The organism is Luteimonas saliphila (genome assembly GCF_016774335.1).
Classification (GTDB): domain Bacteria; phylum Pseudomonadota; class Gammaproteobacteria; order Xanthomonadales; family Xanthomonadaceae; genus Luteimonas; species Luteimonas saliphila.
Genome location: NZ_JAETWA010000035.1, coordinates 1 through 115,055, shown reverse-complemented (window position 1 = coordinate 115,055; position 115,055 = coordinate 1). Strand labels below are relative to the sequence as shown.

The window sequence follows — 115,055 nt, the reverse complement described above, 5'->3', positions numbered from 1 at the left end:
GGCGCGCGGCCGTCGATCGTGAACTGCTCGCCGAAGCCGGGCCACTTCGACAGCCGCGGCACCGAACGGTCCCAGTAGTACGCGATGACCTCGTGCACGGGATGGCCTTCGCGCGCATAGCGGATCGCGGGTGCGAGGTTCTGCGCCATCGTGCGCCTGCCGAACCGTTCGTGCAGCGCGAACCAGCCGTCGATGGTGCCGGGCACGGTGACCGGCAACGGGCCGTGCGGCGGGATTTCCTTCAGGCCGCGACGTTCGAACTCGGCCAGCGTCAGCGACTTCGGCGAGCGCCCCGATCCGTTGTAGCCATGCAGCCGGCTGGTCTTCGGATCCCACACGATCGCGAACAGGTCGCCGCCGATGCCGTTGCCGGTCGGTTCCATCAACCCGAGCGCGGCGTTGGCCGCGATCGCGGCATCCACGGCGCTGCCGCCGGCCTTCATCACGTCGAGCGCGATCTGGGTGGCCAGCGGATGCGAGGTCGCGGCCATGGCGTGCGGGGCGTAGACCTCGCTGCGGGTGGCGAAAGGCTGGCCGGTGATGCGGTCGGCGGCCGAGCCGGTGGCACCCACCAGCGCCGCGGCGGCGCCGAGCGCGATGATCAGGAAGGTCTTGCGCACTGTTGCCACCGTCCGGGGATGTCGAAGGGCCACACCTTAGCGCGTCACGCGCGAGATGGACTCCCCGCCACGAGCACTCAGGGCCAGGCGGGCGGATCCTGGCGCCACGCCGCCAGCACCTCGGCCAGGGAGGTTCGGTCGGCTTCGCTCCAGTCCGGCAGCAGGCCGGGCAGGGCCGCGGGATTGCTCCAGCGATCGGGGTAGGTGCGTACCGCGGCGGCATACCAGGCGACCGCCTCGTCCCTGCGGTCGAGTTTCCACAGCGCCAGCGCAAACGTCGGCGGCACCCACGATGGATGGACGATGCGATTGGCATAGGCCTGCATCCACGCCGACAGCGCCGCATCGACCTGGCCGGCGCGGTACAGATCCCAGCCCTGGTTCCACAGCAACGCGCGCAGACGCAAGCTGCCTTCGGCGGCCTTTCCCCTGGCGCGCGCATACAGCGCCAAGCCGGTGTCCGTACGCCCGGAGGCCATCGACAGGTGCGCGAGCTGCGCCACCGCCTGGTCGGCGTGACGACCGCCGCGCTCCATCAGCCGCACGAGCTGTTCGATCGTCGCTTCGTCCTCACCCGCGATCGCGACGATGGGCGCCGCGACACTGGCGTCCTCGTCGAAATAGAACTCGGCGGGCCTGGGCAGCGCTTGCGCCGCGGCGATGGAACAATGGCCCGCGAACATCGCGAACAGAACAAACATGCACGCGTGCGTGAACGCACGTGTCTTCGGTGTCATGGCTGGAAGTCCCCTGTGTACTGCAACTGCCTCCCGTCGAGATTGTACCGATGCAGCATCCGGAGCGCAGACGCGCGGTCGCGCTCCGCGCCGACGTCGCAGCAGCGCAGGCATGCGGAACGTGCTTGCAGGATCCTGCCCGATGCGAGCACCGGCGCCGCGTCCCCTCATCTTTGCCCGCCCTGGCCGGCGCCCCGGCGCGAGGGCCACAATGAACGCCTGGGCATGCCCGTCTCGCGAGATGGGGCGACGCACGGTCGGGCGACGAATGAAGGTCTCCGACACCGGAAACCGGCCGCACGGCAACGAGACCTCCCCGGCGCGGCTCGGACCCGGCCCATGGTTGTGCCGCGAAGCGGCCACGGCCGACGCCCCTCGGGCACGCCCTAGCTGTCCTCGGCCCGCCGGCGCGCTAGCGTTGCCGTACCGTTTGGTACGGAGACGGCCATGGGCGTCGGCGTTTCATCTGTCATCGATTCCGGTTCCCGCTGGCAGCCGCCGGCCACCACGTTGCCCGCGACGACGCCCACGGCGCCGAACGTGTGCTATGCCGGCTACTGCCCCGAAACGAGCTATCACCCGCAGTTGCAGCCGCCGGGCACCTTCCCCACCGGCAGCCCGCCACCTTCCGCGGCCGGTGGCACCTACGGCATTCCTTCCGGCAGTACGCTCGGCGACGTCGCCAGCGGCACCCAGGCACAGCCGTTCGACGTGACCCTGTCGCAGCTGGCGACCGCGGTCTACGGCACCCGCGGCGATCCGCCGGAAGGCTGGAGCGCGGTGAGCGATGCGCAGTTGCAGGACATGGGCGTGGCCGACCCGCAGGCGTGGCGCCTGCAGTACCTGGGCGCGAACGACGGCGTGCCGACCAACGACCAGGAGTTCCGCGCCGAGGTCTACACCGACGGCGAGGGCAACTACGTGCTGTCGTATCGCGGCACCGCCGAAGGCGCCGCCGACTGGGACAACAACTTCCGCCAGGGCCTGGGATACGAGACCCGCGACGGCGACAAGTTCAGCGTCACCGCGGTCAACACCGCGGTCGAGTTCGCGCGCGTGTTCGGCGACAACCCGGGCGGCGAGTCGAGCAACCTCGCCATCACCGGCCACTCGCAGGGCGGCGGGCTGGCCTCGGTCGGTTCGCTGGCCAGCGGCGTGCCGGCGGTCACCTTCGACGCCTCGGGCATCCATCCCAACACCTTCGACCGCATCGGCATCGACCCGCAGCGCGCGCGCGACCTGGCCGAAGGCGGCCAGATCCGCGCCTATTCCCTGCAGGACGACGCGCTGACCAACGCCCAGGATGCCTGGCTCACCGGCATCGTCGCGCCCGACGCGATCGGCACCCAGATCGTCGTCGCCCCCGCCAGCGCCGACGAGCACAACATGTTCACCAACTACGGGCCGATCGAGGGCTTCTCGCCCGGGCAGAGCGAACTGATCAACACCGGCGTCGAGGCCGCGCGGCACACGCCGTTCCTGCCGATCAACCCGGCCACGGGCCTGGTCACCGGCGGCGTGAACCTGGTCGGCGACCTCGCCTACGCCGCGATCAGCCACAGCCCGAACGCGCTGACCGCGGGCATGGTCGAGCACCGACCCTGGCAGGCGGGCTACGAGAACCCCTCCAACTTCGGCCGCGACGTGCAGAACCTGCTGCCGGACGAGCTGAAGGACGACTACGCGCGCAACGTGCACGACTTCGCCACCGACATCGATGCCGTGGTCGCCGGCGACTTCGCCGATGGCCGCTACGTGCAGGGCGGCGTCAGCCTGGCCGGCGACTTCGCCGAGGGCTTCTTCAACTCCACCGGCGATACCGTCGACCGCTATGCCGACTCGCTGGCCGCGCGTATCGACGAGAACGTGGATGGCTGGGTCGGCGACGTGCTGGCCGGTGCGGTCGATGGCGCCGGAGACGTCGTCGAGTTCGCGGCCGACGCCGGCGGGCAGGTGGTCGAGACGCTCGCCGATGGCGCCGGCTGGGTGGCGCAGGGCGTGACCGACGCGGCCAAGGGCGTGGGCAACTTCGTCGGTGGGCTGTTCGGCCGGTAGTCGCCCTGGATGTCCCGGATGACGCCGGTGCCCCCTTGCGCGGCGCTATGATCGCGGCTCCAATGCCGGGCATGCGCCACCTTGTCGCGATCGTGTCCGCGCTCCTCCTCTGTTGCGCCGCTGGGTGCGCCCGACCGTCCATGAGCAACGACGACGCCTTCTCCAGTCCCGAACTGTCCGTGCTGGCGGACGCGGTCGCACGCGGCGATGCGGCCGAGATCCGGCGTCAGCTCGAACGCATCGATGCCGATACGCCGGGCAGCGACGGCAGTACCCTGCTGATGGCGGCGATCAAGCGCGGCAGCAGGGCGGGGGTCGAGGCCCTGCTCGAAGGCGGCGCGGATCCGAATCGCGCGGATCCCCGCGGCGACACGCCGGTCCACGCCGCCGCGTTCTCCGGCGACGCCGACCTGCTGCGCGCGGTGCTGGCGCGCGGCGGCGATGCCAATGCACGCAATCCGCACACCGGCGCCACGCCGCTGGTGCAGGCGCTGCTGTCGCCGGAGGCGACGCAGTACGCGGTACTGCTCGAAGCCGGCGCCGACCCCGACATCGCCGACCACAACGGCGACACCCCGCTGCACGTCGCCGCGCGCACCAACAACGGCGGCGCGATCCTGGCACTGCTCGAGCGTGGCGCCTCGCCCCTGGCGAAGAACGCCGGCGGCGCCACGTTCCAGTCGTACTACTTCGGCTACAACCGCGCGATCCTCAACGATCGCGCGCTGGGCGAGCGCAAGGCGGTGGTGGAGTGGCTCAAGGCCCATGGCGTGCCGCTGGAGGCGGCGGTGAGCCAGGCCGACCAGCAGTAGCTGTCGAAGCAGGACTGTTCTCCCGGACCGGGGAACGCGCGGAGCTTCGGGATTCCAGCGGTTCGGCGCGCTGCGGGCGAGGGCTGGCGATTCGGAAGAACCACCCTGGAGCCTGGACCGGCCGGTGGATAGCGCCTGAAGACGCTCCTACGCGGGACGGAAACCGCCTGCCTGCTTGCGCGCCGAGCGCCTTCAGTGGATCGCGCCTGAAGGCGCTCCTACAGCGGGGGTATGCGGGCGGATCCGACCATGTAGGAGCGCCTTCAGGCGCGATCCCCGCCCGCTGCAACCGCCGGGTCGGTCACCCGACCCCATTTGCTTCGCCCCTCCGCTGACGTCCCGCAAACGCGCGAGAAAAAAAACGGCCGGGCAGTGCGCCCGGCCGGTTCCTCCCTCCCACCCGGTTTGTCGCGACGCCCGCGGCACCCTCAGGCCGCGGCGGCGTGCGAACGTTCGAACTGCTCCTCCTCCGTCGAGCCCTTGAGCGCGGTCACGCTGGAACTGCCGCCCTGGATCACCGTGGTCACGTCGTCGAAGTAGCCGGCGCCGACTTCCTGCTGGTGCGAGACGAAGGTGTAGCCCTTGTCGCGCGCCGCGAATTCCGGCTCCTGCACCTGCTCGACGTAGTGGCGCATGCCCTCGCCGCGCGCGTAGTCGTGCGCGAAGCGGAAGGTGTTGAACCAGTTGATGTGGATGCCGGCCAGGGTGATGAACTGGTACTTGTAGCCCAGCGCCGAGAGCTCGTCCTGGAACGAGGCGATCTGGCGGTCGTCGAGGTTCTTCTTCCAGTTGAAGCTGGGCGAGCAGTTGTAGCTCAGCAGCTTGCCCGGATGCTTCGCATGCACCGCCTGCGCGAACTCGCGGGCGAAACCGATGTCCGGGGTTCCGGTCTCGCACCACACCAGGTCGGCGTAGGGTGCGTAGGCCACGCCGCGGCTGATCGCCTGCTCCAGGCCGTTCCTGACCTTGTAGAAGCCTTCGGCGGTGCGGGTTCCGGTGACGAACGGACGGTCGTTGGCGTCGAAGTCCGAGGTCAGCAGGGTCGCGGCCTCGGCGTCGGTACGCGCCAGCACCACGGTCGGCACGCCGAGCACGTCGGCCGCCAGTCGCGCCGACACCAGCTTCTGGATGGCCTCCTGGGTGGGCACCAGCACCTTGCCGCCCATGTGCCCGCACTTCTTCACCGCCGCCAGCTGGTCCTCGAAGTGCACCGCCGCGGCGCCGGCGCCGATCATGTTCTTCATCAGCTCGAAGGCGTTGAGCACGCCGCCGAAGCCGGCCTCGCCGTCGGCGACGATCGGCAGGAAGAAGTCGATCGCCTCCTCCTCCTGCATCTTGCCGTCGCAGATCGCCTTCCACTGGATCTCGTCGGCGCGCTGGAAGGTGTTGTTGATCCGGCGCACCATCGTCGGCACCGAGTCGTAGGCGTACAGCGACTGGTCCGGGTACATGGTCTCGGAGGTGTTGCCGTCGGCGGCCACCTGCCAGCCCGACAGGTACACCGCCTCCAGTCCGGCCTTGGCCTGCTGCATCGCCTGGCCCGCGCTGATCGCGCCGAAAGCGTTGACGTAGCCCTTCTTCGCGCCGCCGTTGACCAGCGTCCACAGCTTCTCGGCGCCGCGCCTGGCGAGCGTGTGCTCCGGCTGCAGGCTGCCGCGCAGGCGCACCACGTCGGCGGCCGTGTACGGGCGTTCGATGCCGGCCCAGCGCGGGTCGGTGTTCCACTGCTGCTGCAGGGTTTCGATCTGTTGTGTCCGGGTGGTCATGGGAAGCTCCAATGCTTTTCTTGCTTTTCTTGCTCGGATTTGTCCGCAGGAGAGGTGCCCCCGTAGGAGCGCCTTCAGGCGCGACCGGAGATGCGGCGCGGGTTCGCGCCTGAAGGCGCTCCTACAGGTGGATGACGGTGATCAGACGATGCGCTCGTATGCCGGCAGGGTCAGGAACTCCTCGAGCGTGGCGCGGTGGGTCAGCTCCTCGAGCAGCGCGATCGCCTCCTGCACGCGGCCCGCGCCGGGCATCGGCTGGCCGGACAGGCGCGAAGGCAGGTTGAGCAGCACGCGGTCGAACAACGCCTCGTCGATCACGGTGCCGTCGTGCAGGTGCAGCGGGGTGTTGCCGCCATCGGCCGCATGCAGCCATTGCCACAGCTGGGTGCGCGCGATCTCGGCGGTGGCGGCGTCCTCCATCAGCCAGTGGATCGGCACGCAGCCGTTGCCGTCGAGCCACGCGGCGAGGTAGCGCACGCAGACCTCGACGTTGTTCTCGAAGCCGATGCGGGTGATGGTGCCCAGCGACGGCGCCAGCAGGTCGCGCCGGGTGACGATCACTTCCTCGCGCCCCAGGTGCTGCTGGTGCGGGCCGGGCATGCGCTCGTCGAACACTTCCCGCGCAAGCGGAATCAGGGCCGGGTGCGCGACCCAGGTGCCGTCGTGGCCGGCGGTCACCTCGCGCAGCTTGTCCGCGCGCACCCGCGCCAGCGCCTGTTCGTTGGCCTCTTCGTCGTTGCTGATCGGGATCTGCGCGGCCATGCCGCCCATCGCGTGCGCGCCGCGGCGGTGGCAGGTCTGGATCAGCAGTTCCGAGTACGCCTTGAGGAAGGGCTGGGTCATCGTCACCTGGCTGCGCTCGGGCAGCACCCGGTCGCGATGCGCGCGCAGGGTCTTGATGTAGGAAAAGATGTAGTCCCAGCGCCCGCAGTTGAGCCCGACGATGCGCCCGCGCAGGGCGTGCAGGATCTCGTCCATCTCGAACGCCGCCGGCAGCGTCTCGATCAGCACCGTGACCTTCATCTGCCCCTGCGGCAGGCCGAGCTCGTGCTCGATGTGCGTCAACACCTCGTTCCACAACGCCGCCTCTTCCATCGACTGCAGCTTGGGCAGGTAGAAGTACGGACCGCGGTCCTTCGCCGCCAGCGCGGTCGCGTTGAGCCATGCGAACAGGCCTAGGTCGAACAGGGCGGCGGACATGCGCTGGCCCCCTCGTCCCTGCTCGGGACCGGCGTCGACCAGCACGTGCTTCTCGTCCAGGTGCCATCCGCGCGGACGCACGATCAGCACCGCGCGCTCGTCCTCGGGGCGCAGCGCGTAGCGCTTGCCGTTGTCCGCGGTGAACTCGAGCGTGCCGGCGATCGCCGCGCGCAGCGCACGCTGGCCGGCGAGCAGGTTGTCCCAGGTCGGCGCGGTGGAATCCTCGAAGTCGGCCATGTAGCAGTTCGCGCCGGAGTTCAACGCGTTGATCACCATCTTCGGGTCGACCGGCCCGGTGATCTCGACCCGGCGGTCGAGCAGCGCCGCCGGCGCCGGCGCCACGCGCCATTCGGCGTCGCGGATCGCGCGGGTGTCTTCGCGGAAGTCCGGCAGGGCCCCGGCATCGAATTCGGCCTGGCGACGACACCGGTCCGCGAGGCGCGCCCGGCGAGCCGGTTCGAACCGGCGATGGAGCCCGGCCAGGAAGGCCTGCGCACCATCGTCGAGCAGGTCGACGACGGCGGCGGGATCGGGCAGTTCGATGTCGGGGGCGATCCGGGAGGGCTTCAGGACGGCGGACATGGCGGGCTCCAGTGGATGTTGCAGTGCAACGCCACCATCCGCCCGACCCAATTATTTGACAAGACAGTTTTTACAATGTAATTCATAAGTTCTGCAAATAAATGTCTTGAATCAATGCCTTCCAGCGGCAATGTGCCCCCGCGATTCGCCTACAAGGCCGACCGGCTCAAGCCGTTGCGCGCCTTCTGCCAGACCGTGCGGCTGGGCTCGGTGTCGCGCGCGGCCGAGGCGCTGTACGTCAGCCAGCCGGCGGTGACCCTGCAGTTGCAGGCGCTGGAGCGGGAACTGGGCGAGAAACTGTTCGAGCGCAGCGGCCGGCGCCTGGCGCCGACCCGCGCCGGCGAGGCGCTGTACGAACTGGCGCGGCCGCTGGTGGACGGCATCGACACCCTGCCCAGCGCGTTCCGCAGCCAGCTCAGGGGCATGGACGCGGGCGAGCTCAACATCGCCGCCAACAGCTCGACCATCCTCTACCTGCTGCCGCGGATCGTGGAGCGCTTCCGCCAGCGCCACGCCGACGTGCGCCTGAGCCTGCACAACACCGTCAGCGCCGACGGTACCGACCTGCTGCGCGCGGACGCGGTGGATCTCGTGGTCGGCTCGATGCACGACGTGCCGGCGGACCTGGTGTACGAACCCCTGCACCGCTTCGAGCAGCGGCTGGTGCTGCCGCCAGGGCATCCGCTGGCGGACAAGGAAGACCTGACGCTCGCCGACATCGGCCGCTACGGCCTGATCCTGCCGCCCAAGCGGCAGATCACCTGGCGCCTGGTCGACCTGGTGTTCCAGCAGAACCGCGTGCCCTACACCGTCGCGCTCGAGGTCGGCGGCTGGGAGGTGATCAAGCAGTACGTGGCGATGGGCATGGGCATCAGCATCCTGTCCTCGATCTGCCTGACCGAGGCCGACCGCGGCCGCATCGTGACCCGCCCGCTCGACAACTTCTTCCCCGCCCGCAGCTACGGCGTGGTGATGCGCAAGGGCCGGCTGCCGTCGCCGCAGGCGCGCGCCTTCATGGACCTGATCCAGCCCGACCTGTTCGTGCGCCGCGACTATTACGACAGCGGGCATTCGGAGCGCTGATTTTGCCGATGCAGGGCCGCGACAGGGGGATACTCGCGGTGCTACTCCGATACCGTCTATTGCTCGCTCAGCGGACCTCGCTGCGCAATCGCAAGGCAAGGGAACAAGGGGCTTCCGGTCACGTTGCCACTCGCTGATGGCGTGCGGCAGGACGATGCTGATGGTATCCGCCTGGACATGCTGCCAGGCCGATCGCAGCTGCCAACGCCGGCCTTCGACTCCGCGGGAATCGATGAGATCAGGGCGCGGGTTGCTGATGACGCCGCCTCCGGGCGGCTGCCGGATCGCGCGGTCAGCGATTCCGTCCTGCTCATTGGCTCCGAATCGCGCGATGACATATGGGCTGGGCCGGCCGAGTCCCATATCTTGCGGAGGCTGTCAACGTTGAATTTGGGCGAACTCGGCCTATCTCGCCCATCTGTGCGATGTACGTCGACAGTTTGCGAGATCGCCATAGTCCAAGAATATGAAGCCGCGAAAGACAGTACGACCAGTTGGCAAACGCAATTCTCCAGGCTGGATGACGCGGGGAGCTGGGGTGGCTCTCTTGCAGAAAGCGCGATGCTGATGCGGATGGAGAGCGGCGATCGCGTGGCATTCTTCACCTATCTGCATTTCGCCCGGTAGCCGTCTACGACGTCGTTTCGAGCGCGAACAAGCGGGGCGGAAGGGCAGTCCCGCATGCTACGCGCAGGAAGGGACTGGCAAGAAGAATCGGCAGTTCGTCGCGGCGTGGTCTGCCTGGCCCCCCGCTTTGCAAGGCCATTGCGCCTTGGGGCGTAGCCGAAGGGCGGCGCGTTGCGCCTCGCCTGGCCTGATGCCGCCCCGGCCCCCAGCACTCAACGCAGGCCTTCCGGTTGCGATCGGGGCGACCCCTCGCTCCGGCGGGTGGTGCGCGCCGCGCGCGCCGATCGCGGCCTCAAGGCATCGGCAGGTTTTCGTCGGCGAACACGGCCGCATGCGGAACGCCGTCGGCGCCGATCCAGCCGCGATACATGCCCGGGGTGTTGAACGGGAAGGCCACATTGCCATCGGCGCCGAGCGCGATCGCGCCGCCGTCGCCGCCGGCCGCGGGAATGTCGCCGTTGATCACCGCGTCGGCCGCGCGCCGCAGCGGCATGCCGGCCAGGCGCACGCGCGCGCAGATCTCGTGCGCGGCGGCGGTACGGATGTAGAACTCGCCCCATCCGGTGCCCGACACCGCGCAGCGCGCGTCGGCCCACGTCCCCGCGCCGATGATCGGCGCGTCGCCGACGCGGCCGTAGCGCTTGTTGGTCATGCCGCCGGTGGAGGTGCCGGCGGCGAGGTGGCCCTGCGCATCGAGCGCGAGCGCGCCGACGGTACCGAAATAGGCCTTGCCAGGCAGTTCCGGCGGCGTGGCCGACGACTGCGCGGACGCCTCCGCCGCCAGCGCCTTCTGCAGCTGCTGCCAGCGCCTCTCGGTGCGGAAGTACGCGGGTTCCACCAGCGCGATGTCCTGCTCCTGCGCGAATGCTTCGGCGCCATCGCCCACCATCATCACGTGGCGGGAGCGCTCCATGATCCGGCGCGCCAGCAGGATCGGGTTCTTCACCCGGCGCAGACCCGCGGCGGCACCGGCCTTGCCGCTGGCGCCGTCCATGATCGAGGTGTCGAGCTCGTTGCGGCCGTCGTGGGTGAAGACCGCGCCGCGGCCGGCGTTGAACTGCGGCGCGTCCTCGAGCACGGTGATCGCGGCGGCCACCGCGTCGAGCGCGGGCTTGCCCGATCGCAGCTGCGCGTGGCCGGCCCGCAGCGCCGCGGCCAGTGCATCGCGCGCGGCGCGCTCTTCTTCCGCGGTGAGGTCGCCGCGTTCGACGCCCGCGCCGCCGTGGATCACCAGCACCGGCGCGTCCAGCGCCACCAGCACGCCGTCGCGCACCGCGTAGCCGCGTTCGAACATGGGCCGCTCGACGCGACCCGTCGGCAACTGCAGCACCGAGTCGGCGCCGACGCCGGAGACCTCGAGCCGTTCGACCCGCATCGGCTTGCCGTCTTCCTGCTCCCGCGCGAAGCCGCCGCGCACCACGGTCGCGCCCGCGCCCGGCGCGGTGGCGAACACGCGTGCGCGGCCGTCGCCTTCCACCGCGACCGCCGCGTCCTCGTCCACGCCGAGGCCCAGCACACCGCGCCCGCCGGACAGGGTCTCGGCCTTGGCCACGAAGGCGAGCAGGCGCCCCAGGCGGTCGCGCTCGCGGAAATGGGTGTCGGTCACCACGCCCCTGAGCGCATCGATGTGCAGGAAACCGGTCTCGATGGTGTTGGCCTCGCCGAGCGGGTCGGCCAGCGCGCGCGGACTGACCTGGCTGCCGCCATCCATCGCGCCGTAGACGAATTCACCGAGGATCGCGAGCCCGGCGCTGGTGCCGCCGAGCGGCTTGCCGGCACGTACATGGGCGTCCAGCGCCTCGGCCACCGGCGTGCCTTTCCAGTAGCGCACGTAGCGCGACTGGTCACCCCCGCCGATGAAGATGCCGTCGGCCTTGCGCAGGCTGGCGAGAATGGCGGGATCGTGCGCGGCCTCGCGGCCGGAGAACACGAAGGTCTCCACCGACGCCACGCCGCCGATCTCGTCGTGCAACTCCTCTCCGATCTCGCCGCCCATCGACGCGCGCAGCACCACCACGTGACCGTTCCCGGCTTTCCCCAGGAACCAGCGCAACGCCTCGTGGTTGCGGTCGCCGCCGCCCATCAGCAGCAGGCCCGGCGCGGGCGTGCCTGGCCTCGGCAGCGAGGGATCGCCGACGAGGTGGCGCTGGAAGTCGGCGGCGCGGGACGGTGCCGCATGCAGCATCAGCAGGGTGGCCGCCAGCAGCAGCATCGATCCGATCGCGCGTGTCGTCATCGTGGTCCTTCGTCCCGTTCGCGGGCCCGTGCGGGAGGAGGACGAACAGTGGCGACAAATCCCCCGCCCGGCAACCATCGGCCGCGATCGGCTATCGTGCCGGCCATGCCCAAGGCGCTGGACGACTGGTTCATCCGCGAGATCCTCGTCCACGAGGCGCCGCTGATGCATTACCTGTTGCGCTCCGCGCCCCGCAGCGAGGAAGCGAGCGACCTGCGCCAGGAGGTCTACGCGCGCGTCTACGAGGCCGCGGGCAAGGCGCTGCCGCAGCAGCCGAAGGCCTTCCTGTTCGCCACCGCGCGGCACCTGCTGGCCGACCGCGCGCGCCGCGGCAAGGTGGTCTCGATCGAGCCAGTGGGTGATTTCGAGCCCTTGCACGTCCTGATAGACGACGTGTCGCCGGAACGGTGGTGCGGCGGACGCCAGGTCCTCATGCGCTTGGCCGGAGCCTTCGACCGCTTGCCGGACCGCTGCCGCGAGGTCGTGTGGCTGCGGCGCGTCGAACACCTGTCGCAACGGGAAGTGGCCCAGCGGCTCGGCATCAGCGAGAAGACCGTGGAAAAGCACATCGCCAAGGGGATGCGTCTGATCGCCGGATACTTCTACGGCGGCGAGGAGGTGCCGCAGCCCGCGGCACGCGGCCGGCAAGCGGTGGACGCGGATGGACAGCAGCAGGCCGACTGATCCGGTGCCCACGCGCAGCGAGCGGATCGAGCGCGTCGCCGCGGAGTGGCTGGCGCGGCGCGACGGCGGGGCCTGGAACGACGACGACGACGGCGCGCTCGAAGCGTGGCTGGCGCAGGACGCGGCGCACCGGGTCGCGTTCCTGCGTCTGCAGGCCGCCTGGGAGCACGCCGGGCGCCTGGATGCGCTGGGCGCCGGGCTGCGCGGGGCAGGGGTGCCGCCACGCGGGTTCTGGCGATCGTCGGCGGGTGACGAAACACCGCCCCGCGCCGACCCCGCCGCCGCGCTCGAAGGCTTCGCGTTCGCGGCGCGTCGGCCGCGCGGCGGATCGCGCGCCCGTTTCGCGGCCGTCGCCGCACTTGCTGCCTGCGCGCTGGCGCTCGGTTGGGGCTGGCGTGCGTTCGCGCCGGTCGAGGCGGCCTCGCATGCCACCACGCTCGGCGCCGTGCGCACCGTGCCGCTGGCGGACGGTTCGAGCACGACCCTGGCCAGCGACAGCCGCATCGACGTGCGCCTGTCCCGCCGCGAGCGCCGCATCGACCTGCACCGGGGTGAAGCCTACTTCGAGGCGGCGAAGGATCCGGGCCGGCCGTTCGTGGTCGATGCCGGCGAGCGGCGGGTGGTGGCGGTGGGCACGCGGTTCTCGGTGCGTCGCGACGGTCCGGACCTGCGCGTGGTGGTCACCGAGGGCATGGTGCGACTGGAATCGGACCCGGTGGCGGGTCAGGCGCGTCCGCCGACGCTGCTGCCCGCAGGCAGCGTGGCGATCGCCCGGCGCGACGGGGTGCTGGTGCGCTCGATGCCGCTGGCCGAAGCTGCGCGCCTGGTCGACTGGCGCAGCGGCCTGCTGCTGTTCCGCGACACCCCGCTGGCCGAGGCCGCCGACGAGTTCAACCGCTACAACGCGCGCAAGATCGTGATCGGCGACCCGGCGGTCGGCGACCTGCGCATCGGCGGCAGCTTCCGCTGGGAGAACGCCGAGGGGTTCGTGCGCCTGCTCGAACAGGGATTCCCGGTACGCGCCGAGTACGGGAGCGACCGCATCGTCCTGCACAGCCCCTGACCCGGCGGGGGATTTGCGCGACTCATTCGTCCTGAACACGCATGGGGCGCGATCCGCGCGCCGTCCGGGGGAATCCGCTTGAAACCGTCTCGTCCGCTGCGCGTCCTGCTGCTGTCCCTGGCCTGCTCCGTGGCGCTGGCCGCCCACGCCCAGGCGCCCGTCGACGCCCCCAGCGACGTGCGCGTGGACATCGCTGCGGGCGAACTGTCCGCCGCGCTGGATGCCTGGGCCCGGCAGTCGGGCACCCAGCTGGTGTATCGCGCCGACCAGATGCGTGGCGTGCGCACCGCCGGCGCCCGCGGGCTGCCGGCGGGCCGGGCGCTCGACCAGTTGCTGCGCGGCAGCGGCTTCACTGCCCGCGAGGACGCATCCGGCGCCGTGCTGGTCGTGAAGCAACCGCTGCTGGCGCAGGCCGGGCCGGCCTCCGCTGCGACGGCGCAGGCCGCGGCCCCGGCACCGCCTCCGCCCGTCCCCGAGCCCGAGCCCGAGGTGTCCGAACTGCAGACGGTGCAGGTCACCGGCTCGCGCATCCCGCGCGCCCAGGTCGAGGGTCCGGCGCCGATCACCGTGATCAGCGCCGAACAGATCCAGGCCGCCGGCCTGACCAGCGTTCCGGAGGTGCTGCGCTCGCTCAGCCAGGCCAGTGGCAGCGTGCAGGGCCAGCAGAACACCACCAGCGCGCAGTCCACGCCCGGTGCGCAGGCGGTCGACCTGCGCGGCCTGGGCCCGAACCACACGCTGGTGCTGATCAACGGTCGACGCATCGCCGATTTCCCGCTGCCGCTCAACAGCCGCAGCAACTTCACCGACATCGGCAACATCCCGCTTGGCATGATCGACCGCATCGAAGTGCTCACCGGCAGCGCCTCGGCGGTGTACGGCTCCGATGCCATGGCCGGCGTGATCAACTTCATCCTCAAGAAGTCCGCAGACGGCACGACGATCGACTACCGCTACGGCGACACCGCGCGCGGCGGCGGCGAATCGCACGTGCTGACCGTCACCACCGGCTTCGAGCGCGCCAACTTCAACGCGGTCGCCGGCGTGGAACTGATCGACAAGCGTCCGCTGTGGGGCTACGAGCGCGACATCCAGGACTCGACCCTGGACGCGCCGACCGCACGCCGCCGGCTGCCCCGTCTGGTCGCCCAGCTCTACGACTGGGACGAGGACGCCAACATCGCCCCGGCCGACGGCTGCGCCGCGCTGGGTGGCCTCAACGAAGGCACCACCGCGCTGGCCGAAGACCGCTTCGGCGAGCCCTACTGCGGCAGCGAACGCGCCATCGCGTATCGCACGATCACCAGCGAGCGCAAGGGTTTCAACGCCTACGGCTCGTTCGAATACCGCTTCTCCGACACGTTGCGCTGGTTCGCCGACACCCAGCTGGGGCGGCAGGAGGTGCGCCTGCTCACCGGAACCAACGGCAACGACGTGGCCAGCGACCACATGGGCTGGGAGTTCCACGATCCGGCCTCGGCGCAGAACTACCGCAACAAGATGTTCTACAACGCCGGCACCGGCACCTACCAGATCTGGTCGCGCCAGTTCACGCCGGAGGAAGTCGGCGGCCTGCGCAACCGCATGAACACCACCATCCAGAAGACCTTCGCCGTCACCACCGGGCTCGCCGGCGCACTGGCGGAGAGCTGGGACTGGGAGGCGTCCTACAACCATTCGCGCTACGAGGCCGAAGTGGGCATGCCGCGCATCCGCGCCGAGGCCGCCAACCGCTTCTTCCTCGGCGAGCGCCTGGGCTACGACGAGGACGGCTATGCGATCTACAACCCCGACCCGGAGCGCCTGTTCCGGCCGCTGACGCCGCAGGAGTTCGCCGCCATCGGCGCCATGTCGACCTGGCATCCGGAGGCGAAGAACGACTCGCTCAGCGTCACCGCGAACACGCCCGAGCTGTTCGCGCTGCCGGCCGGCGACGTCGGCTTCGCCGGCGCGCTCGAATACGGCCGCCAGTCCTACGACATCAATCCCGATCCGCTGGCGCTGACCGAGGATGCGTACTACGGCCCGCGCTACGGCGACGGCAGCGGCGACCGCGACCGCTGGAGCGCCGCCGGCGAGCTGCGCCTGCCCTTGGCCTCCACCCTGCAGGCCAGCGTCGCCGGCCGCTACGACCGTTACAGCTATGCCGACAAGGACCCGGGCAAGTTCACCTGGAGCGCCGGCCTGGAGTGGCGGCCGTTCGACTCGCTGCTGGTGCGCGGCTCCCACGGCACCGGCTTCCGCGCCCCGGACATGCACTACCTGTTCGCGACCGAGGACTACTACCGCACCCGCTTCGCCACGGACTACTACGACTGTCGCACCGCAGAACCCGGCGTGAGCAACGGCTACTGTTACGACGACGGCAGCTACGACGTCAGTACCTTCGACGTGTACACCGGCAACATGCAACTCGACGTGGAGACCAGCAAGTCGAGTACGGTGGGCCTGGTGTGGTCGCCGATGGCCAACTTCGACCTGGCGCTGGACTACTACCGGATCCGCGTCTCCAACCAGGTACAGACCCAGGACCGCGAACTGCTGCGCCAGACCGAGGCCGACTGCCGCATCGGCACGACCGACACCGGCGCGAGCGTCGACACCGGCTCCCCGACATGCCTGGATGCACTGGCGCGCGTGATCCGCGATCCGGACGGGGTCATCACCAGCGTCCGCTTCAGCCCGATCAACATCGCCAACGAGGAAACCTCGGGTATCGACGCCGCTGCGAACTACCGCCTCCGGACCGCAGGTTTCGGCGAGTTCCGCTTCAGCGCCAACTACAACTGGACCCGTCGCCATACGCGGCAGCTGTACCCGGGCGATCCGAGCGAGGACATGCTGGACGTGGGTTTCAGCGCCACCACCCTGCCGCGCAGCAAGGGCAACGTGGGCCTGAACTGGGAGCGGGGCGCCTGGGGGGGCAGCCTGTTCGGCACCTATGTCGGCCGCGTCGCCAACTACGACAACGATGCCTGGACGCCGGCCACCTGGCGCTTCAATGCTGGCTCGGCCTACCGCATCAACGACCACCTGCGCGTGTCGCTGACGGTGAACAACCTGTTCGACAGGATGCCTCCGGAGGACCAGACCTGGGCGAACTATCCCTATTACGACACCTCCTGGTTCGACTCTTTCGGCCGCAGCTATTTCGTGCGAGTCACGTGGAAGCTGGGCGGCGCGCCGCTGTAGCGGAGCGTCCGGGGAAGCCATCCGAAGGGCCGCGCTTCGATCCACTGCCGCGGAGAAGGTACCGGGGAGGGGTCCGGAAAGCGCCAGCCGTCGAGCGCCGCGGCGGTCCCGCCCCGGCGGCGCCCGCTCACACCGTGCCGCGGTTCCTGCCCATCCACGGCGCATACCACTCGCGTAGCGCGGCGATGTCGGCCGCCATGTCGCCGCTGGTATGGAACAGCGCGCCGATGCCGATGGTCCTGTCCGGATAGTGGAAGTAGGCCGGCAGGATCGGCACCTGCGCCTCGTGCGCGATCTTCCAGAAGCCGCTCTTCCAGCGCTCCACGCGCTTGCGCGTGCCTTCGGGGGTGAGCGCGTACCAGATGCGATCGCTGCCGCGGATCATCCCGACCGCCTGCCCGACCGTGCCCTGCGGCGCGCTGCGGTCGATCGGGATCACGCCCAGCCTGCGCAGCAGCGGCCCCAGCGGCCACCAGAACAGTTGCGCCTTGCCCAGCACCCGGACCTCGAAGCCGAGCGCGAGCTTGGCCGCGAATCCCCACAGGCCATCCCAGTTCGAGGAATGCGGCGCGACGATGAGCACCAGCTTCGGCACGTCCGGCAGCTGGCCGGCCACGCGCCAGCCGCCGAGCCGCAGCACGCTGCGGCCCAGCCAGCGGGTGAACGCGTTCGGCTTCACCCGCGGCGCGTTCGGCGGCAGCGGCGGGACCATCTCGTTGCTTGCGGTCATGCGCCCCCCACGCGATGCCCTGTGTAGCGACCCCTCAGTCCCATTCCTGGCGGCCGCGCGACTGCTTGATCGTACTACGCTGGCGTTTCTCGCCGAGCCGGCGTTCCTTGGCGCCGCGCGAGGGCCGGGTGGCGATCCGCGGCTTGGGCGCGTGCAGGCCGGCTTCGACGAAGGCCTGCAGCCGTTCGCGCGCGTCCTGGCGGTTGCGCTCCTGGGTGCGGAAGCGCTGCGCCTGGATCACCAGCACGCCGGCATCGGTCATGCGCCGGTCGCGTTTCGCCAGCAGCCGCGCGCGCACCGGCTCAGGCAGCGAGGGCGAGTTGGCGACGTCGAAGCGCAGCTCGACCGCGGTCGCGACCTTGTTGACGTTCTGCCCGCCGGCGCCGCTGGCGCGCACGAAGCGTTCGACCAGTTCGTCCTCGGGGATCGACAGGCTCATGTCACGGCCTCCGGGGCTTCGAACAGGGCCAGCGCCTTCGCGAACTCCGCATCCGGTGGCGCCTCGATGTCCATGACCTCGCCCGTGTGCGGATGCGGGAACCGCAGCCGCTGCGCATGCAGCAGCATGCGGTGGATGCCGAGCATGCGGAAATGCCGGTTGTGGCGACCGTCTCCATGGCTGGTATCGCCGACCAGATGGTGCGAGGCGTGCTTGAGGTGGCGCCGGATCTGGCGGAAGCGGCCGGTCGCGGGCTGCGCGCGCAGCAGCGCGTAGCGCGAGGTGGCGAAACCGGCCGAGGGCAGCTCGAGTTCGCAGGTGGCCAGCCGTTCGAAGGCGGTGACTGCGGGCTTCTTGAGCGGCTTGCCGGGTCCGCCGTCGAGCGGGTGGTCGATGGCGAAGCGCTCGTCCGGCCAGCCTCGGCACACGGCGAGGTAGTGCTTCTCCACGCTGCCCGCCATCAGCGCCTTGCCGAGCGCGGACGCGGTGTCGTGGTCGAAGGCCAGCAGCAGGCAACCGCTGGTGGCGCGGTCGAGCCGATGGACGAGGAACACCGGCCGACCGAACTGCGCGCGCAGCCGGTCGGCGAGGAAGTCGTGTTCGCCGCGCGCAAGCCCGCTGTCGTGCACCATCAGGCCCGCCGGCTTGTCGACGACGGCCAGCCAGGCATCGGCGTACAAAACCGGGGTCGGAGTCGACTTTCCCCCGGCAACGCTCGCACCCGAAGATGCTGCCGGAAAGTCGACTCCGACCCCGGTTTTGGCTTTATCCGCCGCCGACAATGCGCGCACCCCTGAGGTTCGGCCGACCCGCGACGACGTCGGTCCAGACGACGTGGGCCACGCCGTCCACCACCGCCAGTTGCGGGAAGCCGGTGCCACGGCCCTCGCCGGCCACCGTCGCCACCTCCACGCGCTCGTGTTCGGTCGCCAGGTCGTGGCTGCGTCGCGACAGCCACAGCGACTGGCGCCCGCCTTCCTCGCGCATCCACAGCACCCAGGCCTGCCGCGCATCGAGCGCGACCGCGACGCGACCGAGCACCGGCTGGCCGCGGTCGAGCGTCACCGCCGCGGCGAACGCATCGCCGGCGTCGCGGCTGGCCGCGAGCCGGACCTCCGGCTCGCCACCGGCCTCGGTGTACCAGCCGACCACCACCGCGTTGCCCGCAGCCGCGACATCCGGGCCGTTGACGGGGCAGGCCGGCATCGTCCAGCCGTCGGCGTGCACCGGCCGCGGCGCGCTCCAGGCGCTGCCGTCATGGCGCGTGGCGAGGATGTCGCGCACTTCGTCCTCGCTGCGGCCGCGATAGACCAGCAGCGGCCCCTTCGCGGTCGGCGCGACCGCCGTCTGGCAGCAGTCGCACACGCGCGCATCGATCACCGCATCGGCGCTGCGCCGCAACGTGGCGTCGAACACAGCGGCGCGCAGCGTCATCGCGCCCTGCGCGGTACCCGGCCCGTCGTGGCCTTCGTGGCCGCCATGGGCGGCGCCGGTCTCGCGACCATCCAGCCAGGCCAGGCCCAGCGCGCCATCGCCCTGCGCCCACATCGAGACGAAGCCGTGCTCGGTGCGGGTGCCGTCGTCGTGCGGCATCACCGGGGCGGCCCAGTTGGCGCCGCCGTCGCGCGAACGCGTCAGCACCACGTCGTAGGCGTAGGGGGCCTCGCCGCTCTTCTGCAGCCAGTGCGCCCACAGCGCGCCGTCCGGCGTCGCCGCCATGTGCGGGACGTCGGCCCAGTTCACGAACATGCTGTTGCCGACCGCGACCGTCGTCATCGCGTGCATCCAGCGCCCCCAGGCCGGTGCCCAGGTGCTGAACTGGAAGATGTGGCGACGACCTTTCTGCGAGTTGATCCAGCCCAGCAGGAGCTTGCCGTCGGGCGTGGCCGCCAGGCTCGGCGACGCCGAACCGGGCAGGGTCGGCGGCAGCGGCCAGTCCTCGATGCGGCTCGGCGCGGCGACATCGCCTTCGACGGCGGGCGCCGGCGGGCTGTCGGCGCTGCCACCGCAACCGGCGATGGCGATAACCGCCGCCAGGCAGGTCGCGCGGAAAGCATGCGGGAGGAGCTTCTGGATGTTCATGCGCAATGCCCTTGCGGCCCACGGGCCTGGTCTGGTCGTCCTCCGGTCCGGCCATGGTCCGGTGCGGACGGGCTGCGTTGCGGTCCTGCGCGCGCGGCATGCATGGACCGCGGGGCTCGCCGGGAGACCGGACACGCGCATTCACCCCGGAGCCCGCACACTAGCGTAGCCTGTCCCCACGCGCGAAGCACCCGCGCCACGGGCGTCCCCGCATGTTCACCAACGTCGCCAGCTACCTCGACCCGATCGAAGCGCAGATCGCGCGCGGCCTGCTGGTGTCCGAGGGCATCGAGGCGCATGTCGGCGACGAACACCTCGCGCTCGCGAACTGGGAATGGCGGCTGGCGATCGGCGGCGCCCGCGTGCGGGTGGCCGATGTCGACGCCGTGCGCGCCCGCGCGATCCTGCGCGCGATGGACGAAGGCGCGTACGCGATCGACGACGAGGCCGCCCCGCTCGATGCCGCGCTGCGCGCACCCGACCGCGAATCGGCCTCCAGCCGGCTCGCCTGGCTGGCCCTGATCCTGCTGAACGTGCCGCTGCCCTGGCGCCGGCACCGACCCGACGACTCGGCCGTGCGCGACGCCTGACCTGCGACGCCACGCGTCCCCGGTTGTCAACGGGTACCGGTTCGCGCCCGTCGTTGCCACAATCGCGCTTCCGCGGCATGCCGCCGCCTGCCGCACGATGCCATGACCGACGTTTCGCCCGCGCTCGCACGCAGGATTTCGCAGACCATCGCCGACGAGATCGGTGCCAGGCCCGCGCAGGCCATCGCCGCCATCGCCCTGCTGGACGAGGGCGCGACCGTGCCGTTCATCGCGCGCTACCGCAAGGAAGTGACCGGCGGCCTCGACGATACCCAGCTGCGCAACCTCGAAACGCGCCTGGTCTACCTGCGCGAACTGGAACAGCGACGCTCGGCGATCCTCGCCAGCATCGACGAGCAGGGCAAGCTCGACGACGCGCTGCGCGGCGAGATCGAGGCCGCCGACAGCAAAGCGCGGCTGGAAGACCTGTACCTGCCCTACAAGCCCAGGCGCCGCACCCGCGCGCAGATCGCGCGCGAGGCCGGGCTGGAGCCGCTGGCCGACGGCCTGCTGGCCGATCCGTCGCGCGTACCGGAAGCGTACGCCGCCGCGTTCGTCGATGCCGGCAAGGGCGTCGCCGATGCGAAAGCCGCGCTGGAAGGCGCGCGCGCGATCCTGATCGAACGCTGGGGCGAGGATGCGGCGCTGATCGGCGAGTTGCGCGGTTGGCTCGAGGCCAAGGGCGTGATCCGCGCGAAGGTGGTCGAGGGCAAAGAGGCCGCCGGCGAGAAGTTCCGCGACTACTTCGACCACGCCGAGCCGCTGGCGAAGATCCCCTCGCATCGCCTGCTGGCGCTGCTGCGCGGCCGCCGCGAGGAATTCCTCACCCTCGACCTCGAACCGGGCGCCGATGCCGAGGCCGGCCACCTGTACGCCGAAGGCCGGATCGCGGTGCGCGCCGGCATCGCCGATCGCGGCCGCCCTGCCGACGCCTGGCTGCGCAGCGCCTGCCGCCTGGCGTGGAAGGCGAAGCTGCACCTGCACCTGCTGATCGACCTGTTCGCACAGGCGCGCGAGAAGGCCGAGGCCGAGGCGATCGCCGTGTTCGGCGACAATCTCAAGGACCTGCTGCTGGCCGCGCCGGCCGGCGCGAAGGCGGTGCTGGGGCTCGACCCCGGCCTGCGCACCGGCGTGAAGGTGGCGGTGGTCGATGCCACCGGCAAGCTGGTCGCCACCGACACCATCCATCCGCACGAGCCGCGACGGCAGTGGGATGCCTCGCTGGCGACGCTGGAGAAACTGTGCCGCGCGCATGGCGTGCAGCTGATCGCGATCGGCAACGGCACCGCCTCGCGCGAGACCGACAGGCTCGCCGGCGAACTGCTCGGGCGCGCGCCGGAGCTGCGGATGCAGAAGCTGGTGGTGAGCGAGGCCGGCGCCTCGGTGTATTCGGCGTCCGAGCTGGCGGCGAAGGAATTCCCGGGGCTGGACGTCTCGCTGCGCGGTGCGGTCTCGATCGCACGGCGGCTGCAGGACCCGCTGGCGGAACTGGTGAAGATCGAGCCGAAGGCGATCGGCGTCGGCCAGTACCAGCACGACATCGACCAGTACCGGCTCGCACGCGCGCTCGATGCGCGGGTCGAGGATTGCGTGAACGCGGTGGGCGTTCACGTCAACACCGCGTCGGGCGCGCTGCTGGCGCGCGTGGCCGGGCTGACGGCGACGGTGGCGGAGAACATCGTCGCCCATCGCGATGCGCATGGCCCGTTCCGGTCGCGCCGCGAGCTGCTCCAGGTGCCACGCCTGGGCGAGAGGACGTTCGAGCAGTGCGCGGGCTTCCTGCGCATCGCCGACGGCGACGAACCGCTCGACGCCTCCGCGGTGCACCCGGAAGCCTACCCGGTGGTCGAGCGCATCCTCGCCGCCACCGGCAAGCCGATCCGCGCGCTGCTCGGCGACGGCGCCTTCGTGCGCGCGCTGCAGCCCTCGCAGTTCACCGACGCGCGCTTCGGCGAACCGACGGTGCGCGACATCCTCGCCGAACTCGAGAAGCCCGGCCGCGACCCGCGCCCCGAGTTCCGCGCGGCGAAGTTCGCCGACGGCGTCGAGGACATCCGCGACCTGCGCGCCGGCATGGTGCTGGAGGGGGTGGTGAGCAACGTCGCCGCGTTCGGCGCCTTCGTCGACATCGGCGTGCACCAGGACGGGCTGGTGCACATCTCGGCGCTGTCCGACCGCTTCGTGAAGGATCCGCGCGAGGTGGTGAAGGCCGGCGACATCGTCAAGGTGAAGGTGCTGGAGGTGGATGTCGCGCGCAAGCGCATCGCGCTCACCTGCCGCCTGGACGATGCGCCCGTCCCGCGCGACACCCGGACGAGCGACGGCCCGCGCGATGGACAAGGGCGAGGCCCGGGACGCGGCACGCGCGGCTCGCGGCCCGCCGCCAACGCACCCCGCCAGGGCGGCGCCCCGGCGGACAACGCACTGGCCGAAGCGTTCGCGCGCGCGCGGCGCGGCTGAGCCGCGCAAAGCGCCGGCCCGGACCACCTGGCGGTTGCGGCCGCGCCCGTCGCCTGGCGGCGCGCGACGCGTTCCCGATCACGACCGCACCGCTGCGCCGTCCGTACAATCGCAGGCCAAGCCGCCGATCCGCGCACCGACGCGCAGCGAGCCGCGACGTTGAACATGCCCGCCCCTCCCGCCGACGATCCCCGCCCCGAGCCGCCGGAGCCGCCACTGCCCGGCGATTGCTGCGACGGCGGCTGCGATCCGTGCATCCACGATCTCCATGCCGAGGCGCTGCGGCACTACCGCGAACGCCTCGCGCGCTGGCGCGAGCGCCACGCCGGGGAGGAGTAGACGACAGGCTCAGGCCGCCGGCGCCGCGGCGGAGAACTCGTCGAACGCGGCCTGCGCGTTCGCTGCGTACATCAGCGACGGCCCGCCGCCCATGTACACGGCGACGCCGAGCATCTCGCGGAATTCCTCCGGCGTCGCCCCGAGGCGGACCAGCGCCTTGGCATGGAATCCGAGGCAGGCATCGCAGCGCGCGGCCACCCCGATCGCCATCGCGATCAGCTCCTTGGTCTTCTCGTCCAGCGCGCCGGCGGCCAGCGCCGCCTTGCTGAGCGCGCCGAAGCCCTGCATCACGTCGGGATTGTGGGTGCGCAGCGGCGCCAGGTTCTTCGACACGGCACGGGTCAGTTCGGCATAGGAATCGATGCTGGACATGGAATGCTCCGGGTGGGGTTGGATGGGAAGAGGCCTGGATGCGATCGACCGCGAATCACTGACCGCGCACGACGGGCAGGCCGCTTGCGGCCCACGCCGCCATGCCGCCATCGACATTGACGTAGCGGCGCTGCGGGTCCTTCGACAACGCGCCCTGCGCGAGCCTGGAACGCATGCCGCTGCGGCAGACCAGCAGGATCTCGGACGTCCCCGCCGGCAGCCCCAGCGCCTCGATCGCCTCCACGCCGCGGGCGCGAATGCGGCCGAGCGGGAGGGGGATCGCGCCTTCGGCATGCCCGGCAGCGAACTCGCCCGGTTCGCGCACGTCCACCAGCGCCGCGCCACAGTTCATGCGCTGCACCGCTTCGCGCGGCCCCACGTGCGGCCCGCTCACCCCGAACAGGACTTTCAGCAAGGCGATCACGTGCGTTTCCTCGTCGTGCGCGCCGGCGGCGGGCTGCAGTAGATGCCATGCAGGGTTTCCATGACCGCGGCGGCCGGTCCCGGCATCAGCGCGTAGTAGATCGTCTGCGCCTCGCGCCGGGTCCGCACCAGCCCCTCCTCGCGCAGGACCGCGAGGTGCTGCGACAGCGCCGACTGGCTGAGGTCGAGCAGTTCGTTGATCTCGCCGACCGAGCGCTCGCGTTCGGCGAGCAGGCACAGCACCTGCAGGCGGCGCTCGTTGGCCAGCGCCTTCAGCAGCTGCGCGGCATCGCCGGCATGGGCCTGCATCGCGGCCAGGTCGAAGGCGGGGGTCGGTTTTCTTGCGGGCATGTTCATGCGGTCGTGATGGGCAGACCGGCATTGCGCCATGCCTCGAAGCCGCCGGCAAGCGAATGCACGTCGCTGAAGCCCAGTTGCTGCAGGCTTTCGGCCGCCAGCGCGGAGCGGCCGCCCGTCCGGCAGTACAGCACCAGCGGTCGATCCGACAGAGCCAGCGCCTCGCTGGCGGTGCAGCCCATCGCCGGATGCGCATGGATCTGGAACTCCAGCACGCCGCGCGGCAGGTTCACCGCGCCGGGCAGGTGGCCCTGCGCGTACTCGTCGGGCTCGCGCACGTCGATCAGCACCGCATCGCGCGCCTGCGATGCGGACAGCTCGCCCAGATCCAGTTCCCGGATGCGGGACCGCGCCCGGGCTACCAGTTGTTCGACGGTCAGGGTCATCTCGGCGCGCCTCATTGAATCAGTTGCATCTAATATAAGATATTGCTAATGTACTTGCAAGCCGGGGTTCCGGCGCAGCAGTCACCGATCCCCGGGAGGGAACGACATGGCACATATCGTGGTGTTGGGCGCAGGCATCGGCGGCATGAGCGTCGCCTACGAACTGCGCGGCACGCTGGGCAAGGGCCCGGCGATCACCGTCGTCGGCGAAGGCGACCTGTTCTCGTTCACGCCATCGAACCCCTGGGTCGCGGTGGGCTGGCGCAAGCCGTCCGACGTGCAGATCCAGGTGCCGGGATACCTGGCACGGCACGACATCGCGTTCGAAGCGATCGGCGCGGACAAGGTGGACCCGCAACACGACCGCGTATTGCTGCGCGATGGCCGCCATGTCGAATACGACCACCTGGTCATCGCCACCGGCCCGCGGCTGGCGTTCGACGAGGTTCCGGGGCTGGGTCCGCATGGCGGCTTCACGCACTCGATCTGCACCACGCCGCACGCCACCAGCGCATGGGAGGCCTACAAGGCCTTCCTCGACGACCCCGGGCCGGTGGTGGTCGGCGCGGCGGCCGGCGCCAGCTGCTTCGGGCCGGCCTACGAGTTCGCGATGATCCTCGACCGCGACCTGCGCAAGCGCAAGCTGCGCGACAGGGTGCCGATCACCTACGTGAGCCCGGAACCGTATGTGGGCCACATGGGCCTGGGCGGCGTCGGCGACTCCAGGGGGTTGATGGAATCGGAGTTCCGCCAGCGCCACATCCGCTGGATCGTCAACGCCAGGATCACCGGCGTGCGCGATGGCGAGATGGACGTGACCGAGATGGACGAGGACGGCCAGCCTAAGAAGTCGCACGCGCTGCCGTTCCGGTACTCGATGGTGCTGCCCGCCTTCACCGGGGTGGACGCGGTGCGCAACGTCGAAGGGCTGTGCAATCCGCGCGGCTTCGTGCTGATCGACAAGCACCAGCGCAATCCCGCGTATCCGAACATCCATTCGCTCGGCGTCTGCGTCGCGATCCCGCCGGTGGAGGCCACGCCGGTGCCGACCGGGGCGCCGAAGACCGGCTTCATGATCGAGTCGATGGTCACCGCGGTGGCGCACAACATCCAGGCCGAGCTGGCGGGCAGGCCGGCCACCGCTGAGGCGACGTGGAACGCGATCTGCCTGGCCGACATGGGCGATACCGGGGTCGCGTTCGTGGCCCTGCCGCAGATCCCGCCGCGCAACGTCACCTGGGCCAGGGTCGACAAGTGGGTCCACCTGGCCAAGATCGCGTTCGAGAAGTACTTCCTGATGAAGATGAAGTCCGGCAACACCGAACCGGCCTACGAGAAATACGTGCTGAAACTGCTCGGCATCCTGCGCACGCGCTGACCACCCCACTCACTAGGAGTCATGACATGAACCTCGACCGTGCCGTCCTCGCCTTCGCCGGCGTGATGATCCTCGCCAGCCTCGCGCTCGCCCACTTCGTCTCGCCACTGTGGCTGTGGTTCACCGTCTTCATCGGTGCGAACATGCTGCAGGCCAGCGTCACCGGCTTCTGCCCGGCGGCGATGGTGCTGCGCAAACTGGGCGTGGCCAGCGGCTGCGCATTCAAGTGAGGAACCCGTCGTGAGCCGGAACGCGACCAGGCGCCGCGATGTCGTGCTGGCCGCGATGCTGGCGGCTACGCTGGCGGCGTGCGGAGGCGACGACGCCGTGCCCGCGCAGCCGGCGATCGAAGGCCTCGACACCGTCATCGTGCAGGCCGGCGACAGCGGCAGCGGACGCGCCTGGGATGGCGTGGTCGAGGCCGTGCGCCAGGCCACGCTGTCGGCGCAGACCAACGGCCGGGTCACCGACGTACTGCGCGACGTCGACGACCGTGTCTCCGCCGACGAGGTGCTGGTGCGGCTGAGCGCGGTTGAACAGCAGTCCGGGGTCGACGCCGCGCGCGCGCAGTTGCGGGCCGCCGAAGCCAGCGCCGTCGAGGCCGAGGGCAACTTCCGTCGTTACCTCGAGTTGTCGCAAGGCCAGTACGTGTCGAAGTCGCAGCTCGACCAGATGCGCGCGATGCGTGACTCTGCCGTCGCCGCGCGCGACGCCGCGCGCGAGCAGGTCACCAGCGCCGGCCAGCAGACCGCCTACACCACGATCCGCGCGCCCTACGCGGGCATCGTCGGCTCGCGCGACGTGGAACCGGGCGAGAGTGTCGGCATCGGCCAGCCGCTGATGACGGTGTTCGCGCCGGGCGCGCTGCGCATCGAGGTCAGCGTGCCGCAGTCGGATGCCGATGCGATCCGCGCCGAGCCTGCGGCGAAGGTGACGTTCGACGACGGCCGACGCGTCGATGCCGACGACGTGACCGTGTTCCCCAGCGCCGATCCGGCGACGCACGCGGTGAGAGTGCGCGTGCAGCTGCCGCAGCTCGATCCGGTGCCGCAGCCCGGGCGCACGGCCAAGGTCGCGTTTCCCGCCGTGAAGGGCGCGGCGCATCCGCGCGTGCCGGCCTCGGCGCTGGTGCAGCGCGGCGAAGTCGATGCGGTGTACGTGCTGGCCGAAGGCCGACTGTCGCTGCGACAGCTGCGGCTGGGCGAACGCAGCGGCGACGTCATCGATGTTATCGCCGGCCTGAAGGCGGGCGAGACCATCGCCGCCGATCCGGTCGCCGCGATGCAGGCACTGGTCGCGGCGCGCAAGGGCGACGACTGACATGCCCACGCACGGCAGCCCGCGCCTGGGCATCTCCGGACGCATCGCGCGGACCTTCCAGGCCAATCCGCTGACGCCGGTGCTGGCGCTGCTGGGCCTGCTGCTGGGCGCGGTCGCGGTGATGGTCACCCCGCGCGAGGAAGAGCCGCAGATCGACGTGACCATGGCCAACGTCATCGTGTCCTTCCCCGGTGCCGACGCGCGCCAGGTGGAGCAGATGGTGACCTTCCCGCTGGAGCAGAAACTCTCCGAGATCGAGCAGGTCAAGCACACCTATTCGGTCAGCCGCCCGGGCATGGCTGTATTGACGGTCGAGTTCGAGGTCGGGGTGAAGCGCCAACCGGCACTGGTGCGGCTGTACGACAAGGTGTTCTCCAACCAGGACTGGATGCCGCAGGGCCTCGGCGTCGGCCAGCCGATCGTCAAGCCCAAGGGCATCGACGACGTGCCGGTGATGGCGCTGACGCTGTGGACCGACGATCCCCAGCGCAGCGCGCTGGACCTGGCCGCCGTGGCGCACACGCTGGAAACCGAACTCAAGCGCATCCCCGGCACCCGCGACGTGTTCACCATCGGCGCGCCGGACCGCGCGGTGATGGTGGAGCTGGATGCGGCCCGCCTGGCCAGCCATGGCCTGACCGTCGACGACCTCGCCGGCGCATTGCAGGCGGCCAACCTCGCGCGCCAGGCAGGCGAGCGCGTCGGTGCCGACGGAGTGGCGCAGGTGACCTCGGGGCAGTTCCTCGCCGACCGCGACGACGTCGCCAACCTCGTCCTCGGCGTGAACGGCGGGCAGCCGGTGCGGCTGGTCGACGTGGCCAACGTGCGCGATGGCGCCGACGTGTCGTCCAGCTACGTCTGGCACGGCGCGCCGCACGGACGCGACGGCCCGGCCAGCGGGGTCGCACCCGCGGTCACGCTGGCCATCGCCAAGAAGCCCGGCAGCAATGCCGCCGACATCACCTCCGCGGCACTGCGCCGCATCGAGGCCTTGCGCGGGCAGGTGGTTCCCGATGGCATCCAGGTCGAGGTCACCCGCGACTACGGCATGACCGCCAGCGACAAGGCGCAGACCCTGATCAAGAAGCTGGTGTTCGCCACCGGCTCGGTGGTGTTGCTGGTGCTGTTCGCGCTCGGCAGGCGCGAAGCCGTCGTCATCGGCAGCGCGGTGGTGCTGACGCTCTCGGTGACGTTGTTCGCATCGATGGCGATGGGCTTCACCCTCAACCGGGTGTCGCTGTTCGCGCTGATCTTCTCGATCGGCATCCTGGTCGACGACGCCATCGTGGTGGTCGAGAACATCCATCGGCACATGGCGCAGGGCGGCAAGACCCTGCGCGAGGCGATCCCGCCGGCGGTGGACGAAGTCGGCGGCCCGACCATCCTCGCAACGTTCACCGTGATCGCCGCGCTGATGCCGATGGCCTTCGTCACCGGCCTGATGGGGCCGTACATGCGACCGATCCCGATCAACGCCTCGGTCGGCATGCTGCTGTCGCTGCTGATCGCGCTGGTGGTCACGCCATGGCTGTCGCTGAAACTGCTCGGGCGCCACGTCGCGCAGCACGCGACACAGGACGACGGGCATGGCCATGTCGAAGGCACGATGGCCGCGCGCCTGCACCGCCTGTTCGAACGCGTGATGAGCCCGTTCCTCGCCCGCGAGGGCGGTGCGCGCCGTCGCCACCTGCTGTTCCTGGCGATGGCGGCGCTGGTCGCGCTGGCCGCGAGCCTGGCGATGTTCCAGCTGGTGGTGCTCAAGATGCTGCCGTTTGACAACAAGTCGGAGCTGCAGATCGTCGTCGACCTGCCCGAAGGGCGCACGCTGGAGGACACCAATGCGCTGCTGGCCGAACTGTCGGCGGTGCTCGACCGCATGCCCGAGGTGCGGCACTACCAGGGCTACGCCGGCACCGCCGCGCCGATCGACTTCAATGGGCTGGTGCGCCAGTACGACCTGCGCAGCGGGGCGAACCTCGGCGACCTGCAGGTCAACCTGGTCGATCGCCACGACCGCAGCCGCAAGAGCCACGACATCGCCGTCGCGTTGCGGCCACAGGTGGCCGAAGTCGGCCGTCGCCACGGTGCGTCGGTCAAGGTGGTGGAAGTGCCGCCGGGACCGCCGGTGCTGTCGCCGATCGTCGCCGAGGTCTACGGCCCCGACTATGCGCAGGCGCGCAGGATCGGCCTGGCGCTGGAACAGCGCTTCCTCGCCACCGACGGCATCGTCGACGTCGATACCAGCGTGGAAGCGGACGCACTGCGCGAGCTGCTGGTGATCGACCGGGCGCGCGCGGCGCGGCTGGGCGTGCCGCAGTCCGCGATCGCCGACACCATCGCCGCCGGCCTGTCGGGCCTGGATGCCAGCCACCTCATCGACGGAGGCTCGAAGTATCCGCGCCCGATCCGCCTGCGCCTGCCGGCCGCCGGACAGGCGTCGCTGGACGGCGTGCTGTCGCTGCGCGTGCGCGGCGGCGACGGCCAGCTGGTGCCGCTGTCGGAACTGGTGCAGGTGCGCCAGGCGCGCTGGGACGGCGCGGTCCACCACAAGGACCTGCTGCCGGTGGTCTATGTGATGGGCGACGAGAGCAGCCGCATCGACAGTCCGCTGTACGGCATGTTCGACCTGGTCGGACAAGTGTCCGACCACGCCATCGACGGCCAGTGGCTGTCGCAGTTCTTCATCCGCCAGCCGGTCGATACCAGCGGCTTTGCGATCAAGTGGGACGGCGAATGGCAGATCACCTACGAAACCTTCCGCGACATGGGCATCGCCTACGCCGCCGGCATGGTGCTGATCTACCTGCTGGTGGTGGCCTACTTCCGCAACTACCTGGTGCCGCTGGTGATCATGGCGCCGATCCCGCTGACCGTGATCGGCGTGATGCCGGGCCACGCCCTGCTCGGCGCGCAGTTCACCGCCACCAGCATGATCGGCATGATCGCGCTGGCCGGCATCATCGTGCGCAACTCGATCCTGCTGGTGGATTTCATCAACCACCTGCTCGAACGCGGGCATTCGCTGGAACGCGCCGTGGTGGACGCCTGCGCGGTGCGCGCCCAGCCGATCGCGCTGACCGCGCTGGCGGCGATGGCCGGCGCGTTCTTCATCCTCGACGATCCGATCTTCAACGGCCTGGCGATCTCGCTGATCTTCGGCATCCTGGTGTCGACCGTGTTGACCCTCGTCGTGATCCCGCTGCTGTACTACACCCTGCTCTCGCATCGCCGCACGGAGGTTCCCGCATGACCGTCCCACGCACCGCCACCATCGCCGCGCTGTTCGCGATGCTCGCGTCCGCATGCGTGCCGGCACCGGAAGCCGCGCCCGCGATCGCGGCGCCGGGCGCAGCCGCGTCGGCTTCCTTTGCGGCAATGGCGTCCGAAGATGCCGACCTCGAACGCGCGAAGGCCGCGGCGACGGCCTTCAGCACGCAGTTGCGCGGCACGCTGCAGGCCGCCGTGGCCGAAGGCGGGCCGACCGCCGCCATCGGGGTCTGCAGCACCGACGCGCCGCGCATCGCCGATGCGGTGATGGCCGAGCACGATCTCCACCTCGGCCGCGTCGCCCTGCCCGGCCGCAACCGCAACCCGGCGCAGGCCGCCGACAACTGGCAACTCGCGACGCTGCAACGCTTCCAGCAGGCGGTCGCCGGAGGCGCCGCGGCCGGCGAGCAGCTGTCGGTGACGCGCGATGGCCTCCCAGCAGGCGTGTCGCTGCGCATGATGCGCGGCATCGCCACCGAGCCGGGCTGCCCGGCCTGCCACGGCAAGCACGTGGCGCCCGATGTCCGCGATGCCATCGCGCTGCGTTATCCGGATGATGGCGCCACCGGCTTCGACATCGGCGACCTGCGCGGCGCGCTGTGGGTCGAAGTGCCGACCCGCATCGCCACGCCCACCGGAGGCAATCCATGAGCATCGACAGCCCGATCCACGTCACCCTGGAGCAGGAAGGCGACTACGCGTTCCGCATCGTCTTCGACGACACCGCGCTCGCGCCGCTGCTCACCGACGAACCGTCGCCGCTGGGCCACGACCGCGGACCCAATCCCTCGCGCATGCTGCTGGCCGCGGTGGCCAACTGCATGGCCGCCAGCCTGCTGTTCTCGCTGCGCAAGTACGGGAACACGCCCGGCGCGCTGAAAGCGAGGATCAGTGCGACACCGCAACGCGACGCCGGCGGCCGCTGGCGCATCCCGACCGCGCGTGTCGAACTGCAGCTGGCCGATGCCGCCGCGGACTACCAGCAGCTGCCGCGCATCCTCGAACAGTTCGAGAATTTCTGCGTCGTCACCCAGAGCGTGCGTGCCGGCATCGAGGTGCAGGTCACGGTGACCGACGGCAACGGCGTGGTGGTGCATGACGCGTCTGGCGGCCCACGGCCATGACCGCTGCGTTGCAGGTCCCCTGTCCGCATTGCAGCGCATTGAACCGCGTGCCCGCCGCACGCCTGGGCGACGCGCCGAACTGCGGCCGCTGCGGCAAGGCGTTGTTCAACGCGCAGCCGCTGGCGCTGGACGCTGCCGGCTTCGACCTGCACGCATCGCGTTCGGACCTGCCGCTGCTGGTCGACTTCTGGGCGCCGTGGTGCGGTCCGTGCAAGGTCATGGCCCCGCATTTCGAAGCCGCCGCCGCGCAGCTCGAACCTTCGATCCGGTTGGGGAAGGTGGACACCCAGGCGAATCCAGGCCTCGGCGCACGCTTCGATATCCGCAGTATCCCGACGCTGGCGCTGTTCCTGCACGGCCGCGAACTGGCTCGGATGTCCGGCGCGATGCCGGCCGGCGAAATCGTGCGCTGGGCGCGGGCGCATGCCGCCGGGTGACCGGCGCTAACGACGCGGTCGCTCGCCACGTCCGTGACGGAAGACGCCTATCGCGGGATGGCGCGGGGCTGGCTCAACGCAGCGCCGCCCGCGACGCATCCGCGCCGGGCCTCGCGCCATGCCCCGGTCGCGACAGGTGCACCAGCAACAGCGAGACCGCGGCCGGCGTCATCCCCGGGATGCGCTGCGCCTGGCCGACGGTCTGCGGGCGCACGCGCTCGAGCTTCTGCTGCGCTTCCGCCGACAGCCCGCGCACCTGCGCGTAGTCGAAAGCCTCGGGGATCGCAGTGCCTTCGTTGCGCTGCGCGCGCGCGATCTCGTCGCGCTGGCGCTGCAGGTAGCCGGCATACTTGGCTTCGATCTCGACCTGCTCGGCCACGTCGGCCTCGACCGGCGCATCCGGCGCGAACGCGGGCAGCGAGACGAGTTTCGCGTAATCGAGCTCCGGACGGCGCAGCAGGTCGATCGCGCTGTTCTCGCGGCTGAGCTCGATGCCCAGCACGGCGACGGCTTCGCGGCCGGCGGCGTTCGCCGGGGAGGCCCAGAGTCCGCCCAGGCGCGCCGTCTCGCGCGCGATCGCCTCGCGCCTGGCGTCGAAGCGCGCCCAGCGCGCGTCGTCCACCAGTCCGAGCTCGCGGCCGATCGGCGTCAGCCGCAGATCGGCGTTGTCCTCGCGCAACTGCAGCCGGTACTCGGCGCGCGAGGTGAACATGCGGTATGGCTCGGACGTGCCATGGGTGATCAGGTCGTCGACCAGCACGCCGAGATAGGCCTGGTCGCGCCGCGGCGACCACGCCTCGCGCCCGCGCACGTGGCGCGCGGCGTTGACCCCGGCGAGCAGGCCCTGCGCGGCCGCCTCCTCGTAGCCGGTGGTGCCGTTGATCTGCCCGGCGAAGAACAGGCCCGACACCGCCTTGGTTTCGAGCGAGGTCTTCAACCCGCGCGGATCGAAGAAGTCGTACTCGATCGCGTAGCCGGCGCGGGTGATGTGCGCGTGTTCGAAGCCTGCGATCGAGCGCACCAGTTCGAGCTGCACGTCGAACGGCAGCGAGGTGGAAATCCCGTTGGGATAGATCTCGACCACGTCCAGCCCTTCCGGCTCGACGAAGATCTGGTGGCTGGCCTTCTCGGCGAACCGCACCACCTTGTCCTCGATGCTGGGGCAGTAGCGCGGCCCGATGCCTTCGATCTGGCCCGAGTACAGCGGCGAGCGATGCAGCGCAGCCCGGATGATCTCGTGCGTGCGTTCGGTGGTCTGGGTGATCCAGCAGGACACCTGGGCGGGATGGTCTTCGCGCGAGCCCATGAACGAGAACACCGGGCGCGGATCGTCGCCGGGCTGCTCGGCCATCCGCGAATAGTCGAGGGTGCGCCCGTCGATGCGCGGCGGCGTGCCGGTCTTGAGCCTGTCGACCACGAACGGCCGCTCGCGCAGCCTCAAAGCCAGCGTGGTCGCGGGCGGATCGCCCATGCGTCCGGCCGGGTACTGCGTCTGGCCGATATGCACCTTGCCGGCAAGGAAGGTGCCGGCGGTCAGCACCACCGCGGGCGCCTCGAAGCGCAGGCCGGTGTTGGTGATCGCGCCGCGCACCACGTCGCGCCCGCATCCGTCGGACTCGATGACCAGGTCGTCCACCGCCGACTGGAACACGGTCAGGCCGGGCTGGTATTCGACCGTGCGACGGATGAAGGCCCGGTACAGCGCGCGGTCCGCCTGCGCACGCGTCGCACGCACCGCAGGCCCCTTCGAGGCATTCAATCGCCGCCACTGGATCCCGGCCGCATCGGCCGCCTTCGCCATCACCCCGCCGAGCGCGTCGATCTCGCGGACCAGGTGGCCCTTGCCGATGCCGCCGATCGCCGGATTGCAGCTCATCGCACCCACGGTCTCGATGCTGTGGGTGAGCAGCAGCGTGCGCGCACCGGCGCGCGCGGACGCGAGCGCGGCTTCGGTGCCGGCATGGCCGCCGCCGATCACGATCACGTCGTAACGATGGAACTGTTCGCTCATGGTGTCCCGCTGGCCGCCGCCGGGAGCCGAGGCGCGCCTGGATTGGTTTCGTCCGGCATTCGCGGCGCAAGCGCCGCGGACGGGTTGGCGGAGGTTGGCACGCTTCCTGCGAGCTTACTTCCTGCACCCGGGCTGGCAAGCGTCAAGGGGGGCGCGGCCGGAGATTGGAACAGGGCTGGCCATGCACAACCCGGGGAAGCAAAGGGGCCGGATGTCGGGGGACATCCGGCCCCATTCTTTTGCATGGGCGCCGCGAACCACGGGGCGGCGCCGGGCGCCTCGGTGCAAGAGGCGCCGACGCCCGGCGGGAGCGGAACAGGGGGGATCCGGTATCCCCCGCCGGGTGTCGACAAGCGGAAACGCTTTATTTTTGTCTTTCCGGACCTGATACGTCGAAATCCGACGCAGCCGGTCAGCCCGGATAGCTTGAACGTCCCCGGGTCCCAGTGCAAGGGGGAGCGGGACCTAATCTTCCTGCCGCGGCACCGCCTGTCGGGAGGCCGGGCGTTCCGTCAGGCGCTCCATCCGCGGCGCACTGCGCGGCACCGGCGCTGTCCGCGGGGCCGAGACCTGCGGTTGCTGGATCGCCCGCGGCTCAGCACGCGGCTCGGCACGCGGCGCGGCCGCCGGCGCCATGGGGCGCGAGGGCAGTCGCTGGATCGCCCGCGGCTGCGCCGCCGGCTCGGGCGAGGGCGCCCGCATCAGCGGCTGGCCGGAATTGCGGCGGATCGGTTGCGGCGCCATCTGCGCCTGCTGCGGCTGCGCCTGGGGAACGCTGCGGCGCCGGGGCGGCAGGTTGCCGCCGGTCCCGCGTTCCACCGTCTGCGGCGGCTCGGGGTTCTCGGGCTGGTGCGGGGGACGCGGACGGTGCGGCCGGTAGTAGTAGTGCGGCCAGCCGTAGTAGCCATGGTAGGGCGAGTATCCGTAGCGGCTGCCATAGCGGTACGGGTAACCGTAGCCGTACCCATACCCGACGCCGCCGTACCAGCCGCCGTAGCCGTAGCCGAGCGAACTGTAGGGCGCGCCGTAATAGCTCGAGGGGGCGGGGCTGCCGTAGTAGTAGTCGCCACCGCCGTGGCCCCGGTAGTAGTAATCGCTGGCGCAGCCCGCCAGTGCGGCCGTAGCCACCAGGGCGATCAACAGCTTGCGGAACATGGCGAATCCCCCGTTCTACGAGGCTGCAGCATCGGCCCGGGGGATTGAATCCGTGCTTAACCCTCCCGGTTGCCGCGTTCCGCTACCTGAACACGCCCGACGGCGATCGGCTAGTCTCTGTGGCATGCCCGCCGACACGCCGCTCCCGCAGTTCGACGACGTGCTGGATGCGGCGGCGCGGATCGCCCCCCACGCGCGCGCCACCCCGGTCCTGCACGCCGCCGCCCTCGATGCCCTCGCCGGCTGCGGGCTCGCGTTCAAGGCCGAATGCCTGCAGCGCGCGGGCGCGTTCAAGTTCCGCGGCGCCTGCAACGCGGTGTTCTCGCTCGACGACGACGCTGCGGCGGGCGGCGTGGTCACCCACTCCTCCGGCAACCACGGCGCGGCGCTCGCGACGGCGGCGCGGCTGCGCGGGATTCCCTGCCACGTGGTCGCGCCCGAGGGCGCGGTGCGTTCGAAACTGGCATTGATCGCGGCCCAGGGCGCGATCCTGCACCGTTGCGAGGCGACCATCGCCGCGCGCGAGGCGGTGTGCGCGCAGGTGCAGCAGGCCAGCGGCGCGCTGCTGGTGCATCCCTACACCCACCCGCGGGTGATCGCGGGCCAGGGCACGGCCGCCCTGGAGCTGCTGGGCGAGGCGGCGGACCTCGACGTGGTGGTGGTTCCGGTGGGCGGCGGCGGGCTCGCCTCGGGCACCGCGATCGCGCTGGCCGGGTGCGCGCCGCATGTGGAGCTGGTGCTCGCCGAACCCGCGGGCGCGGCGGATACCCTGCAATCGCTGCAGCGCGGCGAACGGGTCAGGGAGCTGGTGCCCGAGACCGTCTGCGACGGCCTGCGCGGCCTCCTGGGCGAGCCGAACTTCCGCATCCTGCGCGACCACGGCGCGCAGGTGCTGGCGATCGACGACGACGCCACCGTCGCCGCGATGCGACTGGTGCTGGAGCATTTCAAGCTGCTGGTGGAACCTTCCTCGGCGATCGCGCTGGCGGCAGTGCTCGCGCATCCGCGGCGGTTCGCCGGGCGCCGGGTGGGGATCATCCTGTCGGGCGGCAACGTCGACCCCGACCGGCTGCCCTGGGTGGACCGGTGAGGCGTCGGCGCATGCCCTCCACCGGCTGGCGGCCGCTGCGCCTGCTGCTGCGCCTGCTGCTGCTGTGCGCGCTGTGGCTGGGCGGCGTGGCGGCGTGGATCCACTGGGTCGGCGAACGCGACCAGGTGGCGCAGGCCGACGCCATCATCGTGCTCGGTGCCGCCGCCTACGACGCGGTGCCGTCCCCGGTGTTCGAGGCGCGGATCGAGCACGGGCTCGACCTGTTCCGCCGCGGCTACGCCGACAGGCTGATCTTCACCGGCGGCTACGGCGGAGGCGGCGCACGGTTCGCCGAATCGCAGGTCGCGCGCCGCCACGCGATCCGCCAGGGCATTTCCGCCGATGCGATCCTGATCGAATCGACTTCGCAGACCACCTACCAAAACCTGTTCGAGGCGCGCCGGCTGATGCTCGAACACGGCCTGCGCAGCGCGATCGTGGTCAGCGATCCGCTGCACATGGCGCGCGCGCTGCGGTTGAGCCGCGGCCTGGGCATCGACGCGCTCGGCTCGCCGACGCCGATCACGCGCTTCCGCTCGTTCCGCACCCGCTGGGAGTTCCTCGCGCGCGAGGTGTATTTCTTCCATCGCGACCTGTTCGTGCGACCGCAGTAGCGGCGCGCATCCAGCCGGCGGGCATGTCGGGAGCGGCAGGCGGACGGCGCGTTATCATGGCGGCCGCGCAGACCGGCGCGCCCCGAGGGGAAATCCCAGCCATGCGCATCGACGGCAACCGCCTCCACGACCGCGGCACCGAACTGGTGCTCGCCTACTACGCCGCGTTCAACCGCGGCGATCGCGAGGCCATGCTGGCGCTGCTCACCGACGACGTGGCGCACGACCTCAACCAGGGTCCGCGCGAGACCGGTCGCGAGGCGTTCGCCGCGTTCATGGCGCGCATGGACCGCTGCTACCGCGAACAGTTGCGCGAGATCGTGGTGATGGCCAGCGTCGACGGCGCGCGCGCCGCGGCCGAGTACGTAGTCCACGGCGAATACCTCGCCACCGACCCGGGTGCCGGGCCGGATGCGCCGGCGGCGCGTGGCCAGCGCTACGTGCTGCCGGGCGGCGCGTTCTTCGACATCCGAGACGGCCGCATCGCGCGGGTGAGCAACTACTACAACCTCGAACACTGGCTGGCGCAGGTGCGCTGAGCCGCATGCAGCGCCGTCGCGACGCACAGGAGCACGCACGCATGCACGACGTCCCCGCCCCTCGGCTGCACAGCCTGGTGCTGCTGGCCTGCCTCGCCTCCGCGGCCTGCGCGGCGACCGGGCTGCCGCGCGCCGCCAGCGAGTCACGCCCGGCGGCAGTCGCCGCCGGCGCCCTGGTCTGGTCGGACGAGTTCGATACCGCCGACGCCGCCGACTGGACCTTCGAGACCGGCGGCCACGGCTGGGGCAACAACGAACTGCAGTACTACACGGCCGGACAGAACGCCTTCATCCAGTACGACGCGATGGCCGGCAGCAACGTGCTGGTGATCGAGGCGCGTCGCGGTGCGCCTGCCGGTGCCAGTTGCTGGTACGGCGCCTGCCAGTACAGCTCCACGCGCATGATCACGCGCGGCAAGCGCGAGTTCCGCCACGGCCGGGTCGAGGCGCGCATCCGGCTGCCGCAGACCCAGGGCATCTGGCCGGCGTTCTGGATGCTGGGCGGCAACCTCGGCGACGTCGGCTGGCCGCAGAGCGGCGAGATCGACATCATGGAACACGTCGGCTTCGAGCCGCACCTGACCCACGGCGCGCTGCACGGCCCCGGCTATTCTGGCAACACGCCGTTCAGCGGTACCCACGACCTGGGAGAACGGGCGGACGCGGGCTACCACGTGTACGCGATGGAATGGGACAGCCAAGGCGTGCGCTGGTTCGTCGACGGACAGCCGTTCTACGGCGTCACCCGGGCCCAGGTCGAGGCGCGTGGCCCATGGGTGTTCGACCAGCCGTTCTTCGTGCTGCTCAACGTCGCGGTCGGCGGCAACTGGCCGGGCAGCCCGGATACGACCAGCGTGTTCCCGCAGCGGATGTACGTCGACTGGGTGCGCGTCTACCAGCCCGGGCAGCGCCTGCGTCGCAGCGGCAGCCAGCCGCTGGCGCCGCCGCGCGCGAATCCGGCGCCGCCGGCCGCGGGGCTGCAGGGTGGTGTGCCACGGGCCGTGGTGCCGCAGGCGCCACCGCGGACCCCGGTGCGCAAGACCGTGCCGGGCCGCACGCAACCGGCGCGCTCGACCGAGCGCTAGAGTTCGCTGCCGTAACGGTCCAGGCCCTCGCGCAGCAGGTAGCGCGTCGCCGCCACGCGTTCGCCGATGCTGAAGCCATCGAGCACGTCCACCAGCTGCCGGAACGAGGTGCAGCGCGCGTCGCGGCTGGCGCTGTCGCGCCCGTTGCTGGACAGCCCGAGCATGAAGCCGTCGTGCAGCATCATCCCGGTCACGGTGGCGGCCTTGAGCGCCTGCTCGCCCACCGCGGGGTCGTAAGCCTGGGGCTGGCCCTGCAGGCCGTTCACCGCGACCGCGGTCACCGCCTCCACGAAGCGCATCCGGCTGGTCTCGCCCAGCGCGTTGGCGGCGCGCTGCAGGCCCACGAGGCTGCGGTCGGCATCGGGTTCGAACAGCGCGCACAGGCCACGCGCCTCGGCGTCGTTGCGCGAAGCGGCATGCACCGCCTTGAACAGGCGGTCGACGTCGGCGTCGGGCGCGCGTAGCAGCACGTCGTTCGCGCCGGCGATCACCTGCATCGGATCGATCCCGGACAGGTCGACGCGCGAGGACTGCGCATGGGCGCCGGCGAGCGGGACGAGGGCCAGGCACAGCGCGGCGATCAGGGGTTTCATCGGTGGCATCTTCTGGCGACGGGAGCGCCGCGAGTCTATGCGGCGCGATCTGAATCGCGGCCGTGCCGCGCGGCCGCGCCGTGACGTGCGATGCGGCGTGGAATTGCCCCAGGTGCGCTGCGCTTACCCGGGCTACGGGGGAGCCGGCAGGCCGTCGCCCGGATAAGGCCGAAGGCCGCATCCGGGTTCGCGGGCGCGGCGGCCGGACCGTGCGGCGTGGGCGTTGCCCCGGGTGCGCTGCGCTTACCCGGGCTACGGGGGTCGCCGGCAAGTCGTAGCCCGGATAAGGCCGAAGGCCGCATCCGGGTCCGCGGGCGCGGCGGCCGGACCGTGCAGGGGTCAGGCGCGGCGGCGGACGCGGATGCGGTCGGCCGGGAAGCTCGCGATCTCGCCGCCCTGGCCGCGGATCGGCGCACCGGGTTCCGGTGCCCAGGCCAGCGCGGTGATCACTTCCCAGCTCGCGGGCAGCAAGGCGGCCTGCGCACCCATCAGGCCGGCGCCGCGCAGCGGCTCGTAGGCGGCCGCGGCCGCGGCGAAGCGCGCGCGTCCGGTGAGCGTGTGCCGGCGCGCGTGCAGCGCATTGGTGGCGCCGATCGCGCGCAGTTCGCGCATCAGCGCCGGCAGGTCGGCGTGGCCGCGCATCAGCAGGTCGCGGTCGAGCACCGGATCGCGGAACCCGGCGTGCATGAGCGCATCGCCGAACTGCGCGATCGAGGCGAACGGGCTGACGTGCGGCGCCTCGTCGTCGGCGCGCGCGAACGCCTCGCGCAGTTCCCACAGCGTGTCCGGGCCGAAGGTCGAGCACAGCAGCAGCCCGCCCGGCCGGAGCACGCGGCGGAATCCCGCGAACGCCGCCGGCAGGTCGTCGATCCACTGCAGGCACAGGTTGGAGAACAGCACGTCGACGCTGGCGTCGGCCAGCGGCAGCGTGCGCAGGTCGGCGCAGAGGCGGTCGACCGGCGCGCGCAACGGGTTCCAGCCGCTGCGCGGTTGCACCTGGCGCAGCATCGGCAGCGACAGGTCGAGCGCGACGATCCGCGCTTTCGGCCAGCGTTCGCGCATCGCCTGCGCCGCATGGCCGGGGCCGCTGCCGACATCGAGCACCAGCCCGGGCGACCAGCGCGCGTCGCGCCCCGGCACCAGGGCCAGCAGGTCGAGCGATTCGAGCAGGCGCGCCTCGATCTCGCGCTGCAGCTCTGCGGCCGACGCGTACCCCGCCGACGCGCGCGAGAACGAGCGGCGCACCTGGCGGGCGTCGAACAAGAGTGGCGTTTCGCGCTTCATCGCGCGTCAGCCTCCACCGCCGCGGCCAGTTCGTCGAGTGCGGATGCGACCGCGTCGGCGTGGGTGAGGAACGGCGCGTGTCCGGCATGGTCCACCACCACCTGCCGCGCGCGTGGCACCTGCCCGGCCGCGGCACGCATGGCGCGCGGGTCGACCAGCCGGTCGCGTCGCCCGGCCAGCCACAGGGTGGGCATCGCCAGCGTCGGCAGCACCTCGCGCAGATCGCTGGTCTCGAGCAGGCCGAGGCCATCGGCCAGAACGTGCGCGGCCGGCTGCCCGCGCGCGAATACTTCCTCGCGTAGCATGCGCATTTCGTGGCGCGCATCGTCCGAGCCGAAGGCCTCGAGCGCGATGAAGCGATCGAGCGTCGCGCGCCAGTCGCTGCGCAGGCCCAGTGCGAAGCCGCGGAAGATCTCCGGCGACATGCCCAGCGGCCAGTCGTCGCCGCGCACGAAGCGCGGACTCGCGCATAGCATCGCCAGGCCGCGCACGGCAACGGGGCGCGTCGCCGCGGCATGCAGCGCGAACAGGCCGCCCAGCGACCAGCCCGCCCACAGCGCGCGCGGTACCCGCGCGACGATCGCCTCGACCACCGGTTCCAGCGCCAGCGGCAGCGTGCTGTCGCGGCCGTGGCCATGCCCGGGGAGGTCGACCAGATGCAGGGTGAAGCGTGGTTCGAGCCGTTCGGCCAGCCCGGCGAACACGCCCGAATGCATGGCCCAGCCATGCAGCAGCACCAGGTCCGGCCCGCGACCGCGGGTCTGGATGTGCAGCTCGCCGCTCATGCGCCCTTGTCCGTGCGCAATGCCTTGACCGAACCGCTGCCGCCTGCAGAGCGCGCCACCACCCAGGCGAACGCGGCGATGCCTGCGACCACGATCGCCGCGCCCAGCAGGGTGGCGCCGCCCGGCCATGGCTCGCCCAGCAGCAGCACGCCCAGCAGCACCGCGAACAGCACCTCGGCGCCCTGCATCGCCTCGACCGCGCCCAGCGCCAGCGGCTGGTCGCGGACCATGCCGGTGGCCTGGAAGAACAGGATCGTGGCGATCACGCCCGCCGACAGCGCCACGCCCGTCGCCAGCCACACCTGCCCCGCGGTCGGCGGCCCTGCGGTGAACGCCGCGTACGCCGCGACCACCAGCCACAGCGGCTGGCTGGCCAGGGTCAGGCCGAACACGCGCTGGGTGGCGCCCAGCGATTCGCCGCTGCGTTCCAGGTGCAACAGCAAGAGCCGGTTGCCGAGCGGATAGGCCACCGCCGACACCAGCACGCAGCCCAGCGCGATCCACGCCGCGCGGTCGAGCGCGCCGCTGGCGTGGCCGAACTGCATCAGCAGCACGCCGGCGAGGATCGTCGCCGCGACCGCCAGGCCCGCGCGCGGGATCCGTCCGCGCGCATCGCGGTACAGCAGCGGCGCGCACAGCATCCCCGCGATCACGGTGAACTGGAACGAGCCGGCCACCAGCCACGATGGCCCGCTCGACGCGGCGAACGACAGCAGCACGTAGAACAGCACGAAGCCGATCGCCGCGCAGCGCAGCCAGGCCCAGGGATGCGCGGCGATCGCGCGCAACACCGGCCGCATGCCGCCCTGGAAACGCATCAGCGGCAGCATCAGCGGCAGCGTGATCAGGTAGCGCAGGCAGGCCAGCCACGCCCAGTGGCCGCCATCGCTGGCGCTGGCGCGGTTGAGCACGTAGGTCATGGTGAAGAACAGCGCCGACAGCAGCGCCAGGCCGACCGCCGCCAGCGCGACGCGGCCGCGGGCATGCGAAGCGGTCATGCGACCCGACTGGACCCGGTGTCGGTAACGCGGTCGCGGGCGACCGCCAGCGCGTCGGCCAGCGCGTCGGCCTGCGCCGGTTCGTGCGCGGCGGTGAAGGCGATCCGCAGCCGCGCCTGGCCCTCCGGCACCGTCGGTGGACGGATCGCCGCGACCCAGTAGCCGTCGCGTTCGAGCGAGGCCGACATCGCCAGCGCATGCGCGTTGCTGCCGCACAGCACCGGCTGGATCGGCGTGTCGGACGGCATCAGCTGCAGGCCAAGGCCCTCGGCGCGGGCGCGGAAGCGCTGCACCAGCTCCTGCAGGCGCTCGCGTCGCCAGTGCTCGCGACGCGCAAGCTTCACCGCGGCCAGCGAGGCGGCCGCCTGCGCCGGCGGCAGCGCGGTGGTGTAGAGATAGGGGCGCGCGGTTTCGGCCAGGTGCTCGACCAGGTCCGCATCGCCCGCCACCGCCGCGCCATAGCTGCCCAGCGCCTTGCCGAACGTGACCAGCCGCAACGGCACGCCCGCCGCGTCCAGCCCAGCCGCCGCGACCGAGCCGCGACCTTCCGGCCCGAGCACGCCGACGCCGTGGGCATCGTCGACATACAGCAGCGCCTGCTGCACGCGCGCGGCGATCGCCAGTTCGCGCAGCGGCGCGAGGTCGCCGTCCATGCTGAACACGCCGTCGGTGGCGACCATCGCCGCGCACTCGGCCATGCTGCGCAGCTGGCGCAGCGCGCCTTCCACGTCGCCGTGCGGATAGCGCCGCAGGCGGCAGCCGGCCAGGCGCGCGGCGTCGATCAGGCTGGCGTGGTTGAGCCGGTCCTGCACGCACAGGTCGTCGTCGCCCAGCAGCGACTGCAGCACCGCGAGGTTGCCCAGGTAGCCGCTGCCCAGCATCAGCACGCGCGGCACTTCCAGCCAGTCGGCGAGTTCGCGCTCGAGCGCGCCATGCACGACATGGTGGCCGCAGACCAGGTGCGAACCGATCCCTCCGGCGCCGTCGCGCGAGGCCGCGTCCTGCAGCGCGCCGACCACGGCGAAATGCTGCGACAGTCCCAGGTAGTCGTTGCTGCAGAAGTTCAGCAGGGTGCGGGTGGCGCCCTGCGCGTCGACCACCTCGCAGCGCGCGCCGTCGCGTCGCAACACCTCGCGGCGCGTGCGCAGGCCGGATTGCGCGGCGCGCTGTTCGCGCTGCGCGGCCACGCGGGCATGCAGGTCGGGACGTTCCACTGGCATGGCTTGGCTCCCCTCAGCCGCGGCCCCCCGCCGCGCAGGCACCGGGCCGGGTGTCGACGCCGCCTGCGTCGGATCCGGCCGAGATGTCGGCATGTACGGTACCACCGTGGTCGTGCCCGTCTGCGTCCACGGTCACGGTCATCGGTCGCAGGCCCAGGCGGGCGAACAGCGCCAGGTCGCGGCCGGTGTCCGGGTTGCCGGTGGTGAGCAGCTTCTCGCCGTGGAAGATCGAGTTCGCCCCGGCCGCGAAGCACAGCGCCTGCAGCTCGTCGCTCATCGTCTCGCGGCCCGCGGACAGCCGCACCATCGATCGCGGCATCAGCAGCCGCGCGACCGCGATCGTGCGCACGAACTCGAACGGGTCGAGCTCGGCGGTGCCGTGCAGCGGCGTGCCCTCGACCTGCACCAGACGGTTGATCGGCACCGAATCCGGATGCACCGGCAGGCTGGCCAGGGTGCGCAGGAAGCCGGCGCGCTGCCTCCGGGTCTCGCCCATGCCGACGATGCCGCCGCAGCAGGTCTTCATGCCGGCGTCGCGCACGTGGCCGAGGGTGTCGAGCCGGTCCTGGAATTCGCGGGTCCGGATGACGTCGCCGTAGAAGCCGGGGTCGGTGTCGAGGTTGTGGTTGTAGTAGTCGAGGCCGGCCTCGCGCAGCGCGCGTGCCTGCCCGCCGCTGAGCATGCCCAGGGTGGCGCAGGTCTCCAGGCCCAGCGCCTTCACCTCGCGGATCATGGCGGCCACCTTGGGGATGTCGCGATCCTTCGGCGAGCGCCAGGCCGCGCCCATGCAGAAGCGCGAGGCGCCGGCGTCGCGCGCCTGGCGCGCCTTCTCGACCACCGCTTCGGTCGACATCAGCTTCGTCGCCTCGACCCCGGTGTGGTAGCGCTGCGCCTGCGGGCAGTAGCCGCAGTCCTCCGGGCAGCCGCCGGTCTTGACCGACAGCAGGGTGCTGACCTGCACCTGCGTCGGGTCGAAATGGCGCCGGTGCACGGCGGCGGCGCGGAACAGCAACTCGGGGAACGGCAGGTCGAACAGCGCCTCGACCTCGTCCTGGCGCCAGTCGTGGCGCGGGGGGGCATCGGGCAGGGGCACGGAACGGAGCGGGCTGACGGCAGGCATCGGGGTTCCCTGACAGACGGACGGGCGCTGGCCGGGCAGTCTGGAAAGCATGTCCAGACCTGTCAACCGGATCCAGGCCGCGACGGTTGACGGCTGGTGGCGCCGCCTGGGCATCGGCCTGTGCCCGCCGCGCTGCCTGGCCTGCCGCGAACCGGCGCCGGCGGGCGATGACCTGTGCCATGCCTGCCGGACGGAACTGCCTTGGAACAGCAGTGCCTGCCCGCGCTGCGCGGTGCCATTGCCCGACGCCGGCCCGCCCGACACGCCCTGCGGCGCCTGCCAACGCCGTCCGCCGCCACTGCAGCAGGCACATGCCGCCTTCGTCTACGGGGCGCCGCTGGACCGGCTGTTGCCGCGCTTCAAGTTCCACCGCGACCTCGCCGCCGGCCGCCTGCTGGCCGACGCCATGACCGAACGCTTCGCCGCGCTCCCCCGCCCCGAAGCGCTGCTGGCGGTGCCCCTGCACCGCGCACGCCTGCGCCGTCGCGGCTACGACCAGGCCCTGGAACTGGCCAGGCCGCTGGCGCGGGCGCTGCGGCTGCCGCTGCTGGACGGCACGCTGGTCCGCGCCCGCGCCACCGCGCCGCAGTCGGAACTCGACGCCGCCTCGCGCCGCCGCAACCTGCGCGATGCATTCGAGGTCCGGCGCGGCATCGCGCTGCCCGAGCACGTGGTGCTGGTGGACGACGTGATGACCACCGGCGCAACCCTGCATGCGGCGGCTCGGGCGCTACGCGTCGCCGGCGTGGCCCGGGTCGATGCCTGGGTCTGCGCCCGGGTGCCCTGAGCCGGGCGGGCGCCATCCGGGGCCGTTCTGGCCGGACGAGGCGCGGTTCCGCGTTGCTCCGGATCTGATGCCGGCCGCTTTCGTCGGCGAGCGCGTGTTCGAATCGCCGCCAGCGGCACGTTGGACATGGACGTCCCTGATCCGGGGAGCACCACTGAAGCCAGCCTTCCCTGCGGGGCCCGATCGCCGCCACTTCGTGCACGCGTCGGGGCGCGACGACGCGCGCGCGGGCGTTGCCCCGCACCGCGCCCGATCGGCGGGCTGATCCCGTGCGCTACCGCCGCCTTCTCGAACAGCTGCGGCGGCAGAACTGGATGGCGATCGGCATCGACCCGGTCATCGTCGTGGTCGGCGTGTTCATCGGCATCCAGGTCGCCAACTGGAACGACACTCGACGCGAGGCCCAGCGCGGCGAACAGTTCCTCGCACGCATCGGCACCGATCTGGCCGTTGATATCGCGGCGATGGACAAGCACCTCGCCTTCTGGCGCGAGGTGGTGGCGCATGGCCAGGCCGCGATCCGCTATGCGGAGACCGGCGAACACGTGGATGGCGCGGCATGGGACACGGTGCTGGCGTTCTACCAGGCCAGCCAGCTCTATCCGTACGTGCCGCGCGACACCACCTACCAGGAGATGCGCAACGCCGGCGAACTCGGGCTGATCCGCGACCCGGCCCTGCCCACGGCGCTGGCCGACTACTACATCACCGGTCTGGGCTTCCAGGCCAACTACCTGCTCAGGCTGGAGCCCGAGTACCGCAGGCTCGTCCGCGGCGTGACGCCGCAAGCCATCGCCACACATGCCTGGGCGCACTGCCATCGCAACACCGGCGGCATCGACCAGGTCCTGGTCGACTGCGAGTCCCCCGTGTCCGAAGCCGAGGCGCGTGCGATGCTCGATGGCTACCTCGCGCAGCCGCAGCTGCTGGCCGAACTGAAGTTCTGGATCACCAACCTGGCCGTCTCCATCGAACTGGTGGAGAACAATCGCAAGGAGGCCGCGGCGCTCGCTGCGCGCCTCCGCGTGGGACAGGCGCCGTGAACGAGGGGTTGCCCACGTGCGCCGCCACCTTCAGCCCAGGCACGGCCTCTCGAAGCATCGCCGCGCACGCGGCAAGGATGACTTCACCCGTGGCATTCCCCGGGGCCGGGTCGTGAGCTTCCCCTCCACGAGGCGACCGGCATGAACGTCGTCGCCGGGAACGCCCGACCGACCCTGGTGCGCTGGCGCATCCTCGGCCTGCTCGGCGCGCTGAGCTTCGTGTCCTACCTGCTGCGCGGCAACCTGTCGATCGCCGCACCGTCGATGATCGCCGACCTGCGGCTCACCGAGATCCAGTGGGGCTGGGTGATGTCGGCCTTCCCGCTGGGCTACGCGCTGTTCCAGTTCCCCGGCGGCGTGTGGGGCGGGCGCATCGGGCCGCGCAAGGCGCTCGCATTGATCGCCGTCGCGTGGGGCGTGCTGATCGCGCTGGCCAGCGCGATCCCGTCGCCTGCCGTGGCATCCACCGCGCCGATCCTCGCCTGCCTGATGGCGGTGCAGTTCCTGGTCGGCGTGTCGCATGCGCCGGTGTTCCCCATGGTCGCGGTCAGCATCGAACGCTGGTTCCCGGTGGGTCGCTGGGCGTTGCCGAACGGGCTGACCAGCAGCGCACTCACCATCGGCCTCGCGCTGACCGCGTCGCTGCTGCCGTGGCTGATGGCCGCGCACGGCTGGCGACGGTCGTTCCTGTTGCTGGCCCCGGCCGGCCTGGCCGTTGCGGCCTGGTGGTGGTGGTACGCGCGCGACCGCCCCGCGCAGCATCGGGCGGTCGACGCGGCCGAGATCGCGTTGATCTCCGCAGGCCGCGATGCCGGCGACCTGGATGACGCCACGCGACCGCCCCCGGGCACGCGGCCCGCGTGGCGGCGCGTGCTCGGTGATCGCGACGTGCTGCTGGTCACGCTGAGCTACGCCTGCATGAACTTCGTGTTCTACGTGATCTTCAGCTGGGGCTTCTACTACCTGGTCAAGGTGCGCGGCTTCAGCGAGCAGGACGCCGGTTTCCTGACCTCGGCGCAGTGGCTGGCCGCCGGCATCGGCGCGGCCCTGGGCGGCTGGGCCTGCGACCGGCTGTGCCAGCGCCTCGGCCTGCGCTGGGGCTGTCGCTGGCCGATCGTCGTCGGCCTGCTCGCCTCGGCGGCGCTGATGCTCGGCGTGGCGCTGCATCCGGACGCGCGCATCGCCGCGGCCATGCTCGGCCTGTGCTTCTTCTTCAACCAGTGCACCGAAGGTCCGTACTGGGCGACCGCGACTTCGATCGGCGGCCGCCACGCCGGTGCGACCACGGGGCTGTTGAACACCGGCGCCAACCTGATGGGTTTCGTCAATGCGCTTTTGCTGGCCGTGGTCGCCGGCGCGTTCGGCTGGACAGTGGCGATCGCGCTCGGCGCCGCGTTCGCGCTGGCCGGCACGGTGCTGATCCTGCTGGTGCGTGCGGACCGCCAGATGGCGCAGTCGGACTGAGCCGGCACGCCCTTCGACGCCCGGCTTCCCTTCCAGGCCAACCCATCTTCCACCCCCGAGGAATCCACCATGACAACGCAGACCTGGTTCATCACCGGCGCCAACCGCGGCATCGGGCTGGAAATCGCCCGCGCCGCGCTCGGCAGCGGCCATCGCGTCGTCGCCACCGCGCGGCGCAGGCAGACGGTCGTCGATGCGCTGGGCGAGCGCGACGACGTGCTTGCGCTCGATCTCGATGTGACCGACAAGCCGCAGATTGCCGCGGCGGTCGATGCCGCGCGCGAACGCTTCGACGGCATCGACGTGCTGGTCAACAACGCCGGCTACGGTCACCTCGCGCTGTTCGAGGAAACCACCGACGCCGACGTGCGCGCGCAGTTCGACACCAACGTGTTCGGGCTGATGGACGTGACCCGCGCGGTGCTGCCGCTGATGCGCGCGCAGCGCAGCGGGCGGGTACTGAACCTGTCGTCGGTCGCGGGTTTCACCGGCTTCGCGATGGCCAGCCTGTACTGCGCCAGCAAGTTCGCAGTGGAAGGTTTCTCGCTGTCGCTGGCGGAGGAGGTGCGGCAGTTCGGCATCCATGTCACCCTGGTGGCGCCGGGCTTCATCCGTACCGATTTTCTCGATCCGAGTTCGATGAAACTCGGCGGGACGTCGATCGACGACTACGCCGCGTTCAACGACGCGCTGCGTGGCGCCTACCTGCCGATGAACCATCAGCAGCCGGGCGACCCGGTGCGCCTGGCGCAGGCGCTGCTGCAGCTGGCCGCGGGCGATGCGCCGCCCCTGCGCTGGTCGGCAGGCAGCGATGCGGTGGAGATGGTCGATGCCAGGCTCGGCGCGCTGAAGGCGGAGCTGGATGCGGCGCGTGGCCTGTCGGCGTCGGTCGACGGCGACTGGGTCGGGGCGCCGGCCGGCCAGGGCGGCGCTCAGCGCAGCGCGTAGTCCGCCGCGATGCCCAGGAACACCGCCAGCCCGACCCAGTGGTTGTTGAGGAAGGCGCGGAAGCACGCCTCGCGGTCGCGGTGGCGTGCGAGGGCGAACTGGTACGCGACGAACAGCGCGGCGACGCCGAGCCCGGCCCAATAGGACGGGCCCGTCGCGGCCTCGCGCCCCACCAGCGCCAGCGCGGCGAAGGCCAGCGCGTACAGCACGCCCTGCGCCACGAGGTCGAGTTCGCCGAACAGGATCGCGGTCGATTTCGCGCCCATGCGGATGTCGTCGTCGCGATCGACCATCGCATACCAGGTGTCGTAGCCGGTCGCCCAGAAGATGTTGGCCACGTACAGCACCCACGCCACCGGCGGCACCTCGCCCTGCACCGCGGCGAACGCCATCGGGATGCCCCAGCCGAAGGCCATGCCCAGGTACACCTGCGGCAGGTAGGTATAGCGCTTGAGATAGGGATAGCTGGCGGCGAGGAACGCGCCGACCACGCTCAGCCACACGGTCAGCCGGTTCAGCGTCAGCACCAGCGCGAACGCCACCAGCATCAGCACCGCGAACACCAGCAGCGCCTCGCGTCCGGACACCGCGCCGGTCGCCAGCGGGCGGTGCTTCGTGCGCTCGACCGCGCCGTCGAGCCAGCGGTCGGCGTAATCGTTGACCACGCAGCCGGCCGAGCGGGTCAGCCACACGCCGGCGCTGAACACGAACAGCGTCCACAGCGGCGGCACCCCGGCGGACGCGATCCACAGGCCCCACCAGGTCGGCCACAGCAGCAGCAGCCAGCCGATCGGGCGGTCGCCGCGGACCAGCTTCCAGTAGTGCGGCAGGCGTTCGCGCCAGTCCGGCCGCGAGGCGGCCGGCGGCACGTGGCGTTCGTACGACATGCGCGCAGGTTACCAGCGGCCAGCGCTGCGGGACCCGCCCCCGCGACGCGTCAGGGTTCCGGGCGGTTGTCGAGCCGTTGCATGCCGGCAAGCCCGGGGAGCGCGTCGACAACGCTCCGCGCGCGGCCCGCATGTCTCTGGCGAGGGCGGCGCCAGGCGTCCAGACGGCAAAGATGGCGCTCGCCCGGCAACCGACGCGACGCGACGGGTCCATCCGGCTTGGCGGTGGCGGCTGGCCGCCCGCCCCGGTTGGGTGACATAATCGCTGGCCGGCCGCCTTCCACCGCCGCGGCCTTGCGGCGCGGCCCCGACGGGCACCGACGCCGTCACCCCGGGATGCCCAGCGCGGTCCCGGCGCTCCAGAAAACGCGCCTGTAGCTCAGCCGGATAGAGTAGTGGCTTCCGAAGCCATTGGTCGGGGGTTCGAATCCCTCCAGGCGCGCCAATCTCCCTGTGACGAAATTGGGACGCTGCTGGGACGCCTTTCGCAGGCGCTCCATGGGGTTCGAGTGGAAGCCTCGGTGACATTCGCGCTTCCTGAATCCAAATCTTCTGCATTCCCCGCCGAGGCCTCCCACGCTGGCGCCTAATCGGTTCCAGGGGTATGACCGCCATCGTGACCGGAGTGTGATCCGCCTGACCTCCAGTCAATCGAACCTGAGACTTCCCCCCATGAGCCGGACCGGCCTATTTCGTCGCTATGCCCAAGCCATGGCGGACCTGCCGGCGGATTTCAGACGCGGCGAGCCCCTGCCGGCCTCCCTGCACATGACGAGTGACGGCCGCCATGAGATCCACTACGCGCCGTTCGACCACGTGAACACAGCTGCCAAGGCGGTCTTGGTCGGCATCACGCCGGGGCGCGTCCAGGCGATCGAGGCAATCACGGCCGCGCGGCAATGCCTGAGTGCGGGCACAGACTTGGCCACAGCCTGCGCCCGGGCCAAGACGGCGGCAAGCTTCGCCGGCCCCATGCGCAGCAACCTGGTCAACCTGTTGGACCACGTCGGGCTGGCGGTACGCCTCGGCCTGCCATCAACGTCTGTCGCTTCGAGTACGACAGCATCGGGTCCAGAGTGGATCAGCTACGCACGAACCCGAGCAGCAGCCCCAGATCACCGTGTCTGCCTGACGCACCGCCTCCAGGTAACGTTGTCGCAACCGAAGTTGAAGTTGCTACAAATCCCGCTCGGACAACAGCTTCCGAAGCCAGCTCGCCCCTCGTTTGCGAGTTTCATCGCGCCCAGGTGCGCTCCTACACAAAACGAAGTTCAGTGGGCCGGGGCCGGAGAATCATGCGCCGGCCATGAAAGCAACAACCCGCGCAAGGCCGCCACCAGCGCCAGCGGCTGGTCCAGCATCACGTGGTGGGCGGCATCTGGAATCTCGATCCACGGCGCCAGCGGATACATCTGTCGGGCCTGCTCCCTGGCCACATCGGTCAGCAGCGCCGAACGCTCGCCCCAGACGAATGCCAGCGGGCATGCCGTCCGCACCAGCCCGGCATGGTAACCGACACGCATCATCCTGACCCGGATCTGCGGATCGAAACTACGGATCCAGTGATCGTCGCGCCTTCGCAGTCCCTGCACCGCGACATGCGCGACCAGGAACGCGTTGGCGCATGCCTGCTGGGGCACGAGGCGGAAACTGCGCACCGCGTCCCCGACGGTCGCATAGGGCTTCATGAAGTAGCTCCGCGGCGGTTGCGATGGCGCGTACCGTGTCGACGCGCGGATCGGCGCATCGAGCAGCACCACGCCGCCGAGCTCCTCGCCGCGCCACTCGGCGAAACGGCGCGCGGCGAAACTGCCGAACGAATGCGCGACGACGACCGGCCTGCGGGAATGCGCATCGAGCCCGGCAGCAGCGATTACCGCCGCCATTTCATCGACATAGGTTCGCATCGAATAACGCTCGCGCCAGCCGGAATGGCCCATGCCCGAAAACGAAAGCGCCGCGCAACGGAAATCGTCCGACAGCAGCGGCGCGATGAAATCCCACCAGCGCGCATGCGCCAGCATGCCATGCGCGAACAGCAGGCCGGGCCGGCCACGGCGACCCCAGGCGATGGCCTCGACCGTCGCGCCGCCAACCTCGACCCGGTGCAGTTCGTGCTCGACCGCGAGCGCGTCGCGAAACCATCCGGGCGCCTCCGCATCGAGGGACGACGGGCAGTCGCCGCCAGGCATGCCGTACATGGACGATCAGGGCACCAGCTTCAGCTCGCCCTTCATCAGAGCCGAATGTCCGGGGAAGCTGCAGAAGAACGCATATTTCGCGGCGCGATCGAGCCGGGCCGGGTTGAAACGCACGGATGCGGTTTCGCCGCCGCCGATCAGCGGCGAGAACGCGACCACACGAGTATCGCCCGGCTTGACGTGGTTCTCGGCAGCGCCCGCCCTGATGCCGTCGGCATCGACCGCCTCGAGATCGGCGCTCTTGACGATGACCACGTTGTGGCCCATCGCTGCCTTGGGCAGCCTACCGCTGTGCCTGAGCCTGATCTCGAAATCGGCGCAGGTGCGGTCGACTTCGATCGTGGACAGGTTGAAACGCATCGCATCGTTGGCTTCCAGTTCGACCGAACACTTGGACGCAAGCGCGGCGGGACTCATCGACAACAGCGACAGACAGAACAATGCACGCAACGTCATGACCAGACACCTCTCGTTCCACACGTAGACGCACGGCCGCTCCGGTTCCTTCCGCCATGTCTGCGCAGCATCTTCGGGAACCGCGGCCATGCTGATCGCAACTCCTGGGACAGCTGCCGCACCGGCAACCGCGATCGCCTTCAACGTCGATCCTCCGTCGATCACCCTTCCCTCCCGACCGTCATCGACTTCCACTCCGGATGCCACCCCTCAGCCGTCCTGTCCGTTGCCGGCATACCGCCGCAGCAGGTCGTAGAGATAGTCGCGCCCGCGATAGACGCTCTCCACGCGCACCCGTTCGTCGATGCCATGCGCGCGATTGCCGTCGGGTTCGAGCGGGATCCCGGGGATGCCATAGGTCGGGATCCCGGCCGCGCTCAGGTAGCGGCCGTCGGTGCCTGCGGTCAACAGCTTGGGGATCAGCGGCACGCCGGGGAAATGCAATTCCGCCAGGCGTTCGGCCGGATCGAGGATCGCCGCATCGAGCGGCGGCGCGACCGCAAGCGTCGGCGCGTCCTCGTCGCCATGCCGGAGCGCCTCGACCACGTCGATTGCCGGATCGTCGATCGCAGCGACGATCGCACGTTCGACGTCGCCGGCATCGGTACCGGGCAACAGCCTGCATTGCAGGTGCGCGCGGGCACGTTGTGGCAGCGCATTGGCCGCGTGCCCGCCTTCGAGCAGGGTCGGCACGCAAGTGGTGCGCAGCACGCCTGCATGCACCGGATGCGCATCGACGATCCGCTGCGCGGCGGCATCGTCGGGATGCTCGGCCAGCACCATCATCGCCTGCCCCAGTTCGCCGCCGAGCAATACCCCGGTCCGGCGCAGGAACAACCGGCTGGTATCGTCCAGCCGTACCGGGAACTGCAATGCGCGCACCCGGGTCAAGGCGCCGGCCAGCGCATGGATGGCATTGTCCATGCTCGGCTGCGAACTGTGCCCTCCCGGCGCGCGCGCCTCGACCCAGTAGTTGCGGGAACTCTTCTCGCCGACCGCGATATGCAGCGCCAGCGGCTTGCCGTCCGCATCCACCACGCCGTAGCCGCCCTCGTTGAATGCAAAACCTGCCCGCACCGCTTCCGGGCGATGCGCCAGCAGCCACTTCACGCCATTGATGCCGCCGCCCTCCTCGCCGCAGGTCAGCGCCACCTTGATCGTACGTCGCGGCACGAATCCCTCGCGCCGCAACCGCGCCAGCGAATCCACCCAGATCGCCGACAGCGCCTTGTCGTCGATCACGCCACGCCCGTAGAAGAACCCGTCCTGTTCGCGCAGCTCGAACGGGTTGCGCCCGTCCCAGTCGGCGCTGCGCGCCTCGACCACGTCGATGTGGTCGACCAGCAGCATCGCCGGCAACGACGCGTCGCTGCCCGCCAGCGCGGCCACCAGGCCGCCTTCGCGCGGATGGCCTTCGGGCACGAAGACCTCGGCTTCTTCCCGGCCATAGCCGGCCTCGCGGAGATGCCGCAGCATCCGTGTCGCGGCCAATGTGCAGTCGCCGGAGGAATGGCTGGTATCGGTCTCGACCAACTCGCGGTAGATCTCCCGGAACACGACCTGGTCCGGCCGTGGGGCAGCGGCCTGGACGACGGCAATCGACGACAGCAGCCACAACCAGAGCGCCGATGACATGCATGTCATCGCGATACCGCCGCCGTGCCCTGCCGACATCCCGACGCTCCTCACGATGTCACTCCGCACCAGCATCGCCTGCCCACGTCGCTGGCGCCCTGCCCTGCCACGACATGTTCGGCATGGGGGACTCAACAGGTTGTCTATCCGCTCGAACAGCCGATGCGGATTCCTGGCCACGGTGTGCCGCGCATCCATCGCTTCGCCAAGCCCGGTCGCCTTCAGCGTCCGCCCGAATTCGGCCAGCAGCCTGCGCGGACACTCAACCGTGCCGGGGCCGATCTGCGCGAGGTTCCAGGGGTTCCGCGTCGGACCGTGCAATACCGGTTCGATGGTGAAGCTGCAACCGAACTCGGGCATCGCCGTGGTTCCAAGCGGGATGAACCCCTCCATCTTCGAATATTCGTACAGCTCCATTCTCGACCCATCTCATGGCGGCAGATGTCGGACCACCGCATCGATGGTCGGAACTCGAAGCTCACGCCCACCGCCTTGCGGCGGCGGCCAGCGTACTGCACGACATGCGGAAATCGCATGCCGCGCTTCCACCGGACCGAGTGCCGGCCCGAACGGGCCGGCGCAGTGGATCAGAACTTGAAGCGGAGGCCGAGCGTGTAAGCACGACCGATGGTGTCGTACACCGAGATGATCGTCGGCAGATTGACGCCCGGCACATTGCCCGGAATGAGCGGCGGATCACGGTCGAACAGGTTGTTGACCGTGAAGAACATCTCGACGCCTTGCTGGCGCGGGAACCGGTAGCTGGCCGTCAGGTCGGTGTAGGACACACTGCCTCGATCGTCGTCCTCGTAGATCTGGTTGGGTTCGTCCGAACCCAGCCGGAAACCGCCGACGTACTGCTGGCTCAGCGACAGCCCGAGGTCACCGACCTCATAGTTGAGGCCAAGGTTCCCGCGCCACTTCGGACGCGCCACCGGCTGCGCGCCCGGCTGGCCCGTGCCCGCGTATTCATAGACCGGCGCGGTCGCGCTCTGCTGGGTCTGATAGCTGTCCAGATACGAGGCATACAGGCGCAGAGTCAGGTCGCCCGGACCGACGGTGGTGCGCCAGCTGGCATCGATATCCACGCCTGAGGTTTCCAGGCTGGCGATGTTCGCCGGCGCGGTCCGGACCAAGGTCGGAAACTCGTTTGGCGACGGCCTGGTGATCAGCGCGCACTCCGGAGCGGTGCCGCCGCTGGCATGGCAGTTCTGCACGATCTGGGAGGTTCCCAGCGTTCCGATCGCACCATCGATCTTGAGCCGGTAGTAGTCGACCGCGACGGTGAAGGCGGGCCAGGCGCTGGGCGATAACACCGCACCGATGCTGAGTGTGTCGGCTTCCTCAGGTTTGAGGTCGCGGTTGCCGCCGGTCATGGTCACCACGTTGCTGGTGATGCCGGTCACCGGATCCACCAGCTGGCCGATGCCACTCTGGTCGCCCGCGAACAAATCGAACAGCGTCGGGGCGCGGATGTCCCGCGATACCGTCGCACGCACCAGCAGGTCCTCGACCGGGCGCCAGGTGGTACCGACCTTCCAGGTCGTGACCGAACCGCTGGTGCTGTAGTCGGTGAAGCGGCCTGCCATGTTCAGGTCCAGCGAGCTGGCGCCCGGCACGTCGCGCAGAAGCGGAAAGTTCCACTCGGTGAAGGCTTCCTTGACGTTGACCTTGCCGTCGGCCACGCCGACGTTGGTCAGCCAGTAGAACAGCGCCGAAGCCGGGACGTCGACGCCGTAGAAGTACTCGGCGCGCTCGTCGGGCGTATCGAGATCGCCCGGATTGGCGTTGCTGGTCAGCTTCAGCTCCTGGCGACGGAACTCGGCGCCGAACGCCGCATCGACGGGACCGGCCGGCAACTGGAACAGTTCGCCGCCCAGAGAGAAGGTGGCCGAGTCGGTGATGATGCGCGCGCGGTAGCGCGAAGTTCCGGTGGCGTAGTCATATCCGTTGGGCGTGGTCAGCATCGACCCTTCGCCAAGCACGTTCAGGGGCTGGCAATTGGCGAAGCGGTCGCGGATCACCGGATCTGCACTCAGGGTCGCGCGGCAGACGATGTTGCCGTCGCCGTCGCGGACCGCATCGATCGCGGCGTATGCCTCGCGCCAGGACAGCAGCCCGCGGTTCTCCATCACGTGATCCGACTCGCCGCGGGTCAATCCGGCCTGCCAGTTCCAGGTCTCGCCGAAACGGCCTTCCAGACCGGCGTTGGCCATCCAGAAGTCGGTCTGCTCGAAGGCCTGCGGGCGCGGTGCGTAGGTGGAATAGGTACTGACGTTGATCCGGCTCTCGCCGGCCGCTTCGACCGCCGTGCGCTGGTCGGCGGTCAGGTTGAGGTACGGGTTGTCGAGCGCGATCCGGGCCGGCGTCGACGGGCCGACGAAGGCGTTGGCCATCGTGATGTATGACGTCTCGTTGCGCGAGAACAGGCCCTGCGCGTAGGCGGTGATGCCGTTGTCGAAGTCGTAGCTGAAGCGGCCGAACGCCTTCTTGGACTCCAGCGGCGAGACCGCGGTGACGTCGGCGGGAATCGTGTAGCCGTCGCCGCCCTGGTTGTAGTTCGGGGTGCCGGTCGGCGTGCCGGGGTCGAACGGGGTCAGCGTCCCGTCCGGCAGGAAGCGGTAGCCGTTCAGCGCCCCGCCCTGGATCAAGCCGCCATAGGTAGCCCCATTGATGTTGATGTCGCGGGCCAGCACGTAAGGATTGGCGGCCGAGCCCGGCGCGCCCGCACCCGGCATCGCGCCGACGTGGTTGTAGCCGTAGTTGGACATGCTGCGGTCGCCGCGCAACATGCCGTCGCTCTTGGAGTATTCGGCGCTGAGCAACACGTGACCCGCGTCTCCCAGCACACTCCAGCCGCCCGCCAGGCTGATCTTGTGGTGCTCGTTGTCGCCGCGTTCGCTCTCGCCGTACTGGGCCGATCCCCGCACGCCAAGGAAGCCGCGGTCGAGCACGAAGTTGACCACGCCGGCGACCGCGTCGGAGCCGTAGGCCGCGGATGCGCCGGCGGTCACCACATCCACCCGCGACAGCAATTCGGTCGGCAGCACGTCCACGTCCACCGCGCCCTGATAGGTCGTCGGCGCGACCCGCAGGCCGTCGAACAGGATCAGCGAACGATTGCCGCCCACGCCGCGCAGATTGAGGATGTTGCCGTGCGCCGCGCTGTTGGAGAAGTTGTGCGAGGAACGTGCCGGACCACTGGAGTTCTGGAACTGGGGCAGTTTGTTCAGACCATCAGGGATGCCGGTTGGCGTGACCCGCAGCAGATCCTCGCTCGATGCCACGGTCACCGGTGTCGGTGCATCGTACCCTTCGCGCATGATTCGCGAGCCGGTCGGCGCGGTCACCCTGACCGTGTCGAGCTGGGCCACCTGCTCGTCCTCCTGCGCGCTATCGGCAGGCGCGGTCTCCTGCGCTTGCGCGGCGACCGCCGCGCCGAACGATGCCATTCCCGCGATCATTGCCATGAACAGGCGATTCCTGTTCAACCGACGACTCTTCATCCCGACCTCCCTCGATCATGTGAGTGTGCAGCTATCGTTGTTGTGTCTGACTACGTCTGGATTGCGTACGCGAAGCGGCATGCGCGCGAAACACCGGGCCGGCCTTGTCACCTGGGGAACGTGCTCCCGTTCTCGCGCTCCCAACGCTCGAACCAGGTCGCCAACTGCTCCTGTCTGAAGCCGGGCTCGGCCCGTGTCCGTTCACCGATCACCAGCGGTGCATGCCCCGGTTCTCCGATCTCCGGCCAGGCCGGCAGACCTTCGGTCCCCGGCGATCCGTTGCGGATGAACGACAGTAGGTAGGCCTGCATCATCCGCGCGATCTCCGCATCCTCCGCTTCGGGATCGTCCAGCGTGCCGAAGCTGTAGGGCATGTCGGCGCAATGCGCGGCCCCTTTCGATGCCGCGGCCTGCGACCGGCGCACGTAGTCGAAGTGGTAGGCCCACGACGGGGCGCCCGATGACGAAGCCAGCCGTCCCATGCCCAGTGCGGCCGAGGTGAAGATGAAGTCGGTCTGCACCTGACGCAGCAGTTCGGCTTCGTCGAGTTGCTGCGTGCCGGCGTAGGCGTCGCCCAGCGCATCCAGATCGATGCCGAAACGTTCCGCCAGCACCTTGCGATCAAACCCCATCAGGCCGAAGACGCTGGCCTCGTCGCTGGTCGAACCCACCAGGTAGGGCACCTTGGCGATGCGCCCGCCCGTGAAGGCCTGCGACGTGGGCTCGGCCAGCAGGCGACCGTCCACGACCGCGCCGAAGTCGGGCGGACCGGACTCGAGCGCGAGAATCTCATCGGCACTGAGCGCACGCAGCGTCGCCAGCGAACGCGACGCCCCCCCGGTCCCGGCGAACCGGGCGCCCTGCTCCTCGGCCACCGCCAGCGGCCGGGTTGCGTTGAAGAAGCCTCCCCCTGAACGCGCGCTCGCGCCAGCGAACAATCCACGCGCGTCCTCCGCGGCCATCAGCGCATTGATACTCGATCCACCGGCCGAACAACCGAGAATGGTCACCCGCTCCGGGTCGCCGCCGAAACGATGGATGTTGCGGCGCACCCAGTGCAGCGCGGCGATCTGGTCCATCAGCCAGTAGTTGGCGAAGTCCTCACCGCGCCCGCGCGCCTCCTGGGTCAGCTCCGGGTGCGCGAAGAAGCCGAGGCGGCCGAGCCGATAGTTCGGCGAGACCAGCACCACGCCTTCGCGCACGATCGTCGAAACGTCCTGATCGGCCAGATCGCGCCCGGAGCCGACGAAGAACGCGCCGCCATGGATCGACACCAGCACCGGCAGACCGCTGGCGCCGAGGTCGGGAGTGACCACGTTCAGGCTCAGGCAGTCCTCGCTCTGCGGATGCGCCTGACGCCCATCCCTGACCGGCTGCGGGCAATCGGGGCCGAATGCCGACGCCTCGCGCACGCCCTGCCATGCCGCCTGCGGCCGCGTCGGCCTCCAGCGGAGCTCGCCGACCGGAGCGACGGCATAGGGAATGCCGCGGAACGCGGCCGCACCATTTTTCAGTGCGACGCCGCGGACGGAGCCGGCGTCGGTCTCGACCACGGGCGGCTCGGATGCGGACACACCCGCTGCTGACAGCAGCAGGCCGAGCGAAAAACTGATGACACGACATTGCATGTTTGCCGCTCCCGCCGGGTCCGACGTTCTACCGGTCCGGTACCTGGCTGCTGCTGGGCGCCCACTCCGGTGCCCGACGATCGCTGCTTCGACCCCAACCACCTCCCGGCCGGAAGCCTCGTCCTGCGCAGACGGCGACAGACATGAATTTGCCCTTCCGTGCAGTTTTACGAAAACTACACTGCAGGATACTTTGAGTCAACAGGATAAAACAAACACAGTTTATGCTGCGCTGCCGCATGCGCCCTGGAAAATCGTGGTTGTTTCCGCAACCGGCAAGCGGATTTCCGCCCGCACCGCGACGGATGCCAACCCGCCCGGAAAGCCGCGATCCAAGACATCGGCAGTGACAGGGCATCCGCCATATGCCGCGCTGGATGTGGCTGTCGTCCGGCGTGCCAATGCGGCAACGGCAAGCCCGCTCCCGCATTCGCCAGTACCGGCACGCGTCCGTTGCGTGCGATGCGAAAGACACGATCCGCCCCAGTGGAGTCGCTGTGGCGATCCGCTCCGCGGACGGCATTGCCACCCACGGGTTGCCGCGGCGATCGAGGGCGACGCCATCGGGGCGCCCCAACGCGCGGTGCTGCTCGAAGGACCGTTCCTGGAAGATCCACGCAGGCTGCGCCCGATGCCCTCACGCCGGTATCATCGCGACCAGTCCCAGTGCGGGGATCCCGGCCAGCAAGGCGCGCCGTCACATGCTCGCACCGCCGCCGGCGGAACCGGACGACGTCACGCCAGCTTCACCTTCCTCGCCTGTGCCAGCGCATCGATCTCCGCTTCGCTGCAGCCCAGTTCCAGCAGCACCTCGCGGGTATGTTCACCGAGCTTGGGCGCGGTGCCCTTGCGTACGCCGGGCGTGCCGTGCAGCCGGTTGAACAGGCCGATCTCGCGGATCGGACCATGCAGCGAATCGGCCTGGTCGAACACGCGTTGCGATGCCACCGCCCAGTCCTGCGCGAAGAACTCGGGCAGCCATTGCTCCTCGCGTGCGATTTCGCAGGCGACGCCCCCGGCATCGAGATGGTCGAAGGCTTCGCCGGTCTTCCTGCCGGCGAACCAGGCAGCAATGATTTCACCCAGCGCCTCGCGATGCGCCAATCGTGACGCGTGGTCGCGATACTCGCCATCGGCCGCCAGCTCGGGACGGCCGATCGCCTTGGCGAGCGCTGCGAACCCGTCATCGGATTCGCAACAGATGCAGATCCAGCCATCCTCGGTCCGGTACAGGCGGTCCAGTGCGCTGAAGCCCATCTGCGCCTTGTCCATGCGCATGCTCCAGACCACCTCGCGCTCGGCGTCGAGGAAGTGCTCGGAGGTCGTGAACAGGCTCGAACTGACCTGCGGGCATTCCAGGTAGGTGCCCGTCCCGCTGCGCTCGCGATGCTCCAGCGCCGCCAGCACGCCGAACGCGCCGAGGAAGCCGTTGTTGTAGTCCTCGTTGCCGAACACGCTCGGCACCGGGGGATTGCCTTCGCCGCCGCCCTCGTACAGCAGCCCGCAGAAACCGCTGATCAGCGGCGCGAAGCTCTTGAGCTTCGCCTTCGGTCCGCTGGAACCGTAGCCGGGCAGATAGGCATAGACCAGGGCGGGATTGATCGCACGCAGCTGCTCGTAGCCGATGCCGGCCTTGTCGGCCTTGCCCGGTCGCCAGTTGTGCATCACCACATCGGCCTCGGCGACCAGCCGCTGCACCAGCGCCAATCCTTCCGGCGTCTTCAGGTCGATCACGACATCGCGCTTGCCGCGCTGGCAGGCTTCGAACGGATCGGGCAACGGGCGCATCTGGTCACCGGAGGCGGTCTCGACCTTGATCACGTCGGCACCGAGGTCGGACAGCATGCGCGCGGCGTAGCCGCAGGCGAAGAACGAGCTGAAATCGAGCACCTTCAGGCCTTCGAGCGCGGAGCCCACGTCCTCGCCGCGCTTTGCGAAGCCGGGCTGCGGGCGCGCAGCCAGTCCGGCCAGCCGCACGTTGTCGCGACCCACGGCCGGCGCCGGCGCCGGCACCACGGCCGCGATGTTGGAGTAACGTACGGCCGGCGCGGCCTGGTGCAGGGTGCCGTAGTCGGCATCGGCCACTTCGATCCGTTGCTGCATGTGCTCGACCTGGTTGTCGAGCAGCGCTTCCGCCGGCCGCAACACGGGCAGGCAGGCGATATCGGCCTCCTGGAACAAGCGCAGCCACTCCTCGCGCGGCTTGCGTTTCATCGCCTCGTAGAGTTCGACGCGGGCGATCCGGTACTCGTCCTCCGAAAGCGGCACCAGCATCTCCGGCCCGTCCACGTCGCGGATCCGGTCGCCGAACCCGAGCAGATCCATCGTGCGCTTGAACGCACCCGGTCCACCGGTATGTATCTGCATGTACTCGCCGTCGCCGCACTGCACCAGACCGGTGACCAGGCGGGTATGCCCGAAGTTGACGCCCCGGCTGGGATCCTGCAGCTCGCGGTTGATGTAGGACAGCTTCTGCGGATGCGACCACCAGTTCATCGGCGACTGCGCCAGGAACGAATCCAGCAGCGATGCTTCGACCTCCTGGCCGACACCGTTGTGACGGCGCGCGCGCAGCGCGGCCAGGATGTTGATCGCGGCCAGGAACGCCTGGCCGTAATGCAATGCGGGATGGCCGAGATAGAGCGGACCTTCGCGGAACGGACTGCGCTTTTCCAGCATCGCACCCAGCCGTGCGGCCGCCAGCGACTCGCCATAGGGCCGGTCGGCCAGCGGAGTGTCCGCACCATAGGCGGTCAGCGCGCAGACCACCAGCGCCGGGCACTCGCCCGCCAGCGACGCATGATCGAGCCCGCGGCGACGCGCCTGGGCGTCATCGAAGGAATGGATCAGCACGTCGGCGCTGCGCAGCAGCGCGGCCAGGTCGCGCCTGCCCGCTGCGTCGTCGATGTCCAGCTCGATGCTGAGCTTGCCGCGATCCCAGCCTTTGCGGCTGGGCTCGCAGGCGTAGTAGTGCCCGCCCGGCGGTTCGATCTTGATCACCTGCGCACCGTGGTCGGCCAGCAGCACGCCCGCGATCAACCCGGGACGCACCCGCGACACATCCACCACCATCAGGTCCTGCAACGGTCCGGCCATCATCCACCTCCCAACACTGTCGGCGCGGGCGCAGGCACGATGCCGGGCGGCCGCAGATAATCTTGCGTCTTTCCTTGTCCGATCCGCATCAACTCTCGACCGGCCGATCGCTTCCGCGAACATCACCTCCGGCGGCATCGCCTCTCGGGGCATCCCTTCCGGAAGCGGAGAAACCGCGACCCTCGGCGACCAGCCGCTCGAGCAACGGCGCCGGCCGGAAATCGTCGCCATGATCGGGATGCAGTTCGCGTATCCGCGCCAGGATCGTGTCGAGGCCCACGTCGTGCTCGGCCCAGAACATCGGGCCGCCGCGATAGGCCGGCCAGCCGTAACCGGTCACCCAGACCACGTCGATATCGGAAGCGCGCACGGCGATGCCCTCGTCGAGGATGTTGACCGCTTCGTTGACCATCGCGTACAGGCAGCGCTCGAGGATCTCGCCGTCGCCGATCTCGCGCCGCGCGATGCCCTTGCGCGCGGCGAAGTCCAGGATCACCTGCTCCACCAGCGGGGATGGCGTCGGCCTGCGCTGCTCGTCGTAGTCGTAGTAGCCCGCGCCGGTCTTCTGCCCGCGCCGGCCGGTCTCGTTGAGGATCTCGCGCACCGTCGACGAAGACGATCTGGCCGGATCCCAGCCCACGTCCATGCCGGCCATGTCGCGCATCTGGAACGGCCCCATCGGGAAGCCGAAATCGTAGAGCACCTTGTCGACCTGCCACGGCAGGGCGCCTTCCAGGATCAGCTTCTCCGCCTCGCGCTGGCGCTGGGCCAGCATGCGGTTGCCGACGAAGCCGAAGCAGTTGCCGACCACGACGCCGACCTTGCCCAGCCGCTTGGCCACCGCCATCGCGGTGGCGATGGCATCTTCGGCAGTCGCCCTGCCGCGCACGATCTCCAGCAGGCGCATGATGTGCGCCGGCGAGAAGAAATGCATGCCGATCACGTCCCGCGGACGCGAGGTGGCAGCAGCGATCGTGTCGATGTCGAGGTAGGACGTGTTGCTGGCGAGGATCGCGCCGGGCTTGGCGATGGCATCGATGCGCGAGAACAGCGCCTGCTTGATGTCCATCTGCTCGAACACCGCCTCGATGACCAGGTCACTGTCGGCGACATCCTCCAGCGCCAGCGTGCCGTGCAGGCGCGCCAGCCGCGCCTCCACCTGTTTGCCGGTCAGCCGGCCCTTGGCGGCGGTCGCGTCGTAGTTCCTGCGGATCGTCGCAAGGCCGCGGTCGAGCGCCGCCTGCGTCGTCTCCACCAGGGTCACGGGGAAGCCGGCGTTGAGGAACGCCATCGCGATGCCACCGCCCATCGTGCCGGCGCCGATCACCGACGCGCGCTCGACCGGCCGCAGCGGCGTCTCGGCCGGCACGTCGGCGAGCTTGGCGACCCGACGCTCGGCGAAGAACACGTGGCGCTGCGCCTTCGACTGCGGCCCGGCCATCAGCTCGTCGAACAGGCGCCGCTCCTCCTTCAGCGCGGCGTCGAACGGCAGCGCCAGCGCGGCCTCGATGCAGCGGATGTTGTACTCGGGCGCGAGAAAACCGCGAAAGCGGCGCGCGTTGGCCCTGCGGAACGCCTCGATCGCGCCCGGATTCGCGCGCGCTTCCTCGATCTTCGCGTCGAGGTCGCGCACCCGGCGCAGCGGGCGGTCTTCGGCCACGACCCTACGCGCGAACGCGATCGCCTCCGCGCGCAGGGTGGCGTCGTCGGCGAGCGCGTCCACCAGGCCCATCGCGTGCGCCTCGACGGCAGGCACGTGGCGGCCGCTGGTGATCATGTCCAGCGCGGTGTCCACGCCGACGATGCGCGGCAAGCGCTGGGTGCCACCGGCGCCGGGCAGCAGGCCGATGTTGACCTCCGGCAGTCCGCACTTCGCCGAGCGCGCGGCGACGCGGCAGTGCGCGACCAGCGCCAGCTCCAGCCCGCCGCCGAGCGCGGTGCCGTGGATCGCGGCGACCACCGGCTTGGACGCGTTCTCGACCGCGTCCTGCACCTGGCGCAGGATCGGCGCCACCGGCGGCTTGCCGAACTCGGTGATGTCGGCGCCGGCGAAGAACGTGCGGCCCGCGCAGATCAGCACGATCGCCTCGGCCGACGCGTCGGCCAGCGCCGTTTCCACGCCTGCGAGAATTCCGCCGCGCACCGCCGCCGACAGGGCGTTCACCGGCGGCGACTCGATCGTGATCACCGCGATGCCGTTCTCGACCTGGTAACCGGTCACGTCATTGATCTTCATGCGTCCTCGTTGATGTCGTCTTCACTGTGCGCTATGCAGGCCGTACGTCACGGCGTCTGCGCCTGCTGCGCGATCGCCATCCGTGCCTGCTGGCGGACGTAGTGATGGAGTCCTTCGATCTCGTCCTGGCCGAGTTCGGCGTAGCGCGGCATGCCGTTGCCGACCAGAACGCCGTCGTGCAGCACCGCGCGCAGGGTCTCGACGGCCAGCGGCATGCCGGCCTTGCGCAGGTCCGGCGCGGCGCCACCGGAGCGCAGGTTGGGGCCATGGCAGATGGTGCAGCGTTGCGCATAGATCTGGGCGCCCAGCGCGGCCTTGCGGTCGTCGATCGCGAGATCCTCGAGATCCAGGAACGGCAGCGGCGTGCGATCGGCCGGCGGCAACGAGGCGCCGCCGTCGAGCTTGAAGGTCAGCACCCGCCGCTTCTGCGCGTAGTAGTCCCAGTCGTGCGACGCGCCCGATGGCCCGCTCAGGCGCCAGCCCGACAGCACGGTGACGTACTGCACGCCGTCGACCGCATAGCTGATCGGTTGCGCCATCACCCCGTTGCCGGCATCGAACGACCACAGCTTGCGGCCGCTGTCGGCGGCATAGGCGGCCAGCTCGCCTTCCACGTTGCCCTGGAACACGAGGTTGCCGGCAGTGGCCAGGATCGCACCGTTCTTGCTGCCGGTCAGCGGCACCGACCATGCCGCCTTCTGTGCCACCGGATCCCAGGCCAGCAGCGAATTGCCACCCGGCGGTACCGTGATCTCCGGCGGTGCGCGGCCGGTACCGGTGTTGATCATCTGCCCGGGCGTGAACTGCCAGCGGCTCAGGTCGCCTTCGGCATCGATGTAGACCCGGCCCTGCTCGATGGCCGGGATGTAGACCAGCCCGGTGCGCGGGCTGTAGGCGCTGGCCTCGACGCTGTGCGCGCCGACCGGCGACGGGAACACCACCGCAGGACGGCCGCCGGGATAGCGCGCTTCCGGATGCTCGACCGGCCGACCGGTCGCGAGATCGATGCGTTCGGCCCAGGTCACGTTCCGGACGAACTTCTCCGCCGACAGCAGGCGGCCGTCCTCGCGGTCGATGACATAGAAGAAGCCGTTCTTGGGCGCGGTCATCAGCACCTTGCGCGCCCGGCCGTCGACGTCCAGCTCGGCCAGGTGCATGTCCATCGCGGCGTTGTAGTCCCAGGTCTCGCCGGGATTGATCTGGTAATGCCAGACGTACTCGCCGGTATCGGCATCGAGCGCGATCACCGAACACAGGAACAGATTGTCGCCGCCGTCGGGGCTGCGGATCTTCTGGTTCCAGGGCGCACCGTTGCCGGTGCCGATGTAGAGCCGGTTGAATTCCGGATCGTAGGCCATCGCATTCCAGACCGTACCGCCGCCACCGAACTTCCACCATTCGCCGGTCCAGGTGTCGGCGGCCATCTCCATCGCGGCATTCTCGAAGCCGTCGTCCGGATTACCCGGCACGGTGTGGAAACGCCAGAGCTGCTCTCCGGTGTCGCCGTCGTAGACGGTCACGTAGCCGCGTACCGGCGCGAAATCGGCGCCGCCGTGACCAATCGCGACCTTGCCGTCGAATACCCACGGCGCGCCCGAGATGTAGCGGCCATCCTCGGGCTCGAGCGTCTGCACGCTCCACAGCTCCTCGCCGCTGGCCGCATCGAGCGCGATCAGCCGGCCGTCGATGGTGCCGGTGTAGATGCGCCCGGCATCGTGGGCGATGCCGCGGATGCCCCAGGCCGCGCGCATCCGCTCGCCGGACGCCTCTTGCGCCTCGGGGTCGTACTTCCACAGCAGGCGGCCGGTGCGCGCGTCCATCGCATGCACCACGCTGTAGCCGACGCCGAAATAGAGCACGCCGTCGATCGCCAGCGGTGCGCTGAATGCATTCGGCCGCACGTCGATGTCGTACGACCATGCCAGACCGAGCTGCTGCACGTTGCCATCGTCGATCTGGTCGAGGCGGCTGTAGCGGCTTTCGGACACGTCGCCGCCATAGCCTGTCCAGTCCTCGCCCGAACCAATCGTCCCGGCGGCGTCGATGCCCCGGTCCGTCCCTGCCGTGTCGCCGTTCCGGCACGCTGTCGCGGCCAGCAGTGCCAGGACGCACGACATGGCGGCCAGGACGGCGACACCACGGCTGTACAGCGACCCCTTCGCAGGGACCGCTGCATCGCCGGCATGGTTCATTTTGACTCTCCGGCCGGCCCTGCCACGGCCTTGTCGGCATCGGCCGCGATGGCCGCTCGCGCCTCGCGGCGGATGTAGTGCACCAGGCCCTCGACCTCGCTGTCGGGCATCTCCTCGAACTGCGGCATGCCGCGCGGGACCAGTGCGCCCTGCTGCAGCACCGCGCCCAGCGCCTCGGCGTTCAGCGCGGTGCCGCCGCGGCGCAGATCCGGAGCCGCGCCGCCGGAAATCAGCCGTGGACCATGGCAGACATGGCAGTTGCGATGGAAGACCTCGCGGCCGATCTCGGCCTTGGCCTCGTCGATTACCAGGCTCGGATCGTCCAGGTACGGGAGCGGGGCGTTCTCCGCCGCGGGCAACGACGCCTCGCCATCGAGCACGAAGGTCAACACGCGGCGCTTCTGGGTGTAATAGTTCCATTCCTGCGCCAGCCCGCTGGCGCCGGTGCCGCGCCAGCCGGCGAGCACGGTGATGTACTGCTTGCCGCCCGCCAGGTAGGTGATCGGCTGCGCGGCCACGCCGACCTGGGCATCGAACGACCACAGCTTCTTGCCGGTATCGGCGGCGTAGGCGCTGAGCTCGCCGGTGACCTGGCCCTGCAACACCAGATTGCCGCCGGTGCTGAGCACTGCGCCGTTCTGCATGCCGGTCAGCGGCACTTCCCACACGCGCCGCTTGCCCACCGGATCCCAGGCCTGCAGGTAACTGCTCGGCGGCGGCTGCGGCGGGATATTGGCCGGCGCCGGACCGATCCCCGAGCTCACGCGCATGCCGGGCGGATGGGTCCAGCTCTCCAGGTTCGGCGGGTCGGAGTACACCGTGTAGGACTCGCTGGTGGGCAGGTAGACCAGTTTGGTCTTGCGGCTGAACGACATCGCCGCGACCGGATGCGCGCCCCACTGGCCCGGGTAGCCGATGAAGTAGCCATCGCGATAGCGGGCGTTGGGATGCTCCACCGGGCGCCCGGTGGCCAGGTCGATGCGTTCGGCCCAGGTCACGGTGTTGGCGAACTGATCGGCCGAGATCAGCGTGCCGTCCTTGCGGTCGAGCACGTAGAAGAAGCCGTTCTTCGGCGCGTGCAGGATGACCTCGCGCGGCTGTCCGTCGATCTCCAGCTCGGCCAGCTCGATGTCCATGTTGGAGTTGTAGTCCCAGGTCTCGCCCGGGTTGGTCTGGTAGTGCCAGATGTACTCGCCGGTGTCGGCATCGAGCGCGACGATCGAGGCCAGGAACAGGTTGTCGCCGCCCTGGGGGCTGAAGATCTTCTGGTTCCACGGCGAAGCGTTGCCGGTGCCCAGGTAGATCCGGTTGTACTTCTCGTCGTAGGCCATCGCGTGCCAGACCGTGCCGCCGCCGCCGAACTTCCACCATTCGCCGGTCCAGGTCCCGGCTGCCATCTCCATGGCCTCGCTCTCGAAGCCGTCGGCCGGGTTGCCCGGCACGGTGTGGAATCGCCAGGCCTGCTCGCCGGTCCTGGCGTCGTAGGCGGTGACGTAGCCGCGCACCGGCGAGTAGTCCGCGCCGCCGTGGCCGATGATGACCTTGCCGTTCATGATCCACGGCGGGCCGGTGATGTAGCGGTAGTCTTCGGGATCGACCGTCATCGCCGTCCACTTCAGGCTGCCGTCGCGCGCGTCGAGCGCGATCAGCCGGCCGTCCAGGGTGCCGGCGAAGATCGTGCCTTCCCAGTAGGCCAGGCCGCGGATCGGCCAGCCGGCGCGCAGCTTGTGCCGCGCCGCGCCGTAGACGTCGGGATCGTATTGCCACAGCAGTTCGCCCGTCTGCGCGTCCATCGCGTGGATCACGCTGTGGCCGACCGGGAAGTACAGGATGCCGTCGATCGCCAGCGGCGTGGCCAGGCCGTTCATCGTCACCGGCAGGTCGTACGACCAGGCCAGGCCCAGCCGCGCGATGTTGCCGTCGTTGATCTGTTCGAGGGGGCTGTAGTGGTTCTCGCTGGAATCGCCGCCGAAGCTGCTCCAGTCGGCGCCGGCGACGGACCCGGAGGCACGGCCGGCGTCCGCGGCCGGCTCGTCGGCACAGCCGGTCAAGGCGGAAAGGACGAACATGGAGACGGTCAACGCCGCCGTACCGATCACTCTCTTGTACAGGCCTGACACTGGATGGCACTCCCTCTTGCTGGCTGGCTGGACGGAACCTCGGCCCCGCTGACGTGGTGGCAACCCATGGGAGTGGCCGGCCTGGCGGCGGATCGCGCTCGCCGGCGAAAACCGGCTTGCAGGACCATCGACACCGCGGACTTCCTCCCAGGCTCCGCAGATCCCCGCCATCGGCAAGCGAAGGACAGGGCGGTTACTTTTTATACCATTGTGCAGTTTCTTTCCACACCGTCCAACGACATCCGTCGCGGCGCCCGGCGCCGGCCCGTCCGCCCCGGCATGACGCAGGCCCCGTTGGTCCGGCCCGCAAATGCCCGCAGCGGCGGGTCGGCCCCACGCGGTGGCCGCGCCTGGTTTCCGGGTCGGAGCCACGCCTCCGACGCCTCGTGTCCGCGCGCCGGATGCCGGCAACGTCGCCCCGGCCTGCTGTTCTCGAGCGGCGGTTTCCACCATTCGATGCTTGACGCGACGCCAGGGCCGTCATCCGCCGATGGTCCGGTCGGTCGGCCAGTAGCGCCGCTTGAGCGACTTCTTGTTGATCTTGCCCATGGCGTTGCGACCGATGTCGTCGTGGAATTCATATGAACGCGGGCACTTGTAGCCGGCCAGGTGCTGCCGGCAGAACTGGTTCAGGACTTCCGGCGCCACCGGAAAATCCGCGTGCCTGGGCACGACCAGCGCCTTGACCTCCTCGCCCATCTCCTTGTTCGGCACGCCGATGACGACCGCGTCGGCGACTTCCGGATGCTGCAGCAGCACCTGCTCGACCTCGGCCGGATAGATGTTCACGCCGCCGCTGACGATCATGTCGGAGACGCGGTCGGTGATGTACAGATAGCCCTCGTCGTCGACATGGCCGACCTCGCCCAGCGTGAACACGCCCGGCGCAACGTGCGCCTCGGCGGTCTTGGCCGGATCGTTGCGGTAGACGATGCCGCGGCCGGTGGCGTCGCGGAAATAGACCTGGCCGGTGCGGTTGGGGCCGAGCTCGCTTCCGTCCTCGGACAGGATCACCACTTCGAACGGGGCGACCGCACGTCCGACCGAGCCCGGCCTGCGCAACCACTCCTCGGACGTGATCATGTTGGTGGTGCCGGCTTCGGTACCGCCATAGGCTTCGACCAGTACCGGCCCGAACCATTCGATCATCCGGCGCTTGACGTCCGCCGGGCAGGCGGCACCGGTATGCGCCATCCGTTTCATCGACGACACGTCGTAGCGCGCACGCACCTCGTCGGGCAATGCCAGCAGGCGCTGGAAATGCGTCGGCACCATCACCGTGGCTTCGATCCGTTCGTCGTGGATCGTCTTCAACAGGCGCTCGGGATCGAACGCGTCCATCGTCATCAGCGGGCAGCCGCCCAGCAGTGCGCGCACCATCGTCAGCGGACCGGTGTGGTACAGCGGGCCTGCCACCACGCCCGGCCCCTGCGGCAGCAGCGCCGAACGCTCGCGCTGCTTCGCGACGTACCCGGCAACGGTCTCGGCCGGCGGAAAATACGCCGGCGGCGTTTCCGTCGCCTTCGGCGTGCCGGTGGTGCCGGAGGTGTAGTGCAGGTGCGGCAGCGGCTTCATGCCGGTCGGCGCCGGCTGTGCGGACGATGCGGCCAGCCATGCCTCCCAGGCGATCACGCCGGGCGTCGGCGGACAACGCCAGCCGATGACCGTGCCGATGCCGACGCGGCTCGCGGCTTCGAGGCCGACATCGAGCGTGTCCGGACCGACGAACGCCACGCGCGCGCCCGAATCGTCGAGGATGTAGACCAGCTCGTCCACGGTGAGGTGGTAGTTGACCGGTACGCTGGACGCGCCTGCGAGCAGGCAGCCGGCATACGCGACCACGGTTTCGGCGCAGTTGCCCGCGAACACCGCCACCCGGCGCTGCTCGCCCAGGTCCAGCGACAGCAACGCATTGGCCAGGCGGTCGAGCAGCGGATCAAGATCCGCCCATGAGAGCCGCACGCGCTCGTCCGCCAGCGCCAGCGCGCGCAGGCGTTCCGGGGAGTACCCCGAGACAACCAGGGACATGTTCTGTTTCCCTCCTGCTGTTACGTTTTCGGTATTTTCGGGCTGCGGCACTGGCGACCGGGGTCCGCGATGGCGGTTTCGGCTCGCAGGATCGACGGGCCGAGATAACGCAGCGACAGGCGCATTGCGACCAGCGCGATGGCGAAGCAACTCACGATCACGATCATCAACGAGGTCCCCAGGCGGGCCTCGTCCTTGAACACGAAGTCGGTGAGCGCACCGACCAGCGCCGGACCGGCGCCCATGCCCAGCGTGGTGAACACGAACAGGAACATCGCGATCAGTTGCCCGCGGATCGCATTTGGCGCCAGCAGCGCGATGATCGACGAGACATAGACCATGAACGGCACGGTGATGAACTGGACCAGGCAGTACAGGCCGAGGAAGACCCAAGGATCGGAAACCACGAACAGCAGCACCACCGCCGGCGCCAGCAGGTACATCAGCCAGCTGTAGAAGCGCATGTGCGCGTCCTTCATGCCGCGTCCGAACAGGCGGTCGACGATGCGGCCGTTGACCACCAGCCAGACCGCGGAGGCGATGTTCATCACACTCAGCGCCGGGCCGTACTGCATCGGCGCCCAGCCGAAGTGCCGCGAGAGGTAGGTCGGCACCCACGAGGTCAGGCTGTAGCCGCACAGCGCCAGCGCCGAGAAACACACAAGCATCAAGCCGATCAGGCGCCAGTTGGCGCGCAGGAAGATGCGCAGCAGTCCTTCGTCGCCGCCGTTCGCGACCGCGACGCCGCGACGCGGCGGTTCGCGGAAGGTGAACACCAGCGCAGCCAGCACCACGCCCGGCAGGCCGACCATCACCATCACCCGCTGCCACGCCTCGAGGTCGCCCAGCAGCGACCAGCTGATCCCGCGCGCATGCAGCGACTCGGCGTAGGTGATCGCCACCGCGCCCAGGCCGAACGCCGCCGCCGACCCGACCTTGCCGCCCATCTGGAAGGTCGACGCGGCGGCCGTCAGCCGGTCGCGCGGGAATTCGTCGGCCAGCAGCGAGTACGCCGCGGGGATCAGGCAGGCCTCGCCGACGCCGACCATGACCCGCGCCACCAGCAGGCCCTCGAACGATTGCGCCAGGCCGCACGCGGCCGTGGCCAGGCCCCAGACCGTCACCCCGAAGAACACGATCCAGCGCCGCGGCCAGCGGTCGACCGCCCAGCCCAGCGGAAGACCGAACAGCGCGTAGAACACCGCAAATGCCGGACCGAGCAGCAGGCTCATCTGGAAATCGGTCAGAGCCAGGTCGAGCTTGATCGGCTCGACCAGCATGCTGATGATCAGCCGGTCCAGCCACGAGAACACGTACAGGGCGAACAGCACCGACACCATCCACCAGCTGCTGAATCCCACCCGGCTCCGCACCGGCGCCGCACCTTTCGACTCGTAGGACATCCGCAGCCCCTCCCAAGGCCGGCACCGCGCCGGCGTTGCCGGCACGGGCGTGATTCAGACGGAATCAACTCAAGACAGCATCAATTCAAAACGGCATCAACGCAGCGGCTTGCCTGTGTACTCTTCGATCTTCAACTTGCCCAACTGCGCCATGTGGACTTCATCGGGACCGTCGGTCAGGCGCACGTAGCGGTTGGTCAGGAACAGGCCTGCGATCGGCGTATCGCCGCTGACGCCCTTGCCGCCGTGCGCCTGCAACGCGCGGTCGCCAACCAGTTGCGCCATCTTCGGCGCGACGATCTTGATCGCCGCGATCAGGTCCCTGGCGACCTTGTTGCCATGTCGGTCCATCGCATCGGCCGCCTTCAACGTCAGCAGGCGCGCCTGTTCGATCTCGCAGAACGAAAGCGCCACGTCCTGGCGGATGCTGCCCTGCTGCGACAGCTTGCGGCCGAACGCGACCCGCTCCTCCACCCGGTGCGCCATGTACTCGAGCATCCGTTGCGCCTGCCCGATCGACCGCATGCAGTGGTGGATGCGCCCCGGACCGAGGCGGCCCTGGGCGATCTCGAAACCGCGCCCTTCGCCGAGGATGAGGTTCTCCTTCGGCACCCGCACGTCGTTGAAGCGCAGCTCGGCATGCCCGCCTGGCGAGTGGTACTGGCCGAACACGCTCAGCGGCCGCACGATCTCCACGCCCGGCGTGTGGTGCGGCACCAGGATCATCGAATGACGCTGGTGCCTGGCCCCTTCCTCGAAGGTCCTGCCGAACACGATCAGCAGCTTGCAGCGCGGATCCATCGCACCGGAAATCCACCACTTGCGTCCGTTGACGACGTAGTCGTCGCCGTCGGCGACGATGCTCGTCTCGATGTTGGTCGCGTCCGACGACGCCACCTGCGGCTCGGTCATCACGTAGGCCGAGCGGATCGCGCCGTCGAGCAGCGGCCTGAGCCAGCGTTCCTGCTGTGCGGGCGTGCCGTACTTGGCCAGTACTTCCATGTTGCCGGTGTCGGGCGCATTGCAGTTGAAGAATTCTGAGCCGCCGCCGACCCGGCCCATCAGCTCGGCCAGCGGCGCGTACTCCAGATTGGTCAGGCCCGGGCTCCAGGGCGCGTACTCGTGCGGCAGGAACAGGTTCCACAGCCCGGCATCGCGTGCGGCCTGCTTGACCTTCTCCACGCCGGGCCACGGTTGCCAGAGATTGGCCGGATCGTGCAGCCAGGCCTCACGCTGCCTCTCGATCGGATAGACATGCTCGTCGAGGAACGCCTCCAGCCTGGCGATCAGGTCCTTGACCTTGGCGGAATATTCGAAGTCCATCGGACGCTTCCTCCCGGAAAAACGGTTGCAGATCTGGCACCGGGATCACTGCTGCGCAAATCACCGGTGCGGTGTTCTGGTGTCGCGACACTAGAGGGTCAGGCCGCCATCGACGACGATGGTCTGCCCGGTGACGTAGGCCGACAGCGGCGAGGCCAGGAACAGCGCAACCCCGGCCATGTCCGCGGGCAGGCCGAACCTGCCCAGCGGAATCTTCGACAGTGCGCGTTCGCGGCGTTGCGGATGTTCGGTGGTGATCGCGGTCAGCTTGGTCTCGACCATGCCCGGCGCGATGCCGTTGACGCGGATCCCGCGCGGCGCCCAGGCCTGGCCCAGGGTCCGGGTCAGGCTGACCGCACCGGCCTTGGACGCGGCGTAGGCCGGCGTGCCCACGGTCGCCATGTAGGCGGCGATCGAGCTGACCACGATCACGCTGCCGCGGCTGCTTTCCAACTGCTGCTCGAAGCGGCGCGCGCAATGCAGCACGCTGTCGAGGTTGATCGCCATCACCTCGTCCCAGCCGACGCGCTCGAATTCCTGGCGTTTGTACAGCACCGTGCCCTGCGACAGCACCAGTACATCGAGGGTGTCGAACGGCAGCGGTGCCGCCGCGATCGCATCCGGATCGGACACGTCCACCTGCGTGTAGCCGAGTCCCTCCAGATCCGACCCCGCGCTACCGGCGTAGTCCTGCGCACCGGCGCGCGTTCCCCAGACATGCACCTGCGCGCCGCGCGTGTGGAATTCGTGCGCGATGCCGTTGCCGATGCCGCTGGAGCCCCCGACCACCAGCACGGTCCTGCCGCTGAAATCCAGTTCGAGATCCACTTCGCTCATCCTTCCATCCCCTTCGCTCAGGCCGCGTCCAGCCAACGCAACGCGCGTTTGAACAATCCGACCGCCCGTGCGTGCAGCAGGTCCCCGGTATCGCGCGGCGCCTGCCCGGCGCAGGCGCGCGCATGGGTGCCTTCCAGCAGGATGCCGAGCTTGTAACAGGCCAATATCCCGTACCAGCCGATCGCCGTCAGGTCGCGTGTACTGTGCTTGCGGTAACGGGCGACCAGTTCGTCCGCGGTCGGGAACCCGATCCACGGCTTGACGCTGGAGGTTTCGGCGAACGCGGGATCGGGCCAGGTCGCCAGCACCCAGCCCAGGTCGACCAGCGGGTCGCCGATGGTCGCCAGCTCCCAGTCGATGATCGCCGCCAGCTCCGGGCCGTCATGGCGATACATCACGTTGGCCAGGTGGTAGTCGCCATGCTGAATGCCCGGCTCGAACGTCACCGGGCGATGCGCGTCCAGCCAGTCGGCCACACGCTCGACACCCGGCAATCCCGCGATCCCGGTCCAGCCGGGCAGCTTGGCATAACCGTCCAGATGGGAACGCCAGCGCGATACCTGACGCTCCAGAAAGCCCTCGGGCCGACCGAAATCGGACAGGCCCAACGCCACATGGTCCAGCGCTCCGAGCCTGGCGATGCCTTCCACCAGCGCCAGCCCCATGCGGTGCTGGATCGCGGCCGAACCCGCGTGCAGTTCCGGCAGGCCGCCGGTCGGATTGAAGCCGTCGACCGGCTCCATCAGGTAGAACGCCGCACCGAGCACCGCGGTATCTGCGCAGGCGGCGATCAGGCGCGGATGCGGAACGTCGGTCCCGGCCAGCGCGGCGAGCACGCGCGCCTCCCGGCGCATGGCCTCGTTGGAACTGTCGCGCAGGTGCATCGGGGGGCGCCGCAACACGTAGCCGATACCGGAGCGATCGAAGCGCAGCAGGATGTTCTGGGTGCCGCCAGGCAGGCGCTGCACGTTCTGCAACGGGCCCGTTCCGAGTCCTTGCGCGTCCATCCAGACGGTCAGTGCGGCGATGTCGAGATGTCGATCAGGGGGTGGCGTTGCCTGGTTCACACGGAGTAGCATCCCGATTAATTCAGATGGATAATGCACTCGTTCAATCTTCTCCGCAATGGTATTTTTGCACCCATGGTCAGATTAGGTCCGAAGCAGAACGGTTCTGCCGCCGCCTACATCAAGCGCGTGGCGCGGCGCCTGTTCGCCGAACGCGGGGTCGACGGCGTCACCGTCCGCACCATCGCCGAGGCCGCGGGACAGAAGAACCACGGCGCGGTGGGCTACCACTTCGGTTCCAAGGAAGCGCTGGTCCGCGAGATCGTGCTCGATGGCGCGGTGCTGATCGACCGTCGCCGCCAGGGCGCTCTCGACCGGCTCGAACACGACGGCGGGCCGCACGACATCCGCGAGGTGGTGGACGTACTGATCCATTCGGCGCTGAACATGGACGAGGATGAGGACGGCGACGGCCGGGGGGACGGCGAAGACACCTATATCCGCTTCATCACCATGCTCGGCATGACCCATCGCGAGCTGTTCCTGGACGCGCTGGAAGGCCGCTGGAACGCCGGCTACCTGCGTTGCCTGGAGCACCTGCGCCGGCTGATGCCGCCGATGCCGCCCGCGCTCAAGAACCAGCGCTTCGTTTTCATGGGCGCCTACCTGAGCTCGATCCTGTCGATGCGCGAAGCGGCGATGACCGATCCGCTGCGCACGCATCCGGTCTGGTCCTCGCCGCGCACGATCGAACACCTCGCGGTGACGCTGAGCGCGCTGCTGCAGGCGCCGGCCCCCGCCGCACATGATGTCGACGACGACCAGCGCATCGCCGGCAGCGATGCCGGCAGCGAAATGATTCCGCGACCGGAGGCCTGGTGAAACGGTACTGTCGAGTCCGGCGTCGAATGGCCACCCACCGTCCCCCCGGACGGTCGTAAGCACGCGGCAGACATGTCGGAAGAAGGGTTGGGAGGCCAGTGATGCAGCATCGAAGCGATTTCCGCGAAGATAACGACGCCATGCTCAAGGCCGCGCTGCTGGCGGCGCCGCAGCATGCGCTGCTGGCCGAGGCCACGCGCCTGCGCGACCAGGGCCACGGCCGCCTGCAGGGCTATTCGCCCAAGGTGTTCATCCCGCTGACCCAGCTGTGCCGCGATCGCTGCCACTACTGCACGTTCTCGCGTCCGCCCGGCCGCGACCACAAGGCGTTCCTCGCGCCGGACGAAGTCCTGGCCATCGCCCGCGCCGGCCGGCGCGCCGGTTGCGTCGAGGCGCTGTTCACGCTCGGCGAGAAGCCCGAGCTGCGCTACCCGCACGTGCGCGAGGAACTGGCCCGGCTCGGCCATGGCAGCACGCTGTCGTACCTGGCGGCGATGTGCGAGCGCGTGCTCGACGAAACCGGCCTGCTGCCGCACGTCAACGCCGGCACCATGGACCGCGAGGACATGGCGATGCTGCGCGGGGTGTCGGTCTCACAGGGACTGATGCTGGAAACCACCGCCGACCGCCTCGGCGAACGCGGCGGTCCGCACTACCTGTCGCCGGACAAGGTGCCGGCGCTGCGGCTGGAGACGATCCGGCTGGCCGGCGAGCTGGCGGTGCCGTTCACCAGCGGCATCCTGATCGGCATCGGCGAGACCCGCGGCGAACGCATCGATGCGCTGTTCGCGTTGCGCGACCTGCATGCCCGCTACGGGCATCTTCAGGAAATCATCGTGCAGAACTTCCGCGCCAAGCCGCGCACGCCGATGGCGCGCCACGCCGAACCCGGCCTCGATGAGCTGCTGTGGACGCTGGCCGCGGCACGCATCGTGTTCGGCCCGCAGATGAACCTGCAGGCGCCGCCGAACCTCAGTCCGGAGGTGTTCCCGCGACTGCTCGGCGCCGGCATCAACGACTGGGGCGGGATTTCGCCGGTCACCCTCGACCACGTCAATCCCGAAGCGTCGTGGCCGCAGATCGAGCGCCTGCGCGCGGCCACCGCCACCGAAGGCCGCATCCTGGTCGAGCGGCTGCCGGTCTACCCGGCCTACGTCCGCGATTGCACGCGCTGGCAGGATCCGGCCGTCGCCGCCCGCGTGCTGCAAGCCAGCGACGCCAGCGGCTGGCTGCGCGACGACGCCTGGAATCCGGGCGCCGACCTGCTGCCGACGCTGCGTGCACCGGCGGCGGGACTGGCCCCGGATCCGGCCATCGAGGCATTGCTGGCGCGCGTCGCCGGCGGCGAGGCGCTGGACGAGGACGCCATCGCACGCCTGTTCGAGGCCCGCGACGTGGACGTGGAGCTGATCTGCGCCGAGGCCGACCGGCTGCGCCGGGCCGAGTGCGGCGACACCGTGACCTACGTGGTCAACCGCAACATCAACTACACCAACATCTGCAGCTACAAATGCGGGTTCTGCGCCTTCTCCAAGGGCAGCACCGACGATGCGCTGCGCGGCAAGCCCTACGACCTGGACCTGGCCGAAGTGATCCGACGCAGCCTCGAAGCGCAGGCGCGCGGCGCCACCGAGGTCTGCCTGCAGGGCGGCATCCACCCGCACTACACCGGCGACACCTATCTCAACCTCGCGCGCGCGATCCGCGCCGCGGCGCCGGACCTGCACATCCACGCCTTCTCGCCGCTGGAAGTCGCGCAGGGCGCGGCTACGCTCGGCCTGACGGTGGAAGACTTCCTGCGCAGGCTCAAGGACGCCGGACTCGACACCCTGCCCGGCACCGCCGCCGAGATCCTCGACGACGAGGTGCGCGCGATCCTGTGTGCCGACAAGCTCGACACCGCGCAATGGCTGCACGTGATCGAATCGGCGCACCGGATCGGCTTCCGGACCACCGCCACGATCATGTTCGGCCACGTCGACAACCCGCGGCACTGGGCGCGGCATCTGTTGCGCATCCGTGCGCTGCAGGCGCGTACCGGCGGTTTCACCGAGTTCGTGCCACTGCCGTTCGTGCACCGCGAGGCGCCGATCGCACTGCGCGGGCGCGCCCGCAAGGGACCGACCTTCCGCGAGGTCCGGCTGATGCATGCCATCGCCCGGCTGGTCCTGCACCCGCTGATCCGCAACATCCAGCTGTCGTGGGTCAAGCTCGGTCCGGCCGGCGCGCGCATCTGCCTGGACGGCGGGGTCAACGACCTCGGCGGCACGCTGATGAACGAGAGCATCTCGCGCGCTGCCGGCGCACGGCACGGCCAGGAAATGCCGCCGGAAGCGATGGAGGCGCTGATCCTGTCTGCCGGCCGCACCCCGCGGCAACGCAACACCCTCTATGGCGCCGTCGCGCCGGAACAGCACGCACGCGCATTTGCCGCCGCACCGCTGGCGCCGCTGGTGCAGACGCCGCCACGCACCCGCAAGACGTCATCCCGCCCGGCCCAGGCCGGACACCCAACCCGTGAGATCCCCGTCGATGTCCAATCCCTCCCCGTCGAAGCCGTCGCCGTTGAATCCTGAGCTCCCGGTCATCGCCGTGCTCGGCGGCGCCGGCAAGCAGGGCAGCGGCCTTGCCCTGCGCTGGGCCCATGCCGGCCATCGGGTCGTCATCGGCAGCCGCACGCCCGAGCGCGCGGCCGCCGTCGCCGCCGAACTCAACGCCCTGCTCGGCGAGGAGCGCGTGCAGGGCAGCGACAACCGCGACGCTGCGCACCAGGCCGGCATCGTGGTACTGGCGGTGCCGTTCGCGGCACAGCGCGCCACCGCCGAGGAAGTCCGCGACGCGCTCGACGGCAAGCTGCTGATCGACGTCACCGTGCCGCTGGTGCCGCCGAAGGTCGGCCGCGTGCAACTGCCCGATGGCAAGTCCGCGGTCGAGGCCATCCAGGTCCTGCTCGGCGATGCGACCCGCGTGGTCTCGGCGTTCCAGAACGTCTCCGCTCACCACCTCAGGAAGATCGGCCACGAGATCGACTGCGACGTGCTGGTCTGCGCCGACGACAAGGCCGCCGGCGAGCAGGTGGTCGAACTGGCGCACGCCATCGGCATCCGCGCCTGGTACGCCGGCCCGCTGGCCAACTCGGTGGTCGCCGAAGGCCTGACCTCGGTGCTGATCTCGCTGAACCAGCGCTACAAGGTGCCGGGCGCCGGCATCCGCATCACCGGCATCGGCTGACGGTCCCGCCATGGCCCCGCTCGCGCAGCTGTCGCTGACCGCGCTGCCCGGCATCCCCCGGGTCCGCGCCGGCGACGACCTGGCCGCCGTGCTCGGCGACGCGCTCGATGCCGCCGCGCTGCTGCCGGCCGCCGGCGACGTGCTGGTCCTGGCGCAGAAGATCGTGTCCAAGGCCGAAGGCCGGCAGATCGCGCTGGCCACGGTCACGCCGTCGCAGGCCGCGCTGGAGCTGGCCGCGCGCACCGGCAAGGACCCGCGCCTGGTCGAGCTGATCCTGTCGGAGACCGACGAGGTCATGCGCGTGCGCGACGGACTGCTGATCGTCCGCCACCGCCGCGGCTGGGTGCTGGCCAACGCCGGCATCGACCAGTCCAACATCGAAGGCGAAGACCAGGCGCTGCGGTTGCCGCGCGATCCGGATGCGTCGTGCGCGGCGCTGCGCGAACGCCTGCGCGAACGCTACGGCGTCGACATCGCGGTGATGGTGATCGACAGCTTCGGCCGCGCCTGGCGCAACGGCACCATCGGCACGGCGATCGGCGCCAGCGGCCTGCCGGGCCTGCGCGACCTGCGTGGCCGTCCGGACCTGTTCGGCCGCCCGCTGCTGACTTCCGAACTCGGCCATGCCGACGAGATTGCCGCCGCCGCCTCGCTGCTGATGGGCCAGGCCGACGACGGCCTGCCGGCCGTACTGTTGCGCGGGCTGCCGCGGCCGGAACGCGACGGCAATGCCGCCGAACTGGTGCGCAGCCGCGCACAGGACCTTTTCCCGTGAGCCGCGTCCCATGAGCCGCGACGGACACTTCCTCGCGCTCGCCGGCGGCGTCGGCGGCGCCAAGCTCGCCAACGGTCTGACCCAGGTGCTGGCAGCGGATGCGCTGACCATCGTCGTCAACACCGGCGACGACTTCGAGCATCTCGGCCTGCATGTCAGTCCCGACATCGACAGCGTGACCTATGCGCTGGCCGGGCTGAACGACCCGGTCCGCGGCTGGGGGCTGGCCGGCGAAAGCTGGAACGCGATGCGCGCGGTCGCGCGGCTCGGCGGGCCGGACTGGTTCGCGCTCGGCGACCACGACCTCGCCACCCACCTGCTGCGCAGCCAGCGCTTGCGCGCCGGCGAGACGCTGTCGCAGGTCACCGCGGCCTTCGCCCGCCGGCTCGGCATCGGTCACCGCATCGTGCCGATGAGCGACGACCCGGTGCGCAGCGTCGTCGACACCGACGAAGGCCCGCTGCCGTTCCAGGATTACTTCGTCCGTCGCCGCTGCGAGCCCGCGTTCCGCGGCATCGGCTTCGACGGCATCGCCGATGCGCGACCGGCCGTCGGTTTCCTCGATGCGCTGGCTGATCCGCAACTGCGCGCCATCGTGCTGTGCCCGTCCAACCCGCTGCTGAGCTTGCGCCCGATCCTGTCGCTGCCGGGCGTCGACGAGCGCCTGCGTGCGCGCCGCGTTCCGGTGGTCGCGGTGTCGCCGTTCGTCGGCGGCGATGCGGTCAAGGGACCGGCCGCCAAGATCCTGCGCGAACTCGGCGTGCCGGTCACCCCGGAAGGCCTGCTGTCCTTCTACGACGGCCTGGTCGATGCGCTGGTGGTCGACGCCTGCGACGCGGATTGGGCCAGTTGCAGCCGGTTGTCGGCGCTGGCCACCGATACCCTGATGCGCGACCCCGGGGACCAGGCACGGTTGGCTCGCGAAGTCCTCGCCTTCATCGACGACCTCCCAGGCCGGAGCGCAGGCGCATGAACCTGCGCGTGCTGATTCCGGTTCGGTCGTTCGAGGACGGCAAGCAACGGCTGTCCTCACGGCTGTCCCCGCTCCAACGGCAGGTGCTGAACGCGCGCCTGTGCCGGCACCTGTTCGGCGTGGTCCTGGCGGTGGTGCCCGCGCGCCACTGCATCGTCGTCAGCCGCTCGCAGGAAGTGCTGGAACTTGCACGCCGTCAAGGCATGCAGGCGCTGCTGGAAGACGCGCCGGGCGGGCTCAACCCGGCGCTGGAACAGGCCGCGGCGCTGGCCGCCGCGCAGGGCGCCGACGCGGTGCTGTCGTTGAGCTGCGACCTGCCGCTGTTGCAGGCCGACGATCTGCACGCGCTGATCGCACGCATCGCGCCGCGCCGCGTGACGCTGGGCTCGGACCACACCTGCACCGGCACCAATGCGCTGCTGGTGTCGCCACCGGGCGCGATCGCCTACCGCTATGGTCCCGACAGCCGCGCCCTGCATCGCGAAGCCGCCTGCGCGGCCGGCCTGGCCTTCGAGGCGATCCACCGTCCCGGCATCGCAACCGATGTCGATACGCCCGCTGACCTGGACGCGCTGGGCGCGCAGTCCGGGGCCTGGACGGCAGAGACGGACGGGGCGGCTCCCGCCCCGGCCCTCCCCAGCCTGCGGGTGAGAGGGCTCGTATCGTGCGTCGGGACATAGGCGAGCTCGGAATCCCTGTATCCACTCCCTCCCCGCAGGCTGGGGAGGGCTGGAGTGGCGCCCGACGCGAGGGCTCCTTCAGCGGATCACAGCCCCGGCAGCAGCTCGCGCAGCGGCATCCCCTCGTCAGCCAGCCGGGCGGGATCCGGAGATGCACGCGAGACCACCAGCTTCCTGGCGACCATGAACTCCTGCGCGCGACCGACCGTCTCCGCCGCGATCAGTCGCCCGTCGCGCAGATGGAAGACCGAGACATCCCGTCCCGAGGCCGGATCCCCGCGCACTACGCTGCGGTCGGCCTCGACCGCCATGCCGACCATCTGCAGCTTGAGCGCGTATTGCTCGGACCAGAACCACGGCACCATGTCGTAGGGCTCCTCGCGACCGAGCAGGTTGCGGGCCACGCAGCGCGCCTGCTCCATCGCGTTCTGCACCGACTCCAGGCGCACATGTCCGCCCAGGAAAGGGCTGGGGTGGCGGGTGCAATCGCCGGCCGCGAAGATCGCCGGATCGCCGGTGCGCCCGCAGGCGTCGACCACGATGCCGTCATCGACCTCGAGCCCGGCCTCGCGCGCGAGCGCCGTCGCGGGAACCAGGCCGATACCGACGACCACCAGGTCGGCCGCGATCGTCCCGCCCCCGGCCAGCCGCACCCGCGCGATCACGCCACGCTCGCCCTCCAGCGCGGCCACCGACGCGCCGGTGCGCAGGTCGACGCCGGCCTCGCGATGGATGCGTTCGAAGAAGGTCGATACCGGCGTCGAGGCCACCCGCGCCAGGACCCGCGGCTGCGCTTCGAGCAGCGTGACTTCCAGGTCCTGCTGACGCAGCGCCGCGGCCACCTCCAGGCCGACGAAACCACCGCCGACGATCGCCGCGCGCCGTCCCGGCGCACATTGCGCGCGGACGCGGTCGGCATCGGCGATCGTGCGCAAGGTAAAGACGTTGCGCAGTTCCGAGCCCGCGACCGGCAACGGCCGTGCGCCGCCGCCCGTGGCCAGGACCAGCGCGCCATAATCGAGCGATCGGCCGTCGTCGAGCCGCAGCCGCCGCGGCGCACGCTCGATCGCTGTCGCCCGGCGGCCGCCGATGAACTCGATCCCCGCCGCGCGCAGGCGTTCGGCCGCCATCACCCACAGCGCCTCCGGCGTGGACCGCCCCAACAGGTAGTCCTTCGACAGCGGCGGCCGCCGGTACGGTGGATGCGACTCCTCGCCGACCAGGGTCACGCGCCCCGTGTAGTTCTGCCTGCGCAGCTCCAGCGCCGCCTCGCAGCCGGCCTGGCCGGCACCGACCACGACCACGCTTGCCGGCATTTCGCTCATGCGCCGGCTTCCAGCGCGCGGCGCATGCGCGAACGCCCGAATGCGAACAGCAGCACGGCTGGCAGCAGCACGATGAACACGGTCAGCACCAGGGAATCGCCCACCCGCATCTCGTCGGCCAGCAGCCGGTCGGTGATCCAGCCCACCAGCGTCGGGCCCAGCGCCATCCCGACCAGCCCGGTGGTCAGCACGTACACCGCCGACACGCGCCCGCGCAGCGCCTGCGGCGTGACCACCTGCACGACCGCGGGCCCCATGCTGGCGGTCGACATGATCAGCGTCATGTAGGCCGCGAATCCGGCGCAGGCCAGCCATGCGCTGCCGGACAGGAACCCGGCGATGGCGCACGGCGCCGCCAGCAGCACCGTCAGCATGCACCAGTGCAGATGCGCATCCCGGCGCCCGCGGCGGAACAGCCGGTCGACCACCCAGCCATGCAGTGGCAGCGAGCATGCCGCGCCGATCTGGATCAGGCCCAGCGCCACGCCCGTCCGCGCCGGCTCCCAGCCGTGGACGCGCATGAAGTAGCTCGGTGCCCACAACTGGAAGCCGATCGTCACCGCATAGGCCGCCCCGAAGCCAAGGAAGATCGAAGCGAACAGGCCGCGGCGCCGGGCCAGGAAGCGCAGCGCCTCGCCGTAGCCGATCGAGGCGGCGGCCGGTCGCGCGCGGCGCCCGGGCTCGCGGAACCAGAACACCATGAATGCCATCGCCACGCCGGGCAGGCCGGTGATCAGGAAGACCTGCTGCCAGGGCTCGAGCACGCCCAGCAGCGGCAGATGCAGATCGCCGGCGCGCATCACCGCGGCGACCAGCGGGCCGCCGAGCAGGAACACGATACCCGCGCCCATGACCCCGCCCATCACGAAGATGGACATCGCCATCCCCACCCGCTGCGGCGGGAAACTGTCGCCGATGATCGAATAGGCGCCGGTGCCGAAGCCCGACTCGCCCGCGCCCACGACTGCGCGCGCGGCGAACAGCGCGGTGAAGTTCTTCGCCAGCCCGCAGGCCGCCGCCGCCAGGCTCCAGACCATCACCGACACGAACAGCACGCCGCGGCGGCTGAAGCGATCCAGCGCGATGCCGGCCGGGATCGCGCACAGGCAGAACAGCAGCGCGAACGCCGGCCCCTGCAGCAGGCTCATCTGCAGGTCGCTGAGCCCGAGGCTGGCTTTGATCGGTTCGACCATCAGCGCGATGATGTAGCGGTCGGTCAGCGACAGGATGTACAGCAGGAACAGCACCGCAACCGTCAGCCAGCCGGTCAGCGGCGGCGGATAGTCGACCGCATCCGCATCCGCCGCCACGGCCGGCGGCGGTCCTGCATGGGCTCGCGTTGCGTCGGTCATTCGGTCTCTCCTTCCGATGCCGGCCCGCGATCGACCCGGCCCCCTGATTCGTTGCCCCGACCCGCAGGTCTGTCGCGCCCAGGTCGCTGCAGGCGCTTGAGGGCGGATCGGGGCGGCATCGTGAAGGGCATGGTTCCTAGAACTGGCTGCGCGGAAGGCCGACGCTGAGTCCGTCCAGCGCCGCCGTGACGACGATCTGGCAGGCCAGCCGGCTGTCGTCGCGCACGTCGATCGCGAACTCCAGTGCGCTTTCCTCCTCCTCCCCGCGCGGCGGCAACCGCGCCCGCCACTCAGCCGGCACGTAGACGTGGCAGGTCGCGCAGGCGCAGGCGCCGCCGCAGTCGGCGAGGATGCCGGAGACGCCGTTGCCGACCGCGGCTTCCATCAACGAGCGGCCTTCATCGGCCTCGACGTCGCGCCGCCCGCCGTCGTGGGCGATGAACGTCACCCTCGGCACGGCGTCAGCTCCCTTCCGCCGCCGCGTCCCCGGCCTCGATCGCCAGTGCGCGCTCCGGGCATGCACGCACCGCGCGCTGCGCCAGCGCTTCCTGCCCTGCAGGTACCACGATGTCGCCGGGCCGGACATAGCCGCTGTCGTCCAGATCGAACAGGTCCGGCGCCAGCGCATGGCAGCGCGCATGCCCCTGGCAGCGCAGATGCTCCACCCTGACCTTCATCGCGCATCCTCCGCCGGGTCGGCCGCGGCGTCCGGATCCCACGCCAGTTGCAGGTCCTCGATGCCGAACACGTAGCCGCCGTAGGTGATCGGCGCCGTTCCTTCGCGGATCCGGAAGGTCGGGATCCGCGCAAGGAACTCCTGCAGGCCGATGATCAGCTCGCGGCGCGCCAGGTGCGATCCCAGGCAGCGGTGCGGTCCGTAGGCGAAGGCGGTGTGGCGGTTGCTCTCGCGCGCCAGGTCGATGCGCTCGGGGTCCGGGAACTCCTGCGGATCGCGATTGGCGAGCATGGTCGGACACGAGACGTAGTCTCCGGCCTTGATCGTCAGGCCGCCCAGCTCGAAGTCGCGCACCGCGCGGCGCACCGGCGAGATCGTCGAATAGGCGCGGAACAGTTCCTCGACCGCCGGCTTGATCAGCTCCGGATCCTCGCGCAGGCGGCGCTGGTCGTCCCGGTGCAGGGCCAGGTGGTTCAGATCGAAGCCGATCGCGGCGGCGACCGTGTCCAGCCCGGCCTCGAACAGCAGCACCGCGATGCCCAGCACCTCGCGATCGTTCAGCGCACGATCCTGCACCTTCGCACCCAGCAGGAAGCTGACGAAATCGTCGGTGGGCGCGCGCTTGCGCTCCTCGATCAGGCCCCGCATGAAATCGACCACGGTCCGCATCGCTCCGCGACGCTCTTCCAGGTTGCCGTGGAACTGCTGGTCGGCCCAGCCCAGGAACTCGTCGCGACGGTCGTCCGACAGGCCGAGGAACTGCAGGAACACGCCGACGGCGAACGGGAACGCGAAGTCGTTCATGACCTCGCAGCCCCCCCTGTCGCGGAAGCTTTCGATCAGGCCGACCGCACGCGACCGCGCGCGCGCTTCCAACTCGTCGACCCGTCTCGGCGAGAGCAGCGGATTGAGCAATGCGCGATACATCTGGTGGTCGGGCGGATCGATCTCCAGCGGGATCATCGGCAGGTCCTCGCCGAGCGCGGCCTTGAAGATGAAGCGGTTGCTGGAAAAGGTCTCGGCGTTCTGCAGGATCGTGCGCTGGTCCTCGGCCCGGGTGACGACCCAGGCGCCGCGACCGTCGTAGGTGGCCGACGGGGCATAGAACACCGGCGGGGCGCCGGCCAACAGCCTGCTCAGCGCCGCCTGGGGATCGCCGCCGGGGGTGCGTTCCATGCCCGGCGAGGTCCAGTAGCTGAAGTCGCGCACCAGCTCCGGAGGGACATGGTCCGGAAAGACATGGTCCGGGTCGGGGCCGGTGGACTGCGTCGTCACTATCCGCTGCTCCTGTGTGGGTGCCGGGATCCGGCGGCGTCGTATTCGAAGAACGGCATCGCGCGGCGATACGGCGGATCGGGCGCGGACGGATTCCAATCGCCCACTTGGCCATCGGGCATCCCGGGCATCCCGGGCACGGGATCTTTGTACAACAACTGTTTTATCAAAAGCAACAATAATTTGCATTGTAGTGCACAATTATTCGCGCGCGCATGCCGTCGGCGGCTTCTCCTGCAGCGAGGATGCGCTACAGTTTCCGGCTTCCCGCATCCTGCCTCCGGCCCCCATGCCCATCACGATCGACAGCGATGCCCGCCGTGCAACCGTCGTGGCCGCTGCCGCCGACCTGATCGCCGAGAGCGGCCTCGGCGCCATGACCTTCCGTAGCCTGGCCGCGCGGCTGAGCTGCAGCACCACCGTCATCAGCCACTACTTCCACGACAAGAACGAGCTGCTGTTGGCGATCTACCATGCGATCACCAGCGAAGCGGCCGCGTTGCGCGACCGGCATGTCGCCTCCAGCGGCCGCTCACCGGTGCAGGCACTCGACGTCCTGCTGCCGATCGCTGGCGCGCAGCGGCGCATCTGGATGGTCTGGCTGTGCTTCTGGACCGCGGCGCTGTTCGATGCCGACATGCTCGAGCAGCACCGGCTCGGCCTGGCCGGCACCCGCACCCGGTTGCTGGAGTATTTGCTCGGCACCGGTCTCGGCCGCCACCGTGCCGAGCGCGCGGCCGAGGACATCTGCAAGGCGCTGTTCGGGATCGCGATGCAGGCGCTGTTCGATCCCGGCTACTGGACGCCGGCGCGTCAGCAGGCGGCGTTCCGGCGCCAGTTGGAAGGGCTGTCGCTGGCGGACTGATCCGCACCGTGGTCACCACGGCGAGCGCACGCTCTACCCCGGGGCCACGTCCCCGACGGTTCCGCCAGAGCATTTTCGATTCGGGTGTCGAGAGCCGCGGGAACGACGCGGATGCGAATGTTTGAACAGATTCGCTCCAGCGTCTTGCCGAAGCAGGTGCGCCCGCCCCGATCAGGCGCGCTCGAACACCGCCGCAAGACCCTGACCGCCGCCGATGCACATCGTCTCCAGGCCGAAGCGGCCGTCGCGGCGATGCAGTTCGCGTACCAGGTTGGCGAGGATGCGGCCGCCGGTGGCGCCGATCGGATGGCCCAGCGAAATGCCGGACCCGTTGACGTTGAGTTTGTCCCGGTCGTCCCAGCCCCAGCCCTTGAGTACGGCGAGTACCTGCGGCGCGAAGGCTTCGTTGAGTTCGACAAGATCGATGTCCTTCCAGCTCAGGCCGGTCCGTGCGAACAGCCGCTCCACCGCCGGTACCGGGCCGATGCCCATGCGCGAGGGCTCGCAACCGGCCGCAGCCCACGAGTGGAACCACGCCATCGGTTCCAGCCCAAGTTCGGCCAGCTTGTCCTCGGCCACGACCAGGCAGGCGGCGGCGGCATCGTTCTGCTGGCTGGCGTTGCCGGCGGTGACCACGCCGCCCTTCTCGATCGCGCGCAACGCGCCCAGGGTCTCCATCGAGGCATCCGCGCGGAAGCCCTCGTCCCTGGCGAACACGATCGGATCGCCGCGCCTCTGCGGCACCGGTACCGGCACCAGTTCGTCGTCGAACTTGCCGTCGGCCCAGGCCCGGGTCGCGCGCTGGTGGCTCATCACCGCGAACTCGTCGCACTGTTCGCGGGTGATCCCATAGTCCTTGGCGAGGTTCTCGGCGGTCTCGATCATGCCGGTGATCACGCCGAACCGCGCGATCGGCTGCGACATCACCCGGCCGCGGGTCAGCCGGTCGTGCATCGTCACCGAGCCCGAGCGCGCGCCACCGCGCATGTCGGTGCTGTAGTACTCGACATTGCTCATGCTCTCCACGCCACCGGCGACCACCACGTCGGCGGCGCCGGTCTGCACCATCATCGCCGCATCGATCACCGCCTGCAGGCCGCTGCCGCAGCGGCGGTCGAGCTGGTAGCCGGGCACCGAGATCGGCAGGCCCGCGGCCAGCGCCGACCACCGCGCGATGCACGGTGCTTCGCCGTTGCCGTAGCCCTGCGCGAACACGACATCGTCGATGCGCTCCGGATCGACCCCGCTGCGCTCGACCAGCGCCTTGAGGATCACCGCACCCAGCTCGCCTGCCTGCAGCCCGGCGAGCGATCCCATGAACTTGCCGACCGCGGTGCGCAGCGGCGAAACGATGGCGACTTTGCGCATGATCTCCGATTCCAGTGTGAGTGCCGGCGCGACGGCGCCGTGACGGGTTGAGGGAAGGGGCGAATGGACAGGAAGTGAATCAGCCGGCGTCGAGGCCGCGCAGCATGTCCCGGGCGATGATGATCTGCTGGATCTGCGAGGTGCCCTCGTAGATGCGCAGCAGGCGCACGTCGCGGTAGAAGCGTTCGACCTTGTACTCGGCCATGTAGCCGGCGCCGCCGTGGATCTGCACCGCGCGGTCGGCCACGCGGCCCACCGCCTCGGTCGAGAAGTACTTCAGTGCCGAGGCCTCCAGGCCGATCTTCTCGCCGCGGTCGAACTTGGCCGCGACCGACTGCATCAACGCCTCGGTCGCCAGCGCATCGGCCTTGCTGTCGGCCAGCAGCGCCTGCACCAGCTGGAAGCCGGCGATCGGCTGGCCGAACTGGCGGCGCTCGGCGGCATAGCGCAGGCTCATGTCGATCAGCCGGTCGCACATGCCCATCGCCACCGCGGCGATGTGGATGCGGCCGCGGTCGAGCACCTTCATCGCGGTCTTGAATCCGCGCCCGGGCACGCCGCCGATGATGTTCGCGGCCGGCACCACGCAATCGTCGAAGATCACGTCGCAGGTCACCGAGCCCTTCTGGCCCATCTTCTTGTCCGGCTTGCCGAAGCTGATGCCGGGGGTGTCGGCAGGCACGATGAACGCGGAAATCCCGCCGGCACCCTTCACGTCCGGCTCGCTGCGCGCCATCAGCGTGAACATGCCCGCGCGCGACGCATTGGTGATGAAGCGCTTGGTGCCGGTGATGCGATAGACGTCGCCGTCGCGACGCGCCACGGTCTGCAGCGAGGCCGCGTCGGAGCCGGCATCGGGTTCGGTCAGCGCGAAGCTCGCACCGACCTCTCCGCTGGCCATGCGCGGCAGCCACGCCTGCTTCTGTTCCTCGGTGCCGTCGATGACAATGCCCTGCGAACCGATGCCGACCGTGGTGCCGATCACCGAGCGGAACACCACCGAGGCGCGGGTCAGTTCGCGGATGATCGCGGCCTCCTCGGACATGCTCAGGCCGATGCCGCCATAGGCCTCGGGCACCGACAGTCCGAACAATCCCAGTTCGCGCATTTCCTGCACGATCCCGGCGGGGACCTCGTCGTCGTGCTCGACCTTGTCCTCGGCCGGGATCAACCGTTCGTGGACGAAGCGCCGCACCGATTCGCGCAGCAGTTCGAAAGTCTCGTTGTCCATCCGTGTCTCCTGGGAATCGGCAGCGGTTCAGAACGCAACGGTGGCCGTCATCGCGACCTCGCCATCGCAGCGCAGCGCGCGGTACTCGCCTTCGGCTTCGCCCGCGGCCAGCCGGACCGGCTGCGATGCGAACAGCGGCGCCTGGGCGCGGAACGCGAACGCCGAAGGCGCGCGGCCGGCATGATCGCGGGCGTGGGCGAACAGCTTCGCCGCGGTGAGCGGGCCGTGCACGACCAGGCCGGGATACCCCTCGGGCCCGGTCGCGTACGCACGGTCGTAATGGATGCGATGGGAATTGAAGGTCACCGCGGAAAAGCGGAACAGGTCGACCGGCCCCGGGCGCCAGGCATCGGCGACTTGCGCTTCCGGCGCTTCGACGATGGCCGGTACCGGATCCCCGGCATCGCGATAGACGACGGTCTGGCGCTCCTCGACCCGGACCCGGCCGGCCTGCGCGATGCGGCGCTCGACCTCGACGAACACCAGGGTGCCGCTGCGCCCCCCGCGATGCTTCACATCGGCGATGGTGCTGGTCAGGGTGGCGTTCTCGTCGATCAGCACGGGTGCCGGGAAGCGCATCGACGACGACGCGAACATCCGCCGCGGCAGCGACACCGGCGGCAGGAACCCTCCGCGCTTCGGGTGTCCGTCCTCGCCGATCTCCGAAGCCGCAGCGACCGGCAGGAACCACGCCCAGTGTGCGAGCGCCGGCAATGACGTTTCGACGTCGAGCGACTCGCCGGTCGCGGCGGCGTAACGGCGCAGGCTTTCCACGTCGAGCCGCTGCGCGCGCACTTCCTCGCGGCCGATCCAGCTCCGCCAGAGCGTCAGGTCCCGTTCGCTCACTGCCGTGCTCACGGGTTCGCTCCGGAAACGATGCCGCGATCGTGCAGCTGTCCGATCTCGCCGCTGGACAATCCCAGCAGATCGGCCAGTACCTCGTCGGTGTGCTGGCCCAGTCGCGGCGCCGGCCGCACCGCGCCACGCGGCTGCCCGACCAGTGTCGCCGCCGGACCGGAGGCCAGGTAGCGCAGCCCGCTCGGATTGAGGATCTGCTGGAACAGCGGATTGGCGGTGAACAGGCGTTCGTCCTGCGTGGCGGCCGCGTGCAGACCGCGATAGCGTGCCCAGGTCACGCCGCCGGCATCGAAGGCCGGCTGCAACGCGGCCAGGTCGCGCGTGGCGAAGGCCGCCTCGAACAACGGAAACAGGCGCGCGCGGTGTTCGAAGCGCAGGCCTTCGTCGTCCTCGAACGACACGCCGAGTCCGGCTTCCAGCGATGCGACCGGCGCCTGCAGGTCCAGCACCTTCAGCAGCCCGCTCCATTGCCGCGGCGTGATCGCCACCACCATGACCCGCTGGCCGTCGGCGGTGACGAAATCGCGGCCGAACGCGCCGAACAGGTCGTTGCCCATGCGCGGCCGGTCATGGCCTGCGAGCAGCGCCTCGGCCAGCATGCCGGTGTGGCTGAGGCTGGACGCCACCAGATCCGACAGCGGAATGCGCACCTCGCGCCCGTCACCGCTGCTACGACGCTCGCGCTCGGCGGCCAGCAGCGCGAACGCGGCGTAGGCGCCGCCGAGCAGGTCCCAAGCCGGCAGCACGTGATTGACCGGCCCCGCGGCATCGACCGGACCGGTCATCTGCGGCACGCCGGCGGCGGCATTGACCGTGTAGTCGACCGCGGGCGAGCCGTCGGCCCAGCCCATCACCCGCACGCAGACGATGTCGTCGCGCACGGCCTTGAGCCTGTCATGCGACAGGAAGCCCTCGACAGGGTAGTTGGTGACGAACAACCCGCCGTTGTCGCCGGGCGCCGCCGCCAGCTGCAGCGCAAGCTCGCGCCCCTGCGGCGAGGACAGGTCGATCGCGACCGATTTCTTGCCCTTGTTCAGACCTTCCCAGTACAGGCTGCCGCCATTGGGGGCCAGCGGCCAGCGGCGGAAATCCGGGCCGCCGCCGATGTTGTCGAAGCGAATCACCTCCGCGCCCATCTGCGCCAGGTGCAGGCCGCAGGACGGACCGGCGATGAACGCCGCACCCTCCACCACGCGCAAGCCTTTCAGCAGTTCATACATGCGCGCCTCCTGAACGACGTCGCGAAGCGACACGAACGCCCCTCTCCAGTACATGCGCTCATGCCAGCTTCACCATCATCCGCCCGAGGTTGTCGCCGCTGAACAGGCCGAAGAACGCATCCAGCGCATGATCGATGCCTGCGTGCACGGTTTCTGCCTGCTTGAGCAGGCCATCGCGGTACCAGCCGGTGACATCGGCAAGAAACTCCCGCTCGCGGTGCAGGTGGTCGAGCACGATGAAGCCTTCCATGCGGATCCGCTTGACCACCGCCTGCATCAGGTTGCGCGGCGCGGTCGGCGCATCGGTGGTGTTGTACTGCGAGATCATCCCGCACAGCGCGAAGCGCGCATGCGCGTTGGCGATCGCCAACGCGGCATGCAGGTGTTCGCCGCCGACGTTGTCGAAATAGACGTCGATGCCCTCCGGCGCGACCCTCGCCAATGCCTTGGTCAGGTTCGGCTCGGCCTTGTAGTCGATCGCGGCATCGACCCCGATCACCTCGCGCAGGAACGCGGTCTTGCGTTCGCCGCCTGCCGACGCGATCACCCTGTGGCCCTTGAGCCTGGCGATCTGGCAGACGATCGAGCCGACCCCGCCGGAGCCCGCGGACACGAACACCACGTCGTCGGGCTTGAGCGCGGCGATCTGCAGCAGGCCGATCCAGGCGGTCAGGCCCGTGGTTCCGCCGATACCCAGATGCGCCTGCTCGGGCAACACGGTGCAGTCGCGATGCTTCAACGCCGATGCCGGCGCATTGAAGACCTCGCGCCAGCCCAGCCGCGACCAAACCACGTCGCCCGGCGCGAACGCCGGATCGCCGGAGACGACCACGCGGCCGATCGCCGGGCCTTCCATCGCCGCGTCCAGCGCGAACGGCGGCACGTAGCTCCTGGCCTCGCTCATGCGCCCGCGCATCGCCGGGTCCACCGCCATCCACAGGTTGCGGACCTGGACTTCGCCCGGCTCCGGCGCAGGCACGTCGATCGTGGCCAGCTCGAAGTCCTCCCGTACCGGCATGCCCTCCGGCCGACGCTTCAACCGTACTTCACGTGACGCCGTCATGTCGTCCCACTCCTTCCGGACCCGCCGTGCATCCACGGCGGGCGCTGGCTGTCCTGATGATCTGTGTGTGCTGATCTGCCTGCCTTGACCCGCGGTCCCGATCAGTACCCGCGCAGCACGCCGTAGCGTTCCCGGTGGAAGGCGGCATCGCCATAGCTCAGGTCGGCGCTGCGCGCGCGCTTGAAATACAGCCCGGCATCGTGCTCCTCGGTCATGCCGATGCCGCCATGCAACTGGATCGCCTCGGCGGCGACGAGACGAAAGGTATCGCCGGCCAGCGCCTTGGCCAGCGATACCCTGGCCGGACTGTCGGCATCGTCCTCGTCGAGCGCGCGCAACGCGGCCTCGACCGCGGAACGGGTCAGCTCCAGTTCGCCGTACAGCCCTGCGGCACGATGCTGCAAGGCCTGGAACGCGCCGATGAGCTGGCCGAACTGGACGCGCGTCTTCAGATGGTCGAGCGTGGTCTCGAACGCCTGCTGCGCGGCGCCGAGCATCTCCATCGCCGTGCAGGCGCGGGCACGGTCGAGCGCGCGGTCGAGCAGCGGTCCGGCTCCACCCGGCGCACCCAGCACTCCCGCATCGGAAACCTGTACGCCATCGAATGCGACGATGGCCGCGCCGCGGGTATCGATTTCGTGCAGCCGCGTACGGCGCAGACCATCCGCCGAAGCTTCGACCAGAAACAGGCCGATGCCGCCATCGTGGCCGTCGCCGTCGCTGATCCGCGCCGCGACCACCAGCAGGTCGGCGGCCAGCCCGTAGCAGACCGGGCGCTTGCTGCCGTCCAGTCGCCAGCCGTCGGCATTGCGGATGGCGGTAGTGGTGATCGCCTGCGGGGCATGGCGGTCGCCCTCGTCCAGCGCCAGCGTCGCGAGCACGCGACCTTCCGCAATTCCCGGCAGCCAGCGCCGTTGCTGTTGCGCCGATCCGCCCAGCGCCAGCACACTGGCCGAGGCCACCGCCGTCGCCACCAGCGGCGAGGCCACCAGTTGCCGGCCCAGTTGCTCGAGCACCAGGCCCATGCCCAGGCAGCCGAAGGCGCTGCCGCCGTACTCCTCCGGCACCAGGATGCCGGTCCAGCCCATCTGCACCATGCCCTCGTACAGCTCCGGCTCGTAACCGGTGCCCGTATCGTGTTCGCGCAGCCGGCGCAGCCTGGCCAGCGGAGCACTCTCGCGCACCCAGTCCGACGCCGCGTCGCGCAGCATGCCTTGTTCTTCGCTCAGCTTCGCCATCGTCCCTGTCCCCCGCTCAGCGCCCGGCCATGTCCGGCAGGCCCAGGACCCGCTTTGCGATGATGTTGTTCTGCACTTCGTGGCTGCCGCCGTAGATCGAGTAGGCACGGCTGTGCAACCAGGCGCGGGTGGCTTCGATCTCCTCTTCGGAGAAGCCCTCCCCTTCCCAGCCCAGGCCCTGGTTGCCGAGCAGGTCCGCCACCAGTTCGGCGCGCGCCTGCGACACCGACGCGCCGAGGTTCTTGAGCACCGAGACCGCGGTGCTGACGCCGCCGCCGGCCGACTCCTCGGCCACGCGACGGAAGGTCTGCGAATAGGCCTCGGTGCGCATGGCGTTGGCGATCAGCCGCTGGCGCAGCCAGGGATCGTCGATGCGCCCGCACTCATCGACCCCGAGCCGCGCCCTGGCCATCCCGGCCAGCCCCGGCAACTCGGTCCGATTGCCGGCCAGGCTGTCGCGCTCGTGTTGCAGCAGGTGCTTGGCGATCTCCCAGCCGCGGTTGATCTCGCCGACCATGTTCGTCCTGGGGACGCGCACGTCGGTCAGGAACACTTCGCAGAAGTGCCGGGTACCGCTGATCAGCACGATGGGGCGCACTTCCACGCCTCGCGAACGCATGTCGATCAGAAGAAAGCTGATGCCGCCCTGCTTGCGGCTGGTATCGGTGCGCACCAGGCAGAAGCACCAGTCGGCCTGATGGGCGTTGGAGGTCCAGATCTTCTGGCCGTTGACCACCCAGGTGCCGCCATCGTCCACGCAGCGGGTCTGCAGCGAGGCCAGATCCGAGCCGGCTCCGGGTTCGGAGAAGCCCTGGCACCAGCGCACCTCGCCACGTGCGATCGGCGGCAGGAAACGGGCCTTCTGTTCCTCGCTGGCGTATTCGAGCAGGGTCGGCCCCAGCATCATCTGGCCATAGCTGCGATTGGGATTGAACGCCCCGATCCGCGCCATCTCGCGGGTCAGGATCTTGTCCTGCGCCCGGGTCAGACCGCCCCCACCGTACTCCACCGGCCAGGTCGGCGCCCCCCAGCCCTTGTCCACCATCCGCTTCAGCCAGGTCTGGAAATCGCGATCCGAAGCCGCGACTTCGGCATCGTTGATGTAGGGATGGGGATTCCTGTAGGCCAGCGACGGCGGGAAGTTCTCCGCGAGCCAGGCCGCGACATCCGAGGCAAACGCTTCGTCCTGTGATCTGCCGACATCGTTCAAGGGACATTCTCCAGTCAACCCGACCACGCCGCGCGGCGCCCTGGCCACCCTAAAAATGCATATTAGACTACTTTTCAGGCGATGCATACTCCGCTGGCGAAGCAAATTCCCATGCAGTGCACAATTGGCCCGCTGACGCCCGCCGCGATCGGTGCCACAATCGCCTGCCGACGCAGGGGTACGGTGGTCTCGCGCATTCGCCCACCGGCCTGCCATCGCCACGACGCAAGGAGAAGCAAGCTTGGCTCGCATCGAACCGGACAAAGGCTTGATCTATTCCAGCCCCGCGATCCATGCCCGGCGGCGACGCATCCTCGACGAGACCCGCAAACTGATCGCCGAGCGCGGCCTGTCCGGCTTCAGCATGGACGAGATCTGCCGCCGCGCCGACGTCGCCAAGCGCACCCTGTACAACGCGTTCCAGACCAAGGAGCGCATGATCGCGATCGCGATCCACGAGTACTTCGACCGCTACGTCTCGAAGATCCCGTACAGCGCGCCGTCCGGATCCCTGCAGGGCACGACCGAGCGCCTGGTGTTCGTGCTCCAGCGCAACCGCCAGATCCGCAACTACATCACCGCGATCATGTCGGTCTATTTCAGTCCGGATGCGGATCCCGCGATCTGGGAAACGATGCATTCGATGGCGGTCAAATCGAACCAGGAATGGATCCAGTCGTTGAAGGGCAAGCGCCAGTTGCAACCCTGGATCGACCCCGACCAGCTGGCCGACGACGTGGTACGGATCGAGTACGCGATCATCTTCGACTGGTGCCGGGGCCACATTTCCGACGATGAGATCGTGCTGCACCTGCTGACCGGCCACCTGACCTGCATGGCCGGCGCCACCCGAGGCGCGGCACGCAGGCAGATCGAGGAAAAGCTGCTGGAGTTCCACACCTCGGGGATTCCCGCCCCTGTTGCGCTGGAACCCGCGGCCAAGGCAGCCGGGGCCGCAAGATCGATCAAGCCCGCCCAGGCCGCCAAAACCGCGGCGCGGAGACATACGGCCAAGCGCGCAACCGGCAAGGACTGAAGCCCAAGGCCGTGAGGTTGATATCTGTGGTTGCACGCATGCGCCGATATTAACCTGTCGTGTAATATCGAAGTCTTTCCGCACGGGCGAGCGCCATGACGAACATGCCGACGCAACTGGACTGCGGCGTCGACCGCCTGCTGGTCGACACCCCGCGCGACGGCATCGTACTGGTCACGCTGAACCGGCCCGAGGCGCGCAACGCGGTGTCGTTCGAGATGTGGCAGGGCTTCTCGGCCCTGCTCGACCAGCTCGAACGCGACACGCCCGCGCGCGCGTTGGTGCTGACCGGTGCCGGCCCGCTGTTCTCGACCGGTGGCGACATGAAGATCCCGCCCGCCCGCGGCGAGGGCGCTCTGTCGCCCGCCGCGCGCCTGGAATGGGGCCAGCGCACGATCGCGCGCCTGCGCCGCCTGCCGATTCCGGTGATCGCCGCCGTAGAGGGCGGCGCATGGGGCATCGGCTGGAGCCTGGCGCTGGCCTGCGACCTGGTCTTCGCCGCCGACGACGCCCGCTTCGGCGCTCCGTTCGTCCGCTTCGGCCTTGCTCCGGATGGCGGCTCCTGCTGGCTGCTGGCCCGTCAGCTCGGCCGCCACCGCGCCGCCGAACTGCTGCTGTCGGGCCGCGACATCGATGCCACCGAAGCGCTGTCGCTGGGCCTGGTCAGCAGGGTCTGCGCGGCCGGCAACGTACTCGACGCCGCGCTGGACTTCGCCGACCGCCTCGGCGACGGCAATCGCCACGCGGTCGAGTTGACGCGCCGCCTGCTGCACGCGGCCGACGACGGCGGCTCGCTCGAGGCCAGCCATGCACTGGAACTGGCCTACTGCAGCATCCTGCAGAAAGGCGACGAGCTCGAACGCGCGCGCGCAGCCTTCGCCGCACGCTCGGCGGCGAAGCGGAAGACCTGAGATCCATCCCGGAAAAACACCGATGCAATTCGACATGCGCGCGCTGCCGTTGCTGGCGCGCTACAAGATCATCAACTCGACCGTGACCCCGCGGCCGATCGCCTGGGTCACCACGCTGTCTCCCGACGGCGTCGGCAATACCGCGCCCTACAGCTTCTTCAACGCGGTCGGCGACGATCCGCCGATGCTGGTGCTGGGGCTGCTCAAGCACCCGGTGACCGGCCAGATGAAGGACACCGCGCGCAACATCATGGCCACCGGGGAATTCGTGGTGAATCTGGTGTCGGAATCCGATGCCGAGCGGATGAACCTTTGCAGCGTCGATGCTCCGGCCGAGGTGGACGAGGCGGCCAGGGCGGGGCTGGAGATGCTGCCCAGCAGCGCGGTCAAGCCGCCGCGGATCGCATCCAGTCCGGTCGGGTTCGAATGCCGCAAGCTGGCGGCGCTCGACATCGGCCCACGCCAGACCGTGGTGCTGGGCGAGATCCTGGTCGCGCATATCCCCGACGAGTTCGTCCTCGACCCGGAGAAGCTCTACCTCGACACCCCGGCGATGAAGCTGATCGGCCGCCTGCACGGCAGCGGCTGGTACACTCGCGCCAGCGGCGACATGTTCAAAATGGAGCGGCCGGTGGGATTTCCCGACGAAGCCTAGAGCGGTCGCCGCCGCCGTCCTGCCCTCGACGCCCGCGCGCCAGCAGCCGCCGCGCCCGCTCGGCGACCGGCGGATCGATCATGCGGCCATCGAGCGAGACCACCGCGGTGCCGTGCGCGCGACCATCCCAGGCATCGAGGATGCGCTGCGCCTGCGCAAGTGCGTCGGTATCCACGCCGAAGCCTTCGTTGGCGAGGCCGACCTGCAGCGGATGGATGCAGATCGCACCGTTGACGCCCCAGGCGGCCCCCGCCGCCACCGCCGCGGCATAGGCACCGGTATCGCGGAAGCTGGCGATCGACAACGGCACCGCCAGCGCCATCTGTCCGCGCACCGATGCGGCCAACGCGATCTGCCGGCTCGGCAACTCCAGCACCGCGGGCGTCGGCGCGACGCCCAGGCCGACGCAGAAATCCTCGGTACCCAGGGCCAATGCGATCACCCGTGGAGCCGCCGCCAGCGCCTGCAGCACCGTCAGCGCCGCGGCACTTTCGACCAGGGCCACGATGCCGGTCGTGCCGGCATCGACATCGTGCCCGGCTTCGAACTCGCCGAGCAGTTCGTCGATCACGCGCAGGCGTGCGCTGTCCTCGGCCTTGGGCACCATCACCGCATCTACGCCGGCCGCCACCGCCGCGTCGAGATCGGCGAACGCATCGCGCCAGCCGCCGTTGATCCGCACCACCACGCCTGCCCCGGCATCGCGCAGCGCCCTCGCGGCAGCCGGCAGCGCCCGTCGCGCCGCCGTTTTCGCCACGGGCGCCACCCCGTCTTCCAGGTCGAGGATCACCGCATCGGCGCCGACGCCGCAGGCCTTCGCGCAACGCTTCGCGTCGTCGGCGGGGACGAACAGCAGCGAACGCCAGGCGGGGATGGAGTGCGTCATCAGAACGACTTCGGCAGGCCGAGCACGTGGGTGGCCACGTGGCTCAGGATCAGGTTGGTCGAGATCGGCGCGACCTGGTACAGGCGGGTCTCGCGGAACTTGCGCTCGATATCGTACTCCTCGGCGAAGCCGAAGCCGCCGTGGGTCTGCACGCACATGTCGGCCGCATACCATGACGCTTCCGAGGCCAGCATCTTGGCCATGTTGGCCTCGGTGCCGAACGGCTTGTCGGCCTCGCACAGGCGCCAGGCATGCTCGACCATGCGCGCCGCCGCCGACAACTGGACATAGGCGCGTGCGATCGGAAACTGCACCGCCTGGTTCTGTCCGATCGGACGGCCGAACACCGAACGCTCCTTGGCGTATGCGCTGGCGCGGTCGATGAAGAAGCGGCCGTCGCCGATGCATTCGGCGGCGATCAGCACGCGCTCGGTGTTCATGCCGTCGATGATGTAGGAAAAGCCCTCGCCCTCCTCGCCGATCAGGTTTTCGGCCGGCACCTTGAGATCGTCGAAGAACAGCTCGGTGGTGGCGTGGTTGAGCATGGTGCGGATCGGGCGGATGGTCAGGCCGTTGCCGACCGCTTCGCGCATGTCCACCAGCAGCACGCTCAGTCCGTGGGTGCTCTTGGCCAGCTGGTCGCGGGGCGTCGTGCGCACCAGCAGCACCATCAGGTCCGAATGCTCGGCGCGGCTGATCCAGATCTTCTGCCCGCTGACCCGGTAGTGGTCACCGTCGCGGCGCGCGAACGTGCTGATGCGGGTGGTATCGGTCCCGCTGGTCGGCTCGGTGACGCCGAACGCCTGCAGGCGCAGTTCGCCCGATGCGATGCCCGGCAGGTAGCGCTGCTTCTGTTCCGGCGAACCATGCCGCAGCAGCGTACCCATCGTGTACATCTGCGCATGGCAGGCGCCGCCGTTGCAGCCGGAGCGGTGGATCTCCTCCAGGATCGCCGCGGTGGCGCCGAGGCCGAGACCGGAGCCGCCGTGTTCCTCGGGGATCAGCGCGCCGAGGAAACCGGTTTCGGTCAGCGTCTGCACGAACTCCTTCGGATACGCGCGTTCGCGGTCGAGCGCGCTCCAGTAGCTGCCGGGAAACTGCGCGCAGATGCGCCGGACCGATTCGCGGATGTCCGCGAAAATCTCCTGTTCTGACATCCTCTCCACCTCTGTTGGTGTGGATGGCGCCAGCAGCGGCCGACGCGATTCGCATGTGCGCGCTTTCCGTCGACGCGCTTTCCATCGAGCCTACTCAGGCCTTGCGGCGGCGCGGCTCGACGACCTGTGCCGCGGCGATCTCCGCCTCGCTGAGTCCGATCGTCGACAGCACGTCCTGGGTATGCGCGCCCAGCGTCGGGGCCGGCTCGACCACTTCGCTGTGCCGGCCGTCGATGATCGCGGGATAGCGCAGGTAGGTGAACGGCCCGGCGATCGGGTGCTCGCCGCCGACGAGGATGCCGCGGGCGCGGTTGTGCGGGTCTTCCGGCACCTGGTCGAGCGTATTGGCGACCGACATCGGAATGTTCTTCTCCAGTGCCAGCGCGGTCCATTCCTCCGCGGTGCGGGTGCGGAAGATGTCGGCCAGCACCGCGCGCATCTCCGGCTTGTCGACGCCGTAATCGACCGACAACTCGCTGTTGATCCTGTCGCGCAGGTCCCCGCGCCCGATCGCATCGCAGAAGTTGCGCCAGAACTTGGGCTCGATGGCACAGAACATCATGTTGCGGCCGTCCTTCGCCTCGTACAGCGCGTAGTAGACCGAGCCGTTGGGCCAGCCTTCGTTGGGCTGCCCGCGCGGCGCCATCCCGGTCAGGTCGGTGATACGGTCGTAGTTGAGGTTGGTCACCGCCGCCAGCCACGAGGTGGCGAGGTTGGCGTCGGAAGCGGCGACGTCGATGAAGGCGCCCTGCCCGGTCCGCTGCCGTCGCCACAGCGCGGCCAGGCCGGCCATCACCGCGAACGGTGCGCCCGGCCCGCCCTTGATGCCGCCGAACAGGTCGTGTTCGTTGCCGGAGCGCTCGACGAAGCCGTGCTCGTCCTTGCGCGCGTGCAGGCCGCCGGCCACCGCCACCATCGAATAGCCGTGGGCGCCGAGGCGCGCGTATGGCCCGGTCATGCCGAATCCGGTGTTGGCCATGTAGATGATGTCGGGCTTGATCGTCTTCTGCGCTTCGTAACCGATCCCCATCGCCTCGCAGGCGCCGCCGCGCAGACCGTCGGCGAAGATGTCCACGGTCTTGAGCAGTTCGAAGAACGCACGCTTGCCCGCCTCGGAGTTGACGTTGATCGTCACGCTCTTCTTGTTCTTGTTGACTTGCAGGTGCGCGGGACTGTGGCGCGGCACGATGGTGCCGAGGATGTCGCGGATGTAGTCGCCCTTGCCGGGCTCCTCGACCTTGATGACCTCGGCGCCGAGGTCGCTGAGCAGCATGCCCAGGTGGTCGCCGTTGACCAGGATGCCGAACTCCAGCACCCGCACGCCCTTGAGCAGATCGAACATGGTCCCGTTCCTCAGTCCTGCGCGCCGTCGAGCATCTCCGCCAGCCGCTTGAGCGCATCGATGTGCTCGCCGGCATCGGCGCCGGGCAGGCTGAAGTTGATGTGGTGCACGCCGAAGTCGCGACGCACGCGGATCTCGTCGAGCAGGGCGTCGCGGCCGAGGCCGCTCACGTCCATGGCCATCTCCATGACGATCTTCGACGGATCGCGGCCGGCCTCCACCGCCGCGCGTTCCATCGTCTCCACCGCCGCGCGGCCTTCCGGGCCCGGCTTGAAGATCGGCAGCCAGCCGTCGGCCAGGCGGCCGACGCGCTCGAGCACCACGTCCGGCGGGATCGGCGCGATCTTGCGGCCCAGCCCGAAGAACAGCGGGATCGGGCGCTGCAACGGTCGCGGCGACAAGCTGACGTCGACGAACTTGTGCCACTGCCCGTCGTAGCTGACGTCGCTCTCGGTCCACAGCCGGCGCAGCACGTCGATCTGCTCCTCGAAGCGCTTGCCGCGGTCGTGGAAGTTGGCCCCCATCGCGTCGAATTCCAGCGGGTTGTAGCCCACCGCCACGCCGAGGGTCAGCCGGCCGCCGGACAGGATGTCGACCTCGGCCGCCTGCTTGGCCACCAGTACGGTTTGCCGCTGCGGCAGGCCGAGCACGCCGGTGACGAAATGGATCTTCGTGGTGATCGCCGACAGATAGGCCATCAGCGTGAACACCTCGCGGATGATGCTCTTGTCGGTATACGGGGTCTGGGCGATGCCGCCATGGCGCTCGGCGACGATCCCGACCACATGGTCGAGCAGGCGCAGGCGCTCGAAGCCGAACTGCTCGGACAGCTTGACGAACTCGAACAGCGGTTCGAGTTCCGGCCCGAACGACGGAAAGCGATACAGATTGGTGCCGAACCCGATACCCGTGATCATCCTGCGTCCCTCCCGGCCAGAATTAGTTCACTTGGATAATGCACTTGACGAGAAGCTTTGACAATGAGATTTTGACCTGCATTGAAATTTTGTTCCGGCCACCGCTTCCGCCGTGGCCGGCATGCCGGGACCGCCACCCGCCGGGTGCGGGCGGTCCGCCGAGGGAGACGAGGAAGATGAGCGAAGCCTATATCGTGGCCGTGGCCCGCAGCGCCGGTGGACGCAAGGGCGGCAGGCTGGCCGGCCTGCATCCGGTGGACCTGGGTGGCGCAGTGCTGCGCGGCCTGGTCGAGCGCGCCGGTATCGACCCGGCCCTGGTCGAGGACGTGGTGATGGGCTGCGTCGGCCCGGCCGGCGAACAGGGCGCCAACGTCGCCCGCAACGCGGTGCTGGCCGGCGGCCTGCCCGAGAGCGTCCCCGGGACCACGGTCGACCGCCAGTGCGGGTCGTCGCAGCAGGCGCTGCATTTCGCCGCGGCCACGGTGATGTCCGGGGCGATGGACGTGGTGGTCGCCGCCGGCGTGGAGAGCATGACCCGCGTGCCGATGGGCCTGCCGTGGACGCTGGCCGCCAAGCACGGCTTCGGCAGCTATCGCAGTCCCGGTCTGGAAGCACGCTACCCGGATACCCCGTTCAGCCAGTTCCGCGGTGCCGAACTGATGGCCGACAAATACGGCTTCCAGCGCCCCGAACTGGACGCCTTCGCGCTCGAAAGCCACCGCCGTGCGATCGCCGCGACCGAAGCCGGCCATTTCGGCGCCGAGATCGTCCCGCTGCAGATCGCGCTGGAGGACGGCGGCATGGTCGGGCACGCCGTCGACGAAGGCATCCGCTTCGAGGCCAGCCTGGAAGCGATCTCCCAGGTCAAGCTGCTGCAGGAGGGCGGCCGCACCACCGCCGCCAACGCCAGCCAGATCTGCGACGGCGCCGCTGCGCTGTTGATCGCCAACGAGCGCGGTCTGAAAGCCCTGGGCGTGGAACCGCTGGCACGCGTGCACCAGATGACCGTGCTCGGCCACGACCCGGTGATCATGCTCGAAGCACCGATCCCGGCCACCGAAAAAGCGCTTGTGCGCGCCGGCCTGTCGATCGCCGACATCGACCTGTACGAGATCAACGAGGCTTTCGCCCCGGTGCCGCTGGCCTGGCTGAAGGCGCTGGGCGCCGACCCGGCACGGCTCAACGTGCACGGCGGCGCGATCGCGCTCGGCCATCCGCTCGGCGCCAGCGGCGCCCGGCTGATGACCACCCTGGTGCGCGCGCTGCACACCCACGGCAAGCGCTACGGCCTGCAGGCGATGTGTGAGGCCGGCGGCATGGCCAACGTGACGATCGTCGAGCGGCTTTGAACGGGCGCACGATGACCATGCGCCGCTCTACGGCAACGCCCTTTCCACGGATGCGTCCCCAAGATCATGGCTGAAGCAACACCCTCCTCCCCCGGCCCATCCGCCGCGCCCCGGGCGCTGGACGGCATCAAGGTGCTCGATGTCTCGCGGGTGCTCGCCGGCCCCTGGTGTACCCAGATCCTGGCCGATTTCGGCGCCGACGTGATCAAGATCGAGAGCATCGGCAAGGGCGACGACACCCGCCGATGGGGCCCGCCCGACCTGCCATCGGAACCGGGCTGGGAGCATTCGCGCGAGAGCGCGTACTACCTCTCGTGCAACCGCAACAAGCGTTCGGTGGCGATCGACCTGGCCATGCCCCAGGGTGCCGCGCTGGTGCGCCGGCTCGCCGCCCGGGCCGACGTACTGGTCGAGAACTTCAAGGTCGGCGGGCTGAAGAAGTTCGGCCTCGACTACGACGGCCTGCACGCGGTCAATCCGCGCCTGGTCTACTGCTCGGTCACCGGTTTCGGCCAGACCGGCCCCTATGCCGATCGCCCCGGCTACGACTTCGTCGCCCAGGCGATGGGCGGGATGATGAGCATCACCGGCGAAAAGGACGGCCCGCCGATCAAGCCCGGCGTGGCGATGGCCGACCTGTCCACCGGCATGTACGCGGCGGTCAGCGTGCTGATCGCGCTACGTCACGCCGAACGCACCGGCGAAGGCCAGCACATCGACTGCTCGCTGCTCGACACCCAGATCGCCACCCTCGCCAACCAGGGCCTGAGCTACCTGGTCGGCGGCGTATCGCCGGGCCGGCTCGGCAATGCGCATCCGACCGTCGTCCCATACCGCGTATTCGACGCCGCCGACGGCTCCATCGTGGTCGCGGTCGGCAACGACAGCCAGTTCCACACCCTGTGCGTCGCGCTCGGGACACCGGAACTGGCCGCCGATCCGCGCTATGTCGGCAACCACCAGCGCGTGATCCATCGCGACACCCTCGAAGCCACGTTGCAGGCGGCGATCGGCAGGCGGACCGTCGACGCGCTGATCGCCACCCTGTGCGCGCGCGGCGTGCCCTGCGGTCCGGTCAACACCATCGGCCAGATCTTCGCCGACCCGTTCGTCGAAGCGCGCGGCGTGGTCCATCGCTTCCAGCGCGCCGACGGGGTGGAAATCCCGTCGGTCGCCTTCCCCGGCAAGTTCTCGCACACGCCGGCCAGCTTCGACCGCCCGCCGCCGCATGTCGGTGAGCACACCGGCGAGGTGCTCGGCCAGTGGCTGGGACTGGACGACGATGAACGCGAGCGGCTCCGGCAGGGCGGCGCGATCGCGGGCTGAGCATCGGGCGGCCGCCCGATGCGCGTGGCGGCACCGACGACCAAGCACGCACCGACAGAACAAGAGCAAGGGAGACAGGCACCATGAAACTCGGCAACGACATCGCCGCCATCGTCACCGGCGGCGCCTCCGGGCTCGGCGAAGCCACCGCGCGCGCACTCGCCGCACAAGGCGTCAAGGTCGCGGTGTTCGACATGAACGCCGATACCGGCGAAGCGGTCGCCGCCGCGATCGGCGGCGTGTTCTGCCAGGCCAACGTCACCGACGAGGCCGGCATCGACGCCGCCTTCGCCAAGGCCCGCGCCGCGCACGGACAGGAACGCATCCTGGTCAACTGCGCCGGCACCGGCAACGTGGTCAAGACCGCCAGCCGCGACAAGACCACCGGCGAAACCAGGCACTTCCCGATCGACGCCTTCGACCGCATCGTGCAGATCAACCTGGTCGGCACCTTCCGCTGCATCGCCAAGTCGGCGCAGGGCATGCTCGGTCTCCCACCGCTCGAGGACGGCGAGCGCGGGGTGATCGTCAACACCTCCAGCATCGCCGCGCACGACGGCCAGGTCGGCCAGGCCGCCTACGCCGCGTCCAAGGGCGGGCTGACCTCGCTCACCCTGACCGTCGCCCGCGACCTGATGAACGACGGCATCCGCGTCAACGGCATCCTGCCGGGCATCTTCGATACTCCCCTGATGAGCCGCGCCAGCGAAGCGGTCAAGCAGTCGCTGGCCGCCAACGTGCCGTTCCCCAGGCGCTTCGGCCGGCCCGGCGAATTCGCCGCGCTGGCGCTGTCGATCATCGCCAACACCTACCTCAACGGCGAGAACATCCGCCTCGATGGCGCGATCCGGATGGCGCCGCGCTGATGCGCGTCCGCCAGGTTTCACGCCAGGGATAAAATGCACTAACGTGCAATAATTGAATCGCAAGGTGTGAATCGCGTCATTCAATCGCCATCGCCACGGATCCGGATGCGCAGGGTGCGCATCCGCGGGAGGGAAACAGCATGCCCACCAGCGCAGACCAGGACGCCGGCAACGCGCAGTACGTCGAATACGAAACCCGCGGCAGCACCGCCTGGATCTGGCTGGCACGCCCGCAATACGGCAACGCGCAGAACTACCGCCTGCTCAACCAGCTCGACGCCTGCTTCCGGCGCGCGGTCGAAGACGACGCGGTCAAGGTCATCGTGCTCGGCGCGCGCGGCAAGCATTTCTCCGCCGGCCACGACATCGGGACCCCGGAGAAGGATCGCCACCTGCCGCGCGAGCGCGTGCTGCTTTGGCCCGACCACCTGAGCCGCGACGGCGCCGAGGCGCAGTACGTGCTGGAACAGGACGCCTACCTCGGCCTGTGCCGGCGCTGGCAGGACATTCCCAAGCCGGCCATCGCGATGGTCCAGGGCGCCTGCATTGCCGGCGGGCTGATGCTGGCCAACGTCTGCGACATCATCGTGGCCTCCGACGACGCCTTCTTCCAGGATCCGGTGGTGCGGATGGGCGTGCCGGGGGTCGAGTATTGCGCGCACATGATCGACCTGCCGCCGAAGATCGCCCGCGAGTTCATGTACCTGGGCCTGCGCATGGGCGCTGAACGCGCTGCCGGCTTCGGCATGGTCAACCGGGTGGTGCCGCGCGACCGGCTGGAAGCCGAGGTCGCCGCGATCGCCGAGCAGGTTGCCCAGCAACCGCCGTTCGGGCTGACCCTGACCAAGCAGGCGATGAACTTCATCGAGGACCAGCGCGGCAAGCGCGCCTCGATGGACGCGATCTTCCACATGCATCACCTCGCCCACGCCCACAACCAGGTCGTCAGCGGCAATCTCGTGGCCGGCCTCGATGCCAAGGCGATGGCCAGAGCCAACAAGGCCGACACCGGGAAGGCCGGCATCGACGAGGCGGACGCCGGCGACGGGACTCCGCAGGCATGAGCGCAGCTCTCGTCCTCGCCGATCTGCCAGCGCTGCTGCACCAGGCCGCCGCCGCGACGCGCGGTTTCGTCGACGGCGCACGCGCCACGGTCGCGGCGCAGGTCGGCCGCGACGGCCGCATCGATCGCGACCTGGCCGACCGCCAGCAGCACATCGTCCACGGGCTGGGCTGGTACGCCGCCTATGCCGAGCTGCTGACCCAGCTGGCCGAGTGGGCGCAGCGCCTGGACGACGATGGCGCACTCTCCGAGACCGACGCGCTACTGGGCCAGTTGCTGGCCGGCGAGTACGCCGCACAACTGGCTGGCGGCATCGCCATGAGCCAGGGCGAGACCATCCGTCCTCAGGAGTTCGGCGACGCCGGCCTGCTTGCCATCCTGCAGGCACCGGCGCTGCTAACGCTGGCGCGCGACGGCACGACCCAGCCGGTCAAGAACCGCATCGCCGAGCTGCTGGCAGCGGCACGCGGACGCGCCACGCTCGAGAACACCGGGCTGGACGAGGTCTTCGAATCCATCCGCGACCAGTTCCACGCCTTCGGCGAGAAGAAGATCGTGCCGTTCGCGCACGATTGGCACCTGAAGGACGAACTGATCCCGATCGAGCTGGTACGGGAACTCGGCGAGATGGGCGTGTTCGGCCTGACCATTCCAGAGCAGTACGGCGGCCACGGCATGGGCAAGACCGCGATGTGCGTGGTCTCGGAGGAACTGTCGCGGGCATGGATCGGCGTGGGTTCGCTGGCCACGCGCTCGGAGATCGCCGGCGAGCTGATCCTCAGCGGCGGCAGCGAGGAGCAGAAGCGGCAGTGGCTGCCGCCGATCGCCAGCGCGCAGATCCTGCCGACCGCGGTGTTCACCGAACCCAACACCGGCTCCGACCTCGGCGCGCTGCGCACGCGTGCGAGCGCCGACGGCGACGATTACCTGGTCACCGGCGCCAAGACCTGGATCACCCACGCCGCCCGCGCCGACCTGATGACCCTGCTGGTGCGCACCGATGCCGACAGCGACGACTACCGCGGCCTGTCGATGCTGCTGGCGCCCAAGCCACGCGGCACCGAGGACGATCCGTTCCCGGCCCCGGGCATGGGCGGCGGCGAGATCCGGGTGATCGGCTATCGCGGCATGAAGGAGTACGAGATCGGCTTCGACGGTTTCCGCGTGCCGCGCTCGCACCTGCTCGGCGGCCGCGAGGGTCAGGGCTTCAAGCAGTTGATGGCAACCTTCGAGAGCGCGCGCATCCAGACCGCCGCGCGCGCGATCGGCGTCGCCCAGGCCTCGCTGGAGACCGGGCTTGCCTACGCATTGGACCGCAGACAGTTCGGCCGGCCGATCTTCGCGTTCCCGCGGGTCGCCAACAAGCTGGTGATGATGGCGGCGGAGCTGCTCGGCGTGCGCCAGCTGACCTACCATGCCGCGCGTCAGAAGGACGCCGGCAAGCGCTGCGACCTGGAGGCGGGCATGGCCAAGCTGCTGGCCGCGCGCGTGGCCTGGGCGGCGGCCGACAACGCGCTGCAGATCCATGGCGGCAACGGTTTTGCCGAGGAATACGTCGTCAGCCGCCTGCTCGCCGATGCGCGCATCCTCAACATCTTCGAGGGCGCGGGCGAGATCCAGGCGCAGGTGATCGCGCGCCGCCTGCTCGATGGCAACGGGCGGGAGGGCTGATATGGCACAAGGTCCACTGACGGGCGTCAGGATCGTCGAATTCGCCGGCATCGGCCCGGGGCCGTTCTGCGGCATGCTGCTGTCGGACCTGGGCGCCGACATCGTGCGCATCGACCGTCCCGGCGCCGCTGGCGGGCAGCCGACCGATGTCACCGCGCGCGGCCGGCGTTCGGTGGCGCTGGATCTCAAGCGTGCCGAATCGATCGAGGTCTGCCTGCGCCTGCTCGAACGCGCCGACGCGCTGATCGAGGGCTTCCGCCCCGGCGTGATGGAGCGGCTGGGCCTTGGCCCCGACGAGGTCCATGCACGCAACCCGAAGCTGGTCTACGGCCGCATGACCGGCTGGGGCCAGACCGGCCCGCTGGCGCACGCGGCCGGGCACGACATCAACTACATCGCCATCTCCGGAGCGCTGCATGCGATAGGTCCGGCCGAAGCGCCGACGCCGCCGCTGAACGTGGTCGGCGACTTCGGCGGCGGCTCGCTGTACCTGGCGATGGGCCTGCTGGCCGGCATCGTGCATGTGCGCGGCGGCGGCCAGGGCCAGGTGGTCGACTGCGCGGTCAGCGACGGCGCGGCCTCGCTGATGTCGATGTTCTACGGCCTGCGCAAGACCGGTCGCTGGAAGGACCAACGCCAGGTCAACGCACTCGACGGCGGCGCGCATTTCTACAACGGCTACCGCTGCGCCGACGGCCTGTTCATCGCGCTCGGCCCGATCGAACCGCAGTTCTATGCGCTGCTGCTGGACAAGGCCGGCATCGACGACCCGCTGTTCGCACAGCAGATGCAGCGCGAGCACTGGCCGGAACTGCGCGATCGCCTGGCCCGCGTCATCGAGCAGCGATCGCAGGCCGAGTGGTGCGCGCTGCTGGAAGGCAGCGATGCCTGTTTCGCACCGGTACTGGGACTGGCCGACGCCCCCCGGCATCCGCACAACCGGGCCCGCGACACCTTCGTCGAGGTCGCCGGCGTCGTCCAGCCCGCCCCCGCACCGCGTTTCTCGGCGACGCCGGGACGCATCCAGTCGCCGCCGCCGGCGATCGGCGCGCACAACCGCGAAGCGCTCGCGGATTGGGGCTTTTCCGCCGCCGAACTCGATGCGCTGCAGCGCGGCGGCCTCGTCTGATGGCCCGGCCCGTCGACCGCAGATCCACTGCATCCATTCCATCGATCACATCCGCAGTCTTCCCGGGAGGACGACATGCAAGACCATGATCCCAAGCATCGCCGACAGGCCGTCGCCACCCTGCTGGCAGTGCCGGTCGCGTTCGCGGCCGGCGCACTGGCCGCCCCCGCACAGGCGCGCACGCCAGCGCCGGCTACGCTGGAGGCGCGCCTGGCCGGCCTGGAAGCGCGCGAACAGATCACCGAAATCCTGTACCGCTATGCCCGCGGCTGGGACCGGCTGGACGAGGAAGCGCTGCGCTCGTGCTTCTTCGACGACGCCGCGCACCAGCACGGCGGTTTCAAGGGTCTGTCGCAGGAGTTCATCACCGTCGCATTGCCGATGGTCGCCAAGGTCAGGAGTACGACCCACGCGATCTCCAACGTGATGATCGAGTTGGCCGGCGACGTCGCGATCAGCGAGTGCTACTTCTCCGCCCACCACCGCCGCGCCACCGCCGACGGCAGCGACGAGGAGGACTACTTCCTCGACGGCCGCTACATCGACCGCTTCGAGAAGCGCGACGGCGTCTGGAAGATCGCCTCGCGCCGCGGACTCAACAGCATGGAACGGGTCGAGCCGCGCGCGGACCGTACCTTCGCCAGCGCCAGGCCCGACAGCTTCGGCCAGCGCAAGCCCGACGATCCGCTCTATACGGCGCTCGAATCGCTGCGCGGCACGAAATGACCCTGTCGCGATGACGTCCCCGGATGACACGCGCCGGGACGACATGACCCCGGCATGAGATTGCCGGCATCCCGCCGGTCGCATCGTCTCTTTCTCCCCACTTTTTTCCTGCCATGCACCAGCCATGCATCCGCCGTGCCGACGGAGCCAAGCCAATGACCCCGGAACACCCGCTGTCGGAGCACCTGCTGTCGACCCACGGCCCACGCGAATCGATGGAGTACGACGTGGTCGTCGTCGGTGCCGGCCCGGGCGGACTGGCGACGGCGATCCGGCTCAAGCAGCTGGCGGCAGAACAGGGACGGGAGGTGTCGGTGTGCGTGCTGGAAAAAGGCTCCGAGCCGGGCGCGCACATCCTGTCGGGTGCGATCATGGACCCGAAGGCGCTGTCGGAACTGTTCCCCGACTGGAAAGAGCGCGGCGCGCCCTTGCACCAGCCGGTGACCGGCGACCAGATCCTGTTCCTGACCCGCACCGGCGCCATCGCCACGCCGCAGGCCTTCATTCCCGACAGCCTGAACAACCACGGCAACTACATCATCAGCCTGGGCAGCGTGGTGCGCTGGCTCGGCACACAGGCCGAGGCGCTGGGCGTGGAGATCTTCCCCGGTTTCGCCGCCGCCGAGGTGCTGTACGACGACGGTGGCGCCGTGCGTGGCGTGGCCACCGGCAACATGGGCATCGGCAAGGACGGCGAGCCCACCGACCAGTTCCAGCTCGGCATGGAACTGCATGCGAAGTACACGATCTTCGCCGAGGGCTCGCGCGGGCATCTGGGCCGCGAACTGATCGCGAAGTACCGCCTCGATGAAGGCCGCGACCCGCAGTCCTACGGCATCGGCATCAAGGAACTGTGGCAGGTGGCACCCGAGAAGGCGCAGCCCGGCCTGGTGGTGCATACCGCCGGCTGGCCGATGCGCAGCGACACCTACGGCGGCTCGTTCCTGTACCACCTGGAGGACGGCAGGGTCGCGGTCGGCTTCGTGGTCGGGCTGGACTACAGGAACCCGTGGCTGAGCCCGTTCGAGGAGTTCCAGCGCTTCAAGACCCATCCATCGATCCGGGTCCATCTCGAGGGCGGCAAGCGGATCGGCTATGGCGCCCGCGCGATCACCGCCGGCGGCATCGGTGCCCTGCCCAGGCTGGTGTTTCCCGGAGGCGCGCTGGTCGGCTGCGAGGCCGGCACCCTCAATGCCAGCCGAATCAAGGGCAGCCATGCCGCGATCAAGACCGGCATGCTGGCCGCCGAGGCCGCCTTCACGGCACTGGGCGAAGGGCGTGCGCGCGACGAGCTGTCGGCCTATCCCGAGGCGTTCGCACGCAGCTGGCTGCATGACGAGCTGCAGGCCTCGAAGAACTTCAAGGCCTGGTTCAAGAAGGGGCTGTGGGTGGCCACGCTGATGAACGGCATCGAGCAGTGGCTGTTGCCCAGGCTCGGCATCCGCACGCCGCCATGGACGCTGCGCCGCAAGACCTCCGACCATGCCGCGCTGGAACCGGCGGCCAGGCACGAGAAGATCGTCTACCCCAGGCCGGACGGCGTGCTGACGTTCGACCGGCTGAGCTCGGTCTACCTGAGCAGCACCAACCACGACGAGGACCAGCCCGGCCACCTGACGCTGAAGAATCCCGGGATCCCGGTGGCGGTGAACCTGGCCGAGTACGCCGGCCCGGAAGCGCGCTACTGCCCGGCGGGAGTCTACGAGTACGTGGGCGAAGCCGAAGGCCACCCGAGGCTGCAGATCAACGCCCAGAACTGCGTGCACTGCAAGACCTGCGACATCAAGGATCCAACCCAGAACATCGTCTGGGTGACGCCGCAGGGCGGTGGCGGGCCCAACTACGCCGGCATGTAATCCCCTTTCCTCCACGACCGGACTCCACCCATGAGCCTGCGCGACATCTTCATCCTCGGTACCGCGCGTACCGCGATCGGCCGCTTCGGCGGCACCCTCAAGGACATCCCGCCCGCGCAGCTGGGTGCCACCGCGATCCGTGCCGCGCTGCAGCGCGCCGGCGTCGCGCCGGAGCAGGTCGGCCATGTAGTGATGGGACACGTGATTCCCGGCGAACCGCGCGACGCCTACCTGAGCCGGATCGCCGCGGTCGAGGCCGGCATCCCGCACGAAACGCCGGCGCTCAACGTCAACCGGTTGTGCGGCTCGGGCCTGCAGGCGATCGTCTCGGCGGCGCAGACCGTCGCGCTCGGCGATGCCGGGATCGCGGTCGCCGGCGGTGCCGAGTCGATGAGCCGCGGCGCCTACTTCAGCACCGCCTCGCGCTGGGGCGCGCGGCTGGGCGACAGCACGCTGGTCGATGCCACCAACGGTGTGCTGCACGATCCGTTCGGACGCATCCACATGGGCATCACCGCCGAGAACGTCGCCACGCGCCACGGCGTTTCCCGCGAGGAGCAGGACGCGCTGGCGCTGGAAAGCAACCGGCGCGCCGCCGGTGCCATCGAGGCCGGACATTTCCGCGATCAGATCGTTCCGGTCGAGATCCGCTCGCGCAAGGGCAGCGTGTCGTTCGACACCGACGAACACGTCCGCGGCGATGCCAGCCTCGAGCAGCTGGCGGCGATGAAGCCGGTGTTCAAACCCGACGGAACCGTCACCGCGGGCAACGCCTCCGGCCTCAACGACGGCGCGGCCGCGGTGGTGCTGGGCAGCGCCGACGCCGCGCGCACGCACGGCCTGACGCCGCTGGCGCGGCTGGTCGCCTACGCGCACACCGGCGTGGATCCGGCCTACATGGGCATCGGCCCGGTCAGCGCGACCCGGCTGGCGCTTGCGCGGGCCGGCCTGCAGGTGGCCGACCTGGACGTGATCGAGGCCAACGAGGCCTTCGCCGCGCAGGCCTGCGCGGTGGCCAGGGAGCTGGATTTCGACCCGGCGAAGGTCAATCCGAACGGTTCGGGCATTTCGCTCGGCCATCCGATCGGCGCCACTGGCGCGATCATCACCGTCAAGGCCATCGCCGAGCTGCATCGTATCCAGGGCCGCTACGCACTGGTGACGATGTGCATCGGCGGCGGACAAGGTATCGCGGCGATCTTCGAGCGCGCCTGAGAAGGGGATCACGACATGTCCGTTGCGGTGTTGGCATTGAAGGAAAGCGCGCCAGGCGAACGACGCGTGGCATTGACGCCGGAAACGGCGAGAAAGCTGGTGGCGGCCGGCGTCACGGTCCGCGTCCAGCGCGGGCTGGGCGAGTTCGCCCGCTTCCCAGACCAGGCCTATGCCGACGCTGGTGCCCACCTCGTCGACGGCGACGTGCGCGAGGAGGCCGACGTGGTGCTGTGCGTGCAGCCGCCGGCAGCCGAGGCGATCGCGCGGATGAAGCAGGGGGCGGTGCTGGTCGGCGCGCTGCAGCCGCAGGCCGACGAGGCGCGCGCGGAGGCGATCCGTTCGCGCGGGATCGTCGCGTTCCCGCTCGAGCGCCTGCCACGGACCACCCGCGCCCAGGCGATGGACATCCTCAGCTCGCAGGCCGGCATCGCCGGCTACAAGGCGGTGCTGATCGCGGCGCAGCTCGCGCCGCGCTACTTCCCGATGCTGACCACCGCCGCCGGCACGATCCGGCCGTCGAAGGTCCTCATCGTCGGCGCCGGCGTCGCCGGCCTGCAGGCGGTGGCCACGGCGCGCCGCCTGGGCGCGCAGGTGGAGTGCTTCGACGTGCGCCCGGAAACGCGCGAGCAGATCGAATCGCTGGGCGGCAAGTTCCTCGACCTGGGCGTGAGCGCCGCGGGCGAGGGCGGCTACGCGCGCCAGCTCACCGACGAGGAACGCGCGCTGCAGCAGCAGAAGCTCGCCGAGCATCTCAAGGGGATCGACGTCGTCGTCTGCACCGCCGCGGTTCCGGGCCGGCCGGCGCCGAAGATCGTCAGTGCGGCGATGGTGGCGGGCATGAAGCCCGGCAGCGTGATCGTCGATCTGGCCGCCGAGACCGGCGGCAACTGCGAGCTCACCCGGCGCGGCCAGACGTTCGAGACCGACAACGGCGTGGTCGTCGCCGGCCCGCTCGACCTCGCCAGCCAGGGTGCGCTGCACGCCAGCGAGATGTTCGCGCGCAACGTCTACAACTTCGTCTCGTTGCTGCTCAGGGACGGCGCACTCGCGTTCGACTGGGACGACGAACTGCTGGC

General features: G+C 69.8%; 98 protein-coding genes, 1 tRNA gene and 1 pseudogene (1 of these 100 running past the window's edge). 46 read left to right on the top strand and 54 right to left on the bottom strand.

What is annotated here, in order from left to right; translation table 11 throughout:
- Together ggt and JMO03_RS09180 are read right to left on the bottom strand one after the other, a co-directional pair.
- On the bottom strand, positions 1–605 hold the beginning of the coding sequence (gene ggt, locus JMO03_RS09185) for a gamma-glutamyltransferase (protein WP_238346040.1). Its footprint begins 1,093 nt before the window's first position; 605 of the gene's 1,698 nt are visible here — the first part of the coding sequence; it begins with the start codon at positions 603–605; the stop codon falls past the left edge of the window.
- A gap of 92 nt (positions 606–697) precedes the next feature.
- Positions 698–1,321 carry a tetratricopeptide repeat protein gene (locus tag JMO03_RS09180; RefSeq protein WP_202842674.1) on the bottom strand — a complete coding sequence of 208 codons (624 nt, stop codon included), beginning with the start codon at positions 1,319–1,321 and terminating at the stop codon, positions 698–700.
- Positions 1,322–1,804: 483 nt separating this feature from the next.
- Here JMO03_RS09180 and JMO03_RS09175 point away from each other — a divergent pair, with 483 nt between their 5' ends.
- Together JMO03_RS09175 and JMO03_RS09170 are read left to right on the top strand one after the other, a co-directional pair.
- A complete protein-coding gene (locus JMO03_RS09175) occupies positions 1,805–3,412 on the top strand; it encodes a Tle-like phospholipase domain-containing protein (RefSeq protein ID WP_202842672.1) in 1,608 nt (535 codons plus the stop codon).
- Between the two features lie 140 nt (positions 3,413–3,552).
- A complete protein-coding gene (locus JMO03_RS09170) occupies positions 3,553–4,224 on the top strand; it encodes an ankyrin repeat domain-containing protein (RefSeq protein ID WP_202842669.1) in 672 nt (223 codons plus the stop codon).
- A 428-nt stretch (positions 4,225–4,652) separates the two neighbouring features.
- Here JMO03_RS09170 and aceA read toward each other — a convergent pair whose 3' ends face one another.
- Both aceA and aceB read right to left on the bottom strand, forming a co-directional pair.
- A complete protein-coding gene (aceA, locus tag JMO03_RS09165; protein WP_202842668.1) occupies positions 4,653–5,990 on the bottom strand; it encodes an isocitrate lyase in 1,338 nt (445 codons plus the stop codon).
- A 141-nt stretch (positions 5,991–6,131) separates the two neighbouring features.
- Complete coding sequence (aceB, locus tag JMO03_RS09160; protein ID WP_202842667.1) at positions 6,132–7,772, bottom strand: malate synthase A; 1,641 nt, start codon at positions 7,770–7,772, stop codon at positions 6,132–6,134.
- A 132-nt stretch (positions 7,773–7,904) separates the two neighbouring features.
- Here aceB and JMO03_RS09155 point away from each other — a divergent pair, with 132 nt between their 5' ends.
- Positions 7,905–8,855, top strand: a complete 951-nt coding sequence (locus tag JMO03_RS09155; protein WP_337926389.1) for a LysR family transcriptional regulator — start codon at positions 7,905–7,907, stop codon at positions 8,853–8,855.
- A gap of 123 nt (positions 8,856–8,978) precedes the next feature.
- A complete protein-coding gene (locus JMO03_RS09150) occupies positions 8,979–9,482 on the top strand; it encodes a hypothetical protein (protein ID WP_238346023.1) in 504 nt (167 codons plus the stop codon).
- Positions 9,483–9,774: 292 nt separating this feature from the next.
- On the opposite strand, the gene JMO03_RS21100 is transcribed toward JMO03_RS09150, so the two are convergent.
- Together JMO03_RS21100 and JMO03_RS21095 are read right to left on the bottom strand one after the other, a co-directional pair.
- Positions 9,775–10,776 (bottom strand): isoaspartyl peptidase/L-asparaginase family protein, encoded by a 1,002-nt coding sequence (locus JMO03_RS21100; RefSeq protein WP_238346038.1) that lies wholly within the window; start codon positions 10,774–10,776, stop codon positions 9,775–9,777.
- A gap of 441 nt (positions 10,777–11,217) precedes the next feature.
- Positions 11,218–11,478, bottom strand: a pseudogene (locus tag JMO03_RS21095) (Type 1 glutamine amidotransferase-like domain-containing protein); the annotation flags it as partial.
- 345 nt (positions 11,479–11,823) lie between these two features.
- On the opposite strand from JMO03_RS21095, the gene JMO03_RS09140 reads away from it, so the two are divergent.
- The 3 genes from JMO03_RS09140 (at position 11,824) to JMO03_RS09130 (ending at position 16,657) form a co-directional block, all read left to right on the top strand.
- Positions 11,824–12,402, top strand: a complete 579-nt coding sequence (locus JMO03_RS09140) for an RNA polymerase sigma factor (protein WP_202842664.1) — start codon at positions 11,824–11,826, stop codon at positions 12,400–12,402.
- Between the two features lie 4 nt (positions 12,403–12,406).
- Positions 12,407–13,465, top strand: coding sequence for a FecR family protein (locus tag JMO03_RS09135; protein ID WP_337926388.1), 1,059 nt, complete (start codon positions 12,407–12,409; stop codon positions 13,463–13,465).
- 78 nt (positions 13,466–13,543) lie between these two features.
- A complete protein-coding gene (locus JMO03_RS09130) occupies positions 13,544–16,657 on the top strand; it encodes a TonB-dependent receptor (RefSeq protein WP_238346022.1) in 3,114 nt (1,037 codons plus the stop codon).
- 127 nt (positions 16,658–16,784) lie between these two features.
- Here JMO03_RS09130 and JMO03_RS09125 read toward each other — a convergent pair whose 3' ends face one another.
- From JMO03_RS09125 to JMO03_RS09110, 4 genes are read right to left on the bottom strand one after another with little or no spacing between them, the layout of a single operon-like run.
- On the bottom strand, positions 16,785–17,387 hold the full coding sequence (locus tag JMO03_RS09125; protein WP_202842660.1) for a lysophospholipid acyltransferase family protein: 603 nt from the start codon (positions 17,385–17,387) through the stop codon (positions 16,785–16,787).
- Between the two features lie 34 nt (positions 17,388–17,421).
- Positions 17,422–17,826 carry an alternative ribosome rescue aminoacyl-tRNA hydrolase ArfB gene (gene arfB, locus JMO03_RS09120; protein ID WP_202842659.1) on the bottom strand — a complete coding sequence of 135 codons (405 nt, stop codon included), beginning with the start codon at positions 17,824–17,826 and terminating at the stop codon, positions 17,422–17,424.
- Positions 17,823–18,617: a pseudouridine synthase gene (locus JMO03_RS09115; RefSeq protein WP_202842658.1), complete on the bottom strand. Its 795-nt coding sequence runs from the start codon at positions 18,615–18,617 to the stop codon at positions 17,823–17,825. Before JMO03_RS09115 ends, arfB begins: the two co-directional genes overlap by 4 nt.
- Positions 18,592–19,908 (bottom strand): sialidase family protein, encoded by a 1,317-nt coding sequence (locus JMO03_RS09110; protein WP_202842657.1) that lies wholly within the window; start codon positions 19,906–19,908, stop codon positions 18,592–18,594. The genes JMO03_RS09115 and JMO03_RS09110 overlap by 26 nt, the downstream gene beginning before the upstream one ends.
- A gap of 212 nt (positions 19,909–20,120) precedes the next feature.
- Here JMO03_RS09110 and JMO03_RS09105 point away from each other — a divergent pair, with 212 nt between their 5' ends.
- The 3 genes from JMO03_RS09105 (at position 20,121) to JMO03_RS09095 (ending at position 23,297) form a co-directional block, all read left to right on the top strand.
- Positions 20,121–20,498, top strand: coding sequence for a putative signal transducing protein (locus JMO03_RS09105; RefSeq protein ID WP_202842656.1), 378 nt, complete (start codon positions 20,121–20,123; stop codon positions 20,496–20,498).
- A 102-nt stretch (positions 20,499–20,600) separates the two neighbouring features.
- Complete coding sequence (locus JMO03_RS09100) at positions 20,601–22,958, top strand: Tex family protein (RefSeq protein WP_202842655.1); 2,358 nt, start codon at positions 20,601–20,603, stop codon at positions 22,956–22,958.
- Between the two features lie 165 nt (positions 22,959–23,123).
- Entirely contained in the window at positions 23,124–23,297 is a 174-nt protein-coding gene (locus tag JMO03_RS09095; protein WP_202842654.1) for an oxidoreductase-like domain-containing protein, read from the top strand.
- A 9-nt stretch (positions 23,298–23,306) separates the two neighbouring features.
- On the opposite strand, the gene JMO03_RS09090 is transcribed toward JMO03_RS09095, so the two are convergent.
- The 4 genes from JMO03_RS09090 to JMO03_RS09075 are packed head-to-tail and all read right to left on the bottom strand — an operon-like array spanning position 23,307 to position 24,835.
- Positions 23,307–23,669, bottom strand: coding sequence for a carboxymuconolactone decarboxylase family protein (locus JMO03_RS09090; RefSeq protein ID WP_202842651.1), 363 nt, complete (start codon positions 23,667–23,669; stop codon positions 23,307–23,309).
- A gap of 55 nt (positions 23,670–23,724) precedes the next feature.
- Positions 23,725–24,093, bottom strand: a complete 369-nt coding sequence (locus JMO03_RS09085) for a rhodanese-like domain-containing protein (RefSeq protein WP_202842649.1) — start codon at positions 24,091–24,093, stop codon at positions 23,725–23,727.
- Positions 24,090–24,443 (bottom strand): ArsR/SmtB family transcription factor, encoded by a 354-nt coding sequence (locus JMO03_RS09080; RefSeq protein WP_202842647.1) that lies wholly within the window; start codon positions 24,441–24,443, stop codon positions 24,090–24,092. Before JMO03_RS09080 ends, JMO03_RS09085 begins: the two co-directional genes overlap by 4 nt.
- A gap of 2 nt (positions 24,444–24,445) precedes the next feature.
- Complete coding sequence (locus tag JMO03_RS09075; protein WP_202842645.1) at positions 24,446–24,835, bottom strand: rhodanese-like domain-containing protein; 390 nt, start codon at positions 24,833–24,835, stop codon at positions 24,446–24,448.
- Positions 24,836–24,941: 106 nt separating this feature from the next.
- On the opposite strand from JMO03_RS09075, the gene JMO03_RS09070 reads away from it, so the two are divergent.
- Genes JMO03_RS09070 through trxC form a run of 7 tightly spaced genes read left to right on the top strand, consistent with a single transcriptional unit; the run spans position 24,942 to position 32,361 of the window.
- Positions 24,942–26,213 (top strand): NAD(P)/FAD-dependent oxidoreductase, encoded by a 1,272-nt coding sequence (locus tag JMO03_RS09070; protein WP_202842644.1) that lies wholly within the window; start codon positions 24,942–24,944, stop codon positions 26,211–26,213.
- A 26-nt stretch (positions 26,214–26,239) separates the two neighbouring features.
- On the top strand, positions 26,240–26,443 hold the full coding sequence (locus JMO03_RS09065; RefSeq protein ID WP_202842643.1) for a YgaP family membrane protein: 204 nt from the start codon (positions 26,240–26,242) through the stop codon (positions 26,441–26,443).
- A gap of 10 nt (positions 26,444–26,453) precedes the next feature.
- Positions 26,454–27,533, top strand: coding sequence for an efflux RND transporter periplasmic adaptor subunit (locus JMO03_RS09060; protein WP_202842642.1), 1,080 nt, complete (start codon positions 26,454–26,456; stop codon positions 27,531–27,533).
- A 1-nt stretch (position 27,534) separates the two neighbouring features.
- Positions 27,535–30,783 carry an efflux RND transporter permease subunit gene (locus JMO03_RS09055; RefSeq protein WP_202842641.1) on the top strand — a complete coding sequence of 1,083 codons (3,249 nt, stop codon included), beginning with the start codon at positions 27,535–27,537 and terminating at the stop codon, positions 30,781–30,783.
- Complete coding sequence (locus JMO03_RS09050; protein WP_202842639.1) at positions 30,780–31,451, top strand: Tll0287-like domain-containing protein; 672 nt, start codon at positions 30,780–30,782, stop codon at positions 31,449–31,451. The genes JMO03_RS09055 and JMO03_RS09050 overlap by 4 nt, the downstream gene beginning before the upstream one ends.
- Positions 31,448–31,924: an OsmC family protein gene (locus tag JMO03_RS09045; protein WP_202842636.1), complete on the top strand. Its 477-nt coding sequence runs from the start codon at positions 31,448–31,450 to the stop codon at positions 31,922–31,924. Before JMO03_RS09050 ends, JMO03_RS09045 begins: the two co-directional genes overlap by 4 nt.
- A complete protein-coding gene (gene trxC, locus JMO03_RS09040) occupies positions 31,921–32,361 on the top strand; it encodes a thioredoxin TrxC (RefSeq protein WP_202842634.1) in 441 nt (146 codons plus the stop codon). The genes JMO03_RS09045 and trxC overlap by 4 nt, the downstream gene beginning before the upstream one ends.
- A gap of 73 nt (positions 32,362–32,434) precedes the next feature.
- Here the strand turns inward: trxC and mnmG are convergent, their stop codons facing one another.
- Both mnmG and JMO03_RS09030 read right to left on the bottom strand, forming a co-directional pair.
- A complete protein-coding gene (gene mnmG / locus JMO03_RS09035) occupies positions 32,435–34,372 on the bottom strand; it encodes a tRNA uridine-5-carboxymethylaminomethyl(34) synthesis enzyme MnmG (RefSeq protein WP_202842632.1) in 1,938 nt (645 codons plus the stop codon).
- Positions 34,373–34,837: 465 nt separating this feature from the next.
- Complete coding sequence (locus tag JMO03_RS09030; RefSeq protein WP_202842630.1) at positions 34,838–35,527, bottom strand: hypothetical protein; 690 nt, start codon at positions 35,525–35,527, stop codon at positions 34,838–34,840.
- Between the two features lie 124 nt (positions 35,528–35,651).
- On the opposite strand from JMO03_RS09030, the gene JMO03_RS09025 reads away from it, so the two are divergent.
- From JMO03_RS09025 to JMO03_RS09010, 4 genes are all read left to right on the top strand, one after another.
- The gene (locus JMO03_RS09025) at positions 35,652–36,617 is read left to right on the top strand and encodes a pyridoxal-phosphate dependent enzyme (RefSeq protein ID WP_202842628.1); all 966 of its coding nucleotides are present in this window, start codon (positions 35,652–35,654) and stop codon (positions 36,615–36,617) included.
- An 11-nt stretch (positions 36,618–36,628) separates the two neighbouring features.
- Positions 36,629–37,231 (top strand): YdcF family protein, encoded by a 603-nt coding sequence (locus tag JMO03_RS09020; protein WP_202842627.1) that lies wholly within the window; start codon positions 36,629–36,631, stop codon positions 37,229–37,231.
- 101 nt (positions 37,232–37,332) lie between these two features.
- Positions 37,333–37,770 (top strand): ketosteroid isomerase-related protein, encoded by a 438-nt coding sequence (locus tag JMO03_RS09015; protein ID WP_202842626.1) that lies wholly within the window; start codon positions 37,333–37,335, stop codon positions 37,768–37,770.
- 41 nt (positions 37,771–37,811) lie between these two features.
- Positions 37,812–38,855 (top strand): glycoside hydrolase family 16 protein, encoded by a 1,044-nt coding sequence (locus JMO03_RS09010; protein WP_202842625.1) that lies wholly within the window; start codon positions 37,812–37,814, stop codon positions 38,853–38,855.
- On the opposite strand, the gene JMO03_RS09005 is transcribed toward JMO03_RS09010, so the two are convergent.
- From JMO03_RS09005 to bioB, 6 genes are all read right to left on the bottom strand, one after another.
- A complete protein-coding gene (locus tag JMO03_RS09005) occupies positions 38,852–39,448 on the bottom strand; it encodes a hypothetical protein (RefSeq protein ID WP_202842624.1) in 597 nt (198 codons plus the stop codon). The genes JMO03_RS09010 and JMO03_RS09005 overlap by 4 nt on opposite strands.
- A gap of 339 nt (positions 39,449–39,787) precedes the next feature.
- Positions 39,788–40,732 carry a malonyl-ACP O-methyltransferase BioC gene (gene bioC / locus JMO03_RS09000; protein WP_202842622.1) on the bottom strand — a complete coding sequence of 315 codons (945 nt, stop codon included), beginning with the start codon at positions 40,730–40,732 and terminating at the stop codon, positions 39,788–39,790.
- Positions 40,729–41,505, bottom strand: a complete 777-nt coding sequence (gene bioH, locus JMO03_RS08995) for a pimeloyl-ACP methyl ester esterase BioH (protein WP_202842715.1) — start codon at positions 41,503–41,505, stop codon at positions 40,729–40,731. Before bioH ends, bioC begins: the two co-directional genes overlap by 4 nt.
- A gap of 8 nt (positions 41,506–41,513) precedes the next feature.
- A complete protein-coding gene (locus JMO03_RS08990; RefSeq protein ID WP_202842621.1) occupies positions 41,514–42,515 on the bottom strand; it encodes a multidrug resistance efflux transporter family protein in 1,002 nt (333 codons plus the stop codon).
- Entirely contained in the window at positions 42,512–43,729 is a 1,218-nt protein-coding gene (gene bioF / locus JMO03_RS08985; protein WP_425491817.1) for an 8-amino-7-oxononanoate synthase, read from the bottom strand. Before bioF ends, JMO03_RS08990 begins: the two co-directional genes overlap by 4 nt.
- Positions 43,730–43,748: 19 nt before the next feature.
- Positions 43,749–44,822: a biotin synthase BioB gene (bioB, locus tag JMO03_RS08980; RefSeq protein WP_238346034.1), complete on the bottom strand. Its 1,074-nt coding sequence runs from the start codon at positions 44,820–44,822 to the stop codon at positions 43,749–43,751.
- A gap of 82 nt (positions 44,823–44,904) precedes the next feature.
- Here bioB and JMO03_RS08975 point away from each other — a divergent pair, with 82 nt between their 5' ends.
- The 4 genes from JMO03_RS08975 to JMO03_RS08960 all read left to right on the top strand — a co-directional run bounded on the left by JMO03_RS08975 (position 44,905) and on the right by JMO03_RS08960 (position 49,097).
- Positions 44,905–45,642 carry a ComF family protein gene (locus JMO03_RS08975; protein ID WP_202842617.1) on the top strand — a complete coding sequence of 246 codons (738 nt, stop codon included), beginning with the start codon at positions 44,905–44,907 and terminating at the stop codon, positions 45,640–45,642.
- Positions 45,643–45,911: 269 nt separating this feature from the next.
- The gene (locus JMO03_RS08970) at positions 45,912–46,685 is read left to right on the top strand and encodes a DUF6090 family protein (RefSeq protein WP_202842615.1); all 774 of its coding nucleotides are present in this window, start codon (positions 45,912–45,914) and stop codon (positions 46,683–46,685) included.
- 141 nt (positions 46,686–46,826) lie between these two features.
- On the top strand, positions 46,827–48,149 hold the full coding sequence (locus JMO03_RS08965) for an MFS transporter (RefSeq protein ID WP_202842613.1): 1,323 nt from the start codon (positions 46,827–46,829) through the stop codon (positions 48,147–48,149).
- A gap of 69 nt (positions 48,150–48,218) precedes the next feature.
- On the top strand, positions 48,219–49,097 hold the full coding sequence (locus JMO03_RS08960; protein WP_202842610.1) for an oxidoreductase: 879 nt from the start codon (positions 48,219–48,221) through the stop codon (positions 49,095–49,097).
- Here the strand turns inward: JMO03_RS08960 and ubiA are convergent.
- Complete coding sequence (gene ubiA, locus JMO03_RS08955) at positions 49,082–49,984, bottom strand: 4-hydroxybenzoate octaprenyltransferase (protein ID WP_202842608.1); 903 nt, start codon at positions 49,982–49,984, stop codon at positions 49,082–49,084. The genes JMO03_RS08960 and ubiA overlap by 16 nt on opposite strands.
- A 368-nt stretch (positions 49,985–50,352) precedes the next feature.
- Here ubiA and JMO03_RS08950 point away from each other — a divergent pair.
- A tRNA-Arg gene (locus JMO03_RS08950) sits at positions 50,353–50,429 on the top strand.
- A 352-nt stretch (positions 50,430–50,781) separates the two neighbouring features.
- On the opposite strand, the gene JMO03_RS08945 is transcribed toward JMO03_RS08950, so the two are convergent.
- The 15 genes from JMO03_RS08945 to JMO03_RS08875 form a co-directional block, all read right to left on the bottom strand.
- Positions 50,782–50,976, bottom strand: a complete 195-nt coding sequence (locus JMO03_RS08945) for a hypothetical protein (RefSeq protein WP_202842606.1) — start codon at positions 50,974–50,976, stop codon at positions 50,782–50,784.
- A gap of 279 nt (positions 50,977–51,255) precedes the next feature.
- A complete protein-coding gene (locus tag JMO03_RS08940; RefSeq protein WP_202842604.1) occupies positions 51,256–52,185 on the bottom strand; it encodes an alpha/beta fold hydrolase in 930 nt (309 codons plus the stop codon).
- 6 nt (positions 52,186–52,191) lie between these two features.
- Positions 52,192–52,836, bottom strand: a complete 645-nt coding sequence (gene azu, locus JMO03_RS21505) for an azurin (protein ID WP_337926387.1) — start codon at positions 52,834–52,836, stop codon at positions 52,192–52,194.
- A 15-nt stretch (positions 52,837–52,851) separates the two neighbouring features.
- On the bottom strand, positions 52,852–54,276 hold the full coding sequence (locus JMO03_RS08930) for a M20/M25/M40 family metallo-hydrolase (RefSeq protein WP_238346019.1): 1,425 nt from the start codon (positions 54,274–54,276) through the stop codon (positions 52,852–52,854).
- Positions 54,277–54,863: 587 nt separating this feature from the next.
- Positions 54,864–57,746, bottom strand: a complete 2,883-nt coding sequence (locus tag JMO03_RS08925; RefSeq protein WP_202842600.1) for a TonB-dependent receptor plug domain-containing protein — start codon at positions 57,744–57,746, stop codon at positions 54,864–54,866.
- Between the two features lie 143 nt (positions 57,747–57,889).
- Entirely contained in the window at positions 57,890–59,512 is a 1,623-nt protein-coding gene (locus tag JMO03_RS08920) for a carboxylesterase/lipase family protein (RefSeq protein ID WP_337926386.1), read from the bottom strand.
- A 633-nt stretch (positions 59,513–60,145) separates the two neighbouring features.
- Positions 60,146–62,506 (bottom strand): CaiB/BaiF CoA-transferase family protein, encoded by a 2,361-nt coding sequence (locus JMO03_RS08915; RefSeq protein WP_202842597.1) that lies wholly within the window; start codon positions 62,504–62,506, stop codon positions 60,146–60,148.
- Between the two features lie 88 nt (positions 62,507–62,594).
- A complete protein-coding gene (locus JMO03_RS08910) occupies positions 62,595–64,742 on the bottom strand; it encodes a 3-hydroxyacyl-CoA dehydrogenase NAD-binding domain-containing protein (RefSeq protein ID WP_202842595.1) in 2,148 nt (715 codons plus the stop codon).
- 47 nt (positions 64,743–64,789) lie between these two features.
- A complete protein-coding gene (locus JMO03_RS08905) occupies positions 64,790–66,934 on the bottom strand; it encodes a PQQ-dependent dehydrogenase, methanol/ethanol family (protein ID WP_202842593.1) in 2,145 nt (714 codons plus the stop codon).
- Complete coding sequence (locus JMO03_RS08900; protein WP_202842590.1) at positions 66,931–69,003, bottom strand: PQQ-dependent dehydrogenase, methanol/ethanol family; 2,073 nt, start codon at positions 69,001–69,003, stop codon at positions 66,931–66,933. The genes JMO03_RS08905 and JMO03_RS08900 overlap by 4 nt, the downstream gene beginning before the upstream one ends.
- Before the next feature lie 531 nt (positions 69,004–69,534).
- A complete protein-coding gene (locus JMO03_RS08895; protein ID WP_202842588.1) occupies positions 69,535–71,082 on the bottom strand; it encodes an AMP-binding protein in 1,548 nt (515 codons plus the stop codon).
- 20 nt (positions 71,083–71,102) lie between these two features.
- The gene (locus JMO03_RS08890; protein WP_202842587.1) at positions 71,103–72,485 is read right to left on the bottom strand and encodes an MFS transporter; all 1,383 of its coding nucleotides are present in this window, start codon (positions 72,483–72,485) and stop codon (positions 71,103–71,105) included.
- Positions 72,486–72,581: 96 nt separating this feature from the next.
- Complete coding sequence (locus JMO03_RS08885) at positions 72,582–73,808, bottom strand: acyl-CoA dehydrogenase family protein (protein ID WP_202842586.1); 1,227 nt, start codon at positions 73,806–73,808, stop codon at positions 72,582–72,584.
- Between the two features lie 90 nt (positions 73,809–73,898).
- Positions 73,899–74,645, bottom strand: a complete 747-nt coding sequence (locus JMO03_RS08880; protein WP_202842585.1) for an SDR family NAD(P)-dependent oxidoreductase — start codon at positions 74,643–74,645, stop codon at positions 73,899–73,901.
- Between the two features lie 17 nt (positions 74,646–74,662).
- Positions 74,663–75,712 carry a phosphotransferase family protein gene (locus JMO03_RS08875; protein ID WP_337926385.1) on the bottom strand — a complete coding sequence of 350 codons (1,050 nt, stop codon included), beginning with the start codon at positions 75,710–75,712 and terminating at the stop codon, positions 74,663–74,665.
- Positions 75,713–75,787: 75 nt separating this feature from the next.
- On the opposite strand from JMO03_RS08875, the gene JMO03_RS08870 reads away from it, so the two are divergent.
- The 6 genes from JMO03_RS08870 (at position 75,788) to cofC (ending at position 82,193) form a co-directional block, all read left to right on the top strand.
- Positions 75,788–76,534 (top strand): TetR/AcrR family transcriptional regulator, encoded by a 747-nt coding sequence (locus JMO03_RS08870; RefSeq protein ID WP_202842581.1) that lies wholly within the window; start codon positions 75,788–75,790, stop codon positions 76,532–76,534.
- 101 nt (positions 76,535–76,635) lie between these two features.
- Positions 76,636–79,110, top strand: coding sequence for a 5-amino-6-(D-ribitylamino)uracil--L-tyrosine 4-hydroxyphenyl transferase CofH (cofH, locus tag JMO03_RS08865; RefSeq protein ID WP_202842579.1), 2,475 nt, complete (start codon positions 76,636–76,638; stop codon positions 79,108–79,110).
- Positions 79,100–79,765 (top strand): NADPH-dependent F420 reductase, encoded by a 666-nt coding sequence (gene npdG, locus JMO03_RS08860; RefSeq protein ID WP_202842577.1) that lies wholly within the window; start codon positions 79,100–79,102, stop codon positions 79,763–79,765. Before cofH ends, npdG begins: the two co-directional genes overlap by 11 nt.
- Positions 79,766–79,775: 10 nt before the next feature.
- Positions 79,776–80,540: a coenzyme F420-0:L-glutamate ligase gene (gene cofE / locus JMO03_RS08855; RefSeq protein ID WP_202842575.1), complete on the top strand. Its 765-nt coding sequence runs from the start codon at positions 79,776–79,778 to the stop codon at positions 80,538–80,540.
- A gap of 10 nt (positions 80,541–80,550) precedes the next feature.
- Positions 80,551–81,513, top strand: a complete 963-nt coding sequence (gene cofD / locus JMO03_RS08850) for a 2-phospho-L-lactate transferase (protein ID WP_202842573.1) — start codon at positions 80,551–80,553, stop codon at positions 81,511–81,513.
- A complete protein-coding gene (gene cofC, locus JMO03_RS08845) occupies positions 81,510–82,193 on the top strand; it encodes a 2-phospho-L-lactate guanylyltransferase (RefSeq protein WP_202842571.1) in 684 nt (227 codons plus the stop codon). The genes cofD and cofC overlap by 4 nt, the downstream gene beginning before the upstream one ends.
- 86 nt (positions 82,194–82,279) lie before the next feature.
- On the opposite strand, the gene JMO03_RS08840 is transcribed toward cofC, so the two are convergent.
- From JMO03_RS08840 to JMO03_RS21500, 5 genes are all read right to left on the bottom strand, one after another.
- The gene (locus tag JMO03_RS08840) at positions 82,280–83,518 is read right to left on the bottom strand and encodes an NAD(P)/FAD-dependent oxidoreductase (protein ID WP_202842569.1); all 1,239 of its coding nucleotides are present in this window, start codon (positions 83,516–83,518) and stop codon (positions 82,280–82,282) included.
- Positions 83,515–84,870 carry an MFS transporter gene (locus tag JMO03_RS08835; protein WP_202842567.1) on the bottom strand — a complete coding sequence of 452 codons (1,356 nt, stop codon included), beginning with the start codon at positions 84,868–84,870 and terminating at the stop codon, positions 83,515–83,517. The genes JMO03_RS08840 and JMO03_RS08835 overlap by 4 nt, the downstream gene beginning before the upstream one ends.
- A 136-nt stretch (positions 84,871–85,006) precedes the next feature.
- The gene (locus JMO03_RS21365) at positions 85,007–85,327 is read right to left on the bottom strand and encodes a 2Fe-2S iron-sulfur cluster-binding protein (protein WP_202842566.1); all 321 of its coding nucleotides are present in this window, start codon (positions 85,325–85,327) and stop codon (positions 85,007–85,009) included.
- Between the two features lie 4 nt (positions 85,328–85,331).
- Complete coding sequence (locus JMO03_RS08825) at positions 85,332–85,547, bottom strand: ferredoxin (RefSeq protein ID WP_202842564.1); 216 nt, start codon at positions 85,545–85,547, stop codon at positions 85,332–85,334.
- Positions 85,544–86,821: a cytochrome P450 gene (locus tag JMO03_RS21500; RefSeq protein ID WP_202842562.1), complete on the bottom strand. Its 1,278-nt coding sequence runs from the start codon at positions 86,819–86,821 to the stop codon at positions 85,544–85,546. The genes JMO03_RS08825 and JMO03_RS21500 overlap by 4 nt, the downstream gene beginning before the upstream one ends.
- Before the next feature lie 289 nt (positions 86,822–87,110).
- Between JMO03_RS21500 and JMO03_RS08815 the strand changes: the two genes are divergently transcribed.
- Complete coding sequence (locus tag JMO03_RS08815) at positions 87,111–87,686, top strand: TetR/AcrR family transcriptional regulator (protein ID WP_202842560.1); 576 nt, start codon at positions 87,111–87,113, stop codon at positions 87,684–87,686.
- A gap of 171 nt (positions 87,687–87,857) precedes the next feature.
- Here the strand turns inward: JMO03_RS08815 and JMO03_RS08810 are convergent, their stop codons facing one another.
- From JMO03_RS08810 to JMO03_RS08780, 7 genes are all read right to left on the bottom strand, one after another.
- Positions 87,858–89,054 carry an acetyl-CoA C-acetyltransferase gene (locus tag JMO03_RS08810; protein WP_202842558.1) on the bottom strand — a complete coding sequence of 399 codons (1,197 nt, stop codon included), beginning with the start codon at positions 89,052–89,054 and terminating at the stop codon, positions 87,858–87,860.
- 79 nt (positions 89,055–89,133) lie between these two features.
- Positions 89,134–90,285 carry an acyl-CoA dehydrogenase family protein gene (locus JMO03_RS08805; protein ID WP_202842556.1) on the bottom strand — a complete coding sequence of 384 codons (1,152 nt, stop codon included), beginning with the start codon at positions 90,283–90,285 and terminating at the stop codon, positions 89,134–89,136.
- Positions 90,286–90,312: 27 nt separating this feature from the next.
- Entirely contained in the window at positions 90,313–91,143 is an 831-nt protein-coding gene (locus JMO03_RS08800; RefSeq protein WP_202842554.1) for an FAS1-like dehydratase domain-containing protein, read from the bottom strand.
- The gene (locus JMO03_RS08795) at positions 91,140–92,363 is read right to left on the bottom strand and encodes a CoA transferase (protein WP_202842552.1); all 1,224 of its coding nucleotides are present in this window, start codon (positions 92,361–92,363) and stop codon (positions 91,140–91,142) included. The genes JMO03_RS08800 and JMO03_RS08795 overlap by 4 nt, the downstream gene beginning before the upstream one ends.
- Before the next feature lie 58 nt (positions 92,364–92,421).
- Entirely contained in the window at positions 92,422–93,426 is a 1,005-nt protein-coding gene (locus JMO03_RS08790) for an NADP-dependent oxidoreductase (RefSeq protein ID WP_202842550.1), read from the bottom strand.
- A gap of 101 nt (positions 93,427–93,527) precedes the next feature.
- Positions 93,528–94,664, bottom strand: a complete 1,137-nt coding sequence (locus JMO03_RS08785) for an acyl-CoA dehydrogenase family protein (protein ID WP_202842548.1) — start codon at positions 94,662–94,664, stop codon at positions 93,528–93,530.
- A gap of 16 nt (positions 94,665–94,680) precedes the next feature.
- Complete coding sequence (locus JMO03_RS08780) at positions 94,681–95,874, bottom strand: acyl-CoA dehydrogenase family protein (RefSeq protein ID WP_202842546.1); 1,194 nt, start codon at positions 95,872–95,874, stop codon at positions 94,681–94,683.
- Between the two features lie 268 nt (positions 95,875–96,142).
- On the opposite strand from JMO03_RS08780, the gene JMO03_RS08775 reads away from it, so the two are divergent.
- The 3 genes from JMO03_RS08775 to JMO03_RS08765 all read left to right on the top strand — a co-directional run bounded on the left by JMO03_RS08775 (position 96,143) and on the right by JMO03_RS08765 (position 98,476).
- On the top strand, positions 96,143–96,910 hold the full coding sequence (locus JMO03_RS08775; RefSeq protein WP_202842544.1) for a TetR/AcrR family transcriptional regulator: 768 nt from the start codon (positions 96,143–96,145) through the stop codon (positions 96,908–96,910).
- A 104-nt stretch (positions 96,911–97,014) separates the two neighbouring features.
- Positions 97,015–97,821, top strand: a complete 807-nt coding sequence (locus tag JMO03_RS08770) for an enoyl-CoA hydratase/isomerase family protein (RefSeq protein WP_202842542.1) — start codon at positions 97,015–97,017, stop codon at positions 97,819–97,821.
- A 22-nt stretch (positions 97,822–97,843) separates the two neighbouring features.
- On the top strand, positions 97,844–98,476 hold the full coding sequence (locus JMO03_RS08765; RefSeq protein ID WP_202842540.1) for a flavin reductase family protein: 633 nt from the start codon (positions 97,844–97,846) through the stop codon (positions 98,474–98,476).
- On the opposite strand, the gene JMO03_RS08760 is transcribed toward JMO03_RS08765, so the two are convergent.
- From JMO03_RS08760 to JMO03_RS08745, 4 genes are all read right to left on the bottom strand, one after another.
- Entirely contained in the window at positions 98,436–99,362 is a 927-nt protein-coding gene (locus JMO03_RS08760) for an HpcH/HpaI aldolase/citrate lyase family protein (RefSeq protein ID WP_202842538.1), read from the bottom strand. The two genes, JMO03_RS08765 and JMO03_RS08760, sit on opposite strands and share 41 nt — an antisense overlap.
- Entirely contained in the window at positions 99,362–100,519 is a 1,158-nt protein-coding gene (locus tag JMO03_RS08755) for an acyl-CoA dehydrogenase family protein (protein ID WP_202842536.1), read from the bottom strand. The genes JMO03_RS08760 and JMO03_RS08755 overlap by 1 nt, the downstream gene beginning before the upstream one ends.
- Before the next feature lie 94 nt (positions 100,520–100,613).
- The gene (locus tag JMO03_RS08750; RefSeq protein WP_202842534.1) at positions 100,614–101,861 is read right to left on the bottom strand and encodes a CaiB/BaiF CoA transferase family protein; all 1,248 of its coding nucleotides are present in this window, start codon (positions 101,859–101,861) and stop codon (positions 100,614–100,616) included.
- A gap of 11 nt (positions 101,862–101,872) precedes the next feature.
- Entirely contained in the window at positions 101,873–102,778 is a 906-nt protein-coding gene (locus JMO03_RS08745) for an LLM class F420-dependent oxidoreductase (protein ID WP_202842532.1), read from the bottom strand.
- Positions 102,779–102,954: 176 nt separating this feature from the next.
- Here JMO03_RS08745 and JMO03_RS08740 point away from each other — a divergent pair, with 176 nt between their 5' ends.
- The 10 genes from JMO03_RS08740 to JMO03_RS08695 all read left to right on the top strand — a co-directional run.
- Positions 102,955–104,127: an acetyl-CoA C-acetyltransferase gene (locus JMO03_RS08740; RefSeq protein WP_202842530.1), complete on the top strand. Its 1,173-nt coding sequence runs from the start codon at positions 102,955–102,957 to the stop codon at positions 104,125–104,127.
- 66 nt (positions 104,128–104,193) lie between these two features.
- Positions 104,194–105,453, top strand: a complete 1,260-nt coding sequence (locus JMO03_RS08735; RefSeq protein ID WP_202842528.1) for a CaiB/BaiF CoA transferase family protein — start codon at positions 104,194–104,196, stop codon at positions 105,451–105,453.
- Positions 105,454–105,536: 83 nt separating this feature from the next.
- A complete protein-coding gene (locus JMO03_RS08730; RefSeq protein WP_202842526.1) occupies positions 105,537–106,319 on the top strand; it encodes an SDR family NAD(P)-dependent oxidoreductase in 783 nt (260 codons plus the stop codon).
- 140 nt (positions 106,320–106,459) lie between these two features.
- Entirely contained in the window at positions 106,460–107,383 is a 924-nt protein-coding gene (locus JMO03_RS08725; protein WP_202842524.1) for an enoyl-CoA hydratase, read from the top strand.
- Positions 107,380–109,053, top strand: a complete 1,674-nt coding sequence (locus JMO03_RS08720) for an acyl-CoA dehydrogenase family protein (RefSeq protein ID WP_202842522.1) — start codon at positions 107,380–107,382, stop codon at positions 109,051–109,053. Before JMO03_RS08725 ends, JMO03_RS08720 begins: the two co-directional genes overlap by 4 nt.
- A 1-nt stretch (position 109,054) precedes the next feature.
- Positions 109,055–110,182 (top strand): CaiB/BaiF CoA transferase family protein, encoded by a 1,128-nt coding sequence (locus JMO03_RS08715; RefSeq protein ID WP_202842520.1) that lies wholly within the window; start codon positions 109,055–109,057, stop codon positions 110,180–110,182.
- A gap of 75 nt (positions 110,183–110,257) precedes the next feature.
- Positions 110,258–110,908 (top strand): nuclear transport factor 2 family protein, encoded by a 651-nt coding sequence (locus JMO03_RS08710; RefSeq protein WP_202842518.1) that lies wholly within the window; start codon positions 110,258–110,260, stop codon positions 110,906–110,908.
- 155 nt (positions 110,909–111,063) lie between these two features.
- On the top strand, positions 111,064–112,764 hold the full coding sequence (locus JMO03_RS08705; RefSeq protein WP_202842516.1) for an electron transfer flavoprotein-ubiquinone oxidoreductase: 1,701 nt from the start codon (positions 111,064–111,066) through the stop codon (positions 112,762–112,764).
- A 30-nt stretch (positions 112,765–112,794) separates the two neighbouring features.
- Complete coding sequence (locus JMO03_RS08700) at positions 112,795–113,979, top strand: acetyl-CoA C-acyltransferase family protein (RefSeq protein WP_238346018.1); 1,185 nt, start codon at positions 112,795–112,797, stop codon at positions 113,977–113,979.
- Positions 113,980–113,994: 15 nt separating this feature from the next.
- Positions 113,995–115,055: NAD(P) transhydrogenase subunit alpha (locus JMO03_RS08695; RefSeq protein WP_202842514.1), on the top strand; the 1,061-nt coding region annotated here is incomplete at its 3' end.

What these genes read in the sequence shown, in the direction of transcription:
- JMO03_RS09180 (WP_202842674.1), bottom strand. Translation starts at nt 1,321, where the DNA reads ATGTTTGTTCTGTTCGCGATGTTCGCGGGCCATTGTTCCATCGCCGCG.
- JMO03_RS09175 (WP_202842672.1), top strand. Translation starts at nt 1,805, where the DNA reads ATGGGCGTCGGCGTTTCATCTGTCATCGATTCCGGTTCCCGCTGGCAG.
- JMO03_RS09170 (WP_202842669.1), top strand. Translation starts at nt 3,553, where the DNA reads ATGAGCAACGACGACGCCTTCTCCAGTCCCGAACTGTCCGTGCTGGCG.
- aceA (WP_202842668.1), bottom strand. Translation starts at nt 5,990, where the DNA reads ATGACCACCCGGACACAACAGATCGAAACCCTGCAGCAGCAGTGGAAC.
- aceB (WP_202842667.1), bottom strand. Translation starts at nt 7,772, where the DNA reads ATGTCCGCCGTCCTGAAGCCCTCCCGGATCGCCCCCGACATCGAACTG.
- JMO03_RS21100 (WP_238346038.1), bottom strand. Translation starts at nt 10,776, where the DNA reads ATGTTCGAACGCGGCTACGCGGTGCGCGACGGCGTGCTGGTGGCGCTG.
- JMO03_RS09140 (WP_202842664.1), top strand. Translation starts at nt 11,824, where the DNA reads ATGCCCAAGGCGCTGGACGACTGGTTCATCCGCGAGATCCTCGTCCAC.
- JMO03_RS09125 (WP_202842660.1), bottom strand. Translation starts at nt 17,387, where the DNA reads ATGACCGCAAGCAACGAGATGGTCCCGCCGCTGCCGCCGAACGCGCCG.
- arfB (WP_202842659.1), bottom strand. Translation starts at nt 17,826, where the DNA reads ATGAGCCTGTCGATCCCCGAGGACGAACTGGTCGAACGCTTCGTGCGC.
- JMO03_RS09110 (WP_202842657.1), bottom strand. Translation starts at nt 19,908, where the DNA reads ATGAACATCCAGAAGCTCCTCCCGCATGCTTTCCGCGCGACCTGCCTG.
- JMO03_RS09105 (WP_202842656.1), top strand. Translation starts at nt 20,121, where the DNA reads ATGTTCACCAACGTCGCCAGCTACCTCGACCCGATCGAAGCGCAGATC.
- JMO03_RS09100 (WP_202842655.1), top strand. Translation starts at nt 20,601, where the DNA reads ATGACCGACGTTTCGCCCGCGCTCGCACGCAGGATTTCGCAGACCATC.
- JMO03_RS09095 (WP_202842654.1), top strand. Translation starts at nt 23,124, where the DNA reads ATGCCCGCCCCTCCCGCCGACGATCCCCGCCCCGAGCCGCCGGAGCCG.
- JMO03_RS09090 (WP_202842651.1), bottom strand. Translation starts at nt 23,669, where the DNA reads ATGTCCAGCATCGATTCCTATGCCGAACTGACCCGTGCCGTGTCGAAG.
- JMO03_RS09080 (WP_202842647.1), bottom strand. Translation starts at nt 24,443, where the DNA reads ATGCCCGCAAGAAAACCGACCCCCGCCTTCGACCTGGCCGCGATGCAG.
- JMO03_RS09075 (WP_202842645.1), bottom strand. Translation starts at nt 24,835, where the DNA reads ATGACCCTGACCGTCGAACAACTGGTAGCCCGGGCGCGGTCCCGCATC.
- JMO03_RS09070 (WP_202842644.1), top strand. Translation starts at nt 24,942, where the DNA reads ATGGCACATATCGTGGTGTTGGGCGCAGGCATCGGCGGCATGAGCGTC.
- JMO03_RS09065 (WP_202842643.1), top strand. Translation starts at nt 26,240, where the DNA reads ATGAACCTCGACCGTGCCGTCCTCGCCTTCGCCGGCGTGATGATCCTC.
- JMO03_RS09055 (WP_202842641.1), top strand. Translation starts at nt 27,535, where the DNA reads ATGCCCACGCACGGCAGCCCGCGCCTGGGCATCTCCGGACGCATCGCG.
- JMO03_RS09050 (WP_202842639.1), top strand. Translation starts at nt 30,780, where the DNA reads ATGACCGTCCCACGCACCGCCACCATCGCCGCGCTGTTCGCGATGCTC.
- JMO03_RS09045 (WP_202842636.1), top strand. Translation starts at nt 31,448, where the DNA reads ATGAGCATCGACAGCCCGATCCACGTCACCCTGGAGCAGGAAGGCGAC.
- trxC (WP_202842634.1), top strand. Translation starts at nt 31,921, where the DNA reads ATGACCGCTGCGTTGCAGGTCCCCTGTCCGCATTGCAGCGCATTGAAC.
- mnmG (WP_202842632.1), bottom strand. Translation starts at nt 34,372, where the DNA reads ATGAGCGAACAGTTCCATCGTTACGACGTGATCGTGATCGGCGGCGGC.
- JMO03_RS09030 (WP_202842630.1), bottom strand. Translation starts at nt 35,527, where the DNA reads ATGTTCCGCAAGCTGTTGATCGCCCTGGTGGCTACGGCCGCACTGGCG.
- JMO03_RS09025 (WP_202842628.1), top strand. Translation starts at nt 35,652, where the DNA reads ATGCCCGCCGACACGCCGCTCCCGCAGTTCGACGACGTGCTGGATGCG.
- JMO03_RS09020 (WP_202842627.1), top strand. Translation starts at nt 36,629, where the DNA reads ATGCCCTCCACCGGCTGGCGGCCGCTGCGCCTGCTGCTGCGCCTGCTG.
- JMO03_RS09015 (WP_202842626.1), top strand. Translation starts at nt 37,333, where the DNA reads ATGCGCATCGACGGCAACCGCCTCCACGACCGCGGCACCGAACTGGTG.
- JMO03_RS09010 (WP_202842625.1), top strand. Translation starts at nt 37,812, where the DNA reads ATGCACGACGTCCCCGCCCCTCGGCTGCACAGCCTGGTGCTGCTGGCC.
- JMO03_RS09005 (WP_202842624.1), bottom strand. Translation starts at nt 39,448, where the DNA reads ATGAAACCCCTGATCGCCGCGCTGTGCCTGGCCCTCGTCCCGCTCGCC.
- bioC (WP_202842622.1), bottom strand. Translation starts at nt 40,732, where the DNA reads ATGAAGCGCGAAACGCCACTCTTGTTCGACGCCCGCCAGGTGCGCCGC.
- JMO03_RS08990 (WP_202842621.1), bottom strand. Translation starts at nt 42,515, where the DNA reads ATGACCGCTTCGCATGCCCGCGGCCGCGTCGCGCTGGCGGCGGTCGGC.
- JMO03_RS08975 (WP_202842617.1), top strand. Translation starts at nt 44,905, where the DNA reads ATGTCCAGACCTGTCAACCGGATCCAGGCCGCGACGGTTGACGGCTGG.
- JMO03_RS08965 (WP_202842613.1), top strand. Translation starts at nt 46,827, where the DNA reads ATGAACGTCGTCGCCGGGAACGCCCGACCGACCCTGGTGCGCTGGCGC.
- JMO03_RS08960 (WP_202842610.1), top strand. Translation starts at nt 48,219, where the DNA reads ATGACAACGCAGACCTGGTTCATCACCGGCGCCAACCGCGGCATCGGG.
- ubiA (WP_202842608.1), bottom strand. Translation starts at nt 49,984, where the DNA reads ATGTCGTACGAACGCCACGTGCCGCCGGCCGCCTCGCGGCCGGACTGG.
- JMO03_RS08940 (WP_202842604.1), bottom strand. Translation starts at nt 52,185, where the DNA reads ATGTACGGCATGCCTGGCGGCGACTGCCCGTCGTCCCTCGATGCGGAG.
- JMO03_RS08930 (WP_238346019.1), bottom strand. Translation starts at nt 54,276, where the DNA reads ATGTCATCGGCGCTCTGGTTGTGGCTGCTGTCGTCGATTGCCGTCGTC.
- JMO03_RS08925 (WP_202842600.1), bottom strand. Translation starts at nt 57,746, where the DNA reads ATGGCAATGATCGCGGGAATGGCATCGTTCGGCGCGGCGGTCGCCGCG.
- JMO03_RS08915 (WP_202842597.1), bottom strand. Translation starts at nt 62,506, where the DNA reads ATGGCCGGACCGTTGCAGGACCTGATGGTGGTGGATGTGTCGCGGGTG.
- JMO03_RS08910 (WP_202842595.1), bottom strand. Translation starts at nt 64,742, where the DNA reads ATGAAGATCAATGACGTGACCGGTTACCAGGTCGAGAACGGCATCGCG.
- JMO03_RS08905 (WP_202842593.1), bottom strand. Translation starts at nt 66,934, where the DNA reads ATGAACCATGCCGGCGATGCAGCGGTCCCTGCGAAGGGGTCGCTGTAC.
- JMO03_RS08900 (WP_202842590.1), bottom strand. Translation starts at nt 69,003, where the DNA reads ATGTTCGTCCTTTCCGCCTTGACCGGCTGTGCCGACGAGCCGGCCGCG.
- JMO03_RS08895 (WP_202842588.1), bottom strand. Translation starts at nt 71,082, where the DNA reads ATGTCCCTGGTTGTCTCGGGGTACTCCCCGGAACGCCTGCGCGCGCTG.
- JMO03_RS08890 (WP_202842587.1), bottom strand. Translation starts at nt 72,485, where the DNA reads ATGTCCTACGAGTCGAAAGGTGCGGCGCCGGTGCGGAGCCGGGTGGGA.
- JMO03_RS08885 (WP_202842586.1), bottom strand. Translation starts at nt 73,808, where the DNA reads ATGGACTTCGAATATTCCGCCAAGGTCAAGGACCTGATCGCCAGGCTG.
- JMO03_RS08880 (WP_202842585.1), bottom strand. Translation starts at nt 74,645, where the DNA reads ATGAGCGAAGTGGATCTCGAACTGGATTTCAGCGGCAGGACCGTGCTG.
- JMO03_RS08870 (WP_202842581.1), top strand. Translation starts at nt 75,788, where the DNA reads ATGGTCAGATTAGGTCCGAAGCAGAACGGTTCTGCCGCCGCCTACATC.
- cofH (WP_202842579.1), top strand. Translation starts at nt 76,636, where the DNA reads ATGCAGCATCGAAGCGATTTCCGCGAAGATAACGACGCCATGCTCAAG.
- cofE (WP_202842575.1), top strand. Translation starts at nt 79,776, where the DNA reads ATGGCCCCGCTCGCGCAGCTGTCGCTGACCGCGCTGCCCGGCATCCCC.
- cofD (WP_202842573.1), top strand. Translation starts at nt 80,551, where the DNA reads ATGAGCCGCGACGGACACTTCCTCGCGCTCGCCGGCGGCGTCGGCGGC.
- cofC (WP_202842571.1), top strand. Translation starts at nt 81,510, where the DNA reads ATGAACCTGCGCGTGCTGATTCCGGTTCGGTCGTTCGAGGACGGCAAG.
- JMO03_RS08840 (WP_202842569.1), bottom strand. Translation starts at nt 83,518, where the DNA reads ATGAGCGAAATGCCGGCAAGCGTGGTCGTGGTCGGTGCCGGCCAGGCC.
- JMO03_RS08835 (WP_202842567.1), bottom strand. Translation starts at nt 84,870, where the DNA reads ATGACCGACGCAACGCGAGCCCATGCAGGACCGCCGCCGGCCGTGGCG.
- JMO03_RS08825 (WP_202842564.1), bottom strand. Translation starts at nt 85,547, where the DNA reads ATGAAGGTCAGGGTGGAGCATCTGCGCTGCCAGGGGCATGCGCGCTGC.
- JMO03_RS08815 (WP_202842560.1), top strand. Translation starts at nt 87,111, where the DNA reads ATGCCCATCACGATCGACAGCGATGCCCGCCGTGCAACCGTCGTGGCC.
- JMO03_RS08810 (WP_202842558.1), bottom strand. Translation starts at nt 89,054, where the DNA reads ATGCGCAAAGTCGCCATCGTTTCGCCGCTGCGCACCGCGGTCGGCAAG.
- JMO03_RS08805 (WP_202842556.1), bottom strand. Translation starts at nt 90,285, where the DNA reads ATGGACAACGAGACTTTCGAACTGCTGCGCGAATCGGTGCGGCGCTTC.
- JMO03_RS08795 (WP_202842552.1), bottom strand. Translation starts at nt 92,363, where the DNA reads ATGTATGAACTGCTGAAAGGCTTGCGCGTGGTGGAGGGTGCGGCGTTC.
- JMO03_RS08790 (WP_202842550.1), bottom strand. Translation starts at nt 93,426, where the DNA reads ATGACGGCGTCACGTGAAGTACGGTTGAAGCGTCGGCCGGAGGGCATG.
- JMO03_RS08785 (WP_202842548.1), bottom strand. Translation starts at nt 94,664, where the DNA reads ATGGCGAAGCTGAGCGAAGAACAAGGCATGCTGCGCGACGCGGCGTCG.
- JMO03_RS08770 (WP_202842542.1), top strand. Translation starts at nt 97,015, where the DNA reads ATGCCGACGCAACTGGACTGCGGCGTCGACCGCCTGCTGGTCGACACC.
- JMO03_RS08765 (WP_202842540.1), top strand. Translation starts at nt 97,844, where the DNA reads ATGCAATTCGACATGCGCGCGCTGCCGTTGCTGGCGCGCTACAAGATC.
- JMO03_RS08760 (WP_202842538.1), bottom strand. Translation starts at nt 99,362, where the DNA reads ATGACGCACTCCATCCCCGCCTGGCGTTCGCTGCTGTTCGTCCCCGCC.
- JMO03_RS08755 (WP_202842536.1), bottom strand. Translation starts at nt 100,519, where the DNA reads ATGTCAGAACAGGAGATTTTCGCGGACATCCGCGAATCGGTCCGGCGC.
- JMO03_RS08750 (WP_202842534.1), bottom strand. Translation starts at nt 101,861, where the DNA reads ATGTTCGATCTGCTCAAGGGCGTGCGGGTGCTGGAGTTCGGCATCCTG.
- JMO03_RS08745 (WP_202842532.1), bottom strand. Translation starts at nt 102,778, where the DNA reads ATGATCACGGGTATCGGGTTCGGCACCAATCTGTATCGCTTTCCGTCG.
- JMO03_RS08740 (WP_202842530.1), top strand. Translation starts at nt 102,955, where the DNA reads ATGAGCGAAGCCTATATCGTGGCCGTGGCCCGCAGCGCCGGTGGACGC.
- JMO03_RS08735 (WP_202842528.1), top strand. Translation starts at nt 104,194, where the DNA reads ATGGCTGAAGCAACACCCTCCTCCCCCGGCCCATCCGCCGCGCCCCGG.
- JMO03_RS08730 (WP_202842526.1), top strand. Translation starts at nt 105,537, where the DNA reads ATGAAACTCGGCAACGACATCGCCGCCATCGTCACCGGCGGCGCCTCC.
- JMO03_RS08725 (WP_202842524.1), top strand. Translation starts at nt 106,460, where the DNA reads ATGCCCACCAGCGCAGACCAGGACGCCGGCAACGCGCAGTACGTCGAA.
- JMO03_RS08720 (WP_202842522.1), top strand. Translation starts at nt 107,380, where the DNA reads ATGAGCGCAGCTCTCGTCCTCGCCGATCTGCCAGCGCTGCTGCACCAG.
- JMO03_RS08715 (WP_202842520.1), top strand. Translation starts at nt 109,055, where the DNA reads ATGGCACAAGGTCCACTGACGGGCGTCAGGATCGTCGAATTCGCCGGC.
- JMO03_RS08710 (WP_202842518.1), top strand. Translation starts at nt 110,258, where the DNA reads ATGCAAGACCATGATCCCAAGCATCGCCGACAGGCCGTCGCCACCCTG.
- JMO03_RS08705 (WP_202842516.1), top strand. Translation starts at nt 111,064, where the DNA reads ATGACCCCGGAACACCCGCTGTCGGAGCACCTGCTGTCGACCCACGGC.
- JMO03_RS08700 (WP_238346018.1), top strand. Translation starts at nt 112,795, where the DNA reads ATGAGCCTGCGCGACATCTTCATCCTCGGTACCGCGCGTACCGCGATC.